Genomic DNA, 114,322 nt, shown 5'->3' with positions numbered 1-114,322 from the left:
TCCTCTGTGGTGGCCAGCCAGACCAGGCGGCGCGCGACGTGCCGGGTCAGCGGGTGGCGGGCGAACAGCTCGGTGAACTCCTCGGGGGTCCAGCGGCGCCGGTCGGCCATGGCGCGTTCGAGCCGGTGGACCAGGTGGGCGGCGATGGCGCGGACGTCCTTCTTGAGCTGGGCGAACCGCCGGTAGGCGGCGGGGGCCAGCTGGGCGTCGTCCTTCGCGCCGGGTTTGGGGAGGGATGTGCGCAGTCTGCCCGCCTGGTCGGTGACCTGCGGCCTGAGCGCCTCGTCGAAGCCGATGGTGAACGTCCGGGGCCCGTAGTCGAGGGTGAGGGCGCCGCCGGCGTCCAGGTCGAGGGCGGGGACGAGGCGGTCGGCGAGCTGGTCGGTGGTGAGGCCGAGCCGCTCGGCGATCTGCCCGATCCGTTCGATCGCCTTGGTCTTCAGGCCCTTGTACCGGACGCGTTGCGCGATCTGGTCGAGGCACATGAGGGCGGTGTCGGTGCCGAGGGCGGCGAGGACGTCCAGGCCGGTGACGGCGCGGGCGTGCCCGCCCTCGCCCGGCCATTCCCGGAGGAGCGGGGTGAGGCGGCGCGCGGTGTCGTCGTCGCCGAGCAGGCCCAGCTGGGTGAACGCCCAGTTGGTGCGGGCCGGCATGCCGTTCGTCCGCCAGGCGCGGAACACCGCCCAGGAGAACGCGGCCAGGGACGCCGGGTCGCAGGTCTCGCGCACGATCCGCAGGCCCGGGTGCGGGGCGTCGAGCGGTGAGAGCGCCAGCGTCGTGAGCAGGTGGGCGACCGAGTCGTCGGGCAGGCGGGTGCGGCGGTCGCGCAGCGCCACCTGGGGGAGCGAGGCGGGGTCCAGCCAGCCGGGCGTGGCGGGGACGGTGGGCGGGAGGACGTCCAGGGGGTCGGTGGCGAGGAACGCCTGGAGCGCGGCGGCGGCCCGTTCGCCGTGCTCGCGGGCGGCGGCCGGCACCGTCTCGTCGCCGTGGACGGCGGCGATGTGCCGGAGCGCGGCCTCGGCGGCCTGGCGGGCGGGACCCGCCTTGCCGAGCGCGGCGGGCACCAGGAGCCGGGCGGCGGCGGTGCCGTGCCATTCGAGCCAGGCGGCCGCGGTCTTCCGGACGGCCTTCAGCCGGACGAACCAGTCCGCCATGAGCGCGGCCACCTCGGCGCTCCGATAGGGCAGGAGGAACTCGCCGAAGGAGCGGGAGTTGTGCCGAGCCCCCCGCAGCACGTGCGGGTAGACCTCCATCTCGAACCGGGCCACCGTCCGCTTGATCGCGTTGGGGACCCGGTGCCCTTCGGTGGTGTCCCACTCGGCGAGCAGGGGCTGCGCCACCTCCAGGGGAGCCTGGGCGAACACCAGGGGAAGGACGATCCCGCTGTCGCGCCAGTCGCCGGGACGCCAGATCCTGTCCCAGCCGGGTGCGACGCCGTAGTGGCCGATCCACTCCTTGATGTCGGCCTCGGCCCAGTTCTGGCGGGCGCCGTCTGTCCAGTGGATCGTGACCTCGTCCGGGGCTTTCAGACCCGAGATGGTGACGGGCTTGGCGAGCTCGGAGCGGCGGGTCCAGGCGGGGGCGACCAGCATCCTGGGCAGCACGTCGGCGGCGGCCTCGGGGAATCGCCGGGTCGTCTCCAGGCTCGAGTGGACGAGGTCCCGGGCCCCCGAGCCGAGCTTGTCGGCGGTGGCGCGGAGAAGGTCCGGCTCGGTGCGCGCCCAGGTGTCGAGGACATCGGAGGCGACCACGCCCATGCGGCCCCCCGTGGAGCACAGCCGGGTGGTCCGGCGCAGCGTCCGCACCGGGTAACGGCGCAGCGCGTCGCGCAGCGGGCCCGTCTCGGGGCTCTGCTCGGCGAGCTCCAGCAGCAGGCGGAACGAGGCGTCGCCGGGGATCGCGGCCAGCACCGCGAAATCGACGTCGTTGAATCGTTCGGAAGCCTTGGAGAGCAGCGGGGCGAGCGCGTCCCCCAGCGCCACGGCCATCGTGGTCAGCACCGGGCGTTCGAGCGCCTCGCCGCTCAGGACCGCCGAGTCGCCCATCGCCGCGAGCTGTTCCGGGGTGCTCAGGGAGCAGAACCGCATGGTCCACACGCCCTTGGCGAGAAGGGGCTCCTCCGGACGTTCCCGGCACCACTGCTCCACCCAGTCCAGCTCGGTGGGGACGAGGTAGGCGGCGGTCGCGCGCCGGACCGGGGTGGTGCGGAGCGAGGCGAGCCGTGCCACCGCGGAGCGGTACTCGTCGTCGGAGGCGGCGGCGAGCAGGGCGCGCATGCGGCGGCCCGCCCGCCGGCCGCGCAGGTACCGCTCCGCCGAGTCGTCCTTCCGCTCGGTCCGCAGGGCGGTGATCTCCCCGGACAGGGGGTGGCGCGTCGCGTGCTCGCGCTGCCGCAGTCCCTGGAAGCCGCGCCACACCACGATGCCCTGCAGCTCGGTGAACGCGCACGCGGCGAAGGCGACGCCGTGCTCCGCGGCCCACGCGTCGATCACCTCCGCGTAGCGCGCGGCGGTCTCCTCCTCGTCCGAGCCCGCCGCGTCGCCGTCGCGGCCGAGGACCGCGACGGCGACGACGGCCGCGCCGACGGGGTCGGCGGCGCCGTCCAGGTAGGCGCGGGCCGCCTCCGCCGCGTCGGCGTCCTCCACCACGGCGAGGACCTTCTCGATCTCGGCGCGTTCGCCGTCGAGCCGGGCCCGCCAGCGGTCGGCGGCCTCGGCGTCAGGCTCGGCGGCCGGGACGGGCCCGAGGTCGCGGCGCGGATGCAGCTGCGCCGGCCACGAGTCCGGGACCGTCATGATCTCCTCGTCCGGGATGTTCATGAACGAAGAGACGGAGCCCGTCGCCCGGCGGTTCCGCCGCCTCCCCCCGCGGCGTCACCGTCGCATCCACAGCTCCTCGGGCAGCAGCGACCCGAAGCCGTACAGCCTGGCGCCGTGGACGTTCCCGGCCGTCTCGACCGCGGGCGCGGCACGGGTGTAGTAGACGACGGGGACGAGGGCGGCCAGCCGCTCCTGCACCACCTTGTAGGCCGCCTTGCGTTCCGCCATCGAGGTCGACAGGCGGCCCTTGTCCAGCGCGGCGTTGAGCTGCGGATCGCTGAGTCCCGAGTAGTTGGCGGAGGACCGGCCGTGGTGGACGGTCCACAACTGCGGTTCGGGGTCCACCATCAGGGCCGAGGAGATGAGCATGTCGTAGTCGCGCGAGGCGAAGAGCGCGGCGGTCTCGGCGGAGGCGATGATCCGGATCTTGACGTCGACGTTCCTGAACGCGCTGAGCTGGGCCTGGACGCTTTCCGCCACGGCCCTGGGGTCCGGGCTGGTCTGGGCGGTGAAGGTGAACGAGACGCGCTTGCCCTCGGCGGCGAGCTGGTCGAACAGCTTCTGCGCGGTCTTCTTGTCCTGCCTCGTCAGCGGGATGTCCTCGTAGAACGGCGAGGTCTCGGTGAACAGCCTGTAGGGGATCTTCCCCTTGCCGTTGTAGACGGAGAGGTCGGTGGCATCGAGGTCCAGCGCGGCGGCGATGGCCTGGCGCGCGCGAAGATCGTTGAACGGCGGCCTGCGCGTGTTCATGGTCAGGGCCTGACCGCCGCTCAGCGGCATGACCTGGGTCGGGAATCCGGCCTTGCGGGCCTTGTCGATGCTCTTCCAGCTGGTGTCCACGACCACGTCGGCGCCGCCGCTGGTCAGGCTGCTCAGCCGCTGCATGGTGTCGGACGTGGAGCGCAGCTCGATGCGGTCGAGGTAGGGCTTGGGGGCGTCCCAGTACCTCGGGTTCTTCACCAGCATGATCTTGTCCTGGCGGTCCCAGGACCTCAGGGTGAACGGGCCCGCGCCGGCGGGAGCGGCGTCGTAGGCCCGCTGCCCCTTCGCCAGCGCCTTCGGCGAGGCGATCCAGTTCATCCCCCCGGCGACCACGGAGTGGGCGTAGTTGGGGATGGGCATCCGCAGCGCGATCTTCAGGGTCCGGGCGTCCACGACCTCGGTCGAGGCGACCATCGCCGCGTCGCGGATGGAGGAGGAGCCGGTGGCCGGGTTCCGGATCCGGTCCCAGTTGAACTTCACGGCGTGCGCGTCCAGCGGTGCGCCGTCGGTGAAGGTCAGGCCGGCGCGCAGCTTCAACTCGAAGGTCGCGCCCTTGTCCTTGGTGGTGAAGCTCTCGGCCATCTGCTGGTCGACGCGGCCGGTCTGGACGTCGTTGGTCATCAGGGTGCCGTACAGGGCGTTGCCCAGGACGGCGTTGAACGCCCACGCGTTGGACATGGCCGCGGGATCGAGGCTCCGCGGCTCGTTGATCATGATGATGCGGGCGGTGCCGCCGGGCACGGGGTCGCCCGCCGGCCCGGTCGAGGTGATGGCGGCGTGGCCGTTGCACGCGGCCGTGACCAGGGCCGCGGCGCAGGCCACGGCGGCCGCCTGGAAACGTCTGGTTGCCGGGAAACGTCTGGTTCGGTACACAGTCGCCTCTCATCAGCGGTCGGGGGCTACAGCTGATCGACAGTTCTTCGGGGTGGGGGCGCCGTCGCGGTGCGGCGAACGGCGGCGTCGACTGTTCTCTCCGGGAGGCGGCTTGGACGTCGGCGTCACAGGCCTTGCCGGTTCTCCGGCGGTGTTCCGAGAGGTGCCCAAGATCGCACCGCCGCACACCACCGGCGGGGTGGCCGTATCGGTCAGTTCGGTGACTCGAGCAGGGAGACGATGGCCGCGGGGCTTGCGGGCAGGCGCGTGATCCGCACGCCGAACGGCGACAGCGCGTCGGCGACGGCGTTGATCACGGCCGGCGGCGCGCCGATCGCGCCGCCCTCCCCGACCCCCTTGTACCCTCCGGGTCCGGGTCCGGGGATCTCGACGTGGCCGTACTCGATCGTGGGGACGTCGGTGGTGGTCGGGAGCAGGTAGTCCATGAAGGTGGTGGCGAGCGGGTTGCCGTCCTCGTCGTGGGCGAGGTGCTCCAGGAGGGCGCCGCCGATGCCCTGGACGGTCCCGCCGGCGATCTGCCCCTCGACGACGTTCGGGTTGATCATCGGCCCGGCGTCCTCGCTCACGATGTAGCGCAGCAGGGTCACCTCGCCGGTGGTCACGTCGACCTCGCAGGTGCACACGTGCGTCGCGTTGGCCCAGAGCAGGGGGCTCCGCGCCTTGTACCGGGCGCTCGCCTCCAGGCCGGCCGAGATGCCCGGCGGCAGCGCCTCCGGCCGGAAGTAGGCGAGTTCCGCCAGTTCGGCGTAGCCGACCGCGGCGGACGGTGTTCCGCGCACGCGGGCGCGGCCGTGCGCGAGTTCGATGTCGCCCTCCGCGGCCTCCAGGCGGTGGGCGGCCAGCGCCACGAGCTTCTCCCGCAGGACGCGGGCGGTCTCGGCGACGGCCCCGGCGGTCATGGATCCGCTCCGGCTCCCCCCGGTCCCCGCGCCGAACGGGGTGACCGCGGTGTCGCCCTGGATGGTGGCGACGTCCTCGATGTCGACGCCCAGCGCGTCGGCCGTCAGCTGGACCACGGTGGTCTCGATGCTGTTGCCCGTCGAACCGCCCGCCACGTAGACGTTCACCTTGCCCGACGGCTCGATGCGGATCGTCGCGCCCTCCGTTCCGTAGTAGCCCATCCCGGTCGTGGTCGGCTCCACGTAGGCGGAGACGCCGACCCCGAGGTACCGGCCCGCCTCGCGCGCCCGGCGCTGCTCGTGCCGGAAGGCCTCGTGGTCGAGCATCGCGAGGGCCTGCTCGAAGGTCTCCAGCGGCGACATGTGGTCGTAGGGCATGCCGCTGGGGTTGGTGAAGGGCATCTCGTCGCCGCGCAGCAGGTTGCGCCTGCGCAGCTCGATCGCGTCGATGCCCAGCCGGCGGGCGGCGATGTCGAGCAGCACCTCGCGCGCCACGGACTCGAACTGCCAGGGGCCCCGGTAGGCCGTGCGGCCGCTGGTGTTGGAGAACACCGACGTGGTCGACCAGGCGCCGCGCGGCACCCGGTAGGGGCCGGGGAAGAACATGCCGACGGCGCCGGCCGTCTTGACCGGCCCCGGTGTCGGGTAGGCGCCCACGTCCTGGACGTGGTCGAGCCGCACGGCCAGGATCGCGCCCTCGTCGTCGAACGCCATCCTGACCGTGCCGTGCTCGTGGCGCGCCTGGCCCGCCGCCATCAGGTTCTCGCGCCGGTCCTCGATCCACTTGAGGGCGCCGCCGACCCTGCGCGCGGCCAGCATCACGCACATCTCCTCCCGCTGGGGGACGACCTTCTGGCCGAAGCCGCCGCCGGTGTCGCGCATGATGACCCGGACGGAGTGCTCGGGCAGCCCCAGGAGCCGCGAGCAGAACGCGCGGACCTCGTGCGGGGCCTGGGTGGCGGCCCAGATCGTCATCTCGCGGCTGCCCGCCGTCCACTCCACCACCAGCCCCCGCGTCTCGAGCGGCACCGCCGCGTAGCCCTGCTGGTAGACGGTCTCCTCGACGACGTGCGGCGCCGAGGCGAAGGCGTCCTCGACCGTTTCCGGCGGCGGCCCGGACGCCTGGCCCGCGATGTTGCCGGGGTAGCCCTCGTGGATCTGGACGCCGGCGGTCTGCGCCTCCCGGTAGTCGGCGATCGCGGGCAGCGGCTCGTAGTCCACCTCCACCAGCTCCGTCGCGTCCTCGGCCAGGTAGCGGTCCTCGGCGACCACCAGGGCCACCGGGTCCCCGACGAAGCGCACCTCGTCCGAGGCCAGCGGCGGCCAGGCCAGGCCCGCGTCCCGGCCGAGCGAGGTGTACCACTGCTCCTTCACGTCCGGATTGAGGTCCCCGGCCAGGAACACCGCGTGCACCCCGGGCAGCTCCAGCGCCTGCGAGACGTCGACGTGCGTGACGCGCGCCCGCGCGATGGGGCTTCGCACGAAGCAGGCGTGGAGCATCCCCGGCCGCGCGATGTCGTCCACAAAGGTGCCGTGCCCGGTCACCAGGCGGCCGTCCTCGACTCGCTGGACCCGGGCGCCCGCGTAGCGGGCCGCGGCGGTCTCGGTCATCCCCAGGCCACGGGCAGCGTGTGGACCCCGAAGACGACCATGTCGGTGCGCAGCGGGATCTCCGCGGCGGGGACGTCGAGCCGCAGGTCCGGCAGGCGCGTGAACAGCTCGGCGAGCCCGATGCGCAGCTCGACGCGGGCGAGCTGCTGGCCCAGGCACTGGTGGACGCCGTGGCCGAAACCCAGGTGCGGCGCCCGGGGCCGGGCGAGGTCGAGCCGCTCGGGCGCGGACCAGCGCGCGGCGTCGCGATTGGCGGTGGGCACCGAGATCAAGACGGTGTCGCCGGCGGGGATGGTGACACCGGCGACGGTCAGGTCCTCGGTGGCGATCCGGCGCGGTCCGGTGTGGATGATCGACAGGTAGCGCATCAGTTCCTCGACCCCGTTGTCGATCAGGGCGGGGTCGGCGCGCAGCGCGGCGAGCTGGTCCGAATGCTCCAGCAGCGCGAAGGTGCTGAGCGCGAGCATGTTGGCGGTGGTCTCGTGCCCGGCGCCCAGCAGCGTGAGGCCGATGTCGACCAGTTCGGCGTTCGACAGGGGCGGGTCGGCGGCGAGGTCGCCGCGGATGAGGCCGGAGAGCAGGTCGTCGCCGGGGTCCTCGCGCTTCGCGGCCACCAGCGTGCGCATGAACTCCAGCAGCTCCAGTCCCGCCTGGGCCTGCACCTCCGCGCTGTTGCCGGTGTTGAGCGTGATCGCGCTGCGTTCCTGGAACTCCGCCCGGTCCTCGTAGGCGACGCCGAGCAGCTCGCAGATCACCAGCGAGGGCAGCGGCAGCGCGAAGTCCGCGACCAGGTCGGCCCGGGTGCCGCCGGCGCGCATGGCCTCGACGAGCTCGACGGTGATCTCGTGGACCCGGGTCTCCAGCGCCTTCATGCGGCGCACGGTGAACTGGCTGATCAGAAGACGGCGCAGCCGGGTGTGCTCGGGCGGGTCCATGAAGATGAACATGCCGTCCCGGCGCTCGCCCTCGTGCACCGGGCAGCCGGACGGTCCCGCGGCCACCTGCTCCGGAGTCAGGTTGAACGAGCTGGTGCGCCGGATGACGTCGGAGCTGAACCGGACGTCGGACAGGACCGCGCGGGCCTCGTCGTATCCGCTGATCACCCACAGGTCCGCGCCGTTGGCCAGCCGGATCTTCGAGACGGGCCCGTCCTCGCGCAGCCGCTCCCGCGCCTCCGGCGGGTCGAACGGGCAGCCCGGCCGGCGCTCCACCTGCTCGGGCGGGAACGGGCGCTGCCCGACGATGGAGGCGGGACGGCCGTGCTGTTTCGCGGTGCTCATCGAACGTTCCCTTCGTGGGAGGGCCGGGACGCGCGGACGCTCACCTGAGCAGGCTTCCCGCGTCGACCGGCAGGGTCGCCCCGGTGACGTAGCGGCCGTCCTCGGAGACCAGGTACAGCACCGCTCTGCTGATGTCCTCCGGCTCCACCCACGGCACCGGGAGGACGTGCTTCTCCTGCGAGATCGGCGCGAAGTCCTCGGCGGTGGGGTTCTCCAGGTCCGGCCGGAAGGCCCGATACGTCCAGTCGTTCATCAGCATCGGCGTGTTGACCTGGGTGGGGTGGACGGTGTTGACCCGGATGCTGTGCTGCCCGAGCTCCAGGGCCAGCGTCCGCATCAGTCCCACGACGCCGTGCTTCGCCGCGATGTAGTGGCCGATGTGCTGGGACCCGCGCAGACCGCCGACCGAACTGGTCAGCACGATCGCTCCGCCGCGGCCGCCCTCGATGATGTGCGGGATCGCGGCCTTGGCGCTGTGCCACACCCCGGTGAGGTTGATGTCGATGGTGTCCTGCCAGACCTCCTCCTTCATCGACTGCATGAGGTCGCCGGTGGCGCCGATGCCGGCGTTGGCCACGACGATGTCCAGGCGCCCGAGTTGCGCGACGCCTTCGTCCACGGCGGCCTTCAGCGCCTCGTGATCCCGCACGTCGGCCTGCGCGGCGACGATCCGGCGGCCCTCCTTCTCGACCAGCGCGACGGTCTCGGCCAGATCGTCCGGTGTGGGCATGGGGAACAGGACGCCCTCGACCTGCCGGCAGATGTCGACCGCGATGATGTCCGCGCCCTCCCGTGCCAGGTGCACCGCGTGGCTGCGGCCTTGGCCGCGCGCCGCCCCGGTGATGAAGGCGACCTTGTCTTGGACTCGTCCAGGCATCACTACCTCGTCTCAGTCGTCGCTGACCGCGATCGCCGCGGCGGGACACAGGGCTTCGGCCTCCCGGACGGCCTGCCATCGCGACCGCGGCGGCCTGCGGTCCAGGACCTCGACGAGACCGTCGGCCTCGCGCTGGTCGAACACCCCGGGGGCGGCCAGCGCGCACTGGCCGGCGCCGACGCATCTCTCCCGGTCGGCCTCGATGTCCACGGCGGTGCTCCTCGGCCCTAGATTTAAGAAGGTCTTCTTACTTGTACCATGGAGATCTCGTCAGAGGAATGTCTGAGAAGATGCGAAGTCAGCCGGGACCGCCGCGCGGACGACAGGAAGACGATCACATGGACGCCACGACTCCGCAGCGCCCGCGCGCCGCGCGCAGGCCGGCCGCCACGCGGCGGGAGCAGGCCGACGCCACGCGCGTGCTGCTGCTGCGCACGGCCGAACGGCTCTACGCCGAGCACGGCCTCGCGGAGGTCTCCAACCGCCAGATCGTCGAAGCGGCGGGCCAGGGCAACAACTCGGCCCTGGCCTACTACTTCGGCTCGCGCGCCGACCTCATCCGCGCCATCGCGCGTTTCCACGGCGAACCCATCGCGCGCCGCATCCAGGAGCTGGCCCGGGAGGCGCGCGACTCCGACGATCCCCGCGACCACATCGCCAGCCTGGCGCTGCCCTACACCGAGCACCTCGCCGAACTCGGCCACCCGACCTGGTACGCGCGCTTCACCGCCCAGGTCTGCGCCGACCCGACCCTGGGCCCCGAAGAGCTCGCCGCGCCCCTGCAGGCTCCGCTGTTCCGGAAGGCGATCGTCGCGGTCCGGTCGCAGGCGCCCGGGCTTTCACCGAAGGTGGCGGCGCTGCGCAGCCAGAGCATGCGGCTCGTGGTCATCCACACCTGCGCCGAGCAGGAGCGCGCGGCGGCCTACACGGGCCGGCCCGCGGACTGGACGATGGTGGGCGAAGCCCTCGTCGACATGATCACCGGCATGCTCCTCGCCTCGCCGCAGAGTTGATCGCCGAGTACAACGCCGTTCCCGGCCGGGCCCGGCCATTTCCGTCGCGCGTCTGTGTCCGGGAAGGCGGATGGCCGATCCTTGGAGCGGGGGCACGGGCGGAGACGGGGAGCCGATGCGCGGCGGAGTGCGGGTCGACGGCGACGTCGGCGGCCAGATGGTCGTCGGCGACCGCAACGTGGTGATCAACGCGACCGGCTCCTCGGTGTCGGTCGGCACCGGAGCGGCGCCGCGGATGCGCGCACGGAAAAGGCCCGCCCGTTCGGAGAAACCCGATCCCGCCGGCCCGCTCGTCGGCCGCGAGGAAGAACTGGCCGACGTGGCTCGGTGGCTGCGACAGAAGCGGCCGGTGGTGGTGCACGGCTCGCGGGGGGCGGGCAAATCGGCGCTGCTGTGCCGGGTCGCGGCGGACTGGGACGGCGACGTGGTCTTCCTGGCCGCGGCCGGACAGCCGGTCGAGGACGTCCTGCAGCGGCTCTTCGAGACCTGCTACGACGTGGAGGACTACCGGCCCACCCCCGCCCGCCTCGGAGAGCTGATGGCCCCGATCCGGGCGCTCTTCGTCATCGACGACTTCCCGGGCCGTGCCGACGACCTCACGAACCTGATCCAGGCCGTCCCGGCCGGCAGCCTGCTGGTCGGGACGACCGCCCCCCTCGGGGACGGCGCGGCGCAGCGACTGGAGCTGGGCGGGCTCGCGGAAGAAGAGGCACTGGGGCTGGTCACGGCGAAACTCGGCCGCGACCTGGACGACGAGGAGTTCGACGGCGTCCGCTGCGTGTACGAGGCCTGCCACGGGCAACCCGGAACCATGCTGCAGGCCGCGGCGGCGATCGAGGAGGGACGGGGCGCCTCCCTCGGCACCGACCTCGCCTTCCTCAGAGAGGCCCTGGTCGCGGGGCTGAACGCGCAGGCCCGCGCCGCCTTGGACGTGCTGCGCGCCCTGCCCGGCCTGCCGGTTCCGTCCGGCCTGCTCACCGCGCTGGCAGGCGACGATGCCGATGTCGCCGAACTGGAGCGGGTCGGCCTGGCCGTGGCCGGGGCAGGCGGCCACGTCCTCGCGGCCGGCGCGGAAGGCGAGGCCGATCCGGCCGATTACGCCGAGGCCCTCGATGCCTGGGCGCGCACGGCCACGCCACGCGAGGTGGCTTCCGCGGGACCCATCGTGCTGGCGGTCCTGACCGCCGCCGCCGACCGCGGCGATCACGAGCGGGCCTGCCGGCTCGCCCGGACCACCGCGCCCGCGTTCGGCCGCGCGCTCCGATGGGGCGTCTGGCGCCAGGTGCTCAAGCTCGGCCACCAGTCCGCCCGGCGCTCGGACTCGGCGGAGGACGCGGCGTACTTCGAGCAAGAGGACCGCGTGCGGCGGCGCGCGCTCGGCATGCTGGCGGGCCTGGCGGCGGCCGGCGGCGCTGCGGGCGGAACCGCGCTCGCCGTGCACGCGACCGCCGCGACGGGCGCCAAGGCGTCCGGCGCGGCCGTGCTGGCGCATCCCGCCGTCATCGTGGTGGTGGTCACGGTGGTGGCGACCGCGGGGGTCGCCGGCGTGGTCGCCGTGCGCGGCGGGGGACGTCCGGTGTCGGCGCCCGCCCCGGCGGCCGTGCCGTCCGGCGTCCCGACCCGCGTCGTCTCCACCCGGCCTCCCCCGTCCCCGTCCACGTCCGAGTCACGGTCCCGGACCCCGGAGCCGCAGGGGCAGATGAAGGTCGTCGCGGAGCCGTCGACCGTCGAACCGGGGGACATGCTCACGATCACCGCGACGGGGTTCAAGCCGCGCCAGCCGATCCACTTCATGGGGCTCGACGAACTGGACGGCGGCTCCGGCGGGATCCGGCACGCGACGACCGACGGCCAGGGGCGGGCCGAGAAGGTGATCAAGGTGCACGCCCCGTCCGACGGCCGCTACCGCGTCTACGTGTACGACGTGCTGTCCCACCTGACGCCCGACGACTGGGTGGAGGTGAAGGGCCCCGGACGCGGCACGGGCAGGGAAGGCGTCGAATCGACGCCCCCGCTCACCCCGCCCGACATCTCGTTCAACCCCCCGGCTCCCGAAGCGGACCAGACCTTCACTGTGATCGCCATCGGCTTCCGCCCGCGCGAGTCGGTGCGCGTCACCGGCCTGGGGGCCGACGGAGTCTACGTCGCCACAGACGACGGCCGGGTCGAGGCTCCGGGCCACGTCCCGTCCGGACCGGGGCAGTACGACGTCACCGCGGTCGGCCTCCAGTCCGACCGCAAGGCCCACGAGCGTTTGACCATCGACTGAGGAAAGGCCGGCCATGGCAGAACGCGACGACTACGACGTGCACATCGGCGGCTCCGTGTCGGGCCAACTCGCGATCGGGCCGAACAACACCCAGATCTCCGAGACCACGATCGACGTGCCCGCCCTCACGAACTTCACCGAAGCGGTCGCGCAGGCACTGCCGACGCTCGGGCTGACCGAGGAGGACGGCGAACGGGCGCGGCGGCTCATCGAGGAGATCGCCGAAACCACCCGCCGGCCGCGACCCGACCACGCCAGGCTCCGCGCCCTCGGGCTCTCACTCCGGACGATCCTCGAAAGCGCCGCGGGCAGCGCCCTGATTCCCGTACTCCAGGCCCTCTGGCCCTGACCACCGGCGGTCCGTGTCCGACCCCCAGCTGCCCAGCAGCCGCAGGTTCTCCGCCGTGGCGGTGCCCGGCCGGGCGTGGAAGACGGTCAGGCACTGATCGGGCTCGTCGGGCAGCCGGAACGACTCGAACGAAAGCGTGAGCGCGCCCGCGACCGGATGATCCAGCCGATCGGTCCCGTGGCTCCTCTCCTTGACGTCATGCCGGGCCCACAGGCGACGGAACTCCTCGCTCTTCACCGACAGCTCGTCCACGAGCGCCGGCAACCCCGGCCGTCGGCCCGCCTCCAGGCGCAGTGCACCGACGACCTCGGCCGCCTTGGACTCCCAGTCCACGAAGAGCCTGCGGGACTCGGGCCGCAGGAACACCATCCGCGCCAGGTTGCGCTCCTCGGCCGGCCATCGGTCCCAGTCGCCGAACAAGGCCGTCGCCAGCGGGTTCCAGGCCAGGATGTCCGAACACCGTCCCGTCAGGTACGCGGGCACCCCGTTCATCGAGGCCAGCAGATCCCGCAACGCGCTCCGCACCCGCTCCTGCCGCGGCGCGGATCTCCTGCGGGCCCCGGCCAGGTGTTCGAGGTGCTCGTACTCGTTGGCCGTCAGCCGCAGGGCACGCGCGAGCGCGTCCAGCACCTCGGCTGAAACGTTGTGGCCTTTGCCCTGTTCGAGCCGGGTGAGGTAGGCGACCGACACGCCCGCGAGCCCGGCCAGCTCCTCCCGGCGCAGCCCCGGCACCCGCCGGTGCCGCCCGGAGGCGGGCAGCCCCACGTCCTCCGGCCTCAGCCGTCCCCGGCGGCTGCGCAGGAACTCTCCGAGCTGCCGATCGTCCATACCGCCCATTATCGGCGGTCGTCAGCATACCAGTGCGTACCAGCCTGACCCTGGGAGTAGTAGGACCACTCGTCGTACACGCAAACGGGCTCTGGGAGACCCCGTCCGGCTCGGGCAGTCTCGGAACCCCGTAGCGAAAGGTGTCGAGATGAGATTCGGCGTGAGCACGTTCTTGACCGACGAGGGTCTCCAGCCGGCCGAACTGGCCCGGGCCGTGGAGGAACGCGGCCTGGATTCGCTCTTCGTGGCCGAGCACACCCACATCCCGGTGGACGAGCAGCCCCCGGACCCCAGCGGCGACCTCCCCGCCCGCGACTACTACCGGTCCTTGGACCCCTTCGTGGCGCTGGCGGCCGCCGCGACCGCGACCGAGCGCCTCCTCCTGGGCACCGGGATCGCCCTGGCCGTCCAGCGGGACCCGATCACGCTCGCCAAGCAGGCGGCGAGCCTGGACCACCTCTCCGGAGGCCGCTTCGAGCTCGCGGTCGGCGCCGGCTGGAACCGCCAGGAGATGCGCAACCACGGCACCGACCCCAGGACGCGCATGGCCCTGATGCGCGAGCGGATGCTCGCGGTGAAGGAGATCTGGACCAAGGAACGGGCCGAATTCCACGGCGAGTTCGTCGACTTCGGCCCGATCTTCTCCTGGCCGAAGCCGGTGCGGTCGTCGATCCTGATCGGCGGCAACGGCCCCACCGTCCTCGACCGCGTTCTCGAGTACGGCGACGGATGGGCCCCCAACCTCGTCGGCACCCCCGAGGACCTGGTGGCCCAAGTGGCGAACCTGCGACACCGAGCCGCAAGACCGATCCCGGTCACCTTGATCGGAGCCCCACTGGACGAGCGCGCCCTCACAACTCTCGCCGAGGGCGGCATCGACCATTTCGCCTTCTTCCGGGACGCCGGGGCCCCAGAAAAGGAGGCGCTCCTCTTCCTGGACGAACTGGCGGCACTGGCCGAGAAGCACCGCTGAACGTGTTCGGCTACTGGGTCTGGTCGGTCGGACGGATGAGGATCTCGTTGACCGCGACGTGCTCCGGCTGGGTGACCGCGTAGACGACGGCGTTGGCGATGTCCTCGGGCTGCAGGGTGCGCATGGAGGCGGCCATCTTCCGCGCGGCGGCCTGGATCGCGGGGTCGGTGATGTGGCCGGCCAGCTCGGTGGCGACGAAGCCGGGCTCGACGACCACGACACGCACGCCCCGGGTGGTGACCTCCTGCCGCAGCGACTCGGAGAACGCGGTGATGCCGAACTTCGTCGCCGCGTAGACGCCGCTGCTGGCCGTCGCGATGCGTCCCGAGGTCGACGAGACCTGCACGACGATGCCCTTGCTCTCCAGCAGGTGCGGCAACGCCGCGTGGACCGCGTACATCGACCCGAGCAGGTTGGTTTCGACCATGCGCGTCCATTCCGTGGTGTCGGCGCCCGCGATCGGGCCGCTGAGCATCACCCCGGCGTTGTTCACCAGGACGTCCAGGGCGCCGAAGTGCTCGACGGTCTTGGCGGCCGCGGCCCGCACCGACTCCTGGTCGGTCACGTCCAGTTCGAGGGCCAGGACCTCGCCGGGCGCCTTGCGCGCCAGGGACTCCAGCCGGTCGGCGCGCCGGGCCCCGACCGCGACACGGGCCCCCTCCGCCGAGAGGGCCAGAGCAGTGGCCTCGCCAATCCCCGACGACGCTCCCGTCACAAGGACGACCTTTCCTTCCACCATGGCGTTCATCTGCTTCCCTCCGCTCACAGGTGCCCGGCCCGGTAAACGGACCGGGCGGTCACTTTAGCCTAGCAGTGAAACGGACCGCCTGGTCACCTTAGGTACGCTGAGGGGGGAGGAGAGGCGCATGACTGGAACGACGCCGGCCGGCCCATCGCGCAGCGACGCGGTCCGCAACCGCCGGCTGCTGCTGGACGCCGCGGCCAGAACGTTCGCCGAGCGCGGAGTCGAGGTGTCCATCGGCGAGATCGCGCAGTGCGCCGGAGTAGGCAAGGGCACGGTCTTCCGCCACTTCTCATCCAAGGGGGAACTGCTGGCGGCGATCATGCTCGGCATGCTCGACGAGCTCGCGGACATCGGCACCGCACTGCTCACGGCGGACGATCCCGGCCTCGCGCTGCGGGAGTTCATGGCCGCCGGAGTGGAGACCTTCGTCAAGGACCGGGCGTTCTGCGAGGTCGTCGGACGCCCGTCCCTGCAGCACCAGCAGGTGCGCGACGCGATCGATCGCCTGTGCGACGTCGCGGAGGAGCTCACCGAGCGCGCCCGCCGGCAGGGCATCGTCCGCCCGGACATCACCGGCACCGACGTGATGCTCCTGCTGAGTGGCATCCAGCACACGGCCGCGCCGCTGCTCACTACCGACCCGCAGGCCTGGCGCCGCTACCTCGAACTGGCCCTCGACGGCATCACCGCCTCGACGGGCCGAACCCTCCCGCACCCGCCCCCGCACCACCTGCCACTGACCCCCGATCAAGAACCCTGATCCCGGCGACCCGCGGCCGTCCGAACTCAGCGGCCGGTGGATCCGTCGATCTGCTCGCGGAGGATGTCGGCGTGGCCGGCGTGCCGTCCGGTCTCTTCGATCATGTGCACCAGGACCCAGCGCATCGATGGCGCGGGCCCTGGACGCGGCGGGCGCGGGGCGGGAAGTGCCAGATCCGGGCACGCGTCGATGACCCGGTTCGCTCGCTCGACGGTCCTGCGGTAGTCGGCGAGCACGCCGTCGACGGTGTCCTCCGCGGACGGCCGCATGGTCGCGCGCCAGTCGCCCGCGTCCTCACCGAGGAAGTAGAACCGTTCGACGAACGCCAGATGCTTGAGCAGCCCGAGAAGGCTGGTGCCCGAGGGCACTCCGCCCGTTCGGACCTGCGGTTCCGGCACGCCCGCGACCTTGTTCGCGACCGCGTCCCGCAGCTGGTCGAGGAAGCCCCGCAGGGTGGCCTTCTCACTGGCGCCGGTCCGCGGCGGCGTGGCGTCCTTGGCCCGCATCGGGGTCACTCCGTTCCGGTTCGCTGGACGAGCAGGATGTTGTCGATGACGGTGGCGGTCTCACCCGCGGGTCCGGTGGCCGGGCGACGGGGCATGTCGGCGCGCAGCACGGACCAGTGCGCGGCGTCCAGATCGAGTTCGGCGGCGACCTCGGCGGGAGTGGGGAAGTGGATGCCGGGGTCCTGGTTCCACGACCAGGGCGCGGTGGAGCCGTGGTCGACGATCAGCAGCAGGCCGCCGGGGCGCAGGGCCCGCGCGGCGGTCCGCAGGACCTGGCCGCGGAGCAGCGGGAACGGGGAGTGGAAGTACTGGGCGGAGACGAGATCGAACCCCCCGGCCGGGAAGCTCGTGGCCAGATCGTGCTGTTCGGCGGCGACCCTCCCCGCGAGACCGAGCTCGCGAGCGCGTTCCCGCACCCGTTCGACGGCAGTGGTGGAGATGTCCACGGCGGTGACGTGCCAGCCCCGCCGGGCGAGCCATACGGCGTCGCCACCGGCGCCGCAGCCCAGATCCAGAGCCGCACCGCTGTTCAGCGGTGCGGCGATCTCCGCGAGCACCGGGTTGACGCGCGCGTCCCAGGCGCGCCGGGCGCGGTAGTGCCGCTCCCAGAACGCCTCGGCGTCCGCGGTGGAATCCATGCGAGTCTGCCCTTCGACGGCGGTGATGTACCGGCAGCATCACCACCGCCGTTCCCCCTTGCAAGAAAAGTTGCGGATCCGCATCATCGGCACATGGACAACCCCGCGGAAGACGTTCTGGCCGGAGTCGGGCCGCGTCTACGTGCCCTGCGCCGGGCGCGGAACGCCACGCTGGCGGCGCTGGCAGACGAAACCGGCCTCACGGCGAGCACCCTGTCCCGTCTCGAGAACGGCAGGCTCCGCCCCACGCTGGAGCAGCTGCTGCCGCTGGCCCGGGCGCACGGCGTCCCGCTCGACGATCTCGTCGCGGCCCCGCCCACCGGAGACCCGCGCATCCACCTGCGGCCAGTGCGCCGATCCGGCCTGGTGATCATCCCCCTGACCAGGCGGCCCGGCGGCGTCCAGGCCTACAAGGTGATCTATCCGCCCGCCGGGCGGGCGCCCGCGACGACCCCGCAGACCCACGAGGGCTACGAGTGGTTCTACGTCCTCAACGGACAGGTCAGGTTCGTGCTCGGCGAGCAGGAGTTCTTACTCGGCGTCGGCGAGGCCGCGGAGTTCGACACCCGCATACCGCACCGGATCGGCAGCGCCGACAGCCGGCCCGCGGAGGTCCTCACCCTGTTCGGCCCGCAAGGAGAACGCGCCCACCTGGAGCCCGCACATCCGCCGCGCACCTGACCAGTTGCTGGCCCGGGGTGGTGTCCCTGGTGTTCAGAACCACCGCCTCCAGTACTCCGACGTCTCACCGTTGCGGACGTACAGCTTGTAGTGGTCGGGACTGCTGGCGGCGTGGGTGCTGAAGACGTCCGCGTACTCGCGTTCCTGCACCTCCAGCAGGTCCCGGAACCCCGGGAACGGCTGCTCCAGCAGCCGGCGCGCGGCGTCCTCGGCCTGGTCGCGCTCGCTGCCCGGGACCTCGTCGAGCCGCCTGATCGGGGATCGCTCCTCGCCGGTGCGCAGGACCTGCGGGACCTCGTCCATCGGGATGCGCCCGTCCCGCACCGCGGCGTGGACGAGCGACAGCATGGTCTGCTGGGAAAGGTCGGTCCGCGAGTACTGGCGCTCCGCGTTCGGAAGCTGGAGCACCACGTCCGGCACGCTCGAGCCGGCCCGCGCGTCGAAGCGGTACGCCTCGTTGCTCACACCGATGACGGCCTTGCCGAGGGCGCTCCACGGGCCGAAGTTGCCGATGGTCTCCTTGAGCACCCCGGAGACCAAGGTCTGGCCGTTCAACTCCCTGAACGCGGCGTCGGCCGCGGCGTCGTGCGCGTTGCCGGTGCGGTCCATCGCCTCGTTCAGCAGTCCCGCGTCGAGGTAGGCGCGCAGCCTCGCGTTCGCGGCGCCGAACTCCGACGCCGCGTTCTCCCGGGGAACGCCCGCGTAGGCGAGCAGGTTGTTGTGCTCGAAGGTCTCCACGGCCGCGGACAGGTGGGTGGCCGCGCCCGCGTCCCCGGCGACCAGTTCGAAGAAGCGGGCGCGGGCGTCGTAGGCGACCTCCAGGTCGCCGCCGGCGAACGAGGTCGTCTCCGCGTCGTCCTGGAGGGCGGCGAAGTCGTCGAGGTAGGCGACGGCGATGTTGCCGAGGCCGCGGGACAGCTCCGGGTTGATCATGCCCATGGAGTCGAGGCCGGCGTTCGTGTCGGTGAGGGCGGCGTAGAGCCCGCCGTCGCCGATGCCGGTGACGGTGTTGATGAGCGCCGCGGTGGCCTCCCCGGCGAGCCTCTCGTCCACGCCGTCCTCGTAGATCCAGTCGGTGAGCCGCGCGGCCATGGCGCCGTCGTCGGCCCAGTCGTGGGTGAAGAGCGACCGCAGCAGCTCGGGCGTCGCGCTGCCGACCTCGCCGGGCTCGAAGTCGCCGGTGAGGATGGCGTGGTTCGCCTCGATGTCGCGGGTGGCGACGCGCAGCATGGTCCGCGCCGAGCCGTCCAGGAGCCGGAACTCCTCGCTCGCCATCTGGTTGGGGTGGGAGGCGATGACCTCGAGGTAGTGCGGCGTGACGGCGATGAGGTTCACGGCGAAGTCGGTGCCTGGGGTGAGGCGGCGGTCGGCGTGCCCCAGCAGGTCGGCGAGCGCCGCGTAGTCGCGGCCCCACGCATCGGTCGGCGTCTGCGCGGGGGCGTCGTTCACGAAGTCGCCGTTGAACAGGCCCCGCACGGCCTGGGGGAGGCGGTCGAACCCGCCGCCGAGCCTGCCGTTGGACAGGACCAGCAGGCCGCCGCCCAGCGCCCGGAGCGTGTCCCCTTGCAGCAGGGCCCGGTCGCCCAGCCCCATGTCGTCGTTGGCGTAGGCGTCCATCACCATGAGGTCGCCGCCCAGCTCGCCGTAGAAGGACTCCAGGTACTCGATGACCTCCGGATCGACGCGCTCGCCGTCACCCGCACGCCCGATGCCCTGCCGGACGGCCGCGTTGAGCGCCGCGATGATCGCGGCGTAGCCGGCGTCGGGCTCCAGGTCGCCGTTGAGGTAGTCGCGGAGCGCCTGGGCGTCCAGCCCGGCCATCTCCGGGTTGAGCGGCAGCGGCGCGTCGGCGCCCCGGATGTTGTACGGGGCCCAGCCCAGCACGCCGTGCCTGACCAGGTGCCGCAGGTTCTGGGGCGTCGGCCCCTGCGCGAGCTGCCGCCCGCGCAGCTCCGCCTTCTCCTGGAGTGCGTCCCACGCGGTCTGGGCCTGGCCCGACAGGCCGCGGAGCAGGGACGCCTCCGCGGCGGCCCGGCGGCGGACGAAGTCCTCCGACAGCCTCCGCTCCACCGCGAGGGGATCGACGAGGAGCTCGACCCTGTCCAGGTTCGGGTGCGGCTCCTGCTTCACGACGCCGAAGTCGTCGCCGCGGGCGGTCTCCCACCGGCCGATGAGCTCCCGGCGCCTGCTCTTGAACTCCCGCACGTCACCGGCCCACGCCCTGGTGACGCCGGCGCCGTAGACGGCCGCCTCGACGGCCGACCTCCAGTCCTCGGCGTTGTACTCGTTCTGCTTCCAGATGTCGTGGGCGATCAGGTCGGAGAAGTTCATCGCCGCGCCGTTGAAGGCGCCCTCCAACTCCCCGCTCCGCCCGGTGATCCTTCCCGCGACGTCGTAGAACGCCTCCACCGACAGGTCGATCTGGTCGGGGTCGGCGTCGGTGTCCTGGGGATCGAAGCCGGCCATGTCATTGCCGTCCGAGTTCGTGGTTCAGGTCGCGCAGCAGCAGTCCCCGGACGCCCTGGTAGTCCTCGTCGATCCGCCGGTCGGTCTCGGCGCCCGCGGCACCGGCGCCCTCGACGGCGCCGCTGAGCCCCTCGCCGTGCGCCTGCACTCTGGCGATCTTGGACATCTGCTCCTCGGCGTACGCCAGGTAGCCGTTCTTGACCGGCCACTCCCCGGCGCGCATGAACGCGACATCGATCGTCGACTGGAACATCGTGGCGAGGCCCCGGAACGACAGGGCCAGCATCCCCGCCTCCCGACCGCCGGCCACGGCCTCGTCGGGATTCACCCCGACCTCTGACATGAGCCCTCCCTCAAGCCTGCGAGACGATGCCCGCCTTGCGCGGGCCGTCACGGGTGTCTCTCGATCCGGACGGCCGAGGACCGGGCGGGGGCGGGGGCATTCGACCCCCGCCCGGTGCCTGGATGGGTCCTGGAGCGTCCTCGCCCGGGCGACTCCAGGACCCGCGCCCCGCCCGCGCGCTTTCGGCTCGCGGCTGGGCGTGTCCGGTCTGGCGGAAAGTGCGCGGTCGTCGCCTCGTCATCAGGCCACCATCACCTCGCGCAGCGCCGCCTTCACCTGCACTCCGGCGTCGGCCGGCTTGTCGGCCTCGCACATCCACGAGCCGCCGACCCAACCGAACCACCAGCGGTCGCCGTCGTCGCCGCGGCGGCGACCTTCGATCTCCACCGCACCTGGGCCTGTGCCCTTCGCCACGCGCAGGCACAGCTCATCGACCATCTCGACCATGAACCCCTGACCGCTCAGCAGGCCCGCCAGTGCGGTCACCAGGCGCGCCCCCTCATGGGTCCGCAGGTAGCGGCGCACGCTGCGCAGGGTCGGCGGCGCGCATGTGCCCAAGCCGACGAGCAGTTCAAGCTCGGGCTTCAGGTAGAGCCGCTGCGTCCGCTCGGCGGTCCGCAAGACCGAGAGGAGACCCTCCTCCCCCCACCTCGCCAGCACCCCGGGCTTGAGGCCGGTGATGTCGAACGCCTCGCGCACGGCGATCCACGGGCCGTCGGTGGTGGTCATGCCGTTCACCTCGGCGACTTTGCCGAGCCGCTTGCGGGGGTAGTCCGAGATCGCCAAGGTCATGCCGCTGCCGCCTTTCAAGACTTCTTTCCAGGGGCTCCGGTCAGACGACGGGAAGCCGGGACGCGCCGCTGCCCTCGGTCCTGGGTCCCTGCCAGGGGAAGCGGTCGGCGAAGGCGGGTTTGAGGTCGTCCAGCCAGACCGCCTCGGGGTCGTACTTGGCGAAGAAGGGCTTGCCGACCAGGTCGGAATCGCGGCACTGGATGAAGTGCAGGGCGAAGACCTTCTCGCCGAACAGCTCCAGCACCCCGTCCACGCAGACCTTGCCGGGCGTGGCCGACATGGACGGGCCGCGCACGGTCCGCGACAGTCCCGCCACGTCCTTGTAGGCGGTCTGGAAGATCTCGTACGCGCGCGCCAGCGGCACCGCGAAGTAGTCCTGGGGACCGGTGTCGCGCTCGACGAACATGTAGTACGGGACCATGCCCATGCGCGTCTGGGTCCGCCACATGCTCTTCCAGGCGTCCGGATCGTCGTTGATCGTGCGGATCAGCGGCGCCTGGGTGCGGATGACGGCCCCGGTGTCGCGGATCCGGCGTACCGCCTCGGTCACCACCAGCGGTTCCAGCTCGCGCGGGTGGGTGAAGTGGGCCATGAAGGCCAGGTTCTTCCCGGACTCGACGACCTGCTCGAACAGGCCGAGCATGGCGTCGGCGTCGGGGTCGGTCACGAACTTCTGCGGCCAGTAGGCCAGCGACTTGGTGCCGATGCGGATCGATTCCAGCTGCTCCAGGTCCAGCAGCGGCTCGACGTAGCGGCGCAGCACCGGCTCGCCCATGATCATGGCGTCGCCGCCGGTGAACAGGACGCTGGTCACCTCGGGGTGGGCCAGCAGGTAGTCGCGGAGCTGGTGGGAGTCGTCCCCGGCCATCTTCAGGTCGGGCTCTCCGACGAACTGCGCCCAGCGGAAGCAGTAGGTGCAGTAGGCGTGGCAGGTCTGGCCCTGCTTGGGGAAGTACAGCACGGTCTCGTCGTACTTGTGCTGCAGTCCGGGGATCTTGCCGTCGCCGAAGCTGGGGATGTTGAGTTCCATCTGCCCGGCGGGATGCGGGTTGAGGCGCATCCGGACCTTGTGCGCGGCGGCGTCGATCTCGGCCTTGGGAGCCTCGCGGCGCAGCAGGCCGGCCAGTTCGGCGACGTCCTGGGCGGGCAGCATGTCCGCCATCGGGAAGACCAGCCGGTAGATGGGGTCGTCCGGCGCGGCCGACCAGTCGATGAGCTCCTCGATGACGTAGGCGTTGGTCCGGAAGGGCAGGACGGTCGCGACCGCCCTGGTCTCCAGCCGTTCCTGCTCGCTCAGCCCGGCCCGGGCGGTCAGCTCGTCGAGGTGCTTCGCCGTGAAGGCGCGGAACTTGCGACCGGGGGATTGCGGGGCGGGAGCCGCGTCGTTCACCAATGTCACGTGTTGGGTCTCCTTGACGTCAACGGGGTAGCGCGACCCCTGGCCTCTGCGGACTACAGTCCGGAATCCCTGAGAACGGCAAGCGGCACCGTCTCCTCGACGATCAGATGAAATGCCGCTTGCCCGCCCCGGATGTGATCCTCGGCAGGCGCGGGTTGCCGCCGCCGGGGCCTTCCGGACGATCACGGGTGTGGTGGGCCCTGCGCGGCTCCGGTGTTCGATCGTGTGGAGGTTCGATGGGTGCGGGACTGTCCCGGCGGGAGTTCGGGCGGGCCGCCGGGCTCGCGGGTGTGGGCGCGTCCGGGGCGGTTCTGCTGAGCGGGTGCTCGGAGGACTCCGTCCAGGCGCGGACCGCGGCGGCCGGTAAGACGTGGAAGGTGAGCGGGGAGCGAGGCGCCGGGCTGGGCGGCTTCGACTCGACGATGAAGAGCTTCATGCAGGCACGGAACATCTCGTGCGGGCAGCTCGCCGTCGCGCGCAAAGGCAAGCTCCTACTGGCGCGCGGGTACACGTGGACGAGCAGTTCCACGCTCAAGACGCAGCCGACGTCGCTGTTCCGCATCGCGAGCCTGAGCAAGGCGGTGACCGGGGCGGCCATCCTCAGGCTGGCGCAGGAGGGCAAGCTGAACCTCGGTGCCCCGGTGACGCGGCTGCTGTCGCTGACGCCGCCGAGCGGGCAGACGATGGACTCCCGGCTCAAGAACGTCACGGTCTGGCGGTTGCTGCAGCACACGGGAGGCTGGGACCGCGACCTCGGCTTCGACCCGATGTACCGGCGCGACTCCGCGGTGGCGTCCGCGCTGGGCGTGCGGATACCGGTCACCAAGGCCAACATCATGAAATACATGAACGGCCGCAGGCTCGACCACACTCCGGGCAGCGACTACGCCTACAGCAACTACGGCTACATGCTGCTCGGCCGGATCATCGAGCAGGTCGGCGGTACCGGTTACCGCACCTACGTCCAGAACAAGATCCTCGGGCCGCGCGGTATCACGCGGATGAAGCTCGGACGCAGCCTCAAGATGAACGCGGCATCGGGGGAGGTGCCGTACGCCTCGCAGTACAACGTGTCCACCGTCATGGACGCGTCCGGGGCCACGGTGCCCGCTCCCTACGGCGGGTTCAATCTGGAGAACATGGACTCCCACGGCGGCTGGCTGAGCACGGCGGCCGACATGGTCCGCTTCGCGGGCCTTTTCGACGCCGCGAACCCGGTGCTCGGCAGCACGTCCATCGGACGCGCCTTCGGCAGGCCCGAGACGGGCGTGGACTCCAGCGGCGCCTGGTACGGCTGCGGCTGGCACGTCCGCAACGTCACGGGCGGGCGCAACACCTGGCACACCGGCGGCCTGCCGGGCACGTACACCATCCTGGTGCGCCGTCATGACGGGCTGACCTGGGCGGCGCTGTTCAACCAGCGCGACGACGCGTCAGGGAAGAACTACGGCGACATCGACAAACTCCTGCACATCGCGGCCAACGGCGTCACGAGCTGGCCCACCACCGACCTGTACGGAAAGTACTTCTGAACGGGCGTCCGTTCCCTTGACGGCTGGACGGCGGTTGCCGCCGGCACCGGCCACCGGACTGTCATCACGGAAAGCCTCACTGAATCCGAAGGGGTGTCTGTGAAGGGGCGGGGAACGAGGGCGGCGACGGCCAGGACGCGGGTCGGCGGCTGGGCGGCGGCCGTGCTGGTCACCCTGGCTCTGCTGGCGACCCTGCTCGGCGGCGGCCGGATCGGTCACGCCACCGCGGCCTCTGACGGCAGGGCGTGGCTGTGGAGCCGGACGGCGGGCGAGGTGGCCCGGGTCAATCCGGACGATGGCCGGGTCGAGCGGCGCCGCGAGGTGACCGATGCGCGCGGCCACCGGGTCCGGGTCACGCAGAACGACCGGCATCTGCTGATCCACGACCTGGACACCGGGCGGGTGTCGTCGCTCGATCTGGCCGGCCTGGGGTTCTCGGGACGGCTGGACGTCGGTACCCGCGGTGACCCGCACCTGGTGATGGCCGGTACCGCCGCCGCGGTGATCGAGCGCACATCCGGCGAGGTGCGCGCGGTGGATCCGGCCACCCTGCGGCCGGTGGGGCCGGTTCTGCGGCTGCCCGGGCCGCTGGCCGGTGGCGAGTTCGACGGCGCCGGTCTGCTGTGGGTGGCGGTGCCGCGGCAGGGCACGGTCGTCGCGGTGAAGGTCACCGGCGAGGGGGCCGCCGTGGCCCGTACCGCCGAGGTCGCCGAGCCCGGCCGCGATCTCGTGCTGACGGTGCTGGATCAGGGCGCGCTCGTGGTGGACCGCGGCGGGCGGGATCTGGTGGTCGCGACGGGTGACGGTACGCGCCGCATCACGGCGCCGGTGCCGCTCGCGGGCGCGATGGTGCCCGAGCGCACCCATGGGCCGCTGGCCGCGGTCACCGTGCCCGCCGCGGGTGCGGTGGTCACGCTGGGCGATGTGCGTCAGGGCGGTCCGGTCCTGTCGTTTCCGCTGCGCGAGCCCGTCCAGGAGCCCGCGGTGCCGTTCGCGGGGAAGGTGTACGTGCCGGTGCGGGAGACCGGGCAGGTGCGGGTGTACGAGCCGGCCGGGCGGCAGAGCGGCGTGCTCAGCATGCCGGCCGGGCGGGGCGATCTGGAGTTGCAGGTCCGCGAGGGCAACCTGTTCGTCAACGCGCCCGGGAGCGCGGACGCCCAGGTCGTCGGCCCCGACGGCCGGGCCCGCACGGTCGGCAAGTATCCGCACGGCCCGGATCGGAGCGGCGACGGACCGGCCCCGCCGCGGTCGGGATGGGACGGCCCGCCTCCGGTGGCCGCGCCGCCCCTCGATTCGATCTTCCCGGATCCGCCCGATCTGCTTCCCCCGCGCGAGGACGGTGGGGCACCCGACGAGCGTGACGAGACGCCTGCCGATGCGGCCTCGCCGGAGCCCGTGGCGCCCGGGAGACCTGAGCCCGAGCGGCCCGCGCCCGGGGGGTCCGTGCCGTCCGGTGGTTCGGCGCCGAGCGCGCCGGACAGGCCCGGTACGCGGCCTTCGGACACCGAGTCGCCGTCGCGCCGACCGACGCCGGAGCCGACCACGTCCAAGCCGAAGCCGAAGCCAAAGCCCCCGCCCCCCGCGCGCAACCCGTACACGCCGGAGCAGGTGTGCAACGCGAGTTCGACCGGCGGTTACAAGGTGCAGCGGTCCTCGCCGTTCAAGGGCGGGCGGATCTACCAGCTTTACAGCGCGAAGAGCAGGAACAACTGCGCGGTCACGATGAAGACCGCCGATGTCGGCAAGGGCACCAACGTGTGGATCCGGCTGGAGGAGCAGAGGGGCGGAGAGGTCGCGAGGGACAGCGGCACGTTCAAGTACTACGCCGGGCCGGTGTACGTCAACGCGCCCGGTGTCTGCGTCCGCTATTCGGGCGGTGCGGCGGGTGCGAGCACGTCGGCCGGCTGGGCCAACTGCGGCTAGAGAGGAATGGCGTGAGCACCACGACCACCGCGTCCCCCGCGATCGGCGGCGAGGAGGCGGTCCTGGCGGCCGATGCCTTCGATCGGGCGGCGGCGGCGATCGAGACGGCGGCGCGCTGCGATCCAGCGACGGTTCGGCTGATCCTCACCGCGTTCGCCGCGGGCGGGCACGTGCTGCTGGAGGATCTGCCGGGCATGGGCAAGACCACGCTGGCGCGTGCGCTGGCTGCGGTGACCGGCGGGACGGCGCGCCGGGTGCAGTGCACGCCCGACCTGCTGCCCTCCGACATCACCGGGGTGACGATCTTCAACGAGCGGAGCCGGGAGTTCGAGTTCCATCCCGGCCCGGTCTTCGCCAACGTCGTCATCGTGGACGAGGTGAACCGGACTTCCCCCAAGACGCAGTCGGCGCTGCTGGAGGTGATGCAAGAGGAGCAGGTCACCGTGGACGGCACCGCGCATCCGGTGCCCCGCCCGTTCCTGGTGGTGGCGACGCAGAACCCGGTCGATCTGGAGGGGACGTTCCCGCTGCCGGAGGCGCAGCTGGACCGGTTCTTGATGCGGCTGTCGCTGGGCTATCCGGGGGAAGAGGCGGAGCTGTCGCTGATGCGCGGTTCGTCGCTGGCCGCGCCCGAGGACCTGGCCCCTGTGCTGGACGGTGCGGAGCTGAAGCGGCTGGGCGCCGCGGCCGGCCGGGTGGTGTTCGCCGATCCGGTGTACGAGTACGTCCTGCGGCTGGCGCAGGGGACGCGGCGGCACGCGCGGCTGCGGGCGGGGGTGTCGATGCGAGCGTCGATGGCGCTGTGCCGGGCGGCGCGCATGTACGCGCTCGCCGACGGCCGCGGCTTCGTCACGCCCGACGACGTCAAGGCCCTGGCCGTTCCGGTGTGGGGGCACAGGCTGGTGCCGCTGTCGGGCGCGGCCACCGCGGAGGAGGCCCGGGAGTTGCTGGAGGGGTTGCTGGCCGAGGTGCCGGTGCCGGGGCCGCACGAGAACCGGCGCTAGGGACGTGGCAGGCGGCATGCCCCGTCCGACCCGGCGCGGCTGGTGGCTGCTGGCCGGGGGCGCGGTCCTGTGCGGCGGTGGCCTCGGTTCGGGCCATCTGGCTCCGGGTGCCCTGGGCGCTCTGGTGTTCCCCACGTTCGCGCTGGCCATGGCCCTGGCCGGGCGTCCGGGCGCCGTCGGGGTGCGGCGGCGCGTCACGGCCTCCAGGGCCGTCGCAGGTGAGGCGGTGACCGTCGTCCTGGACCTGGAGGAGGACCGCGCGCTCGCCGCCGAACGCGTCACCGGCCCGACGGGCACGGTCACCGTCCCGCTGGGCCCCGCCCGCGCCCGGATCCGCTACGAGCTGTCGGCCGAGCGCCGCGGCGTGGTGGAGGCGGGCCCCCTCAGTCTGGTCCGCACCGATCCGCTGGGCATCGTGCGAGCGTCCCGGCAGGCCGACGACGCGGCGGTGCGGGTGCTGGTGCATCCTCGCCACCACGACCTGGCCGCCGTGCCCGCGGCCGGTGCCGGTGGCCGCGACGGCTCCTCGGCGGCGGTCCGCGCGGGCGAGGGGGCCTTCGCGGGGCTGCGCGAGCACGCGCCAGGGGACGACGTCCGCCAGATCCACTGGCGCACCTCCGCGCGCCGCGGGCGCCTGATGGTGCGCGAGCACGCCGACTCCACCAGCCCGGGTCTGACGGTGCTGGTCGATGACCGGCACGGCCCCGCCGAGCTCGATGCGCTGGCCGAGGTGGCGGCCTCGATCGTGCGGTCCGCGCCGGAGGTGCCCGTTGAACTGCGGCTGGCCGGTGGGCGGCGCTCGCCCGGGACCGCGGGCGCCACCGCGCACCTGGACGTGCTCGCCGAGGCGACGGCCCGTCCCGGCGCGGACTTCCCGGCCGCCTGCGCCGGGCTGCGCTCCGCCCCGTCCGGGCGCGTGGTCGTGCTGCTGGCCGCCGGTTCGGCGGCGGAGGACACGGTCGCCGCGCTGCAGGCGCTGGCCGCGCGCCGCACCGTCTCGCTGGTCGGCGTGATCGGAGACGATGGCGACAGCGGTCCCGTGCCGCCGCCCGGGGTGAGGCTGCTGCGCGCGCCCGATCCGGCGGCGTTCGCCGCACGGTGGAACGAGAGCCGCTGGTGGATCCGGTGAGCCGCGCCCGCGCCGCCCTGTCGTCGGCCGCGGTCGCGCTGGCCGCCGCCGCGTCGGCACCGCTGCTGGCCGCCGGGTACGACCGGCCGTCGCCGGTGATCGCCGTGCTGGCCGTCACCGGCGCCGTCGCCGTGGCGGTGACCTCGCTGGCGCACCGCCTGCTGCGCGGGCTGGGCCCGGCCGCGGTACCGGCGGGACTGCCCGTGGCCTCCGGCTGGCTGGTCGCGCTGGCCGCCTGGTCGCCCGGACCGGTCAGGGAGCCGGTGCCCGCGGCGCTGGACGCGGCGCTGCACTCCGGCGCCCGGATCCTGACCACCGCGCCGCAGGCTCCGGTGACCGTGGACCTGCTGGCCTTCCCCGTGCTGGCGGTCTGGCTCGCCGGCGCGATCGCGACGGTCCTGCACCGCGACGGCCGGGCCCTGCCGGCACTGCTGCCCGGCGCGGTACTCCTGTGCGGGGCCGCCGCGCTCAACCCGGAGGCGTCCGGGCCCGGCTACCGGTCGGCCGCGCTCCTCTCCGTCGCCGCCGCCCTGCTCCTGACCGCCGCTCCACAGGCCCGTCCGGACACCGCCCACGCCGGGATCACCGTGCGGATCCCGGACCCGGAACCCGCGCCCGCCCCGCGCCGCCCGTTTCCCCGCACCGGTGCGGCGGCCGTTTCGATCGCCTGCGCGGTGACTCTTCCCGGCGCCGCCGCCGCGGTCGCCGCGCCCGGCGTGCTGGAGGGGTGGCCCGTACGGGCGGCCGACCCGCGCACGGACGGTGCCGCTCCCGAACGGCCGCGTGACGTGCGCAACCCGCTGGCCTACCTGTCGGCATGGGCCGCCGAGCCCGACGTGCCCTTGCTGAACGTGTCGGGACCGCGGGCGAGCCTGCGCTGGGTCGCGCTCGCCGAGTTCACCGGCCCCACCTGGCTGCCCGACAGCACGTACCGCCCCGCCGGGCCCGCCCTGCCGTCCGCCGAGCAGGAGGTACCCCCGCACACGTCGCGGACCACCGTGCGGGTCTCGGTCCGGAACCTGCCCGGCGACTGGGTTCCGGTCCCCGGCATCCCCACCCGGATCGACGGGATCGCGGTCGGCCACGACGCGGCGTCCGGCACGCTGCTGTCCTCCGACGGCCCGGTGACCGGACGCGCGTACACCGCGGCCGGGATGGTCCCCGACTGGAGCGGCCGACAGGCGTCCGGAGCCAGAGCCGCCTCCGCGAACGGGCACGAGCGCTACCTCCGGTTGCCGCCCGGCGCGCCCCCGCGGCTGGCCGAGATCGCCCGCTCGGCCGCCGGGGACGGCACCCCGCACCGGCGCGCGTCCCGTCTCGCCGAGTACCTGCGCGACTCCTACACCTTCGAGCCGGGCGCCCCGGGAGGGCACGGGTACGCCGAACTCGCGGATCTGCTGATACCGCCGGGCCGGAAGGGCGGCGGCGCCACCTCCGAGCAGTTCGCCAGCGCGTTCGCCGTGCTGGCTCGGGCGGCCGGGCTGCCGAGCCGGGTGGTGGTCGGGTTCGGGCCCGGCGGCGGCGACGGCGAACGGGTCGTCCGCACCGGCGACGCGGTGGCCTGGGGGGAGATCTACTTCGACGGCCTGGGCTGGGTGCCCTACGACCCCAACCCGCGAGACCGCTCGAAGTCGTCCCCACGACCGCGCATCAGCGAGCCGGCCAAAGGCGAGGGGACCCACCGCGACGGCGACGCCCGCGATGCCGCCGCCAGCAGCGACGCGGGCGCAGGCCCGCCGGAGTCGGACGGACGCTGGACGCTCCTGCTCGCCCTCCCGGCGCTTCTCCTGGTCGGAATCCCGTTGCTGCGGCTGACGCGGATTCGCCGGCTGCGCCGGGGGACCGCAACCGACCGTGTCCTGGCGGCCTGGACCGAGCTGCTGGTGGCGATGCGGCTCGCGAGCCTGCCCGTTCCCGCGTCCGCCACGGCCGCCGACCTCACGGCGTGCCTCGCGCGGGAGGTGCCGGGGACCGACCCCGAACGGCTGCGCAGGCTGGGCGCACTGGTGAACGCGGCCGGCTTCGGGGGCACGGTCACACCCAAGAACGCCGTGTTCGCCGTCGCGCAGGTTCGCACCCTGGCCACCGCACTACGGTGCTCCCGATCACCCCTGCGCCGCCTGTCATGGTGGTGGGACCCGCGTGCGCTGCTGTGGTCGGCTCAGCCGTCCCGCTTGACGCGACGCGTGCAGACGGGCTCGGCGTGGGCGACCCGGTCGACGTCCACCACGGCGACCACCGTCAAGCAGTAGTCCACGCCCGGGTTCAGCGCGGCCACCACGAGCTTCGCGGTCCCGGGGGGCGCGCTGGCCAAGGTGGACGGCGTGCGCCCCGTCGGCCCGCCGACCACGTAGTGCGAGGCCTTGCCCCCGCTGCCGTCCTTCCAGGTGACCTCGATCGAGACCCGGCCGTCCACGATCCGCACCTGCTCGGGCACGAACTCCTTCACCGTCCGCACCGCCGTCGGAGTGGACGAGGGCACCGGCGGGCGCACCGCCTGCGGGGGCGGCTCATCCGGTTCGGATCCGGACAGCAGCCCGGTCACGCCGATCCCCGCACCCGCGAGCACGAGCGTCGCCACGGCTGCCATCAGCGCTGCGGGACGACGGCGCGACGGCCTCGCGGGCGAGGGCCGTCCCGCCTCCAGCCGCCGGACGATCTCGCGCTGCGGGATGGTCTCGCGCCGAGCCTCGTTCTCGGTCTCCTGAGGCTGGATGGTCTCGTGCCGGGGCTCGGTCTGGTGCCCCTGCTCGGTCTCGTGCCGGGGCTCTGACTCCGGTTCCCCCCACAACCAGCCCGGCAACTGCTCCCAGCCGGTGGAGGCCTCAGGCTCGGCCGGCGCGGGGACGTCGCGGAGTCCCTCCTCCAACGCGTCGGTGAACGCCCGCGCCGTCGGGAACCGGTCGGCGGGCTCGCTCGCCATCGCCTGGGCCAGGGCGTCGACGAGCCACGTGGGCACGTCGTCGCGCGGCACCCGCGGCACCGACTCCTCCAGCATCCGGTCGTCGGCGGCGAACGGAGCGTGCCCGGCCAGCAGGGCCCACAAGGTCGCACCGAGCCCGTACACATCGGACGCCGCCGTCTGAGCCTGCCGCCGCAGCACCTCGGGGCACGCGAAACCGGGATCGACGCGGTCCAGATCCACCGGTTCCAGCACACCCGGCGCGGAATGCGCCGCCAGTCCCCGCAGGGTGGCCGCACCCGTCAGCAGCGGCCCCTCGGCGCCCCGCAGAACGCGGCCGGGGGTGAGGTCGCCGTGGACCAGCCCCTCATCGTGTAGTGCCTGCAGGCCCTTCCCCACCGACACTGCGATCTCGACCGCGTCCCGGATCGGCAGAGGCTGTCCCGGTGCGTGGACGCCTCCGGGGCAGTGGACCGACGCCGTGTACCACCGTCCGGTCGCGGTGCGGCCGCCCTCGAGCACGGTGACGACGTGGTCGCCGCGGGAGGCGCGTTCCAAGGCGGCCCACTCGTCCGGCGGGGTCTCCGCGCCGTCGAGCCGTACCCGGAGGGCGACCACGGTGCCCGACTCCTCGTGCACGGCCCGGTAGGTGACCGAACCATTGCCCCGGTGGTCGATCGACAACTCCCCGTACCCGGGTGGTGTTTCCGGCGTTTCCTGGTCCTTGCGCTGTTTCTCCTGGACCGGTTCGGGCGGCGGTTGCCTGGGCTCGATGGCGGCCTGGGCCACTGGGGCGGGCTGAGCAGGTGGGGCAGGCGAAGCGGCCGGGGCAGATGGGGCGGACAGGACCGGCTGGTCAACTGGGGCCTGTGTTGGTGCGGGTATGCCCCACGGTTCGGGTGGTGGCTCGGGTTGGAGGTCCGCCTGGTGGTGTGCGGGGAGGTCGGGGTGGAGGGCGCCGAGGGTGGTGAGCAGGTCCGCCATGCTCATCGGTTGCGCGGTCGTGTGGACTCGTGGGTCGAAGGTGTCGCCGCGCTGGGTGTAGAAGGCGTGGACGAGGACGGTGTATCCGCTGGCCGCCAGGCCGTCGGCCAGGAGGGGGACCCCCGCGTTGGGGAGGTCCTCGTCGAACTCGGGCGCGAAGATGAACGCCGCCGGGGGGTCGACTTTGCGGCTTCTGGACAGGTCGCGGAGCTGGGTGGCGGAGGCGACGTCGAACACGGCGGGAAACCGTCCAGTGTCGCGGAGCTTGCGCGCGAGGTCCAGGTGCCCCGCCACGACGAGGTACGGCGCAGTAGCCATCACACGAATTCCTCAGCGCTCTGGTGATCGACCGGCCAGGACCCGGCCGCTTCTACAGCCCGGACCGGCCCCGAACCGCCACAACAAGCGGACGAAACCGAACACAGACCGTCCACGCAGGCTGAGGTGGCCCGAGGCCCGACGCGGACGCCAGCGGTGGAGTACCGCGCCACGATCAACAGCCCGCAGGTCGAGGCCATCCCTCTCTCGACTCGATGCATTCCACATGTTCGGCGAGTGATCCCTCGGCCGTTCTTCACGTTGATCAGGGACCAGGGAGGGTCCGGCAGTTGCCGGACCCTCGATTAGGGCAGCTCGTATCAGGTGGCTCCCGCCCCGAACACCGTGGCGGGCACCCAACACGATCACTGCTGTTGCTTCCTCGCTGTGTCGTCGGCGACTCCTTTGGCGCAGGCGGTGGCGAGGATGCCCGTCCGCTCCTGCAGACGGGCGATTCGGTATGCGGCCCGCGTGGACCGCGATTCGGTTGTGCTGTTGTTCCAGAGACGGACAGTCCGGAGTAACGCAGCAGCCGCAACCCGATGGCGAACCACCGTGTTCGAGCGGCTTGGGATCGAGGCCGGTGTCGGCGCCGGCCGGACGTGACGGGCACCTCTGTTGCCTTCTCTCGGCAGCCCCTGACTGTCCTCGTTAGCCGCTTCCTGCGGCCGGCGGCACCAGACCAACGTGCGATGACCACGCGGAGGACGCATCATGGCAGACGAACGCACGCTCCAACTCCTGGTGATCGCGACGATCGTCCGCAAGTCCGATGGGACGAAGAAGACACACGAGTTCCTCATCGATGGGGACGGCTACAGCGGGCCGGAAGCCATCCATGCCGCCGTGTCCGAGCTGGAGAAACTGCGTGGCGGGCCGGTGAGGGAGACGGAGTGGCTGAGCTTTCTCAACGTCCACCCCAATGAGCTGGAGGGCACGAAGCACGCCGTCGTCATCTCGGTTGACGCCAAGGACCGGCGGCATTACCACGACTCCCTGCAATTGGAGGGATACAAGACCCGCCAGGAACTCCTCGGTGCGGCGTTGGAACAACTCCCGGCGGCTGCGCGAGAGGGCGCCGTAGAGTGCCTCTGCGTGAATCCCACTGAGCTCGACACGTCCGACTGATCCGATAGCTCCGTAGCCGCGAGTTCGGAAAGCCTCTCTGAGGCACCCCAATCACGTCCAGACGGCAGCAACAACCTCCATGACAAGCCTGGCGGGTGTCCGCCGTCCCGGCAGCCCCGCGACCGCACCGTGGCCGGTGCGGTCGCGGGAACACGGCGGGGCTGCCCCACCGGCCCAGGAACGCCTCTGGCGCCGTGCCGGCCAGGGCGATGCCCTGGATGGCCGAGACCCCCGGCAAGTGCCGCGATGTAATGCACACGTCCGCCGCTCCTGCCGACGCCGCTGCTGGTGCGGGGCAGGCGGCCCGGCTCGATGAGGACAAGTTCGTGGACGCGCATGTCGTGGTGGTGCTTGACGGCGGCGCGGACGGCGTCGGTGACCTCACGGGGGGGGGCGAGGCGGCGGACGGGGACGTGGCGGTTGCGGTCGGCGATCACGACCAGGTTCTCGGTGTCCCGGTCGGCGACGGCTCTACCGGAAACCCACTGAGGCGCTCGAAGAGACCAGCGCCGTAGACCCGCCGTTGTTCAAAGTCGTGCGCCGTGCCCAGAGTCGCGCGGGCTCCCCGGGGCGCTGGGCCTGCCGACGCGGCCCCGCGGCGTTGTTCGGCCCTGTGGCCGTCATCTGGTGGACGCCCGCGTTGGCGGCGTAGAGGCGGTGATGCGCCACCACCTGCGGTCGTCCCGCAACGGTGACGCATCCCCACGCCGGACACCTCGCCCGGCTGTCATGACGTTGGGGCCAACCGGGACCGCCTGTCAGCGGCCCAGGCGTCCGACCACCGGCACACCCGTCCGCGATCATCCCGCAGTACGGACGAGACGACGTCACCCGGGAGGCCACTTGACCAGCGGCTCAGCGGGATGGAAGGCGCGTCACCTGATAGGCGGGGCGCGTCACTCCCGGGGGCCGAAACCCCATCAGGCACCGCCGCCGACCGATAGTCGAGCAAGCAACCGGAAGGAACTTGCGCGTCCGGGCGGTGACCGCACTGTCTTCTCTAGGCATTGCAGGAGGTGAACATGCCGGCACCGTCGCCCATGCACCTCGCCACGCTCGCCCCTGTGGCCGCGCCGCCGGCCAGGGTGAGTTCCATTGCATTGTTTCGGGTGAAGACAGCGAGAGGCCAGGGGGCGCGGTAATGGCGCAATATCGGAGAGCGCTGATCGAGTGTGAAGCCGAGCCGTCGATACAGTGCCATGTTGCTGATCCCGAGCAGCCGCGTGGTCAGGAGTGACGCGCTGTGGCGACGAGAAGAACTTCTCTGTGGATGATCGGCATCGGCGGGTTCGGCGTCACCGGTTTCGCGGTATTCATTGTGGTTGTATTGCTGCTTGCCATGATGGGTGTCATTCCCGGCGTTTCCGGCATCATGCAAGCGGCGTGCGCTTCGGGCGGCACGACGACGACGCCGGAAGTTGTGCAGGCGGATGCGGCGGCGGACGCCATCCCGGAGAACTACCTGAAAATTTACCAGGAAATCGGTCAAAGGCAGAATATCCCGTGGAATGTGCTTGCCGGTATCGGCAGGATCGAGACCAACCACGGCAGGTCCACCCTGCCCGGCGTTCACAGCGGCGAGAACTACGCGGGCGCGGGCGGCCCCATGCAGTTCATTAAATCATCATGGGCTCTCTACGGGGCTGACGGAGATGGAGACGGGAAAAAAGATCGTTATGATCCAAGCGACGCTGTCCTCGCCGCGACCAAACACCTCAGGGGAAGCATCGGCAAGAGAAGTCCATCGATGGCGCTCAGTTCGCAAGACGTAATAAATGCCGTCCATCGCTATAATCCCGGGAACTATACCCCCCAGAACAATCCCTACGTGCACGATGTGATGGCGGCCGTAAACCGCTATGGCAGGGATTACAAGGTAGCCCCGTCCAACTACGCAGGTGTGGACTGCACGGCTGGAGGGGTGGGATCCGCCGTATGGCGGACGGGGTCCTTCGGTCAACGCATCGTTGCGGCTGCCGCATATTATGCGCAGAGGGATCCGGGTACGCCGCCGATACCTGAGGAAAGGTACCCCAACCTCCCTGTCCATTATTCATGGGGTGGTGGAACCCTCAACGGTCCCAGTCGCGGCTTCTGCTGCTCGGACGGAGGATACGACGGGGCGGACTCCTTTGGGTTCGACTGCTCTGGCCTCGTGCAGTACGCCGTCTACCAGGCTTCTGATAAAAAAATTGTGACGCCTGATACGACGTACTCCATGTGGCCGCTCGTGGGTGACTGGGGAGTCGAAGTGTCTCGCGAGGAGTTGGCCCCCGGGGATCTGGTCTTTTTCAATAATCCTGCTTCGCATGTGGGCATCTATTATGGCGAGTACAACGGTAAGCGCTGGTTTGTTGAGGCCCCGCAGACCTGGCTGGTCGTGGGGAGGGTTCGTGACTACGTCAAATTCAGTCCGTTTGACAACAGGAGGAATTTTACAGGAGCTATCCGGGTGAAGCCGCCGGGAGGCCAGGTGCGAGCGATGGCTCCTGCCGGAGCGGGCGTTGGCGCAGGTGCGATGTGACCGGTGTACCGGCGGCCGGAGTCCGCTCCGCTCTCTGTGCCGTCTCGGTCGCAGCTCTGGTTGCCGGCTGTAGCGGAGGCGAGCGGGCGCGGCCCCGTGAGCGGCCCCCCGAACCGGGTGAGAAGCGCATTATCTCGACGACCGGCGCCGGCGCACCCTCGCCGTCGCGAAGTCCTCGCGCATCCGGAACTCCCCGAATCCCCGGCGGTCTCCCAGATCCGCGCCGGATCGACCAGAAGGACGCGACGGCGGTGGCGAAGGCCGCCCTGACCGTCATGTACACGGTCGACAGCACCATCGATGTCGGTATGCGAGATGCCAGGCTGCGCGCGGCGCGCTACCTGACTCCTGACTACACGACCAAGATCAAGACAGAGCCCATGCAGTTCATCCCCGAGCAATGGCGGCAGCACCGGGCCTATCTCGTAGTTCGGCTCGAGCCACTCGCGCGGGAGGCCGGGGCCCCGTCCGACGGACCGACCGTCGCCTACCGGCAATGGGAGATGACCACGATCCCCACGGGGCGGGACCGTTGGCGCGGTACGCCCAGCAAATGGATGGTCTACATGGGGCTCGTCAGGTCGTCCGAACGCGATCCCTGGCGGATTTCCGAAGTTCTCACCCAGAACAAGAGCTAGCCCTGGCCAGGAAGCCGGCCGAGGCCAGGAGGAAGTTGAAATGAGGGAATATTCGTGGCCAGTGACGACGATGACAACACGTACGTCTTCATTCTCGGTATCGGCGTCGGACTCGGCCTGCTGAGTGGCGGGTTCAGTTTCCTGGTGTGGCTGGCGGGCCAACTGTCCGGCCTGCTCACGGGCAGTGGTTGGCCTGATTCGAGCCCGTCGGACTGTATGAGGATCGCCGTCAATTTCGTCCGGAACCCCGGTGATCCGCACGCTGCGTGGCCGCCGGTGGCCGCGGCCGCGATGGGGTCGGCCTGGGTGTTCTTCTTCCTCCTGGTGGTGCTCCTCGCGCTGGCATCGGTGGGCATGTACGTCCTGGTCCGGGTGGTTCTGAACGCGCGGCGCCACCGGCCGGTCCGGCGGTGGCGCCTGGGCTTCGCGTCCGGCTGGGAAGTCCGCAACCTGCTGAGCGCCCGGACCGTCCTTCGCAAGGCGCAGCAGGTCCGGCCGTCCACCGCGAACCGGCCCGCGCGCGATATCAAGCCCGAGGAGGTGGGCTTCTACATCGGGCGGGACATCAGGTCCCGGCGGAAACTGTACGCCTCGCTCGAAGACACGGCGATCGTCATCGCGCCGCCGAGGCAGGGAAAGGACGTGCACTTCGTCACGCCCTTCACCATCGACGCGCCGGGCCCTTGCATCGTCACCTCCACCCGGCGGGAGACGTTCGTCCACACCGCCATGGTGCGGGCGCGGTACGGCGACGTCTACGTGTTCGACCCGTTCAACTTCACCGGGTGGCCGAACCGGTTGCGCTGGTCGCCGTTGCAGGGGTGCGAGGACCCGAACGTGTGCGCGGTCAGATCGGGCACGCTCGTCCAGTCCAGCGGTCTGAACATCGGGACAGAGGGGTCCCAATCTCTCAGCGGGGTGATCACCATCATCCGCTGCCTCCTGCATGCTGGCGCGATCGGCGGGCTTACCATCCGGGACGTGATGCGCTGGGTCTACGAGGCCAACGCGGACGAGCCGATGGACATCCTGCGCCAGGGCGAGCGCGAGGGCAGGGTCGCCGCGGGATATCCGGCGCAGCTCGAGTTCAACAGGAACGACGAGCGTATCTGGTCCACCGTGATCCAGGTCATGCACTGCTTCTCGCACCCGAGCGTGCTGGAGGACTGCTCGCCGCCCCCTGGTGAGGAGTTCAGCTTTCCTGACTTCCTCAAGGGGCGCAACACTATCTACTTCATCGGCAAGGCCCAGCCCGACCACGGGGGGATCGCACCGGTGGTCACCACGATGGTCGAGCAGTTCTTCAGAACGGCTCGCGGTGTGGCGATGAAGCAGCCGACCGGTCGCCTCGACCCGCCCCTGACCTTCGAGTTGAACCAGGTGGCCGACATCTGCCCGCTGGGCGGCCTTCCCGTGTACATGGGCGAGTCAGGTGGCTACTCCATCACGGTGCACGCCTACCTGACGTCGCTGGCGGAAGCGCGTGCCAGGTGGGGGTCGGACGGCGCCGCACGCCTGTTCGACAACGCAACGATCCGGATCATCTCGGGCGGTACCGGTACTGCCAAGGACCTCTCCGAGCTCTCCGATCTCGTGGGCAAGCAGGACGGGAAGCAGGCGCTGCATCCCGAAGAGCTCAGGACCATGCCTTTCGGCCGCGCGGCCGTTGTGGCGGGTACGGCCCGTCCCGTCGAGATGTGGCTCACCCCTTGGTGGAACCGCGACGACCGGGATCGCATCGCTCAGAGCAAGCAGGCGGTCGAACAACTGATTCGAGAGCACGTCGGGGAGTAAGGATCCCGGCACCTGTACCGCTCCTGACGCGATCACTCCAGATGTTTCTTCCCCCCCAAGGCGACCCCCGCCCACGAGCTCACACACGTTGGACGCCGTGGCCCTGCATACGGGGCAGGTACGGCAACCTGGTGAACCGAAAGCGCACGATCACGGCCGCTCCAGCGCCTCTGCGGGCTCGGCGTCTCGCCCCGCCAGGCGATGTTCCGGAGGCGCCGCGGCACGACTCGTGGGGGACGGCCGACGGCGAACTGCTCAGGTACCGGGTGATCTCCGGACGCCGGAGCCACGGGCACGGCCGATCGCGACCTCTTCCTGCTGGGCAGGGGGCGCCTCGATGGGGCTCGAAGCCCGAAGGCGGCATCCTGGCGGTCTCACCGACCACCGTGCCTCTACGGCCGTCGACATGCCCGCCCCGACACCGGCGCCGGTTCGGGAGACACCGCCGCTGCTCACGCCGAGCCGTCAGTGGCCCGACCCGGCGCCGGCTTCGGGCCGGTGCGTGCTGTTGGAAATGGCGGTGGCGGTGCTTGCCCGCACTGTCTTCTCTGTGGAACCGGCCGGACCGCGGCCGGTCGATCACCAGAGCGCTGAGGAAACGTGTGATGGCTACTGCGCCGAATCTCGTCGTGGCGGGACACCCGGACCTCGCGCGCAAACTCCGCAACACGGGGCGGTTCCCCGCCGTTTTCGACGTCGCCTCCGCCACCGAACTACGCGCCCTGTCCAAAAGCGGCAAGGTTGCGCCCCCCGCCGCGTTCATCTTCGCACCGCAATTCAACGAAGACCTCCCCGAAGCGAAGGTCCCCCTCCTGGCCAACGCACTGGCGGCGAACGGGTTCACCGTACTCGTCCACGCCTTCTTCACCCGACGCGGCGACCACTTCATTCCCGCCGTAGTCGCATCTGCGGAACCCATGAGCATGTTAGACCTGCTGACGACACTCGGCGCCCTCCAACCAGACCTCCAACCCGAACCACCGCCCCAACTCTGGAAGGCACTTGCCCCGCCGGCCATAGAGACCGGCGCACGACCCCAAACAGCCAACGCCAACCCACCATCTTCCGGCCCGGCCCAGGCGAGCTCCAGTAAGGGGCACGAACGTTCCGAAACACCACCCGCGAAGGATGGGGCGGCGACCGCGTTCAAGACCGCCCCCGCTCAAGATGTGATCAGGCGAGGCAGGGTCATCGTGATCGCCTCGGCGAAGGGCGGTGTCGGCAAGACCAGCACGACCGTGGACCTCGCGCTTTACACGGCGAGATCGCTCTGGGCGGCCGGGCGCGGCGGAGCGACCGTGGTGGTGGACGCCAACGTCCAACAGGCCGATGTGGCGCGATATCTCAACCTGACCTCGCCGACCATCCTGGATCTACCGCAGGCGCCCGGGGAACTGTCCGCCCAGTCGGTACGCCATCACCTCGCGCGGATACCGGAGATCGGCCTCCACGCCCTGCTCGGCCCGCCCGACCCTCTCAGCGCCGACCCAGCCTTGATCAGCCCGGCGCTGTACCAGGAGATCGTCACCGTCCTGCGCGGCGCGTTCGACTTCGTGTTCATCGACACCCCCGTCGCCAAGCCCCACCACACGACCTTCGTGGACCTGATCCTGCCGGAGGCCGACGCGATCCTGGTGCCGGTCGAGCCCGACCGGGTGACGCTGGAGGCGGTTCACGCGTGGTTGACCGCGATCACCGCGCCGGACCGCCGGGTCTCCGCCGAGAAGATCTCACTGATCCTCAACCGTGCACGCTCCGATGCGGAGTACGGTCCCGAGGAGGTCGCCGGCCTGCTGCCCGGCTGGCGGCTGGCCGGCGTGCTTCCCGAGGACGTGCGGCGGATGAAGACCGTGAACGCTAACCAACTGGTGCAGTCGCGCCCGAGTCCCGACCTTGAGCCGTCCCTCCGAGGCATTCTCCAAGCGGCCAGCGATGACCCCGTGTTCTCGCCGTCCCGGTGAGTGCGATGCCAGCGCCAACCGACGGTACGAGTTCCTGGGCGCGTCATCTTCCCGTTGCCCACACTTTCCTGCCTGTTACGCGGTTGACGATCGCAACGGCTTGCGGACGGTCCACCGCATGGGCCGGAACCGCGTTCGGGAGGTGTCCGTCTCGGCGACGGTCCAGCCCTGACCAGCCACTGATCCTCTTGTAGAAGGAGGGCGTAGGCATGCAAGCGGTGGGCGTCGCCCGATCACAGCGGTCATCCGGTCCGCCGGGGCTGCCGAACGCACCGGACGCGGGGCCGAGGACCTCTCAGCAGAGGAGCGTTTCAAGCGGGCAGTTCCATGCGCATGCAGTCACTCCGGCCCATCTGGCGCCACCACCGACGAGTCCGCTGGGGCTGGCCGGTTACAGCGGTTCCGGCCCCGACCTCTGGTTGGCTTCATGCCATGGGGGAGCCGGCACCTCCACGTTGGCCGCTGTCATCCCACAGAGCATGAGCGCCGGACGGTACTGGCCGACACCCGAGCCCCCTGAACACTCCCGGGTGCTTCTCGTCGCGCGCAGCCATGCCTCCGGTCTCAGCGCAGCTCAGGCCGCCGCTCGGCAATGGGCCGCGGGCGTGCTTCCGAACGTGCGACTGCTGGGGCTGGTCGTGATAGCCGACGCCCCCGGGAAACGCCCGAAACCACTGAACGAGCTACTGCAACTCATTTCCGGAGGCGTGCCTCAGGTATGGGAGCTTCCGTGGGTGGAGGCCCTGCGCCTCGGCGCACCCCCGGACCAAATCAAGTTGCCGTCCGCCTATTCGCGGCTGACTCAAGATCTGACTCACATCGTTTCGGAGGATGCACGTGCTTGATCTGATGGTCTCGTGGATGACCGGATTCTTCCAGTACGCGGCACACCTGACCCAGGTAGCCATGGAAACCGTCCCGCTCAGTGCGGCAGACGACCCTCCCGTTAATATTCCCTCTCCTAATGACAGCCAAGCCCCGCCGAGAGCAGGAGTATTCCTGATCATAGTCGGCTGGATACGGTGGGGTGGGTACCTCTGTTGTATCGTGGGCTTTTTCATTGTCGGTGCCAGAATGTCGGTCAACCACAAGAGAGGTGAAGCGAGCAGTCACGTCGCAAGCATCATCGTGATCACCGCCGGTGGCGGCATCATCACGATTGCGTACTTCATCGTGGAACGGGTCGCGACGCTGTCATGAGAATCCAGCCCGTCCATGACGCATGCGGAGATCAATGTCGCAGCCCAACGCCGCTACGGCGGCGCCTACTCGGCTTGTCAGCCGCATTTCTCGCGCTGGGCTTCGTCTTGGCCGCGCTCAGCTCTACAAGTCAGCCCGCCCCGGAGGCAGTCCGCCAAGTCTCGGGTGAGCACTCGCCAGTGGAACGATCCTGGACGACCGGACGGATACCCGTTCGCCCCGTACAACTCACCACTGCCGGCGTTCAGGTCGTTCATGCACCCCGCCGTGTGATCACTACTGGCCTGGCAGCTCCTGACTGGGCCCCGGAGACTGTGACAACGACCGAGGGCACCGATGTCGTGGGCAACATAAACGACAAAGGCGGCGAGCTGCACTGGGCGCCCAACGAGGGCGTGGTGAAAGTGTGTGACACCGCAGAGGACGGCAACTCCGCGTTCGTACAGGTTACTGGGCCCAATGACTTGGAATTCTCCTTCATGGCGCATCAGGACGGCAATTGCGAGGAGCGCGGGATCGACGGTTATGATCGCGCGGGAGATCAGGTCTATCGATTCATAGTTTGCCTGGTCGAGAACGGGATGGATGACCCGAATGGGAGAAAAAGGTTCTGCAGAACGGCTCGCAGCAACGGGGACTGGCAGGAGGACCTGGAAACCGAGGCGGTGCAATTTCCCGGGCAGGGGCCGGAGGACGACGACAACGGTTGCGACTTGCTCAACGGGCAGGCCAGGGAAGTATGCGAGGGGGATGACGACGAGGAGGAGCCACAGGAGTCCGCTACGCCGGGACCGATTTCTCCGCCTTCTATGAGCCCGTCACCGTCTATCGACGACTTGCCCAGTGTGACAACTTTCTATCGCCCAAACCCCGGTGTCGCTGCCCCACTGGAGCGCGTAAGGAGCGGTCTGAACTTCTTCTTCTGGCTGGCCTTCATAGCGGCAGTTACCGCCTTGGGCGCCGATATGGGGGTCAAGCATAAGAGGGGCGAGGCGGGCAAGCATGGCAAACGCTTGATCTTGTTGCTCATAGCCGGCGTGGTAGGCGGAGCAGGATTGGCGGGCGACGAGCTCGTTAGAGTTCTTCAAATTCTGCCGTTTTAGCAACCTGTTGCCCCATTTAAGATGGGCCCATGCGCTATATGCACCCGATTCAAACCATGCGGCACTAGTTGATAGATGGGGTCAATATGGGGGTAGATGACATCCTCGACGATAGTCTGGGGTGGGGTATCGAGACGTTGGTGCTGATGGCGCTGCAACTGTTCCAGACGGTCCTGGAATGGTCGGTTAGTGAGGTCACCGCCCCGCGGATGAGCGGGGAAAATGGCGGAGTCCTCTTTTTTGTGCGATACTATGCCGCCAATTGGCTCGTCGCCTTCATGGTGCCAATTGGACTTGCCATCGCGTCTATCAATGTGTTCATCACACGCAAGGGTGCACCTTTCAGGAAAGCATTCTTCAATTTTTCCGAGCTGGCCCTGAATGTCCTCCTGTTGGGCGTTGTAGTATTTCTGGTGACCAGAGCCACCCAATCCTACTCGGCGTGGATTCTGGATCTGGGACAACGGGGCAGATCGGGCGGCCGGGACTGGATGGATGGCTGGGACGCCGGACTCGATGGGCTCGGGGGAGGCGATGCGGACATCGCTTATTCGGCCCTCCTTGGCATTTTCGCGCTGGCTGCCGTACCCGCGCTTGCAGTTCAATTCTGTGTCATGCTCTTTTATGCCGGGTTCTTGCCGTTCCTGGTTGCGTTGCAGCCGGCGCTGGCCGCAGCCAGGTTCAGCGAATTCGGAGAGCAGGCCTATAGAAGGTCAAAAAATGCGATCATCGTGATAATCTTGGCCAAGCCTTACCTTATAACACTTGATGCCGCCGCTGTGTATCAGCTGACCTCCGATTATGAGCCGGACCATCTATTCGGTCTAGCCCTCCTTATCGGTGGGGTGTTTTACGCGCCTCGGCTCATCAGCTTCGTGTTGCCGGATTCGGGAGGCTTCGGCGCTCCCACCATACGCACGCTCGGCCATATGGTATTCGGTGGTACCGCCGTAAATATCGGCAAGGGGGCCAGTATTTTCAATCCAAATGGAGTTCAGCCCGTCAGGAATGGCAATGTGCCCGTGCCTGCCAGTTATGAGAAACCGCCACGACCGTGGCTTCGGCCCACTGGTGGCAGCGGGTCCGTCGGCGATCCTCCGGGCCAACAACCTCCCGGGCAACAACCTCCGGGCCCACAGCCTCCGGGCCACCCCGTGCAACCTCCGGGTCCACAGCCTCCGGGCCAACCTGTGCACCCTACGGCTGGTGGGGCTGCGCCGAGGAATAGTCCTCCGGGTCAACCTTTGGGGCAACCTACGACTGCGCAGCACTCACCCGGCACGCAGCCAACTGGTGCGCAGCCTCCGCCTGCTGGGCCCCCTGGTAGCACTGATACGCCCACGCCTCCGACTGCGCCCACCACGCCTCCTGCTCCGCCCACTCCCGAGGGCAGCTCTGTGAGGAGAAATCCCTATAGCGATGTTCCTCTTGGCGCTCGCCCACGTTATGACGTTGGCGAATATCAGGTTCCTCCACCGGATTTCTCCATCCTTGATGACGACAACGACGGTCCAGACGGCAGTAAGACGGTCTGAGGGAATGAGGTGAGCTTGAATGACGACCGACTATCGTGAGCCCACTTACGGGAACTGGCGTAAGCCGGTCACTCCGGGGATCGGGCGGCTGGGGCTGCTCGGGACCATGATCCTTATGGTCGGGATGGTCATCGTCACCCTCGTCATGATGGTGTCGCCGCTCTTCGGCCTGATCAGCGCCGTGGTGCTGGCGCTGGTCATGGTGCCATTGCTGATCCAGGACAAGCATGGGCGGACCGCGCTGCAGACGATGACGGCCCGGGGCGCCTGGTCGTGGGGGCGGTCCCAGGGCTGGCATCTCTACCGTTCAGGTCCGCTGAGCATCACCCCACACGGCTCGTACCGGCTTCCGGGGCTGCTCGCCCAGTCCCGGCTGGTGGAGGCCCGCGACTCCTACGGGCGCCCGTTCGCCGTGATCGTGACCCCGTCCACCAAGCACTACACGGCGGTGTTCGAGTGCAACGCCGACGGGGCGGCGCTGGTCGATCAGGTGCAGGTCGACACGTGGGTCGCCTACTGGGGGCATTGGCTGGCCGCGCTCGGCTACGAACCGGGCCTGGTCGGCGCGAGCGTGACCATCGAGACGGCCCCGGACCTCGGCCATCGCCTCCGCGAGGAGGTGGAGGCCAACATCGACCCGAATGCCCCTGATCTCGCTCGGGCGGCCCTCGAAGAGATCGTCTGGAACTACCCGGTGGGGAGCGCACGGGTCTCCACCCGTATCGCCGTCACCTATTCGGCTCTGCCGCGGCCCGGAGGCAAGCGCCGTAACGAGGAGGAGATGGCGCGGGAGATCGGGATGCGCATCCCCGGGCTGACCTCCAGGTTGGAGATGACCGGTGCCGGATCCGCCCGCCCGATGACCGCCGACCAACTCGTCCGCGCCGTGCGGATGGCCTACGACCCGGGCTCCCAGTCGGGCGTGGAGGCGACGGAGGGAGAGCAAACGCGCTGGGAGGACGCCGGGCCGGTCGCGGCGCAGGAACTCTGGGATCACTACGTGCACGACAGCGGCCATTCCATCACCTGGGGCATGTCGGAGGCGCCTCGCGGCGAGGTGCTGTCCAGCGTGATGACCGGGCTGGTGTCCCCGCACCACGACATCGCCCGGAAGCGCGTCACCTTCCTCTACCGGCCCTACGATCCGGGCGCCGCCGCGAGCATCGTGGAACGGGACCGCAAGGACGCGCGCTTCCGTCTGAACGGCGCCGGCACCGCCGCCCGGAGCGAGATCGACGTCGTCAAGAGCGATCAGTCGGCTCTCGAGGAGGCCAGAGGCGCGGGGGTGACCCGGTTCACCATGCTCGTCACCGCCACCGTCCGCTCGGCCGAGGACCTGCCGCTCGCGGCGGCCGCCGTCGACACGCTCGCGCCCCCCGCGCGCGTGCGGTTGCGGCGGATGTACGGATCCCAGGCGTCGGCGTTCGCGGCCGCCCTGCCACTGGGCATCGTGCTTCCAGATCATCTTCAGGTGCCCGGGGTGGTGAGGGACTCTCTGTGAACGATTCACCGGAACCACTCATCGATGCCGAGGCACTCGCGGCGGAGACCAGGGAGATTCCCAGGAAAAGGGCGAAGAAGAACAAGAAGAAGGAGAAGACCGGCGACGCCGAGCGCAAGCCCGGACACAGAGGTTTCGGCCACCGCGGCGGGGGCCGGGCCTCCTACGTGGAGATGCCTCCCGAGTGGCGGGGGACCACCGTTCAGGTGTGCGGGCTGTGGCCGTTCGGGGCGGGGTCGGGGACACCGATGGTGGGCGTGCCGCTCGGCCGTGAGATGACCTCCGGTGCCTCCCTGTGCTGTGATCCGATCTCCTGGTTCCAGCGCGCCAACCTGATCCACAACCCCTCGGTCCTGGTGCTGGGCAAGCCCGGGCTGGGCAAGTCGACCCTGATCCGCCGGATGGTCATGGGGCTGGCCGGGTACGGGGTGTTCCCGATGGTGCTCGGCGACCTCAAACCCGACTACGTCGATCTGATCCGCGCGATGGGCGGGCAGATCATCAAGCTCGGCCGCGGGCTGGGTTCGCTGAACGTGCTCGACCCCGGTGCGACGGCCGCCGTGGCGGCCAGGCTTCCGGAGCAGGCCCGGGCCAAGCTGGTCGCCGACGCGCACGGGCGCCGGCTGAACATCGTCGCCGCGCTGGTCACGACGCTGCGCGGGAGCCCGATCGCCGACATCGAGCGCTCCGTCCTCAACGCGGCACTGCGGGTGCTGGACGAGCGCCATCCCGGCGTGCCCGTCCTGCCCGACCTCATCAAGGTGATCAATGAGGGGCCGGAGCGGCTTCGCGCGGTGACCCTGGCCCGCGGGGACGAGGCACGCTATCGCGCCGCCGTGGACCCGTTGCACGCCTCGCTGCTGGGGATGCTGGACGGCCCGATGGGGGAGACGTTCGCGCATCAGACCACGACCGCGATCCAACTGGACAATCCGGGAGGCGTCTGCATCGACATCAGCGGGATCGACGACGCCGACGCCGAACTCCAGGCCGCCGTCCTGCTGGCATGCTGGTCGGACGGGTTCGGTGCGGTGGAGGCGGCGCACGCGCTGGCCGATGAGGGCCTGGCGCCCCAGCGGCACTTCTTCGTCGTCCTCGACGAGTTGTGGCGGGTCCTACGGGCCGGGCGCGGTCTGGTCGACCGTGTCGACGCCCTCACCCGCCTCAACCGGCAGCGCGGCCTGGGCCAGGCGCTGATCACGCACAGCATGGCCGACCTGCTGGCGTTGACGGATCAGGCCGACCGGCTCAAGGCCAAGGGCTTCGCCGAACGCGCGGGCATGGTGATCTGCGGCGGACTGCCGCAGGCGGAGATGCCCATGATGAACGAAGTGGTGCGCATGTCGTCCGCCGAACAGCGCATGATCGTCGATTGGTCCACGCCACCTTCGTGGAATCCCACCCTCAACCAGGACGCCGAGCCCCCGGGACGCGGCAGGTTCCTCGTCAAGGTCGGAGGCCGCCCGGGCATCCCGTTCAAGGTGGAGCTCACCTCCGTCGAAAAGGACGTCAACGACACCAACAAGCGCTGGATCCACTCGACCACGAGAGCGTCCGCCAACACCGCCTGACCTGGACCGCCAGCTGGGCGGTAGAAGAGGCAGCTCTACTGCGCCGGGTCGGGTGTTGCTCGCGGCGTTGCCGCACGCGTGCCGCTTGGTCGTATGCGACTGCCGGTGTGCGTCGGCACCGAGACCTGCTCAGACGGCACCACACTGCCCGATCGAGACCCAAGCGGCCGGGGCGTCCACCGACGTGTGGCCGATCCGGCTCACTTCCCCCTGAAAGGGGGAGCACCGGTGATCGGTCAGTTCGGATGTCCGGCAGCGCCTGGTTGTCTGCCGCGGGCCGCCGTGTGGGCCCGGCGGGCCTGGTGGTCAGCGGCTGATCACGGGCATCCTCTGGAGGTTGTAGGCACAGACCCCCGACCCGCCCGGGTTTGGGTGCGGCGTGGTGGCGTAGGCCGCCGATGCGGGCTTCGATGCCGACGCGCAGTCGCGCATCCGCCGGAACGATCGAGTGTGCACGTGTTCGCGGTGGGTCTCGCTGAGGGCGCCGCCGCGTTCAGGCCGATGTGTCGGACGCCGAGCGCGGCCAAGGCCGCCGAATCCGCGGTCGCACGAGCTGCTTGGCGTCACCGGGGTTGCCGTTGTTGACCTGGTGGAAGGGTAGGAAGCCGCAGTCGTCATCGGCGATCAGGACGACATAGCCGAACTGGGTGGGGTGCTGCGGCTTGCCCTTGCGGATCGGGCGGGCACCGGATCGGCCAGCCGCACCGTCCGGCCGGGAGTGGTGCGATCGCCCGCAGACCGTTGGGCGGTCTGGGCCGGCGACCGTCTCCTCCGGGTCATCGACCAGTCGTTCCAGCCGTTCGGAGGGACGGTGGTTCCGGGCTCGGTGAGCCTTTGGGTCGATCTGGCCGGTGAGTCGGCTGATCTGCCTGAGCCGTCGTCCGGCCGAGCGGCTGCGGTCCGGGAACGCCGTGCCGCGGGCCGCCCCGGCGGCTTTGATCGGTTTCACTGGACCGCCCGGCTTGCGACCCCCGTGTTCCAGCAGATCGGCAGCGGGGACGGTTGATGCTGGCGTCCACCACGGAGGAGTCGATACGCAGCTTGCCGACCAGCGCCGGTGTTCGGCTTCTCGACCACCTGCGGGTCGGCGCGGCCGACCAACTCGATCAACTTGGTGGAGCGGGGCACCGGCCTTTTCAACGGGATTCGGCGGATCCGGCGCCTGGTGACCGAGTCGGCCACCACAAGGCGTGTCCGAGCTGGTAGCGGTGCTTGAGGTAGAGCAGCCGCAGCAAAGACATCAATGGCGCGCGTGGGCCACTGGTCTGCGCGACCTGCCCTTCTACCACGCTAAGCAGAACCAGGTGTGGCTGGAGATCGCCCTGGGCCTGCTCGCCTGGATGCCGCGTGGAGGCACGCGGCTGCCACCGGCGATAGGCGATGACTGCCTCTGAGCACTGACCGACGAGGCCGGGACCCTGGAACCTTCCAGGGGTGGTGGCGGGGTCCGCATGCCATCTTCTTGACACCAGGTTGCTGATGAGGGGCCCGGCACAACAGAAGGCAGTTATAAGACGCGTTGCTTCATTGGGTGTGGTCGATGGGGTTCGGCCCGCCGGCATAGGGCAATGGTCAATTCCTGAAGCGTCGAATGATGTCACTTTTGCCAGTGTGGCGGCCCGCGATTATCTGCTATCGCCAACTTCCCGATCTCAACAGTCTTCTGGTGACGGGGGAGACGATGGAAACCGTGCAGCAGGCGGTCGGCGACCGTACCGCAGCCGTCAACTACCACACGTGCAACAGGGAGCTCTTCACGCTGCGCAAAGAGCTTCTGGAACAACTCGGCGCCCTGCGTGCCATGGTCAACGACGGTGAGTCCGACGCCCGCCTGGAGTTGGCGTTGCGTAGAGCCGAGAGTGAACTGGAGGACGTTACCCGCAGGATCATGGATCTGAATCTGGGGCTCGTCCGCAAATATGTCGCCTTGTTCGCCTCCAGGTCCAACGAACACGTCGAGGACCTCGAGAGCGCCGGCAAGATAGGGCTGCTACGGGCGATCTGCTCCTACGATCCGGACCGGGCGCCCTTCTCTCGCTGGGCGTTCAAGCCCATCCAGCGAGAGGTGCTGCGGGCTGTCAGGGACATCGACCACCCCAATCTCAATCCGGGGGACTTCGAGAAGCGGCCTGCCATCCTGGCTGCCAAGCAGGCATATCTGGAGGTGGCCGGGCCGGACGCGCCGGTGAACTACGCCGACGTCGCCAGGCGCGCCGGGGTGTCCGAGGCCCAGGTGCGCAGGGTCCTGCTCCCGCCCCGGCTTGAAACCCTGCACACGCCCGCCAGTGACCAAGGAGAGGACGAGGTGGCGTGGGAAGAACGCCTGGTCGACCCCTCTCCGTCCACCGAGGACACGGTGTTGCGCCGCTTCAACCTGCGCGGCATAGGCCGTGACTTGCCGAAGCTCGAATCGCGCGAACGCTTCGTACTGGCGCGGAGGTTCGGATTGGACGGCGAGCCTGAGGAGTCACTTCGCGCCATCGGCGAGCGGCTTGGGCTGTCTGGTGAAAGGGTGCGGCAGATCGAGCGGAAGGCGCTGGCTAAGCTCGCCGAGACCATCGCGGGGACGTCATCGGACGCCTCCGGAAGACTTGCAGGCCGGGCAGGATGAACGACGAGTGGGAGCCTATGGCCCGCTGCCGAGCCGGGCGGCCAAAGCCGGAACCAAAGCTCGTGGATCCTCGTCGACGACATCCAGGACACCGTCCGCCTCCGGAACTCAGGGTCGTCGATCGTGGACGACCAGAGATCGTGTGCCGAGCGGCGGCTGGAAATTCTTCGGAACGCCAGGGACCTGGAACGGCATGTGCATCGCGCCTCCGGAAGCCACAGAGGGGAACAGTCCGTTCGATGCCTCGCCGGAGGCGGTCCTGGGGGATTGAACCGCCATGAACCCGCCCGCCGCTCCTGACCCACATAGCCAGTCCTCTCATGTGCTCACAAGCTTCGGGGCTGAGCAGGTCCGGCGCGGGCGCAGGGGAGCGGGGTCTGGGACGGTGAGTGCTTTGCACCGCGACCGGGAGGGTCGGGCATCAGAACGACGCGCACGATCAGGCGGCGGACGGCACCTGGAGGAGTGGCGCGCACGGCTGGCTGCGCCGCTGGAAGCATCGATCGCGCTGGTTGTGGAGCATGGGCTCGCCGTGACCGACCGGCCTTGGACTCGAAGGCGAGTGTGCGGTGAGTGCCGAGATGGTCGTTTCGCGGGACGCGCCCATCGCGAGCGGCCACCCCTCGCGCCTGCCCCAGCATGGCGGGCGAGGGCTCCATGCCGCGCTGTAGCCGGTGTGCGGGTTGCGCCGCACCGAACCGCCTGCCCGTGCACGTCTGGCGCCAGCTGGTCGGCAATTTCGACGCGCCGAAGGTCTGGCCACGGCGCCGCCTGCCTGGCGGCGCACGCCGAGCAGGGTCTTGGCCCAGATGACGCCCTGAACTGTTTCGACGCGGAGAATCCCTGGCCGTCCGCGCGAGCGCCCGTCCCGACGTTCACGAGTGCCGTAAGACGGCCACTTGCCCCATGAGGCTGCCTCCCGCACTCCCCGCGCTGAAGCCATGGAACCCGCCCGGCTCGACGTCAGCAGCCCGCGGCCCGGTCAATGCGAGCTGCTCCGACCTGTCGTCTCCCGGGCTTCGGTGGGTTCTTGAGAAGAGTCCAGTGGCCGGCGCTGGCGGCGGCCGCTGTTGTCTCCACAGTCGGAGGGAGAGGGGATGGCCGTCCGACGGCCGGTCGACGACCTGAGTGGTGAGGACCGTTGTGATGGCGACTGAGCCGACCCTCGTCGCGGCGGGAGCCTCGGGCGGGAGGAACGGCGGGAGACCGCCGGTGCCAGACGGTCTTCGACGCCGCCGCGAGCGGCGCTACCGTCCGGCCCCTCATCGCGCTGATCCCTCAAGTCTGGCCGATTCACGGAAGGAACGTTCGATATGGCAGCAGACCATGATTCCGGCGCGGGGACGGACTTCTGGGCAACCCTCGGTGTAGGCGCGAAGGCCGACAAGCCGCCCATTTCCAGGGATCCCCAGGATGTGCTCGTGGCCGGGCCCGCTGCCGAGGCTCCGCCACCTCGGGCCGGGCAGGCCACACCGACCGCACCGGCTGCCGGGTCGTCGGATGGTGCCGAGGAGCCGGGTGCTCGTGGGGAAAAGGCCTCGCTGCCCTCGGCTGGGGATCCCTCCGGCGGGAACGGTGCGGCTGAGGCCGCCGGAACTCCCTCGGTACCACAGTCCGCCGCCGAGAACGCCGCGCTCCAGACGGTGGTCTTTTCAGTTCCGAAGCCGCCGGTGGTGGCGTCCGGTCAACCCATGACTCAGGTCCCCGAGCAGCCTCAGGACGCATCCGAGCATGCCGCGGCACAGGTTTCAAAGCCACCCCGAACACGGGCTCCAGGGCAGCGCGATGAACAAGCCGTGGGGGAGGCGCCGGTGGAGATCCCCGTCCAGGCTCCCGGAGGGGCCGAGACGCGGAAGCCCACCGCCGAGGCCGGGCCGCGAAACCCGCACTCGCCGGATTCGGAGTGGCTGGCCGCGGAGCGGATCGCCGGCTCGCTCGGGGCGCGGATCTCCGAGATCTGGATCGACGTGCTCACCCGCCACACCAACGGGGACGAGACGATGGCCCGCCGGGTCTATGCCGTGCTCAACGGCGTTCACCTGCTCGGCGAGTTGTGGCGCGACGAGCGCATCGACGAGGTGCACATCCAGGGCACCGATGTGACGGTCTGCGGCAGCGACGGCGTGTATCCCGTCCCCGGCTTCCCCAGCCTCGCCGCTGCCAGGCGGGCCGTCGAGGTGTTCAAGGCCGCAGGGGAGAGGATGGAGGCCGTCGTGTCCCGGGTCGGCGGCGCGGTGGTCGTGAGCCGCCGCACTGGTGCGAGCCCGGACGCGGACTGGCTCCTGGCCGGTGGCATCATCACCGGCGATCAGCTCTCGCAGGTCGCGCTGGCGCTCCAGCACATGCGGGCGGTGACCGTGACGGGCCCGGCCGCGCGGATCGTGGTGCGCGCGCTCGCTTCGCTCGTCCCGGCGGGCAGCCGGGTCTTCCTGGGTGCGTACGCGACGCTGCCCGCGGGATGCGTCACCGCCGCCGGTCCGATGGAGGCCGACTACGTGGTCGGTGTCCGTCCCGGGGTGGTCGCCGAGCAGATGGCGGCGGAGGCCCAGGTCGGTGCTCTCATCGCCAACCCGGAGACACGGATCCGGGCGGCGCTGAGGTTCGCCGTCTCCGGGCAGTCCGTGGCCCCGGGGAAGCTCACTCAATTGCCTTGAGTGCCCGCCCCGGGAACAAAGTCGCATTCCCGAGGATGAAGTGACGTGCCATCCGCCGCAGCGGCGGGTGGCCCCTCGTCCTCGGAGTGTGGATGCTCCCGTTCGCGCCTGTCCAGGACCCGGGCTCGCGCCGCCGCCTGCGCGAGTGGCTCGATGAGGTTGCTCAGCGGGGCCCGCCGCGCGGTACCAGGCGGCTCGCGCAGTTCGGTGACGCGGCGCGGGCTGGCAGTCCCATGCAGTTCGAGCCTGCGGAGCGCATGCGCCCAGAGCCTGCCCTCGGCCGTGTCCAGCACCCGCTCCGGCTGATCGCCCGGCGCGACGGCGATGTCCCCCAGCAGCCGGCCGGTGCGCCAGGCCGCGTCCGCCAAGGCGATGATCTGATCCAGATCACGCCGCAGTCGCGCCAGGGCGGCACCCTCCTCGAACACGGCCGCAGGGCTGCCCAGCGCGACCGCGCTGCGGCACTCCAGCCGCTCGGCGATCTCGGCCACCCGATCCAGCACGCTGCGATGGATCAGCACGTTCTCTTCGTCCACGGTCAGCAGCACCATGTTCGTGCGGTTCTGTGATCGTGCCACCGTTCCCCTCTCATCGGGCATCCGTGCCGGGCCGGCGAGGTTCCCCAGTGGCGGCGTGCGGTGCGGAGGCCGAGCACGCGGTCGCTGTCCAGGTTGAAACGTGCCGCCTCGTCCGGCGTCACCATGCGGAGCCCCGCCGGGTGCCGGATCACCGTGGTGGCCTCCCTGTACGCGGGAACTGACGTCCACGGTGGGTACCCCGTCCGCGACCGGGCCGCCGGCCCGGGCCCCAGATCAGGTACTCGGAGGGCTGGCCGCAGCTCATGCATCAGCTTCTCTGGGTGGGCCGCCCTCGTGTCACACATGACTGTCCCCACCGACCGGTGATCCGCACGTTTCCGCCCCGGTGCTTGCCGATCCCGCCCGTCCCGAAACGGTATTAGACGGGAAAGCCACCGGTTTCGGCGGCCTGTGCCACACCTGGCCGGTCCGGCCGGGTGGACAGAATATTGCCGTCGGCCGGCCACACGGGCGGCGGCCGGACGCGGAAGAGGCGCACCGTGACTTCCACCTCGCAGATCAAGGAAGAGCTCTACCTGGAGCGAGTGTTCGGCGACAGTGCCCCGGTCTTCGTGGACGCCACCCGATACTTCCGGCAGGGAACGCCCTATCCGCTCAGCGCCAAGAAGGCACTGAAGGCCACCTGCGGCGTGCGGACGGACGACGAGGTGGTCGCGTTCAGCCTGCGCGACTACACCGCCAAGCAGGCCGAGCGCGAGGTCGAGTGCATCGAGGAATCCGTGGGCGGGGTGGTGGTGACCAAGAGGAATGTGCTGCGGCCTCGGATGCCCCGCAGGACCCTGCACGAGCTCGGCGAGACCGCTCGCGCTCTGTCGGCGGTCCTCGGCGGCGACGAGGTGATCGCCGATCTGGACGGCGAGCTGTACGTTCTGGAGATCGCCCGCACACACGGCGCAGGCGCGTTGACACTGGTCGGCAAGCTGGACAGGGCCGCCGACGACTACATCAGGTCGGAGATCGGCGACACCGACGCCACGTTCAGGCTTCCGATCACGGGCGTCCGGCTGCGCATCTTCCTGCGCTCCCCGATGCGCCGACGCATCATCGCCTATGCCTTCGGCGGTTACCTTGCCCGCAGGCCCGGCGAGGTCGAGACGGTGACGCGCGCCACGGCCCTCGCCCTCAACAGCGTTCTCGGCCTGGCGACGTTCCGGATGCTGTCCGGACTCGACGGTGTCGAGATCCCGCCCGCGCCAAGGGGCGTCGTAGAGCGGCCGCGCGGATCGGCCGGGCCCGTTGCCTTCACGGTTCCGGTGCTGCTGCTCACGCACGACGGGACCCCGGCGGCCCGGGGCCACGTCTTCGGCGAGATCGACCTGGAGCGGCTCGACCCGGTGACCGGCGGGCTGGCGTTCCGGGTGAGCGCGGGCGATGGGCTCGAGTGGAATCCGGTGGTCGTCGGCTCGGTTCGGTTCGAGACCTACCAGCGGGTGCTCACCGAGACCATCGGCGAATTGATCAACTCGTCCCTCGGCACCGACGTGGTACGGGACATCGCCTACGACATCATGCTGGGCGACCTCGGGCGTGTGGCCGTGGCGGGCCTGCGCGCAGCAACCGCAGACCTGCAGGGCCTGGCCGCCACGCCCACCCGGGCCGAGGTGCGGCTCCTCCAGCCCGAGGTCGCCCAGCCGCTGCCCTGACTTCCGGTTTCCGATACCCGTCGGCAGAACGGCCAGCCTCCATGGGGGTGCGTGTGCGGGGACGCGGGAGAAGAGCACGAGGCGCATCGACGCCCGCCTCGTGCCTCCTTCGTCTCAGGGTTCCCGTCGCGCCGCCGTGCCGGGTCGGCCCGACGCAGCCGCGACAGTTGATTGGTAGACGCCGCGACCATTCAAGCGTCGCAACGTTGACTGCGCCCGGGGCCCAGTAAAGGTTCACGGCCAGAGGCCCGGAGGCGGCGAAGGGTGCGTCGCCCGGCATCCCGATATTCCTATCGAGCGTTGTCATCGACCCTCTGGAGGATGTCAACCAGGTTGCTTCTGGTCCATCCAGGTTTCGCAACGAGATTCTCCATTTCTACGTAGTTCGCAGGCTGCGGAGCGCCAAGGGAACATGCAACGAGGAGCCAGCCCAGGGCACTAGGGCGATCTCGTTCAACGCCAGCTGTCTCGCATCAGGCCGTGAGCATCTATAAACGCCACACCCGGATTGGCGCTTCCCGTGACTGAGAAATCCCCTGCGCAGAGGTTGACCCCGCTGATTTGCCGCGGACAGTCCTCTGTAGAGCGTGCGCTGATCACCTTGCTTCGCAGATCCATCATGACAGGGTAAGGAGAACAATGCCTGAATGGGGTACTTTTATCATTCCGGGGGCGTTCTGTATCGCCTTTGTGTTGACCTACTTCGCCTCACTGATACGGTCGATTGACCGGCGTACGGGGAGTTCGAGTCCATCCCATAACCAGGATCGCTCGCCTTTTCTGGACAGGTCTCCGGTCGATCGATGACTTGCGGATCCTCCTCGGGAAGAGATCAGAGGCTGGCCCTTTCCGGCCGGGAAGCCTGCGGTAGGCACCGGCCGCGCAACCGTTGGGTTCTACCAGCGGATGCGTAAGCGGCGGAACCAAGGCAGCGCCCGATGGTGCGCTCGACCAAGGAGCGGTGCGCGCCCGGGACGGAACCGTGTGGGATGCCACATTGGGCGAGGCGGCTCTTAATGCCCTTGCCAGGCGCCGTTGTTTTGTTGTGGTCGGCGGTCGGCCGGCAGGTCATTCCCGACCCGAACGTCAACTCTTGGGCAGGAACTCCCAGCGAAACCGGTGTGCAGCACGAACGGGGTGCCGCACGCCACCTTGCGGTCGTCCAGGAGCCTGCGGCCGGCATGGCGTTTGCGGTGCTCGTCCTTCGGCAGCAGCGGCTTGATCTGCTCCCACAGGTTGTCGGCGCGATCCAGGCAGGTTGCTCGCCTTGCGCACGACTCCGCATCCCACCCGATCAGCGCGAAATGTGGCGACAAATATCCACAGTGTTATGGCCTCTCGTGCGGAATCGAGTAGGGGAGGACGGTTCTCTTGCGGCAGAGGACGCGGCGTCTGCAGCCGTGGGAGACGAGGTTGCTGGAACGTTTCCAGCATCCGGGCCAGGTCGTGGTCACCGGCTTCGTCGTCGCGATCGCGATCGGGACGCTGCTGCTGTGGCTCCCGGCGGCCACGCCGGGCGCCGGTTCGGCCCGGCTGCTGGACGCGTTGTTCACGGCGACCTCGGCGGTCTGCGTGACCGGGCTGGTCACCGTCGACACCGCGAACCACTGGTCGAGGTTCGGTGAGCTCGTCATCCTGGCGCTGATCCAGGTCGGCGGACTGGGGCTGATGACGCTGGCGACCCTCTTCTCGGTCGTGCTGTCGCGGCAGTTCGGTCTGCGGGCGCGGCTGGCGGCCCAGGCCGAGACCAAGGCGCTGCAGATGGCCGACATCCGCCTGTTCGTCCGGCGGGTGGTGCTGTTCACGCTGACCTGCGAGGCACTCGTGGCGGCGGTGCTGACGGGCCAGTTCGCGCTGGGGTACGGCGAGCCGTTCGCACGCGCGGTCTACCTGGGGATCTTCCATGCGGTGTCGGCGTTCAACAATGCCGGGTTCGCACTGTGGCCCGACAGCCTGGTCCGGTTCGCCGCCGACCCGTGGATCAGCCTGACCATCTGTGCCGCCGTCATCATGGGCGGGCTCGGGTTTCCGGTGATCTTCGAGCTGGCCCGCAGCTGGCGCCGCCCGCGCAGCTGGTCGATACTCACCCGCGTCACCGTCGGTACCTCGGCCGTGCTGCTGGCCGGCGGCACCCTGGTACTGGCCGTGGCCGAGTGGACCAACCCCGCCACCCTCGGGGCGCTGTCTGGGCCGTCGCGCGTGCTGGCTGGGTTCACTGCCGCGGTGATGCCGCGGACGGCCGGGTTCAACAACCTCGACATCGCCGCGATGCGGCCCGAAAGCCGGCTGGCCACCGACGTCCTGATGTTCATCGGCGGCGGCAGCGCCGGCACCGCCGGCGGCATCAAGGTCACGACCTTCGCCCTGCTGGGCTTCGTGCTGTGGGCCGAACTGCGCGGCGAATCCCGCGTCAACATCGGCCACCGCCGCCTGCCCGAATCCACCCTGCGCCAGACCATCGCGATCGTCCTGCTCAGCATCGGCGTGGTCACCGCCGCCACCCTCACGCTGCTGGCCATCACCGACCACGCTTTGGACCTGGTGCTGTTCGAGGCGGTGTCGGCGTTCGCCACCGTGGGACTGTCCACCGGCATCACCGCGGATCTGCCACCCGCCGCGCACCTGCTGCTGATCGCGCTGATGTTCATCGGCCGCATCGGCCCGCTCACCTTGGGCACCGCCCTTGCCCTGCGCGAACGCACCCGCCGCTACGAACTGCCCGAACAACACTCCATCGTCGGCTGATCCACCCTCGGCTTCCGCCGGAGCCAGCACCGGCCAACCCGGCCTCAGCAGACCATGGTTTCCCCCGGCCAAGCTCGGCCAGGATGAACCTGCGGTCAAGGTCCGGGGGCGCGCCTTCCCGGCGCGCCCCACCCGGCGCCCACACAGCGCGCCCACCCGGGTACCAGCGGCACCACCGCCCATCGACAGCGCAAGCGAGCAGAACGCATGAGGACACGCGACTCGGCAGGCAGTCCGAATTGGTGAGCATGCACAAGAAGGAGTAGATCTCCCGCCCGTGTGCGTCGACCACGTCATCGCCGATTACCGGCGGCCACAAGTCAACGGCACCCTGAAAGGCCGACTCGACCTCGAGCACCATGGCGGACCATCGAAGGCGTCGCCCAGCGCATCCTGGCGATGGCAGCAGCGATTCGGCAGAACGACCGCACCGGCCGGCCGGTCACCCGCTCACGTGGTCTCCGTTGGTCAAGTCCCTGAACCGATGAGCTCCCTGCCTGAGACCTCAGTACTTAGTTCGTCCGCGTGTAGGCCCACTTCTCGCTGGGGGGCAGCCCGTTTTCCCGGTAACTCATGAACACGCGGTCGGAACCGTAGTAGTTGGCGAGGGTGCCATTCCAGTCATTATTCCTCCATGCGTCGATGCCAGTAGGGCTGAAAGTGCTGGTCTTCCGCCAGTGCCGGGAAGTCCGGTCGTTGCACGCCCCCGACGTGACGGCGTCGGTGTCGAGATGGTGCACCAGGCACTTCCCGGTCCACCTGTTCCGCAGCATCCGCATTTCTGTCCATTCGCTGTTCAGCCAGTGCCACTGCTGGGATTGCTGGCTGGAGTCGCATTTGATGGCGTGGATGGCGCCACTCGCGTAGGTCGTCAGGCAGCGTCCTGAGGCCTCGTTCTTGAATTGCCAGTAGATCGGCCCGGACGACGCCTGGGCGGCCGGCGCGGAGAAAAGCCCGGACAGCCCCACGGCCATGGCCGCGACAATCCGTGCACGCATGACATCTCCTTCGCTGTGTTGAGACACCGCATCCCGCCGACGGGCGTATCCCGATGTCCATGGCGAGACTTCAGCGCGGCTCCATCGATATGCGGAAACAGCCCCGGCTCCATTTCGCGCATAAGGGAAAAGTTATCGCTTTGTGGATCGCGCTCACCGTAGCACAAGGGGCGATCCGGTCCTCTCGGTAAGGGAGATCGGCAGAGGAAACCGGGCCATCGGCAGTAGTCACCCGATGGCTCGGGTGAACGAGTGGTTAATGCAAATGGAAGATTGGATACTTTTCCCAGTAACGCCGGGCTGCGAAAGGCTGGCCGGCGAACTCCAAGGCCGTGATCTTGATCAGGAGTACACAGTTTCTTGATTTACAGTGCACAGCAGTCGGGAGGCGCGGTGGGCGGTCGCTCGAATTCCGGTCCGCGGCGGCGTCTGCCGCCGCGGCGCTTGCTTCGGTCGGCGATGGTGGGCGCGGTATGAGCGAGGATGCTGTGCACCCACGGTCAGATGATCCTGGCGGCCGTTTGGGGCGTTGCGACCCGCAAAGTGGTCGCCGGCCCGCCGTGAGAGCCGGGCTGGGCTTCGTCGGGGCCGACCCTTCGAAGGTTTGGGCAGGTAGGCGGGTGACAGACGATGCGCGGTTGGATCAGGCGCTTCCCTGGCGGCCGGAACTTGAACGTCGCGGTCTCCTGCATCAGGCCTTCGCGGACCTGCCAGGGACGACAGCCACCCTGCCGGGGGAAACCGTCACGCTGCCCACGAGCCACCATCGTCGACATCGTCACGGTCCGTGCGTTCGTGGCGACACATGATTCCCGCCATGCTGGTTTGCTGACATAATGGGCGCGCCAGAAGCCCCGGGCGTGTGGAGGTGCGTCGGTTGAGCCCCGCTGCGTGGTGGCGTGACGAACTGGCGCCCCAATGGCAGAGCGCGGGCCTGGACTTGACCAAGCCGAGCCCGGCGCGGATGTACGACTACTACCTGGGCGGCAAGGACAATTTCGAGGCCGACCGGGTGGCGGTCCAGGAGATGCACCAGGTGATTCCGGAGCTGTTCCAGACAGCGCGGGAGAACCGGGCGTTCCTCGGCCGTGCCGTACGGTACGTCGCGGGCCAGGGCATTCGGCAGTTCATCGACCTGGGAACCGGGTTGCCGACGCAGGGCAACGTCCACGAGATCGCCCAGCAGGTCTCCCGTGAGGCACGGGTCGTCTACGTCGACCATGACCCGGTGGTGGCCACGCACGGCCGCGCCCTGCTGGCCGAGGACGGCTCCACGACCATCATCGAACGCGATATCCGCGACCCCGACAAGGTCCTCGAGCACCCGGCGCTGCAGAAGCTGGTCGACCTGCGCGAGCCGGTCGCCGTGCTGTTCGTGGCGGTGCTGCACTTCATCTCCGACGCCGAGCATGCCGCGCGGATCGTCCAGCGGTTCCGAGAGGCGATGGCGCCGGGCAGCTACCTGGTGATCGCGCACGGTACGCGCGCCGCAGGCGCCACGGCGGTGTCGAAGATGACCCAGACCTACGACACGGCGACAGAGCAGGTGTCGCTGCGCGACCCGGCGGAGATCGCGCGGTTCTTCGAGGGCTTTGACCTGCTCGAGCCGGGCGCGGTCCATCTGCCCTGGTGGCGACCCGAGATCGAGCCGCACCCCGAACCCGACCCCACGAAGTGGCACTTCGGCGGCGTCGCCCTACGCCCCGCCGACTGAGACCAAGATCAGGAGATGGCCGGTTTCTTCTGCCCTCGTGCCCTGATTTGTGACACCTTTGAGCCGCATCTCGGTGGCAAGCCTGCGGAAGGGCGGGAGCATGGGATTTGGTGTCGTGTTCACTCAGGGCGTTGCCTCCGGTGATCCGCATCAGGTGGTGGGCGAGATCTTGGAGCAGGCCGAGGCCGCCGACCGGCTCGGGTACTTCGCCGCGCTGACGACGGAGCACAAGTACTCCCAGGAGTACTTCGGGTCGCCGCTGCACCTGGCATACGCGATCGCCGCTCGCACCCAGAGTGTCAAGGTCGGCACCAGCATCGCGATCGCGCCGCTGTACAACCCGATGGAACTCGCCCAGGACGCCGCCATGCTCGACCAGCTGTCGGGTGGGCGGCTGTACCTCGGGCTCGGCGCGGGCTACCTGCCAGAGGACTACCAGACGGTAGGGGTCCCCTGGGAGGGCAGAGTCCAGCGATTCGACGAGACGGTGCGGATCATCCGGCAGGCGTGGACCAGCGACCGGTTCTCCTTCACCGACCGCATCTATGACTTCCAGGACGTTTCGGTGATCCCCCGCCCTGTGCAGTCCCCGCCGCCGATCCACCTGGCCGCATGGTCGCCGGGCGGGCTGGCCCGCGCCGGCCGCCTGGGCGACGGCTGGATCAGCAACGCGCTGATGTCGGTGGACACCATGCGCCAGATGGGCGACACCTACCGGGAGGCGGCCCGCCGATCCGGCCGGACCCCGCACGTCACCGCGATCCGGTTCTGCTGGACCGCGGAAAGCCGCGAGGACGCCGTCCGTGACTTCGGCGCCACCGCCATCGACATGGTGCGCACGCTCTGGTCCTACGGCGCGATCACCGACATGCCGGACGTCACCGCCGCGGACCAGATCACCCTCGAAGACCTGATGCGGGACCGGATGATCTTCGGAACGCCGGACGAATGCCGGTCCGCGATCGCCGACTACCGCGCCAAGGCAGGAGTGGACGACTTCCTGCTGATCTTCCGGCACCCGTCCGGGCCGGACCAAGACCGCGTGCTCGCCGCAATGGAGCTGTTCGCCTCCGAGGTCATGGACACAGACCCCGGCCCGGCCCGGCCGTGACCGGCCGCCCCCTGCGGGTCGGCGTGATCGGCGCCAGTTACGCGGCCAGTAGCCACCTGCCGGTGTACGCGCGGCTGCCGGGGATCGATGTGACCGCTATCGCCACCGCGCACCGCGACACCGCCGAGGCGGCGGCACGGCGCTTCGGCATCCCCAGCGCCTACGACGACTACCGGCGGCTCTGTGAATCCGACCAGGTGGACCTGGTCGACGTGGTGACCCGGCCCAGCCTGCACCCGCCCATGGCGATCGCCGCCCTGCAAGCCGGCAAACACGTCCTGTGCGAAGCGCCCCTGGCCCCCGACACCCCCAGCGGCACCGAGATGGCCGACGCCGCACACGCCGCGGGCACGCACGCCGTCGTCGACCTGCAATCACGCTTCGCCCCCGGCCTGCGGCACCTGCGCCGGCTCGTCCGAGACGGCTGGCTCGGACGAGTGCACAACATCCACGCCACCGCCTTCTATCCCACCTTCACCCGCCCCGAACAGGCCGCCGCGTCTTTGTGGTGCGCCGACGCCACCACCGGCGCCAGCTCCCTGCGCGTCCACGGCCTGCACACCGCCGACCTGATCACCTGGATCTTCGGCCCCCTCACCGACGTGGCCGGCCACACCGCCACCGCTGAACCCACCTGGCCTGGCCCGGACGGACCGATCAACGCCACCAGCGCCGACAGCTCCACCCTGACCGCCCGCACCGCCGACGGTGCCCTCTGCTCCATCCACACCTCATGGATCGCCTGGCACGGCAGCGGCTGGCGCCTTGAGGTCTACGGCAGCCACGGGCACCTGCGCGCTGAGGCCCCCGGCCACACCGGTCATCACCCTGTCACCCTCCACGGCGCCCGCCATGACGACCCCACCCTGAAACGGCTCACCCCGCCACCCGACGACGACCCGATCATCGACCCGCCACCACACGCCCCCGGCCACGCCTTCGCCCACCTGGCGCGACGCCTGGCCCGCACCATCAACGGCGACCTCGACCCCGACCTCCCCACCTTCGACGACGCCCTCAAGCTCCTGCACCTGGCAGACATCACCGAAACGCACCCCTGACCCCCGCACCCGACCGCGATCATCGCCACCGCAGGCAAGGCCGGAGCCCCGGCCCCGTCGACCTCTCCCGGTGCCGACCTCACGAGGCCGGCCATCGCGGCCGAACACACACCCCGCCCGGCCTTCCTGGTCCGGTTGTCGGCCCGCCGCAACCCGCCACTGCTGCGCCGGCTGCCCGACGGATCACTCCGCCGACCATCGGCGGCGTGCAGGTCCGTGTCCTCCAGGGCCAGATCACCAGCACCACCAGCGCTGGTCCGTCTGGGCCCTGGGGATGCGACGGGGCGTACCGGCCAGGCGGATCGTCCGGGCTCTGACCGTGATGGGTGGGAGGTGGTGGTGAGGGTGCTGTCGGGGCGGTCAAGGTGCTGCCCGCGCAGATGCTGCGCGATGAGCACTTCCGGGCCCGGTTCCGGAAGGAGGCGCGGCAGCGGCGGGCCTGTCGCATCCCAACATCGCGGTCGTCCACGACACCGGTGAGGACGCCGGGGGCGCCGAGCCGGCTCCGTCCCTGGTGACGGAGTTGGTGGAGGTAGGGACGCTGGCCGATCTGCTGCGCTAGGCGCCGCCGCCCCCGGGCGAGGCCGGGCAGATCGTGGTGGCGGTCTTGGAGGCGCTGGAGCGCAGCCACGGGCAGGAGGTGGTGCACCGTGATATCAAACCCGCCAACATCATGGCCCACCGCGCCGGTGGCCGGGTGTGGGTGAAGGTGATGGACTTCGGGATCGCCAAGCTCATGTCGGAGACCGCCACCCGGCTGACCGCCACCGGGGCGCGGATCGGCACCCCGCCCCGAGCAGGCCGACGGCAAGCCTGCCGACGCCCGCTCGGACCTGTACTCGGTCGGGTGCGTGCCCTACGGGATGCTCACCGGCCGGCCCTTCACCAGGGACTCGCCCACCGTCGTGCTCTTCGGACACCTGCACAAGACCCAGCCCTCGCAGCTGAATCCGGATCCGGCCCTCTTCTGGGACCAGGTCCTGGGGACCGCGCTGGCCAAAGACCCCCAGCAACGCCACCGGGACACCGCAGCGATGCGGCAGGCCATCGAAATCGGCCCGGCGGCACCCACCGTGCGGCGTCCCACGAACCCGGTCCTGCCGGTTCCGGGGAGCGGCACGCGCCCGGATCCACAACGCGAGATCACCCCGCTGCCGCGCCGGATCCAGACCTGCCGCCGCCTGCTCACTGGACTGGGCACTGCAGGCCTGGCCACCGCCCTGCCGACGCTCACCACGCCCTCACCCAGGAAGACCCCCACCGGACGGGACACCCGCCCCCTACCACCTTCCTTGGCCAGCTCACCGGCTACACCGACTCCGTCGGTTCGGTGGCGTTCAGCCGGGACGGCAAGCTCCTGGCCATCGGCATCGAGGACGAGACGCTGCTGTGGGACATGGCCACCCAAACCGGGATCGACCAGCGCCTCACCAGCGCCCGCGAACCGCTGGAGTTCAGCGCGGACGGCAAGATCCTCGCCACCGCCAGCACGGCCAACAGCGTGCAGTTGTGGCAACTGTGAAACCGGATACGCGGTGGTGAACCCTTCCATCCGGGCTGCGCGGTCGCACGCAGTCGACAGCGCTGCGGGCGGCCGCCGCGTCCAGCCGTAACGACCACTCCCCGCGCGCCGCGTCCCACAGCTCCGCGGTCACACTCCACCCGGGGTCCAGACCACATATGCCAGAAACCCGCATTGAGTCGATCTTGATTTCGCAGCTGACTGATGTGAGTGCATCCTCGATCACCAGGTCGGACGCTCGCTGCTTGTCGCTTCAGCCCTATGCTCGGGCCACTCCCCAATCACTGCAGTACCGCTGCCGCCCGTTGTGGCCGTCCTTAAGGCACGCTTTGATATAGACCTTGGTCTCTTCCTTGATGTTCGGCAGCCAGACTTCATGGCATCCGTTCCCTGCGCCATCCGCGTCTTCAATGGCGAAGAAGTTGTTCGAACCCCACTGAACTTCGGCGTAAACACGGAGGCCATCGGATTGCTTGTCGCACGCCCCAAGCCGCTCTCTCGTGCGCATGTCCGGGTCGTAGGCGCCCGGATTGTCACCCCAAAAGATCCCCGTTCCTCCGATTGCTCCGCTGTCGGTGGTCCGGACGGACACCGTGGTGCTGGCGGATGCCTGAGAAGCAGTAAGCCCGAGAAAGGCGACAGTGACTGCGGCCACGGTCAACGAACGCCGACCTCTTGTTGACATGATCTTCCTCTCATCCCTGCTCATGCTCTCTCCCGCTTCGCTGAATCGGATGCGAGGCGGCCGGAGTGAATGGTTCGTTCTCGGTAATATGACGCCACAGCCGCCCGGAATGTGACACCTGACGTGGGCCAAGGTTGCGTTCACGGGGGTATACGAGTTTCCGCAGGTGAAGAGCATGTCGTTGTGACGTGAGGTGGCCATCGCTTGGTCCAGGACCTGTTCGCCGGGGCGGGCCCGTTCCAGCATCGCCAGCATCTCGCGGGGGCGGGCGAGCTGGTCGGCCACGACGCCGGTCATCGCGCCCACCGCCGACACCGGTTGCCAGGTCGGTTCTCCGCGCTCACCGGTCTGTCTGCGGCATTCCTGTGATTCCTGCAGCCGCGGGTGACGACCGCTGGGCGCGCCAGTCGTTACGCGGGCAGCGGCGCGCTATCCCGTACAGCTCCGGATCAAGATCGACTCAATGTGGGTTTCTGGCGTATGTGGTCTGGACGCCACCCGCGCCTGACCTCCCCCTCGCCAGCCCTCACCGCGTGCCGGTTTCGTCGCTCCGTGGCGCCCGAGGCCCTGGTGGCATAAATGGGGCAGTCACGCCGCTGGAGAGGGGGGTCTTCTCCCGAACGCGGCACATTGCCACCGTCCCAGCCCTCGCCAGCGGTCACGGGCGAAGGGGTGCCGCGCGGCCGCGGGCCAGCGTTCCCGGGGACAGACATCCCGGCCTTCGGCCGGGCCCCTTTCCCGCCCGACCCGAGGCCGGAACGTAGGGCCCAGGCAGCTTCGGGATGCCGGAAGGAACGTGCCATGGGCCCCAAACGAGCGGATTGGACATCTCGGCTGCTGCAACGCGGGTAGTGGACCTTGCGAGCGTGGGGCTCAGTGGTGTCGGTGGCGATCGTCATCTGACAAGACCCGCCGGAACCCTCCGGCTTGACGCATGCCGATATGGGAATATGATGGCGGCCATGGCACGAGCAGCGACGACGTCGGACGTCTTCAACGCGATCGCCGAGCCGCAGCGCCGGGAGATCCTGGTGCTACTGCGGGCGGGTGAGCGGCCGGTGACCGAGTTGGCCCGGGAACTGGGGATGACCCAGCCGGGGGCGTCCAAGCACCTGCGGGTGCTCCGGGAGGTCGGGCTGGTGCGGGACCGCAAGGCGGGCAAGCAGCGCCTGTACGGCCTTGACGCCCGCGGGCTGCGACCGGTCCACGAGTGGACCGGCGGGTTCGAGCGGTTCTGGAACGAGAGCTTCGACCGGCTGGACGCGTACGTGCAGGACCTCAAGCAAGCAAGGCAGGAGGAGGAGTAGCCGATGAGTGCGACTGGACGAGGAGCGCCGGCGCAGTCCGCGACGGCCGACCGCGAGATCGTGATCTCCAGGGTCATCGACGCCCCACGGGAGCTGGTGTTCGAGGCGTTCACCGAGGTCCGGCACCTGTCGCGGTGGTGGGGACCGGAGGGGTTCACCACCACCACGCGGGCGTTCGAGTTCCGCGTCGGCGGGGTGTGGGACTTCGTGATGCACGGACCGGACGGGACGGACTACCAGGAGTGGATCTCCTGGACCGAGATCGCCACGCCGGAGCGGATCTCCCTGCTGCACGGCGAGTCCCGCGGCGACCCGAACGCCTTCGAGTCGGTCCTCACATTCGCGCCCGACGGCGCGGCGACCCGGATCGAGATGCGCACGGTGTTCCCCACCAAGGAGTTGCGCGACGAGGCGGTCGAGAAGTACCACGCGATCGAGGGCGGCCGGCAGACCTTGGGCAACCTGGCCGCCTACGTCACCGAGATCGTTTCGAAGGGAGTTGAGGACTGATGGCCGGGAAGGTGTTCTTCAGCGTGTCGATGTCGCTGGACGGGTTCATCGCGCCCGAGTCCAGCGAGGAGTTGATGGGGCGGCAGTGGATGGAACTGCAGCAGTGGATCTTTCCGCAGCGGTTCTTCCGGGAGAACCTGAAGCTCGGCGAGGGCGGCGAGGAAGGGCGCGACAACGACATCGCGCGGGAGACGTTCGAGCGCACCGGCGCGAGCGTGATGGGCAAGCGCATGTTCGACGCCGGCGAGCAGATGTGGCCGGAGGAGGCGCCGTTCCACACGCCGGTCTTCGTCGTGACGCACGAGAAGCGCGACCCCTGGGAGCGGCCGGGCGGGACCACCTTCCACTTCGTCAACGATGGCATCGAGACCGCGCTCGACCAGGCCCGCGAGGCCGCCGGTGACCGAGACGTCCGCATCGCGGGCGGCGGCGCGACGATCCTGGAGTACGTGAACGCCGGCCTGATCGACGAGTTCTCGATCGCGCTCTCACCCGTGCTGTTCGGCTCCGGGATCCGCCTGTTCGAGGGAGTGGACGCGGGCCGCGTGGCCTTGGAGCCGGTCCGCGCGGAGCCCTCTCCGAGGGTGACGCACCTGACCTACGCCGTCCGCGAGCGGTAGGCGCACGGCGGACGACACAGGGCGGACGCGAAGGAACACCCACGCGGTTGAGGCATGTCGGGTCGGGGCGGACAGGGCCTTCGCCCGGCGAGGTCCCGTCGGGGTCGCCCGTCGTTTCGTTGGTGCCCCCCTCGTGCTTCCCAGTGCGGGGCTGCGGCACCGTGAGGAACCGCAGGCCCTACGGCCGGGCATTCGGTGACCTGATCGACACGCTGCCGGTCCAAGGCGCCCAATTCGGGCAGAAGCTGTCGGCCGCCAGCGACTTCAAGGGCCGGGGCCCGGTCGGCGGCGACGGGCTCGCCGCGTCCCCGACGCGACCATGCCGCTGCCCACGATGTTGTTCGTCGAGCGCAACAACGTGCTGGTGTGGGGCGGCATCGTCACCGCTCGACGCGACCGCCACCTCGGTTCGGGAACCGGCGACATCACCGCGGCCGAGCTGGTACGGCTGGTTCATCGGCACCCAGACCTGGCACCCGGACCAGGCCGACATAGCCCGCCGCCTGGTCGAGGGCCGTGACCCCTGGCTGACCATGCCGCTCCACCCGGGCCCGTCCGGGAGGAAGGTGCAGAAGGCGTGGAATCAGTGGGACTTCGTCCCGGTTGCCCAGCCGCTTGCCGAGCTCGGCGACCAGAAGGGCGGCGTGGAGTAGGGCCAGCACGTCGGCTGGGACGACACTGGCCGGCCCCGCTGCTGGTTCAGCGTCGGGGCGCCCAAGCTCGGCCGCCGCCGCGGCGGCTCGGGGATCGTGCTGGAGTACAACGCCGACACCTCCGACGTTTAGGGCGGCACCCTGAGCGAAGGGCCGGGAATGGCCAGCCGCCGGTGGGTGACCACGCAGTCCTCCGAGGGCGTCAGCCAGGCCGCCAAGACCGAACGGCCAGAGATGGTCGCGCTCGGGTACGTCGAGCGTGGGTCCGGGGCAAGCTGCACCGGCTGGTGCTGGACGAGTTGGGGGCGTGCGGGGAGAGCGGGCTCCATGATCTGACCCCGCCGGTGTCCGGGTTGGTGGCGGCGAGCGAACATGGAGCGACGTGGGGTGACGTAGTGGGGCATGACCGGCGGTGGGCGACCGCGGGGTCATCCACGTTTCCGCAGGTCAGGTGGTGCGCCCAGAGGGATTCGAACCCCCGACCGTCGGTTTAGAAGACCGATGCTCTATCCGGCTGAGCTATGGGCGCCTGTTGCGCCCTGAGTGTAGAGCGCGACCCGCGGTCTTCGCACGAGGGTATTGGTGTGGTGTGGCTGGCAGTGGGGCGGAAACGGGCCTGGGTGGTGGCTGGGACGGCTTATCTTCTGGGGTGTGGCGGTCGAGGTGGAGGTGCCGCTCTCCGGTGGGGAAGTGACGGAGGGCGTTGTGCGGGTCGGGGACACGGTGCGCCGGCCTCTGGGGGCGCATAGTCCTGCTGTGCACGGGTTGCTGCGGCATCTGGAGCGGGTCGGGTTCGAGGGGGCTCCTCGGGTGCTCGGGGTGGACGCGCAGGGCCGGGAGGTGCTCAGTTGGGTCGACGGGGAGGCGCCTGGAAGGCCCCTGCCGCAGTATGCGGTGACGGAGGAGGCCCTGAGGGGCGTGGCGTTGTTGTTGCGCAGGTATCACGAGGCGGTGGCGTCCTATGAGGCGCCGGTGGATGCGCCTTGGGACGCTCAGGCGTCGGCTCTGGACGGGGCGCCCGAGCTGGTGGGGCACTGTGATGTGACGCCGGAGAACGTGGTGTTCCGGGGCGGGGTGCCGGTGGGGTTGATCGATTTCGATCTGGCGCGGCCCACGACGCGGATGTACGACGTGGTGACGACGATGCGGCACTGGGCGCCGATCGCGGATCCCGGGGATCGGGACTGGCGGCTGGGCGGGGTGGACGTGGCGGAGCGGCTGCGGGTCTTCTGCGATGTCTACGGGCTGGATCGGGAGGGGCGGCGGGAGGTGCTGCCCGCGGCGCGGGTACGGTTCGAGCGGTCGTACGAGGCGATGCGGCTCAGGGCGGAGCAGGTGGGCGGTGCCTGGGCGCGGCTCTGGAGCGGTGGGGCGGGTGCCCGGATCCGCAGGGCGCAGGACTGGCTGGAGCGGAACTGGGATGAGCTTGATGCGCGGCTCGCGTGAGGGGTTGCTTCTGGGGGTCGCCCTGGATGTTGTTTTCGGGGATCCGCGCCGGGGGCATCCGGTGGCCGCTTTCGGCCAGGTGGCCGGGTGGTTGGAGCGGAGGATGTACGGGGATTCGCGGGCGCGGGGTGTGCTCTATACGGGGGTGCTCGTCGGGGGTGCTGCTGGGGTGGGGGTGCTGCTGGAGGCGGTGACGCGTCGTCCTGTGGCCAGGGTCGCGGTGACGGCGGCTGCTACGTGGGCTGTGTTGGGCGGTACCTCCCTGGGGAGGGAAGGGCGGGCCATGGCGCGTGCTCTTGAGGAGGGGGATCTCGAGGGCGCGAGGGGGCGGCTTTCGCATTTGTGTGCGCGGGATCCCTCGGGCCTGGACGAGGCGGAGTTGGCGCGGGCGACCGTGGAGTCCGTTGCGGAGAACACGTCTGATGCGGCGGTGGCCCCGCTGGTGTGGGGGCTTGTGGGGGGTGTTCCGGGGTTGCTGGCCTATCGGGCGGCCAACACGCTGGATGCGATGGTGGGTTACCGGAGTCCCCGGTACGAGAAGTTCGGCTGGGCGGCGGCACGGCTTGACGATGCGCTCAATTGGGTGCCCGCGAGGGTGACCGGGTTGTTGGTGGTGGCGTGTTCGGGGGGTAGGGCGTGGAGGGTTTTTAGGCGGGATGGCGCTTTGCATCCCAGTCCTAATGCAGGTCGGTGTGAGGCGGCCTTTGCGGGGGCTCTGGGGGTGCGTCTGGGGGGAGTCAATGCTTATGGGGGGCGTGTTGAGGCCCGGCCCGAGATGGGGGACGGGCGTGCCCCGGAGGTGGTCGATGTGCGCAGGGCGGTCCGGCTCTCGGCTGCGGTGACCCTTCTGGCCGGGGTCCTGGCGGGCGTGAAGCGGTGAGCGGGGCGCTGCTCGTCGCGGGGACGACCTCGGACGCCGGGAAGAGCGTCGTGACGGCGGGCCTGTGCCGCTGGCTGGCGCGTCAGGGCGTGAAGGTGGCGCCGTTCAAGGCCCAGAACATGTCGCTCAACTCGATGGTGACCGTGGACGGCGCCGAGATCGGCCGGGCGCAGTACATGCAGGCCCAGGCGGCGGGGGTGCAGCCGAGGGCGGAGATGAACCCGGTGCTGCTCAAGCCGGGGAGTGACCGGCGCAGCCAGGTGGTGGTGCTGGGACGGCCTGTGGCGGAGGTCGACGCCCTGGAGTACGGGGCGCACAAGGAGCGGCTCAGGGAGGTCGTGGCGGCGTCCATGGCGGAGCTGCGCGCGTCCTATGACGTGGTGGTCTGTGAGGGTGCGGGCAGTCCGGCGGAGATCAATCTGCGTGCCGGGGACATCGCCAACATGGGTCTGGCGCGGGCGGCGGATCTTCCCGTGGTCGTGGTGGGGGACATCGACCGGGGCGGGGTGTTCGCCTCCCTGTACGGGACGGTGGCGCTGCTGGAGGAGAAGGATCAGGCGCTGATCGCCGGCTTCGTGATCAACAAGTTCCGGGGCGCGGCGGAGCTGCTGGAGCCGGGCCTGGAGCGGCTGGAGGCGCTGACGGGGCGGCCCACGTTCGGGGTGCTGCCCTGGAAACTGGGCCTGTATCTGGATTCCGAGGACACGCTGGCCCTGGACGCGCCGAGGCCGGGCGCGGCGGCGCCGTACGGGCGGGAGTCGCTGCGCGTCGCGGTGGTGCGTTTCCCGCGGATCTCGAACTTCACCGACCTGGACGCGCTCAACTGCGAGCCGGGTGTGACGGTGCGGTACGCGGCGGGCCCAGGGGATCTGGTGGACGCGGATCTGGTGGTCCTGCCCGGGACGCGGGCGACGGTGGACGATCTGGCGTGGATGCGGGAGCGGGGCATCGCGGACGAGATCGTCCGGCGGGCGGAGCAGGGGCGGCCCGTGCTCGGTATCTGCGGCGGGTTCCAGATGCTGGCGCGGCACATCGACGACGAGTACGAGTCGGGCAAGGGCGGCGTCCAAGGGCTCGGGCTGCTTCCTGCGGACGTCGTGTTCCACGGCGAGAAGGTGCTGGGGCGGCCGGAGGGCAGGGCCTACGGGGAGCCGGTCAGCGCGTACGAGATCCACCACGGGATCGTCGCGGTGGACGGTGGTGAGCCGTTCCTGGACGGTTGCCGGGTGGGGGCCGTGTGGGGCACGACGTGGCACGGCGCGCTGGAGAACGACGGCTTCCGCAGGGCGTTCCTGGCCGATGTGGCGCGGGGGGCGGGGCGCGATTTCACCCCGGCGCCGGACGTGTCGTTCCAGGCGCTGCGCGAGGAGACCCTCGACGCACTGGGCGACCTGGTCGAGGAGCATCTCGACACCGCGGCGATCTGGCGGCTGATCGAGCACGGCGCCCCCGCGGGTCTCCCGGTCCTTCCTCCGGGCGCCTAGTTTCCGGCGTTCGGGGGTTTCTCGCCGAACTGCCAGCCGGCCCGGAGCTGCTCCTTGATCGGCGGGTACTCGTTGAGGGACTTGAACTCCTGTTTCGCCAGCCCGTTGGTCTCGGCCACGTTGGCGAGGACGCCGAAGCCGATGACGTCCAGCACGATCAGGATGATGCCGACGGCGACGGCGCCCGACATCATCAGGATGACCGCCAGGGCGAGCACCGCGAGGTTGACGCCGCAGCCGATGCCCCACACCTTGCCGGTGCGGCTCTTCTGCGCCTGCACGCACTGGGCGCAGCGCGGCACCCGCACCGACATCTTCCGCCACGTGGTCTGGACCTGCCGGGCGTTGTAGCCGTAGGGGACCACCTGGCGGTTGACGTCGCCGTACATCGGCTGCTCGTAGATCGACGCCTCGTCCGGCTTGCGCTCCTTGCAGAACCAGCAGGTGGCGTAGACGAGGTTGTCGCGGACGGTGTCGAGGTTCTTCTGGACGTGGGTGCGGTTGGCCTCGGTGGCGGAGATGGCCAGGGCGCGTTCGAGCGGCGCGGAGGCGTCCTGCCAGCCGTCGGTCTTGTTCACGTACATGACCACGCAGCGCATGGCGTGGGCGGCGATCTCGTCGCGGATGCCGAGCAGCAGCGAGTCGTCGGACGGCAGGACCGCCCGCAGGGCGGCCAGGAGGGGTTCGGCCTGGTCGAGGAGGCGTCCGGCCTCCTCGGCGCCGCGGGTGGGGTCAGCGGCGACCCGTTCGGCGGCGGACTTGCCCATGGCGCGGAGCCGGGCGGTGTCGGCGCCGGACGCGTCGCGCAGGGCGGCGCCGACGGCCCGTTCGGCGAAGCCGGCGCGGGACATCTGGTCGACGTGGGCGCGGGCCTGGGCGTGGCCGCCGTCGCGGGCGACGTCGACGACCAGGCGGGCGCTGATGGACAGCAGCGCGGCGGGCAGGCGCTCGCGCAGCTCCTCGGCGGAGCCGGGGCCGAGCCGGGGGTCGTCGGCCTCGCGGACGCGGGCGGCGACCAGGTCCCAGAACGCGTCGTTGCCGAGGACCGCCCGCCAGTTCCGCAGGGCCTTGGTCCACAGTTCGTCGCCGGCGGGGTCGAGGCCGCCGGCGTCCAGCGCGCGGGCGTGGGCCAGGACGGCCAGGTTGTGCGCGGCGACGGCGGTGGCGCGGCCGGGGCCGGGGTTGGTCCACAGCTCCTCGGCCCGGGCGATGTCGCCCGCGCGCAGCGCCTCCAGAGCCTCGTCCCGGACGCCTTTGGACGCGGCGTTGTGCGAGGGCCAGAACCAGAACAGCTCGGCCTCGATGCGGCGCAGCGGGTCGCGGAGCCGCTGGACGGCCTCCTGCGCGGTCTCCAGATCGGGGGGCGGGTCGAGGGGCAGCGGCGTGGAGCCGGAGCCGGGCCCGGCCCCGATCTTCGCCTTGATCTGGAGTTCCTCGGTGCGCCGCCGGATGTCGCGGGCGCCGGCGTCGATGGACAGCCCGGCGACGCGGAACGGGTTCTCCCGGTACAGCTCGGGGCCGACGCGGGTGAAGAAGGCCGCCTTGGCGGTGGTCATCGCGCACCCGCCGCGGAGACGCGCAGGCTGACCGTGCGGTTGCGGGCGTCGCCCGAGTCCTGGCCCGGGTAGGGCGGCAGCATGCCCGCGAGGGTGGACACCGTGAACCGGGACGTGGGGATCCGGGCAGAGGAGCGCAGCACCTCGCGGACGACGGTGGCGCGGACCGTGCCGAGCTCGACGTTGCTGGCGTACTCGCCGCCGGGCCGGACGGCGCTGCGGTCGGTGTGGCCGATCACGGCGACGGTGATCCGGCTGTTGTACGGCCGCAGCCGCTCGCCGAGGCCGTCGAGGACGGCCCGGCCCTGCCGGGAGAGGGTGGCGCCGTCGCGGAACAGGCCGCGGTCGAACGTGACCGCGATCTCGCCGGGCCGCCGCTGGACGCGCACGCCGGGGCCGTCGAGCCGGAGCCCGGCCAGTACGTCCTCAGTGGACGGCGCAGGCGCGGGCGCGGGCGGGGCGGGTGCGGCCGCGGACGGGTTCGCCGCCGGTTCGGGCCGGGGACCGCCGTCGGCCCACAGGTCGGCCAGCATCACGAAGGCGAGCAGCGCCACCACCGCAGCCGCGGCCCGCAAAGCGAACCGCGCCGTAAGGGTACGGCCGGTGAACCCGCCCGTGGCGGCGCGCGCGCGGACGGCGGCTATGCGGCGCCGTCCCTCGGCGGCGCCGCGGTGGCCGGGGGCGAGTTCGGCGACCTCGGCCCAGCAGCGGTCGGCCTCGTCCAGATGGCCCTGCTGCGCGTGGATGCGGGCCTTGAGGTCGAGCGCGGCCACGTCCCGGCCGCCCTCGTTCCAGGGGCCGTCCAGCAGCTCCTCGGCCTCGGCGTAACGGCCGGCCCGGGCCAGCTCCCTGGCCTGGGCCAGCACCACCTCGCGCACCGCGAGCTCCGGCTCGGGCTCCGGCGCCGGTGTCGGCGCGGGTACAGGCGTGGACATGGGCAGGGACGGCCTTCCGGGAGCGGGCCCGGCCGCTGACGGCTTCGCGGACGCGGACGTGGGCGCGGGCATCGGCGGACCGCCCCTCACCGGCTGCGCCGGACGGTGCTGAACGGGTCGGGCGGGGGCGGCGGCGACGGCAGCAGCTCGCCGAGCGCGGCGTTGACCTGCCGCAGCGTGCCGACGTCGTTGGTCTCCACCGCGCGCCGCCCGGTCGCCAGCAGTTGCTCGGCCTCGCGCTGGTCGCGCATCTCCGGCTGGAGGGTGCGCAGCTCCTCGAAGGCGAGGAAGGCCAGGTCGCCGGACTCGTCCAGGACGCGCAGGGCCAGTTGCCGCAGCTCGGCGACGCGCTGCCGCAGCAGGTCGGCGTCGTGCGCGGCGATGGCCTCCTGGACCGCCTCCTCGGCGGCCTCCAGCGGCGCCTGGTGGGACGCCTTGCCGCGGTCGCGGACGATGTCGCGCACCGCCGGGACGAGCTCGCGGGCCTCCTGGACCAGCGCCGGCCACTCCAGCTCGTCCTCGACCTCGTCGGTCGCGGCCCGCAGGTCGCGCAGCCGGTTCTCGGCCGTGATGGACGCGCCCGGGTCGACGCGGGCGGCGTCGACCAGCTTGTCGAGGTCGGCCACGGTGTTCTCGTTGTCGATCCTGGCCAGCACCTGCTCGGCGCGCGGGTCGGCGAACTCCGACGCGCGCCGCCGGACCTGCGCGAGCCGCTGCTTCTCGGCGGCGACGTCGCGGGCCAGCCGGTCGGGGTCGGGGGCGGTCTCGCTCTGGAGGTTGATCGCGTGCTCGAACTCCTCGTCCAGCAGCGGGATGTAGGCGCGCGCGGTGACCAGCCGGGATTCGTCGATGAGGAGGGTGAGGTCGACCTCGCTGCCCTCCGGCACGTCCCGGCGGATCTGCTCGGGGATGACCTCCAGCCGGCCGATCTGCCGGTTGCGGTCGGCGCGGTGGTGCTCGCCCTCGACCACCGGGATCCGGATCATGCCCTCGCCTTCGCCGCGGCTGACCCCGATCGTGGTGCGCAGCACGATCCGGCGCCGCGCCGGCAGCGGCGTGCCCTTCTTCAGCAGCCACTCGACCTCGTTGTCGGCGAGCCCGATCCCGACCGAGTGGATCAGCGGCGGCTGGGTCTCCACGACCCCGACCGTGTAGGTCAGCGTGCCGGGGGTGATCGGCTTGAGCGCCCCGGTCGGGTCGCCGAACTCGATCTGGAAGGTGTTGGCGCGGCCCTTCTCGGCCCACAGCGTGGCGGTGAACGTGCCGTCGGGCCCCAGCGGGATCCGCCCGCTGCGCCATGCCGGCTTGCCCTTGTACTCGGGGTTGACGAACTCGACCGTGCAGCCGTCGGTGGCGCCGCCGGTGACCTTGCCGCCGATGAACGGCTCGATGTCGGGCCCGACCGGGCGGTACTCCAGCTCGATCGCGTACTCGCCGGCGGTCGGCGGGGGCGCGGCGGTGATCGTGTCGACCCGCTGGGTGCCGGCGAAGATCGCGGCGCCGCGGGCGACCGCGGTGATCGGGTCCTGGCTGTGGTCGAGCGGGATGCCCAGCCCCTCGCGCGGGTCGGCGAGCCGCCGCCGCAGGTACGGCGTCAGCGTCGGGCCGCCGACCAGCAGCGCCTTCTGGATGTCGCCGGGGCCGAGGCGGCTCTCCTCCAGCGCCTTGCGGCACAGGTTGACCGACCGGACGATGAACGGCTCCATCAGCCGCTCCACGTCGGCGCGCAGCAGGTCGTACTCGAACTCGACCAGCTGCCCGGAGTCGTCCTGCAGTTCGACGAGGATGCTCGTCGACTCGGCGCTGGACACCTGGATCTTGGCGGCCTCCGCGGCCAGCTTCAGCTTGTTGATCGCCGCGGACCACTTCGGGTTGCCGCGGCGCAGGTCGGTGAACTGGAACTCCCGCGCCACCGCCGGGACGAGCAGCTCCTCGACGATCGCCCAGTCGATCAGCTTGCCGCCGAGGAAGTTGTCGCCGCGGTGGTCGACGACGGTGAACTCGCCGTCCCGCACGCTGATCACGGCGGCGTCGAAGGTGCCGCCGCCGAAGTCGTACACCAGCCAGAACGCGTTCTCGTCATCGGTCTGGAAGCCGTAGGCCAGCGCCGCCGCGGTGGGCTCCTGCAGCAGCGGGGCGTGCGTCAGCCCGGCCAGCCCGGCGGCGCGCCGGGTCGCGTCGCAGGCGCTCAGGTCGAACGCGGCCGGGACGGTGATGACCGCCGCGGTGATCTCCTCGCCGGTGCGCTTGGCGACGTCCTGCCGCAGCGAGCGCAGCACCTCGGCCGACAGCTCCTCGGGCTCCATCGAGCGGCCGGTGGCCTCGAACACCTTGGGCTTCCCGGTGGTGCCCATCAGGCCCTTGAACTCCAGGCAGGTGTTGCCGGAGTCGCTCTCACCGCGCTGCTTGGCCGCCTGGCCCACGATGAGCCGGCCGCGGCGGTCGACCATCACCGCCGAGGGGGTGGTGTCGGAACTGAGGTCGTTCTTGACGATCTCGGCTTCCACGCCGTTGAGCCTGGCGATCGCGCTGTTGGTGGTGCCGAGGTCGATACCGAAGTCGATCGTGGTCCTGGTCATGTCGTGCGCGTTTCCTCCGTCGTGCCCGCTGCGGGCGCCTCGGGTGGGGGGTCGGGCGTTCCGACGATCACCTCGGCCATCTGGATCGAGTGGTCGCCCAGGTAGACGCCCGGCCGCACGGTCTCGATGATCTGCTCGCGGTGCAGGCCGGGGGTGGGCTGGTAGGCCACCACGGACATCGCCAGCCCGACGTCGAAGGGTTCGCCCGTGTGGTCCTTGATCTCGACTCCGGCGTCGGTGAGCGCGTCCCAGGCGGTCTCCAGGTGCCGGACGACGGCGCGCGGGGCGTCGTCCATCCGGTCCACCCGGGTGCGCAGCCGCCACAGGCTGGTGGCCACGTCGGCGAGGGAGCGCCCGGAGAGGCCACCGGGGCCGGTGTCGTCGTCGTCGTCCGCCGCCGCGCCGCCGGGCGCCGGGACGGGAAGGTCGGTGACCGTGTCGGCGGGGACGGTGTCCGCGCCTGCGACGGTGGCCGGGCCGGACCGTACGGCCGTGTCCGGCGGGGCGTCGGCCCTGTCGAGGGCCGCCGCCGCGGCTTCGGCCCGGGCGGCCTCGGCCCGGGCGGCCTCGGCCCGGGCGAGTTCGGTGAGAGCGGTGAGGGCGTCCGCGGGCCACGCGGACGCGTGGATTCTGAATTCCCGGGGATGCCGCCACTGCCGGAGTGCGGCCCCGGCTCCCGACACAACGCGCCCCATCCCCGTGAGTTCCTCCCGATCTTGTTCGATGCGAAGGTGATTTTCCCGCCGTTCAAGCGGGAATGTCCAGGGCGTTGTTCCTTGCGTTCGCGCAGCGCACGGGGCCCACTGGAGGGCCGGTGCGGCAGGGGCCGCGGAGCCCGCCGGAGGGTCCGGCCCGGAAACGCCCGCCTTCCTCCCGTTATCTTGATCGGCCCGTGCGGCCGCCGGTCGCCGGTCCGGAGCGGAAATCGGGGAGTGCCGATTGGTTCGGTTCGCGGCCTGTCCGGATCCGGCCACAATTCGCGGAAAAAGGCGCGGCGGAGCCGGACCATTGGCCGTCTCTTATTTCCCTTATGTTTCTTCTGTCTGATTAACGAGGTTTGGACGCCCGGACGGCCTAACGGATCAGGCCCTGCCTGCGCATCCAGTCGCGGGCCACGAACACCGGGTCCTCGCCGCCCACGTCCACCCGGCTGTTGAGATCGCGCAGCACCGCCGTGGACAGCTTCGGGCTGATCTGGGCGAACAGCGCGGTCAGCTCGGGATGCCTGCGCAGCACCGGCTCCCGCACCACCACGGCGGGGTTGTAGTTGGGGAAGAACCTCTTGTCGTCGGTCAGCGGCTGCAGGTCGAGCGCCTGGATCCGGCCGTCGGTCTCGTAGGCCTCCCCGAACACGCAGCTGCCCCGCACGGTGGCGTTGTAGATCACGCCCGCGGCCATCTGCCGCACGTTGCCCGCCGGGACGCTCGACCCGTACGCCAGCCCGTACCGCTGGAACATCCCGCGCATGCCGTCGTTGCGCGAGAAGAACTCCGACTCGACGCAGAACGTCCGCTGCCCGGCCGGGACCTTGGCCATGTCGTTCAGCGACCGCAGCCCGTACTTCCGCTGGGAGTCCCGCGTGACCACCATCGTGTAGGTGTTGTTGCCCGGGGACGGCGGCGCCAGCCAGGCGATCTTGTTGCGCTTCATGTCCAGGTCGCGGACGGCCTCGAACTGCTCGCGCGGGTCGGGGATCGGGTTCTCCTGGCCCAGGTAGTTGATCCAGCCGGTGCCGGTGTACTCCCAGGCCAGGTCGTTCTCGCCGGTGGTCACCGACTTGCGGGAGGTGACGCTGCCCTGGACGTTGGTGTGGTCGACCACGTCGGCGCCCGCGGCGGTGAGCGCCAGCACGGCGATCTTCCCCAGGATCAGCTGCTCGGTGAACTCCTTGGAGGTCACCCGGATCGTGGAGTCCTTGAACGAGGGGATCGGCCGGATGCTCCCGGGCTCGACGTCCGGCACGAACGCCGACGCCGGCTTCAGCCCGCAGCCCGCCAGCGTGAGGAGCGCGACGCAGGCCAGCAAGGCCGCCAGCGGCCCCCTCCCGGGTACCGGTTCGTGCGTACGGCGGTGGGGGCGCATCAGAGTCCCTTCGGCGACAGGAAGCGGGTGGCGATCCCGCCCAGCCAGTCGATGAGCAGGGCCAGCAGGGCCATCAGGACGCAGCCGGTGAGCAGCACCGGGGTCCGCTGGGTGGTGACGCCCGTGGTCACCAGGTCGCCCAGCCCGCCGCCGCTGATGAACGAGGCGATCGCCGCCGTCCCGACCATCAGGATCAGCGTCGTGCGGATCCCGGCCAGGATGACGGGCACGGCTAGCGGCAGCTCGACCCGCCCCAGCACGGCCGCCGACGACATCCCGATGCCGCGGCCCGCGTCCACGAGCGTCGGATCGACCTGCTGCAGGCCGACCATGGTGTTGCGCAGCGCGGGCAGCACCCCGTACGCGACCAGCGCCACGATCGCCGTCCAGAACCCGACGCCCCACAGCACCGCCAGCAGCACGACCATGCCGATGGACGGGGCGGACTGCCCGATGTTGGCGACGGCCAGCACCACCGGCGTGGCCGGGCGCGCCCAGCGGCGGCTCAGCAGCACCCCCGCCGGCACCGCGATGACCAGCACCAGCAGCGTGGCCACGGCGGTCAGCTCGATGTGCTCCCAGGTCTTCTGCGCGACGTAGCCCGGGGCCAGGCTGCGGGACTCGATGCTGTCGAGGTCGGCGTTCGCCACGTACAGCAGCCAGCCCGCGCCGACCAGCAGGATGAGCAGCGGCTCCAGCAGGGCCCGCCAGGAACGTCCGGCGGTGGGCGCGTGCAGCGCCGACGCGGCGTCGCCGGGCGCGAGCTCGGCGGCGCGCGGCGCGTCGGGCGGCGCGGGCCTGGCGGCGGTGGCCGTGGGGCCGGACGGTTCGCTCACGTGCCCGCCGCCTCCTGCTCCTGCCGGGGATCCTTCCGCCGCGTGCGGGTGCGCTCCTTCATCTCCTTGATGGCGTTCTGGAGCGTGCCGAGGGTGACGGTGCCGCGGTAGACGCCGCGCGCCCCCACGACCGGCACCCAGTCCTGCTCGATCTGGATCAGCGCCTCCAGCGCCTGCTGGAGGGTCAGCCGGCCGCGGATGGGCGCGGCGGTGGCCTCGCCGCGGTCGCCGATGGGACCGGACGCGCCCTCCAGATCCTCCTGGGTGATCCAGCGCAGCGGGCGGTGCCGCTCGTCCAGGACGATGCCGAAATCGCCGTCCTCCCAGGCGCCGATGCGGGCGCGGACGGTGTCGGCGTCCTCGTCCGGGGTCGCCTCGGGCACCTGGTACAGCGGCACGTCGGCGACCCGGCCGAACTTCAGCAGCTTCATGGCCTGGCCGCCGCCGAGGAACTGCTCCACGTACTCGCCGGCCGGGTTCAGCAGGATCTCCTGCGGCGTGCCGTACTGGGCGATCTGCGAGCCCTCGCGCAGGATCGCGATCCGGTCGCCCAGCTTCAGCGCCTCGTCCACGTCGTGGGTGACGAACACGATCGTCTTGCCGAGCTCCTCCTGGAGCTGGAGCAGCTCGTCCTGGAGGCGCTCGCGGGTGATCGGGTCGAGGGCGCCGAACGGCTCGTCCATCAGCATCGCGGGCGGGTCGGCGGCCAGCGCGCGGGCGACGCCGACCCGCTGCTGCTGGCCGCCCGACAGCTCGCGCGGGTAGCGGTCGCGGTAGACGGCGGGGTCGAGGGCGACCAGGCGCAGCAGCTCGTCCACCCGGTCGGCGATCTTCTGCTTGTCCCAGCCGAGCATCTGCGGGACCAGGCCCACGTTGGTGCCGACGGTCATGTGCGGGAACAGCCCGGCGTTCTGGATCACGTAGCCGATCTGGCGGCGCAGCTCGGTCGGGTCCAGGCTCATGGCGTCCTTGCCGGCCACGATGATCTTGCCCGAGGTGGGCTCGATCAGCCGGTTGATCAGCCGCATGGTGGTGGTCTTGCCGCTGCCGGACGGGCCCAGCAGCACCACGATCTCCCCGGCCGGGACGGTGAGCGTGATGTCGTCCACCGCGGGCGTCTCCTGGCCCGGGAAGCGTTTGGTGACGTTGATCAGCTGGATCCCGCCGTTGGCGGACTCGCTGACGGGTTCGGCGGCGGGTTCGGTGGCGGGTTCGGCGGGGCCCGGCGGGCCGGACGGGTCGGCGGTGTTGTCGGACGTGTCACGCACGGATGCCTCGCGAGGTGGTCAGGCGGCCGATCAGCAGGTAGCAGCCGTCGAAGAGCAGGGCCAGGAGGATGATGAGGAGCGTTCCAGCCAGCGTCATGTTGACGGCGTTGGCGCCGCCGAGCCGGCCCAGCCCGGAGAAGATCTGCTCGCCCAGCCCGGGCCCGGAGACGTAGGCGGCGATGGCGCCGACGCCCATGGCCAGCTGGGTGGAGACCCGCACCCCGGTCAGGATCACCGGCCAGGCCAGCGGCAGCTCCACCTTCAGCAGGATCGCGCGGCGGCTCATCCCGATGCCGCGGGCGGCGTCGACCAGCGTGGGGTCCACGCCGTTCAGGCCGACGATGGTGTTGCGCACGATCGGCAGCAGCGAGTAGAGCGTGAGCGCGACCACGCTGGGCGCCACGCCCAGGCCCAGCGGGGTGATGAGCAGCCCCAGCAGGGCCAGCGACGGGATGGTGAAGATCACTCCCGCGCCGCCGGTGGCGAAACCGGCCCAGCCCGGCCTCCGGTAGACCGCCAGGCCGATGAGCAGCCCGAGGACCAGCGCGGCCAGCACGCACTGGAAGACCATGCTGGCGTGCTGCCAGGTCTCGAAGAACAGCAGTTCGCGACGGCTGCTCAGATATTCCCAGAAGTTCACGATCCCTCCGGGTTCTTCGGTACCCCGGGTCGTGGGATCGCTCACCTCACGGCTTGATCACGATCCCATGAGCCTCATCAGTCACATCGGCCCCAGCGGTTACGGAACGGCGCGTGGCGCGGCGGTGGCGGGGCGTACGGCCGGAGGGCGCCGATCCCGGTAGTGTGATCCGCTCCGGAACCTCACCGGCCCCAGGAGGAACGTCCCGTGACCGAGCCGCGGACCAGTCTCATCGTCCCGCTGATGAAGGCCCGGGTACCGGCCGAAGTGCAGCTGGAGTTCCCGCTGCCCCCCGAGGAGGAGCCGATCCGCGACCCGTTCGCGGGCGACCTGTACATCACCTACGCGCTGGAGCTGTCCGGGGAGTCCGCGGCGGCCGAGGCGCTGCGGCCGGAGCCGGGCGGGCGCCGGTACGAGCACGTCGCCCGGCGGCACTGCGCGGAACTCGGGCTCGCCCCGGAGGAACTGCGCCGCCTGGCCACCGTCAACCTGCGCAACCTCCGTCCCGACCTGCGGATGAGCTGGTACCCCGACGCGCGCGCGGTGACGGTGTCGCTGGGGGAGGGCGGGCTGGAGGCGGGCCTGCTGCTGGACGACGGCTTCCTGGAGAAGCTCGCCCAGGACGTGGAGGGCGACCTGGTGGTGGCGACGCCCGGCCGGGACGTGTTCGTCGCGTCCGGCACCGGGCACCCCGACGGGGTCGACAAGCTGCGCTGGGCCGTCGAGCGGGTCTGGTCGGAGGACCAGGGCGACGGCGACCCGGACCCCGCCTGGAACGTCCCCGCCGGCCATCTGCTCACCCGCGAGCTCCGTGTGTGGCGCGAGGGCGTCTGGTCACCCCTCGGGGCCTGACCGGCTCACCGTTCCCTGCCGGGCAAGGTCGATCGCTGACCGGGTGGTCGTGCTCGCCGGCGGCCGCGCGCCGATCCACGATGCGACGCGGGCGCTCCGGGCGGGTACCGTGCACGAGATCACCAGGTGAGAGAGCGGTCGAACAGGAGGCGGGACATGGGCGGCATTGACGCGTTCACCGATGAGCGGGCGGTCCCCGGTCCCGTGTGGAGGGCGGTCGGCGACCCTCTGGTGCGCGGCGCCGGGGACGGGCCGCTCGCCGGGGTCCGCGTCGCGGTCAAGGACCTGTACGCGATCGCCGGGCAGCGGATCGGCGCGGGCAACCCCGACTGGCTGGCCGACGCTCCGGTCGAGGAGCGCAACGCGTGGGCCGTCCAGGCACTCCTTGACGCGGGCGCGGACATCACCGGGATCGCCCAGACCGACGAGCTCGCGTTCAGCCTGAACGGCACCAACAAGCACTACGGCACCCCGCCCAACCCCGCCGCGCCCGGCCGTATCACCGGCGGCTCCAGCAACGGGCCCGCCTCGGCCGTGGCGCTGGGCCTCGCCGACCTCGGGCTGGGCACCGACACGGCGGGGTCGGTGCGGGTGCCGTCCTCGCACTGCGGCCTGTACGGGCTGCGCACCACGCACGACCTGGTGTCCCGGGACGGGCTGCAGGCGCTGGCGGCCTCCTACGACACGGTCGGATGGTTCGCGCGGGACGCGGAACTGCTGGACCGGGCCGGGGACGTGCTTCTCCCGCCGGGCGAGCCGAAGCCGGTCGAGGGTTTCCTGGTGGCCGAGGACGTGCTGGCGCTGGCCGAGCCCGCGACGCGCGCGACGTTCGAGACGGAGTGCGCCGCACTCGGTCAGGACCGGCCGATCCGGCGCGTGGAGTCGCTGATGGGCGGGCGGCTGGAGGCGTGGTTCCCCGCGTTCCGGGCCGTGCAGGCGGCCGAGGCGTGGAAGCGGCACGGGGCGTGGATCGAGGCGCATCCGGGCTCGCTCGGCCAGGGTGTGATGGCGCGGTTCGCCGCCGGTCGCGACCTGGACCCGGCCGACCGCGACGCCGCGCAGAAGATCGTGGACGAGGCGCGCGAGACGCTGTGCGCCGCCGTGCCGCCCGGCACCGTGCTGCTCCTGCCCGCCGCGACCGCGCCCGCGCCCCCGGTGGACCTGGAACCGGCGGTCATGGAGGCCTACCGGGCCAGGACGCTGCGGCTCACCTGCCTGTCGTCGATCGCCGGGCTGCCCGCCGCCGTGCGCCCGATGCCCCCGGTCGACGGCCTGCCGGTCGGCCTGTGCGCCATCGGCGCCCGCGGCACCGACCGCGCCCTGCTCCGCCTCCTCAAGGAAGTCAGACCTTCAGGCTGAGCTTCTCCAGGGCCTCGACCAGCGGGGTCAGTTCGGGCAGGCCGGCGGCCTCGGCGAGGGCGTCGTCCAGGGCCTCGTTGTGCGTGGGGGCGGCCTTCTCCAGCAGGGCCCGCCCCTCCTCGGTGGCCTCGGCGTAGATGCCGCGCCGGTCCTCCTCCGACAGCACGCGGGTGAGGAGACCGCGCTTCTCCAGGCGGGTGACCAGCCGGGTGGTGGCGCTCTGGCTGAGCACCAGGATCGTCGCGAGCTGCTGCATGCGCGTGTGGCGGCCGTTGGGGCCGGCCAGGTGGTGCAGGACGCAGAACTCGTTCACGCTCAGGTCGTGCCGCTCCTGCAGGGCGCGCTCGATCTTCTCCTCGATGCGGGCCTGCAGCGCGGCCAGCGTCCGCCACCCCTGGGCGCGCGCCTCGACGGCGGCGCGTGACATGGCTCACCCCTCTCCTGTTTGCCTTCGCAGCTACTTGCGTGCTGAGATAGCAGGCGTCTGCAAGTATCCCGCGTGTGCAACTAATGCTCACGCTCTCTATCGGCGTCTGCCGCCCACCTTACCCGCGAGGAGACCGTCATGCCGCTCGCGCTCCTGGCGCTGGCCCTCGGGGCCTTCGGCATCGGCACCACCGAGTTCGTCATCGCCGGCCTGCTGCCCGAACTGGCCGCCGACTTCGGCACCTCCATCCCCGTCGCCGGCCTGCTCGTCTCCGGCTACGCCCTCGGCGTCGTCATCGGAGCCCCGCTGGTCACCGCCGCCGGGGCCCGGCTGCCCCGCAAGACCATGCTCGTCGGCCTCATGATCCTGTTCGTCGCCGCGCACTTCCTCTCCGCCCTCGCCCCCTCCTACGGCGCCCTCATGACCGGACGCGTCATCGCCTCCTTCGCGCACGGCGCCTACATCGGCCTCGGCGCCGTCGTCGCCGCCGACCTGGTCCGCCCGGAACGCCGCGCCAGCGCGATCGCCCTCATGTTCATGGGCCTGTCGCTGTCCAACGTGCTCGGCGTCCCGCTGGGCACCTTCGTCGGCCAGCACTTCGGCTGGCGCGCCACGTTCTGGGTCGTCACCGCCATCGGCGTGGCCGCGCTCATCGGCATCGCCGCCCTCGTCCCGCGCGGCGAACGGCCCCGGACCGGCCTGCGCCACGAACTGGCCGCCTTCCGCAGCGGACAGGTCTGGCTCGCCCTCGCCATGACCGCGCTCGGCTGGGCGCCCGTGCTGGGCGTCGTCACCTACGTCGCCCCGCTCCTCACCGAGGTCACCGGCTACTCCGGCGCCGCGGTGCCCTGGGTGATGGTGCTGCTCGGCGTCGGGATGCTGGTCGGCGGCCCGATCGGCGGCCGGTACGCCGACCGCGCCCTGATGCCCAGCGTGTACGCGCTGCTCGCCGCCCTCATCGCCGTCTCCGCCGTGCTGCTGCTCGCCGCCCACAACCGCGTCACGGTCGTGATCGCCCTGACCGTCTTCGGCGTCGTCGCGTCCGCCACGATCCCGCCGCTGCAGACCCGCGTCCTGGACAAGGCCGCCGGCGCCCAGGCCCTCGCCTCGGCCGCCAACGTCGCCGCGTTCAACCTCGGCAACACCGTCGGCCCCTTCCTGGCCGGTCTCGCGATCAGCGCGGGATTCGGCTTCACCTCCCCGCTGTGGGTGGCCGCCCTCCTGGGAACCGCCGGCCTGGCCGTGGCCCTCCTGTCCGGCGCCCTGGAGAGATCACCCGTGCCCGAAAATTCCGATGCGGACGCCCGAGACGTCCGCATACAGTTCCGCGCATGATCTCGACCGAACAACTGCTGGGCTTCTCCGCGATGGCGCTGGCCATCATCGTGATCCCGGGGCCCACCGTCCTGTTCGTGGTCGGCCGCGCCCTGGCCCACGGCCGCCGGACGGCGATGACCAGCGTCGCCGGCAACGAACTCGGGGCCCTGCTCATGACCGTCCTGGTGGCGCTCGGCATCGGCTCCATCGTGGAACGCTCGATCCTGGTCTTCACGGCCCTCAAGCTGATCGGCGCCGCGTACATCATCTACCTGGGCGTCCAGGCCTTCCGAAACCGCCGCTCCCTGGAGGGCGCCATGGACGAACTGGACGCCGGGCAGCGCAGGGGCAGCGCCCGCGAGCTGTGGCAGGGCTTCGTCGTCGGCGCGACCAACCCCAAGACGATCGTCTTCTTCGCCGCCGTCCTCCCGCAGTTCGTCGAGCGCGGCAACGGCCACGTCCCGCTCCAGATGATGATCTTCGGCCTGGTGTTCTGCCTGATCGCCCTGCTGTGCGACAGCGTCTGGGGCCTGACCGCCGCGGCCGCCCGCTCCTGGTTCGCCCGCTCCCCGCACCGCCTCGCCGCCGTGGGCGGCACCGGCGGCCTCATGATGATCGGCCTGGGCCTCACCGTCGCCACCACCGGCCGCAAGGACTGACCCTCAACCCTCGAGCGCAGCGGCCACCCGGAAATCAACCCGGACATCGCGATAGACGACCCGCGCCTCGACCCGTCCAGGCAGATTGACCCGATCGCTCCCGGACGCCGATTCCCCCGCAGGCTCCGCCCAATGCTCGACCCGAGTCCAAGGCTCCCGACGAAAGACCAGCTCTTCCGCCTCCACAGAAGCGCCGATCTCAACATCGGGCCGCTCCAGCTTCCCCATGGGAACCTCCCTCCGTTTGGTGGATCCGAACACCATGCCCGATCGTCTCAAGGCAATGCCGACGCTGCTCTTGTCCCCGCGCTACACCGCCGATTCCCGCACGCTCCGTACCGCCGCAGGCGTGGCCGGTTGGGGCGTGGAACGGCTGGGCGGCTGGCGTGCTCCCGGACGGCTGCGGGACCGCGACGTGGTCCTGTACGGGGAGCCGCTGTTCGTCGAGGTCATCGCCGCACAACTCGGCCGCGCGATGCTGGACGCCCCCGCCGACTGGCTCCCGAACCTCCCCGAACACCACCGGAAACGCCGGATCGAAACAACCACCCTGGGAGAGGCCCGAACCCGGAAAGGCCCGGCCTTCGTCAAACCGGCCGACGGACGCAAGGGCTTCGAAGGCGCCGTCTACACGAACGGCGCAGGCCTCCCGGATGCCCGTCCTGATGACACTCCCGTCCTGGTGGCCGACCCGGTGACCTGGGAGGTCGAGTTCCGCTGCTTCGTCCTCGAGGGCCAGGTGGCCACGCTCTCGCCCTACCTTCGTGAAGGCGAACTCGCGCAAACCGACGACGGCCACTGGCCGGCCTCTCCGGCCGAGCTCTCGCAGGCACAGGACTACGTGGCCGAACTCCTGGCCGAGATCGACGTCCCCCCGGCGATCGTCATCGACGTCGGCCGGATCGATGGGCACGGCTGGGCGGTCGTCGAGGCCAACAGCGCCTGGGGCGCGGGCGTATACGGCTGCGACCCGACGCGCGTCCTCGACGTCCTGGCCCGAGCCTGCGTCCCTCGCGCCAGCCTCACCCCGAACGACACCCGCTGGGCCACCGACCCCGTAGAACTGGACGACCGCTGATCAGGAGCGTTTCACAAGTCGTAACGCCCACCCTTGATGCGCTGATTGAGCGACCGCCAGGCAGCCCCACTGAGCACAAACTTCGGCCCGCCGGGGTCCTTGGAGTCACGCACGGCCACGGCCCCGGGCAGGGAGACCGCCTCCACGCAGTTGTACTCCGCGCTGTAGCTGGACTTGCGCCACGTGACCAGCGAGATGTCCAAGGGATTTCACCTCTCGTAGGCGACGGCGATCGACTCGATGAGTTCAAGTGAGCCGGACGAGCAGCCGTGGCGACGCTCGGCTACCTCTAGTGCCGCCACACTGCTGGTCGTCAAGAAGCGGGCCGCGACTTAGGAGTCGTAGCGGCCGTTCTTGATGCGTTGGTTGAGTGATCGCCAAGCGTTGCCGGTGAGGAGAAGCTTCGGCCCGGCGGGGTCCTTGGAGTCACGTACGGCGATTCCTCCGCCGCCGTGGTGGGCCACTTCAACACAGTCGCCTGTGTCGCCGGTGTAGGTGCTCTTCCGCCAAGCGCCTGCGGTGGGCGAGGAGAGTGTGCACGAGCCGTCCCGTTCGAGACTCAAACCGTTCAGATCTCCTTACTGACAGCAGCGATCAGCCGTGCCGACCTCCCGGTCGGCAGGGCGGATGCCCTCAAATGGTTGTATGAGGACCTATAGTGTCCCACCTCTTCTGGAAGTTCCAGGTAGATGCCGCCGGTGAGATTTTCAATGTGAACAACCTCGGGCAAGCCGGTTCCCGCGAAGGTCAGGATGCTGAACGGGCTGTACATGCCGGTCGTGGCATCGGCCGTGAAGGGGAGGACCTGCACGGTGACGTTGGGCAGCTCGGAGATCTCCAGCAGGTGCCGAAGCTGCCCCTGCATCACCGCGATTCCACCGATCTGCTGCCGTAGAGCGGCTTCGCCGACGATCGCCCAAAGGTGAACGGGCGTGGCTCGCGTGAGGATGTCTTGGCGAGCGGTGCGGATCTCTACGAAGCGTTCTACCTCCTCTTTTGATTGCTGCATCCGGCTGGCGCCTATGACGGCCATGGCGTACGCGCGGGTCTGCAGGAGCCCGGGCAGGAGTTGCGGTTGGTAGACGTCGATCTCATCGGCTGTGCCCTCAAGGCTGAGCAGGTCGGCGAACGGGTGACTCAACTCCCCGCCGTATGCCCGCCACCACCCGCGTTCGCGCAGGCTCTTCGCGAGCTTGATGAGTGTCGTGCGTTCGTCTGCGTCGGTGACGCCGTACAGGTCAAGTAGATCTTGGACGTCACCCCAGTGTGCGCGGATCAGTCCGTTCTCTATCCGGCTGACCTTTGAGGCTGGCCAGCCGAGCTGTTGAGCGACTTCGTCGCCGGTCAGGTCAGCGTTCTTACGTGCTCTGAGTAGGGCGTCCCCGAGCCATTTGCTCCGGATCGTCCGTCCTGCGGGTGCCATCCGCCCTCCCTGTGTGGCGAGCAATATTTCACTTGAAGAAGCTTGCTCATTTGGTGATCTTCCGTCATTGTGGCAGAGGTCTCTTCACTGTGTGTCTGGTTCTGGCGACGCAAAGTCATGATCGAGGTGAATCGGATGTGGGTATCAGTGGCTCGGCAGCAGGGATATGTGGACGCATCTCCCTGGGCCGTGCGGGTCTGGCGTCTGCCATCAGGGCGGGCGGAGCACCGGGCGCGGGTGATCGTCCGGGATCTTCTCTGCCGTGCGGGCGTCGCGCCGGAGCGGGTGGCCGACTCCGAGCTGGTCGCGGCCGAACTCGCCGCCAACGGGGTACGGCACGCCGAGCCGCCGTACGAACTGCGCGTGCTGTTCGCCGGTACGGACCGCCGGCCGGTCTGGTGCGAGCTGGCCGATGCGGACCCCTTCTTCGGGCGCGTGCCCGAGCTGCTGCGCGAGCCGTCCGTCACGCCCGAGCCGGACGGGGACCTGGACGCCGTCATCGCGGCCCTCAGCCTCGGAGGGCGGGGCCTTTCCCTGGTAAGCGGCCTGACCGGCGGCCACTGCGCCATCTACTCGACGAGGACGTGCAGCCGACCGGGCCTGGGGAAGGCGGTCGGCTTCGCCCTGCCCGGCGCGTGACGGAGACCCGCTCTGTTCCTGGTGCGGCGGTCCGAGATCGTGATCTGGGCATCGGCGGGCCACTGGGCGGCGTGGAGGATGTCGACCTGGGAGTCCCGGCTCGGATCTCCGGAGGCCGCCTCGCGGAACGCGTCAGGCGGTGTCGTGCTTGGCCCCGGTCACCTAGGGAAGAGTGCGACGGCCGGCGGGAGCGCGGAATACCCTCACGGGGTATAGGTTTATATGGGGGACGAGAGAGGAGGTCGGCCATGCACCACGGCGCGAATCCGCCGACGGACCAGGAGAAGCAGCAGGTGCCCGGCTCGGGCAAGGACCGCGGCGTCGCCGTTCTCGACGTGAGCGGTCTGAACTGGGCGTCGGAGCAGAACGTCGTCACCTCCGTGCTGGGCCGCCGTCCAGGAGTGCTGGAAGTCGAGGCCAATCCCGTCTCCCAGACCGCCACGGTCGTGTTCGACCCGGCGCGTACGTCGCTGGCGGAACTGCGACGGTGGGTGACCGAGTGCGGTTATCACTGCGCCGGGCAGTCGGTGCCCTCCCACATCTGCGATCCGATGGCCGAACCGGACCCGCCCGCGGCCGAGGCGGTGGAGGCCCGGTCGCCGCACGAGGCGATGGGGCACGGCGGGCACGGGGCGATGTCGATGGCGGCGATGGTCGCCGACATGCGCAACCGGTTCCTGGTGGCGTTGCTGTTCTCCATCCCGATCGTGATCTGGTCGCCGATCGGAGAGGAGGTGCTCGGCCTGGACGTCCCGACCCCGTTCGGGCTCCGCCAGGACGTGTGGGCGCTGCTGCTGAGCCTGCCGGTGATCTTCTACTCGTCCTGGATCTTCTTCGACGGTGCCGTCCGCGCGCTGCGGGCCCGCACGCTGGACATGATGGTGCTGGTCGCCGTCGCGGTCGGGGCCGGCTGGCTGTACTCACTGGTGATCACCCTCACCGGAGGCGGCGAGGTGTTCTACGAGGCGGCCACCGTGCTGGCGGCGTTCGTGCTGCTGGGGCACTGGTTCGAGATGCGGGCCCGGGGCGGCGCCAACGACGCCGTCCGCGCCCTGCTCGACCTCGCGCCGCCCAGGGCCGTGGTCATCCGCGGCGGCGAGCCGGTCGAGGTGCCCACCGCCGAGGTCGCGGCCGGGGACCTGCTGCTGGTGCGGCCGGGTACCAAGATCGCCGTGGACGGGGTGGTCGAGGACGGGGACAGCGAGGTCGACGAGTCGATGGTCACCGGCGAGAGCCTGCCGGTGCGCAAGGCGCCCGGTGACACGGTCATCGGGGCGACCATCAACGCCAACGGCACCCTGCGCGTGCGCGCCACCAAGGTCGGCGCCGACAGCGCCCTGGCGCAGATCGTCAAGCTCGTCCAGCAGGCGCAGAACTCCAAGGCCCCCGGCCAGCGGCTCGCCGACCGGGCGGCGTTCTGGCTGGTGTTCGTCGCCCTCATCGGCGGTGCCGCGACGCTGGCGACCTGGCTGCTGACCGGCAGCGCCTTCTCCACCGCGATGCTCTTCGCCATCACGGTGGTCGTCATCACCTGCCCGGACGCCCTCGGCCTGGCCACCCCGACCGCGATCATGGTCGGCACCGGGCTGGGCGCCAAGCGCGGCGTGCTGTTCAAGAACGCCATGGCCCTGGAGACCTCCGCCCGCGTCCAGACCGTCGTGATGGACAAGACCGGCACGCTCACCAAGGGCGAACCCGAGGTGACCGACGTCGTCACCGACGGGCTGGAGGAGACCGAGTTGCTCCGGCTCGTCTCCGCCGTGGAACGCGAATCCGAGCATCCCCTCGCGCAGGCCATCGTCGCCTACGCCGCCGGACGCGGGCTGGACGCCGTCCGGGCCGAGCGTTTCGAGAACGTCCCCGGGCACGGTGCCATCGCCGAGGTCGGCGGGCGGCGCGTCCTGGTCGGCAACCGCCGCCTGCTCGAACGCGAGGGCGTCGATCTCGGCCCGCTGGCCGCCCGCCGCGACGAGCTGGCCGCCACCGGACGCACCGCCGTGATCGCCGCGATCGACGGCCGTGCGGCTGCTCTGATCGGCGTCGCCGACGCCCCGCGCGAGACCTCCGAGGCGGCCGTCGCCGCGCTGCACGACCTGGGCGTCCAGGTCGTCATGCTGACCGGCGACAACCGGGCAACCGCCGAGCGCATCGCCGCGAGGCTGGGCATCGACACCGTGATCGCCGAGGTGCTGCCCGGTGACAAGGCGGCCAAGATCGCCGAGCTGCAGCGCGACGGACGCAAGGTCGCCATGGTCGGCGACGGCGTCAACGACGCGCCCGCGCTGGCCCAGGCCGACCTGGGCATCGCCATCGGCGCCGGAACCGACGTGGCCATCGAGACCGCCGACGTGGTGCTCATGCGCTCCGACCCGCTGGATGTGCCCACCGCCCTGCGCGTCGGCCGCGGAACGCTGCGCAAGATGCGGCAGAACCTCGGCTGGGCGATCGGCTACAACGCCATCGCGCTGCCCATCGCCGCCGGGGTCTTCGAACCCGGCCTCGGCCTCGTCCTGCGCCCCGAGATCGCCGCGCTGTCGATGTCCGGTTCCAGCCTGATCGTCGCCGTCAACGCCCTCGCCCTGAGGCGACTGCGCCTGCCCGCCGGCTGAATCGTCGCGCTGGGGGCCGGCAGGTCAGGGGACTTCGGCGGCGATGTCCGAGCGGCCTGCTGGAGGCTCCTGCGATGGCCGGTTCGTCGGGGAGGGAGACCACCGCGATCGCGGCGATGGTGCCGCGAGTGTAGCCGTTGCGGCGGGCCTCGGTGACCTCGGGGCGCTCGCCGGGCCGGGTCTCCGGTCGGATGCTCGCGCGGCAGGCCGCGGTCGATCGCACCGAGGTGATGATCCCGGCCGCCACACCGTGTTGAGCGTCGGCGACGACGTGAGGGCGACGCGGTTGTCGGCGTCCCCTGCTCCGGCATCCGTTCGTCGACGTGCTGTTCTCGATCCTGGAACGGGAGACGGTCGCGCTCTTTGAGGACCCGGTGTACCGGTGCTGGAAGGGCGTCTGATCAACGGGACGAGCGGGCGTTGATGCCCAGGCCGTGGAAGGTGATGTAGTACTCGTCGCCCTCGGGGGTCTCGTTCTGGGTGCCGTGCATGATCTTCAGGTCTTCCGGGGAGGCCACGCCTGCGGCACGGGCGGTGGCCACGGCTGTCGCGGCGAGGGCGGCCCCGTCCACGTGGCCGATGGCGCCGCCGATGAGGCGCCATTCGGGGTAGTCGAACCATGGGTCGTCCCCTTCGAGGGGCCCGGGGATCCAGCCGAGGGCGGGGAAGTCGGCGGAGCCGGCGCCGCCGATCAGGAGCCGATCCTCGTGGGGGTAGATGTCGAGGAGAAGCCCTCCGTGGATGGCGGGGACGAGAGGTAGGCCGAGGGCGCGCTGCTCCGCTGAGACGGTCGAGAGCCAGGCGGCGAAGGCGCGTTCGAAGACGTCCCAGTCCTTCGCCTTCCAGGGGGTGGGGCTGGAGTCGTCCGGCTGGAGGTGGGCTATGAAACCGTCCCGTCCCTGGTGCTTCGGCCAGTTGTCGGTGAGGACCAGTTCCGGGCCGCTGGCGCCGGCGCGTAGTTCGATGCTCTGGGGCCAGAGCAGGTAGGGGTTTCCCCAGGTGTTGGGTGCTCCGTGGCTTCCGATGGTGGAGGCGGGGCCTAGCGCCTTTCTGAGGACTTGGGCCGCGCGCCGGAAGCAGTCCGCCTGTGCCAGGGCGGACGGGTCGGCGGTTCCGACCGGGACGGCGAGTTCTCCGTCCAGGAAGCGCGCGTCGGCGGTGCCCCGGTTCCGCAGGGCGTCGGGGCTCCAGTCCCCGGGGGATGAGTCGCGCAGCCGCAGGGCCAGGTCCGCCAGTTGGTCGTCCGGGACGATGTGGATCTCCATCCGCGGGATGATAGAGGGGATCAGGTTTCACGCCAGGCGAGCTTGATGAGGCGGTTCTTGGCGTCCTCGGCGACCTCGGCGTCGGCGACGACGCGAAGGCGCCAGGGGCGGCGGCCGTCCTGGAACGCGAGACCGTAACGCTTCTGAAGGACCCGGTATATCGGTGCTGGCAGCACGTTGAGGGCTGACCAGGGGTCCTGCGCGATGCACGCCACGACCATATGCCGGGGACAAGATCATCTATTGAAAAGATTCCACCGTTTGAGGGGATTCTCGGCCCTTCTTGTCCAGTATGCGAGGTTGCGGCGGGTTCGCAGGGTGTCGGGGTCGTCGGGGCCGAGTACCCGTTCATAGTGCGGGAGCAACTCCGCGTGCAGGTCGCGTGCGGTCGCCGCGTCCCCGGCCTTCCCCGTCCAGTGGGCGAGGTTGAGGCGGGTGCCCAGGGTGTGGGGGTGGTCGGGGCCGAGTATTCGTTCGCGATCGGGGAGGAGTCGGGCGAGCAGGTCGCGTGCGGTCGCCGCATTCCCGGCCTCCCCCGTCCAGTCGGCGAGGCCGAGGCGGACGTCCAGGGTGTCGGGGTGGTCGGGGCCGAGTACTCGTTCGCGATCGGGGAGGAGCCGGGCGAGCAGGTCGCGTGCGGCCGCCGCGTCCCCGGCCTCCCCCGTCCAGTCGGCGAGGTTGAGGCGGGTTTGCAGGGTGTGGGGGTGGTCGGGGCCGAGTACTCGTTCGCGATCGGGGAGCAGCTTGGCGTGCAGGTCGCGTGCGGCCGCCGCGTCCCCGGCCTTCCCCGTCCAGTCGGCGAGGTTGTGGCGGGTTTGCAGGGTGCTGGGGTGGTCGGGGCCCTGGACTCGTTCGCGATCGGGGAGCAGCTTGGTGTCCAGGTCGCGTGCGGCTGCCGCATTCCCGGCCTTCCCCGTCCAGAGGGCGAGGTCGTGACGGTTGCCCAGGGTGTCGGGGTGGTCGGGGCCGAGCACCCGTTCGCGATCTGGGAGGAGTTGGGCAAGCCGGTCGCGTGCGCCTGCCGCATTCCCGGCATCCCCCATACAGCCGGCGAGGTTGTGGCGGGTGTTCAGGGTGTGGGGGTGGTCGGGGCCGAGTACTCGTTCGCGATCGGGGAGGAGTCGGGCGAGCAGGTCGCGTGCGGCCGCCGGATTCCCGGCCGCCCACGTCGAGAGGGCGAGGTTGTGGCGGGTGTTCAGGGTGTCGGGGTGGTCGGGGCCGAGTACTCGTTCGTGATCTGGGAGGAGTCGGGCGTACAGGTCGCGTGCGGCCGCCTCGTCGCCGGCTTCCCTCGTCCAGTGGGCGAGGTCGTCGAGAGTGTTCAGAGTGTGGGGGTGGTCGGGGCCTTGCAGTCGTTCGCGGTCGGTGAGGAGCTGGGCGTGCAGGTCGCGTGCAGCCGCGGCATCACCGGCCTTGCCCGTCCACTTGGCGAGGCCGTGGCGGATGTTGAGGGTGTCGGGGTGGTCGGAGCCCTGCAGTCGTTCGCGATCGGTCAGGAGCCGGGCGAACAGGTCACGTGCAGCCACCGCGTCCCCGGCCTCCCCCGTCCATTGGGCGAGGCCGTGGCGGGTGTACAGAGTGTGGGGGTGGTCTGAGCCCTGCACCCGTTCGCGATCGGTGAGGAGCTGGGCGAACAGGTCGCGTGCGGCCACCGCATCCCCAGCCGCCCCTATCCATTGGGCGAGGTGGTAGCGAGTGTCCAGAGTGTCGGGGTGGTCGCGGCCGAGCACCCGTTCATAGCTCGGGAGCAACTCGATGAGCAGGTCGCGTGCGGCCGCCGCGTCCCCGGCCTCCCCCGTCCATTGGGCGAGGATGTGGCGGGTGTGCAGGGTGTCGGGGTGATCGTCACCCAGTACTCGAACACAGTCGGTCAGCAGATTCTGCAGGGCGGTGACGGCGGTGTCGTAGCGGCCCGCCCGGCCCTCCCTCTCGGCTTGGTCGGCGCGTGCTCGCAGGGCCTCGAGGCGGTCGGGGTGGTGCGGGTCGGTGCGCCGGCGCCACAGGTCGTGCAGGCGGGCGGCCACGGCGGCGGCGTCGGGGGGGCCGCTGGTCGGGCTCCTTGGCCAGCAGCTTCCGCAGGTACTCCTCCAGTTGGGGAGGGGTGTCGGGGCGCAGCGTGCGGGCCGGGGGCGGGGGTGCGGCCAGGTGCTGGGTGACCACCGCGCGGGCGTCGTCGCCGGTGAAGACGTGGCGGCCGGTCAGCAACTGGAACACGGTGGCGCCGAGGGCGTACAGGTCGGCGCGGTGGTCGACGGGCTGCCCCATGATCTGCTCGGGCGCCATGTAGGCCAAGGTGCCGATACTGGCATCGCCGGTCAGGCCGGTGGTGGCGCCGTGCAGCCGGGCGATACCGAAGTCGCAGACCTTCACCGTCCCGTCGCCACTGAGCATGAGGTTGGCGGGCTTGACGTCGCGGTGAACGATCCCGGCGGCGTGCGCGGCGGCCAGGCCCTCGGCGGCCTGCGCCCCGTACTCCAGCACATCCTCGATCGGCAGCCCGCCGGGATGGTCGCGCAGCAGGCTCTTCAGATCACGGCCGTGCAGGAACTCCAGCACCAGATAGGACAGCCCGTCATGCTCGCCGACGTCATGGACGACGGCGATGTTGCGGTGCGCCAGCCGCGCCGCCGCCCGCCCCTCCCGCTCGAACCGGGCCAGCGCCTGCTCCCGGAGGGAGCCGTGCATCAGATGCGGTTGCAGCACCTTGACCGCCACCGGCCGGTCCAGCCGGAGGTCCTCGCCTCGCCACACCTGGCCCATGGCGCCCTCACCCAGCAGCTCGGCCACCCGATACCGGTCCGCCACCACGGCACCCTCAACCAGCAACCCGCAACCTCCGGCCCACATCCGCTGGCAACGGCTCCAAACCGCCAAAGACCCGACCCCAACCTACGGCCCAGGAGCCCAAAAGCCACGACGAGCCGCAAAGTAGGCGGTCAACCGGTTCGAGCCGTGCGGAGAATCGGAACGGTGGTCAGCGGATGGGGACCCGGGAGCAAGCGGACAATCCAACGATCCTGCCCCGGAACCGCAATTCCCCAGGAATTCACAGGTCGGAGGGTGCTCGGCCGTCGTGGGATCGCGTCCGGTCAGTCTTCGCGCCAGGCGAGCTTGATGAGCATGTTCTTGGCGTCCTCGGCGACCTCGGCGTCGGCGACGACGTCGTAGCGGCCGGCGACGATCTGGCTGCGGGAGGTGAAGTCGCGGCGGCCGCCGGTGACGGCGTGGGCGATGAAGCCGAAGACCGCCCCGAAGACGGCGCCGAACAGGACGCCGCCGAGCAGCAGCCCGAACACGTCGCTGTGGTTGGCGGTGAACAGGGTGAGCAGGAGGCCGACCAGTAGGCCGAACCAGGCGCCGCTGCCCGCGCCGGCGAGGGCGGCGCGGCCCTTGGTGAGGCGGCCCAGGACGGTCTCGACCATCTTCAGGTCGGAGCCGATGATCGCCGTTCGTTCGACCGGGAACTTCTCGTCGGACAGGAAGTCGACCGCTCGCTGAGCGCCCTCGTACTTGCCGTAGGACCCGACGACCGGACGGTCGGTCGCGGGAGGGACCGCTTGGGTGGACATGCCGTCCCCCTACCCAGGGATTTCCCGGACGCACCTGTTCGGGCGGTCTTGTCCCTCCTTGATCGTCCAGGCGCGTAGCCTGCGGTCCAGGGCGGCGCGACATCGGGGAGTGACGGGCGTTGGACGCGCAGGAGTTGGAGTCGTACCGGCGGTTCGCCGGGGTCGCGGTGGGCGGGGTGCCGCTGCTGATCGCCTTGGTGGCGGGGTACGTCCCGGTGTGGCGGCGCGGGTTCGCCACCGAGCGGACCGATGAGGTGCGGGGCACCTGGTACGGCGGGATGGTCGGCTTGGCGGTCGTCCTGATCGCGGTGGGCCTGGCCGGGTTCATGCTGCATCTCCAGGCGACGGAGGGCGCCGCGCTCCTGGAGGAGCCGTTCTGGACCGGCCTGCGGGACGGGGCGATCATCGTCGGGGTCGTGCTCGGCGTGCTGATGATCATCCTGCTGTGGGTGCTGCGCAAGATCGTCATGGTGGTGCGAGGAAAGACCCCGTACAGCCCGTTCGAGAAGCTGGGCTCCGGGGAGCTGCGCGGGCGGTTCAAGGAGGAGCGAAACGCGTTGCGGGAGCGGCTGGAGGCCGGGGTTCCCGGCGGGCCCGCGCGGGAGCAGGCGGTCGCGTGCCTGGAGGCGGCCGACACGATCACGAAGGAGCTGGCACCCCGGGCGGTCGCGTACACGGGCGGTTGGCCGGATCATTTCGTGGCGGTCGTGCTGTGCCGGGTGGCGCGGATGGTGCTGGACACCGGCGTCCCCGTGGACGGGAACGTGCCGTTCTGCTGGCTGAACCCCCTGCACGGACCCGCGACCGCGGTGTACGGCCAGGAGGCCCGGCCCCGCCCGCTGTGCGGCGGCTGCCTGGAGGAACTGGGTGCGGACCCCCAGCGCGAGGTGCACCCATTGCATGTGCCGCACCGGGACGGCGGCTGGCAGCCCTACCTGCTCGGGGTGTACTTCGAGGAGCGGCGCGGCCTCGATCATGTGTTCCGGCGCGTCCGGGAGAAGCAGCGGGCCCGCGCCTAGGGGTGCTGACTTCGCATATGGGGCGCGGGCTACGATGGCGGGCGACGGCGGGTGAGGAATCCGGTGTGAATCCGGAGCTGTCCCGCAACTGTGACCGGGGAGTCCTCTCTCGCTCAGGGCCACGGCGGAGACGCTGGAAGGCCGGGGGAGGACGCCGATCCGGGAGCCAGGAGACTCCGTGCCGTCGCCGACCTCTTCACCGAGCCGGGGCGCGGAGACCCCGGGGGAGGCTTGCCGATGATGCGTGCCCTGCTGCTGTCCACGGCCGACACCGAACTTCTCGCCGCGCGGGCGGCGGACGCGGGATATGTGACCGCCAATCCGGTCCGGATCGGGCTCGACGAGCTCGCGGCCCTGGCCGAGGGCGCCGACGTCGCCGTCGTGCGGCTGCTGGGCGGGCGCAAGACCTGGCCGGAGGGCGTGGAGCGGCTGCGCGGGCTGGGCCTGCCGCTGGTGCTGCTGGGCGGGGAGGCCGATCCGGACGCCGAGCTGATGGCGCTGTCGACCGTCCCGGCCGGAGTGGCGGCGGAGGCGCTGGACTACCTGCGCGAGGGCGGTGTCACCAACCTGCGGGAACTGGCCCGTTTCCTCAGCGACACGGTGCTGCTGACGGGTGAGGGGTTCGCGCCGCCGGTTCCGATGCCATCGTACGGTTTGCACGGCGAGCCCAGGGTGGAGCCGGGCCGCCCGACGGTGGGGGTCGTCTTCTACCGGGCGCACGAGCTGTCGGGGAACACGGCCTTCGTGGACGTGCTGTGCGAGCGCATCGAGGCGCGGGGAGCCAACGCGCTGCCGGTCTTCTGCGGGTCGCTGCGGGGTGCGGAGGAGGGGTTGCTGGAGCTGCTGGGACGGGCGGACGCGCTGGTCGCGACCGTCCTGGCCGGGGGCGGCGCGGTCGCGGCGGACGCGTCGGCGGGCGGTGACGAGGACTCCTGGGACGCGGGCGCGCTGGCCGGGCTGGACGTGCCGGTCGTCCAGGGGCTGTGCCTGACCTCCAGCCGGGCGGTGTGGGAGGCGTCGGACGGGGCGCTGACGCCGATGGACGCGGCCATGCAGGTCGCGATTCCCGAGTTCGACGGCCGGTTGATCTCGGTGCCGTTCTCGTTCAAGGAGGAGGGCCCGGACGGCGTTCCCGTGTACGTGGCCGATCCGGGGCGGGCGGACCGGGTGGCGGGGATCGCGGTGCGGCACGCCCGGCTCCGGCACCGGCCGAACGGGGAGAAGCGGGTCGCGGTCGTCCTGTCGTCCTATCCGACCAAGCATTCGCGGGTCGGGAACGCGGTCGGGCTGGACACGCCCGTGTCCGCGGTCGGGCTGCTGCGGGAGATGGCCGCCGCCGGGTACGACCTGGGCGGCGACGACGAGCTGTGGCGCGACCCCGACGACGGCGACCCGCTGATCCACCGGCTGATCGCGGCCGGGGGCCACGACGTGGAGTGGCTCACCGAGGAGCAGTTGAGCCAGGCACCGTCGCGGGTCCGGCTTGAGGACTACCGGTCCTGGTTCGAGGCGCTGCCGGGGCCGCTGCGCGAGGGCGTCCGGGAGCACTGGGGCGAGCCGCCCGGCGAGCTGTACGTGGACGGCGAGGACATCGTGCTCGCCTCGCTGCGGTTCGGGAACGTGATCCTGATGATCCAGCCGCCGCGGGGCTTCGGCGAGAACCCGGTGGCGATCTACCACGACCCCGACCTGCCGCCGTCGCACCACTACCTGGCCGCCTACCGCTGGCTGGACGAGGAGTTCGGCGCGGACGCGGTCGTCCACCTGGGCAAGCACGGCACGCTGGAGTGGCTGCCCGGCAAGGGCCTCGGGCTGTCGGACGGCTGCGCCCCCGACGCCGTCCTCGGCGACCTGCCGCTGATCTACCCGTTCATCGTGAACGACCCCGGGGAGGGCACGCAGGCCAAGCGGCGCGGCCACGCCACCGTCGTCGACCACCTGGTGCCGCCGATGGCGCGCGCCGAGTCGTACGGCGACCTGGCCAAGCTGGAGCAGTTGCTGGACGAGTACGCCACCGTCGCCGACCTCGATCCGGGCAAGCTCCCGGCCGTCCGGGCGCAGATCTGGACGCTGGTGCAGGCCGCCCAGCTGCACCACGACCTGCACCAGGACGAGATGCCGGACGAGTCGCAGTTCGATGACTTCATCCTGCACATCGACGGGTACCTGTGCGAGATCAAGGACGTGCAGATCCGCGACGGCCTGCACATCCTGGGGCGGCGGCCGGTGGACGAGGCGCGCGTCAACCTGGTGCTGGCCGTGTTGCGGGCGGCGCAGGTGTGGGGCGGGGTCGCGGGCGCGATGCCGGGGCTGCGCGCGGTGCTGGCCGCCGAGTTCGGCTTGGACGAGAAGGCGCTGCTGGCCGACCCGGGCCGCCGGGTCGAGGCCGACCTGTCCGCGCTGACCGCCCTCGCCGACGGCCCCGCCCGCACCGCCTCCGACGCCGTCGACCTCCTGGAGCGGCTCGCGCGCACGCTGGTCGAGGGCATGGAGGCCGCGGGCTGGGACGTCGCGGGCGCCAAGACCGTCTGCGACGGCGTGTTCGGGCGGGAGATCCCGGACGTGGTGCGGCTGCTGGAGTTCGGCGCGGCGGAGGTGGTGCCGCGGCTGGACGCCACGTCCGGGGAGATCGGCGCGGTGCTGCACGCGCTCGACGGCGGGTACGTGCCCGCCGGGCCGTCCGGGTCCCCGACCCGGGGCCTGGTGAACGTGCTGCCGACCGGCCGGAACTTCTACTCGGTCGACCCGAAGGCGATCCCGTCCCGCAACTCGTGGGAGGTCGGCGTCGCCCTCGCCGACTCGCTGATCGCCCGGCACCTGGAGGACACCGGGGAGTATCCGTCCAGCGTCGGCCTGACCGTCTGGGGCACCTCCGCGATGCGGACGCAGGGCGACGACATCGCCGAGGTGCTGGCGCTGATCGGCTGCCGCCCGGTCTGGGACGACGCCTCGCGCCGGGTCACCGGGTTCGAGATCGTCCCGGCCGAGGAGCTGGGACGGCCACGGATCGATGTCACCGTCCGCATCTCCGGCTTCTTCCGCGACGCGTTCCCGCACGTCATCGCGCTGATCGACGACGCGATCACGGCCGTCGCCGATCTGGAGGAGCCGCCCGAGGCCAACCACCTGCGGCGGCACGCGGCCGAGGACCACGCCCGGCACGGCGACTGGCGGCGCGCGACGTCCCGGATCTTCGGGTCCAAGCCGGGCGCGTACGGCGCCGGGCTGCTGCCGCTGATCGACGCCCGCAACTGGCGCGACGACTCCGACCTGGCCGAGGTGTACGCGGTGTGGGGCGGCTACGCCTACGGCCGGGGCCTGGACGGGCGCGAGGCCCGCGCCGACATGGAGTCCTCGTTCCGCCGCATCGCGGTCGCGGCCAAGAACCAGGACACCCGCGAGCACGACATCGTCGACTCCGACGACTACTTCCAGTACCACGGCGGCATGGTCGCGATGGTCCGCTCCCTCACCGGGAAGAGCCCCGCCGCCTACGTCGGCGACTCGGCGTTGCCCGACCAGGTGAAGACCCGCACCCTCGCCGAGGAGACGCACCGCGTGTTCCGGGCGCGCGTGGTGAACCCGCGCTGGATCGCGGCGATGCGGCGGCACGGCTACAAGGGCGCGTTCGAACTCGCCGCCACCGTCGACTACCTGTTCGGGTACGACGCGACCGCCGGGGTCGTGGACGACTGGATGTACCAGAGCCTCGCCGAGGAGTACGTCTTCGACGACGAGACCCGGGAGTTCATGGAGCAGTCCAACCCGTGGGCGCTGCGCGGCATCACCGAACGCCTCCTCGAGGCCGCCGAGCGCCGCCTGTGGGCCGAGCCGGACCCGGACGTCCTGAACCGCCTCCGCGCCCAGTACCTGGAACTGGAGGGCGACCTCGAAGCAGAGGACTGACGGGTCACTCGTATACGTAGCCCATGGGCATGAGGTCGCGGGCGCTCACCGTGACCAGTTCGCCTTCCCACCAGAAGGTGACGTCCGCGTCCGGCGCGAGTTCGGCGATGAACTGGCGGCACGCTCCGCAGGGCGAGCAGGAGCGCCCGTCGGGACCGGCGACCACGATGGCGGTGATCTCGCGGCCGGCGGTGCTCGCGGATCCCCCGAGCACCGCCGCGGTCAACGCCGCCCTCTCCGCACATATCGTCAGGCCGAACGAGCCGTTCTCGACGCTGCAGCCATCGAAGATCCGCCCGTCGGCGGCGACGGCCACCGCGCCGACCGGGTACGAGGAGTACCGGCAGTACGACATCCCCCGGTTCCTCAGCGCCCGCTCGTAGTTCTCCCGGGGGCCGGACGGTGCCGACCGCGTCGCGTGCGTCTTCGTCAACACGGCGACCGCCGGGTCACCGCCGAGTTCGGTGAGCAGTTCGCGCATGCGGCGGTCGTGCTCGTGTGCGAACTCCTCCCGTTGCTCGATCGCCGCGTTGATCTGGTCGCCGTAAGGGGGTGCCGGCGTGGTGAGCGACACGCCGAGCGCCTGCAGCCCTGCCACCGTTTCGTGCAGCGTCCGGTCGCCTGCGGTCTCTCTGGGAAACTCCACCTCGAGGAACGTGCCCAGGCCGTCCAGGTCGTCCAGGGCCAGCTCGGCACCCTTGAACGTGGAGGCACTGCGCAGCCGCCGGATCAGCAGTCCCGGCCGCAGGCCCATCGCGGTGAGCAGGCGCACGGCCGAGCCGGGCGCGTCCACGGCGAGGCCGATCTCCTGCCAGCGACTGTCGGGCAGCTTCCTCTTGTGCTCGATCCGCGCCTTGTCGCCGCTGAGACGGAGCCGGACGATCCAGCCGTCCTTGTCCATGGACTGGGCGCCGTGCGGGCCGAAGGTGATGTCGGTGAGCCGGATCGGGCTGGAGAACTCGATGGCGCTCTTCAGCGCTTCGGTCTCGGGCGCATTCAGCCGGAAACGCCGCTCGGTCTCAATCACGTGCAGTGTTCTCCCTTCGTCTGAGAACGGCGACCCGCATGCCGGAACCGGCACAGGACGCGCCGGCCGCGTCCAGGGCGCGGCCCAGCTGCCGCCGTCGCTGCTCCCGGTCCGCGTAGATCGATCCGAAGTACTGGGTCCTGCTGTCCAGGCAGCCGTGGATGAGCCCGGCCGCCGTGATGCGGACCGAACGCCTCTCTTTCCGCCGGGCCGTGCAGACGACCGGGCACCAGGGCGTCTGGAGCCTGATCACGTGCGCACCGCGCTGAAAGAACCACTTGTGGTCTTCCTGCCGGACGCCGGTGTAGCCGAGGCCGGTCAGCACCTCGGCCAGCGGAGCCAGAACCCGGCGCTGCTGATCGGGGTCGGTCACCTGGCACGGGCAAAGGATCTTGAGGGTGCCCTTCAGTTCGCGCGCCAGTTCTACCAGAGGGACGAGCCTGGCGGGCGCGCGGCGCAGGGGCCAGTAGGAGTTCAACGCGAACTCGACGCCGGACTCCGCGAGGAGCCGGCAGCTGGCGATGACGGCCTGGAAACTGCCCCGGGTCAGGTTCGCGTAGTCCTCTGCCAGGGCGGCGGGCAGGTTGACGCTGACGCGGAAGGGACGGCGTCCGGCCAGGCGCCCCAACGCGCCGGGATCGTTGGCGTTGGTGATCAGTGTCGCGTCGGTCACGCCCTGGGCGTTGACGGCCGCCAGATACTCTCCCAGCCGGGGATGCAGCGTCGGTTCTCCCCCGGAGAACTTCACCCGCACCTCTCCCCACGCCCGCAGATCGCCGACGATCTGGGCGATCTGGTCGGGCGTGGCCGCCAGCAGGGCGTCCCGGCCCGGCTGCCCCTCGTTGTGGCAGAAGACGCAGGCCAGATCGCACCGCTCGGCGAGCAGCAGGCGCAGCTCGATCGCCGGGGCGTTCACAGCTTGGCGCTCCGCATGACGTCCAGCCAGTGCTCGGTGCGGTCCGACCACGCCCAGCGGCGGAACTTCTCGTCCGAGGCCGCCTCGATCAGCGCCCCCGCGTCGTCGTCGCCGTAACGAACCTCGGGAGGGCCCGGCCGCGCCCTGGCCACGACGACGAAGTCACCGCCGGCCCGGCGGGCCGCCGCGCGAGCCTGCTCGGCCCGTTCCGCGGGGACGGCGTACATGTTGTTCCACACGTAACCAGGGCTCATCGCGAAAGCGCGCGTGCGGATGCCCAGGTGCGCCGCGACCGGGGCGACCGCGGCCTCGTCCACGATCTCGTCCAGCGCGTCGGGGAGCACGGTGAAGCCGACGGAGTTCGCCGTGGCGAGAATCCGCAGCGACGCACCGAGACCATCGGACAGATCGAGCCCGGCGGTGACTCCGGAGGCCAGCAGCGCGGCCGTCTCCGCGACGGGGAGCATGATGTCGTCCTCGCTCGCCGCCAGCAGTGCGCGCACGCCTTCGCCGACCGGCAGCGCGAAGTGCTCGACGAGGTGATGCCCCCAGCGGCGGCCCCACCTCCTTCCTCCGGCGAGCGTCACCCCCACCAGGTCGCCGGGCACGACCGGCACACGGCGGATCACCCGGGACGCCTGTGCCGTCCCGAGCCCCACGCCCACGGCCGAGAACGCGTCGCCTTCCTTGGTGTCGCCGCCGACCAGGTGGCAGCCGTACTCCCGGCACACGGCCTCGACCGACTCCACCAGGTCGACGACCTCCGCCGGGTCCGTGTGCCGCTCCACCTGGACGGCCAGCAGCATCGCCAGCGGTGTGCCGCCGGTGCAGATGACGTCCGAGAGCGTCTGCGTGACCAGCAGCCTCGCGCGCACTCCCGGCGCCGCGTTCTGCGCGAGGCGGTCCACCGAAACGATCAGCCGCAGCGGATCGGAGCCGTCCCCGAGCGGCAGGATCGCCGCGTCGTCGCCGACCAGCCGCCCGGACGAGGAAGTGTTGAGAATGGCCGCTATCTGGGCATGCAGTGCATATTCCCCCAGTTCAGCGAGGGAGTCGGGCAATTCCATCCGAACTGTGCCCTCTCATGAAGTAGCCGACCATTTCGGCGACTGATCCGAGGATGTCCTGCACTTTGCGGTCTCCCAAGCCCGATTCGGCGAGCTTGTGATCAGTGTCGAAGTTCACCGTACCGAAGGCCTCGCCGTTCTCGGAGCACAGCGGAAAGGCCAGAACCGATGCGACGCTGGGCCATATTCCCGCGATTTCGGCACCGTCCGGGCCGCGGGTTCTGGTGGCGTCGTCCAGATCGCCCGCGGACATCGCCTTGGTGGTCACGGCCCGTCCGGCGATTCCGAAATCGATCGGGACCTCCAGCGTCAACTCCGGATCCGTCCGGATGAACGCGCCGCAGACCGTGTATCGCTTGGTCCTGCTCTCGTCGACGATGGTCACCAGGCTGCGGTAGGTGACCCAGGGGCGCTGGGCGGCCAGCAGCGCCACCACGTCCCTCAGCAGGACCTCGCACAGCTCCTCGCCCTCGCGCCGTCCGTGCCGCGCGGTGAGCCGGGACCGCAGGGCGGCCGAGATGATCTGCAGGATGATGAGGACCAGGCCGATGGCGATCAGGACGTTGGCCCAGCCCAGGTCGACGGCGTGCCGGAGAAGTGACGAGGCCGACGCCTGCGGCGGTGCCCCCGCGGTCAGCATGCCCGTATAGATGGAGAGTACGGTCGCGGCACCGGCCGAGGCGCTTACCGAGATCCAGCCTTCATTTCGCGCGACCAGGCCGGGACGGCCACTCCGACCAGGCAAGATCGGTATCCCTCCGACCGCTGTCAGATCATGGTGTCATTATCTTAACAGCGTCAGTCGTGATCGAGCGGCCTTTCGGAGGCAGGGTTCGGACGTCGCTCCGTCCAGTCGAAGCGTGATGTCGAGGCGGTGACGCCGCGGTCGGCCATATGGGCGATCATGGTTGGACGGAGCGCCCGCCTGAGGCGGCGGGGGCGGGTGCGGGTGGCGCGTTCAGAGGGAATAGATCCACGGTCGCCGACTTGGCGCGCTCCAATTCTGGCAGGGGGTTTTCGCTCTGCCCGTTTACCTTGTTTCATTCACTATTAGAACGCACGGCCTCTTCTACCGGGGGAGGCGGTCGGTCCAGTGGGCGGTGACCGTGGCGGTGCCTCCCTGCCCGATGTGCATCTCGGCCCCGTCGGCCGTCATCAGGAAGCTGGTGCCGCTCACCTGGCCCGTCGCCATGTTCACCACCAGCCGCACCTGGTCGCCGTGCAGGGGGAGCAGCACGCCGCGCCCGCCGTCCGTCTCGCCGAGGTCTTCCACGCCGGGGGATTTCGCGATCGCCCGGAGCGCGGCGGCGCGGACTTTCGGCGGTGCGGGCAGCTGCGAGACCAGCGAGACCAGCGCCAGCAGCGTCTCCTGCTCCAGCCGGTCGGCGGGACGCCGGCCCGCGCTGTCCCGGGCGTCGCTGTTGCGGACGATGTCGGTGACCGCCGCCCTCAGCCCGGAGGGGCTCGTCGGCAGCCGCTCGATCCGCGCGACACTCAGGTCCTGCCCGGCCAGGACGAACGACGCCGGGAGCGGGGACTTCATCAGCCTGCCCTGCGTCTTGTCCCCGCGCATCCATTCCTGGCCGTCGCGCCGGGCCCACGTCTCGTAGCCGAAGGTGTCGGTCGTCATCTTGACGTACCAGTACGTCCCGGAACCGGCCGGTGCCCGCTCGGCCGCCGTGGCGGCCACGAGCAGGACCTGCCGCCCGGACGCCTGGCCCGACGGCGGCGGGCCGTCGACCGGGAGGGGCGTCGGCGCCGGGCCCGAGGAGACCGCGATCGCCGCCGCCGTGCCCGCCGCCGCCAGCGCGAGCCCGGCCGACGCGGGCCAGACCAGCTTTGGCCGCCTCCACGGCGGTCGCCGCACCGCCGAGGCGCGCGCCGTCCTGTCCTCCAGGCGCCGGCGGCTGCGCTCGACCGTGCCAGGGGACGGCTCCGGCGGGGCCAGCACGGCGGCGATCGTCCGCAGGTCGTCATCCATTGATTGCCTCCTGGTCGAGAACGTCGTGAAGCTTCGCGCGGGCCCGGCTGAGCCGGGAGCCGACGGTCCCCGGCGAGATGCCCAGCGCCTGGGCGACCTCCTCGTAGCCGAGCTGGCCCAGGGCCACCAGCAGCAGGACGTCGCGTTCGCCCTGGGTGAGCCCGGCCAGCGCCCTCGCCAGCGACGGCCGCAGGCGCCCCGCGGCGACCGAGGCGACGATCCGGCTCTCGGGCCCTTCGGCGGCGGGCTCGGGACCCAGCCGCGCCAGCGCCCGGTAGTGGCGGGCCTCCTTGCGCCGGTGCCGCGCCACCAGGTTGGTGGCGATGCCGAACAACCAGGGCCGCAGCCCGCCGCGCTCGGCGTCGAAGCGGTCCCGCTGGTCGAAGGCCAGGAGGAACGTCTCGGCGGCGATGTCCTCGGCCGCCTGCTCGTCCAGCCGCCCGGCCACGTACCGGTAGATGTCGCGGAAGTACCGGTCGTGGACGGTGGTGAACTCCTGCGGGTCCCGGCGGAAGCGGCCGGCCAGCTCGGCGTCCGCCGCCCGCTCGCCCACCCCTGCGGTCACGTACCGATCCCGGTCATGCGGAACCTCCCGGTGAGTGTTCGACTGTCACTCACACTTCGCCGCACGCCCGGTTCTTCTTCCCGTCCCTCAGGCGTCCAGGAAGGTGATCAGGGCGGCCGTGAGCTCGGCGGGGGCGTCCTCCTGGATGAGATGGCCGGCCCCGGCCATGGTGCGCAGGCGCGCGCCGGGGATGCGCGAGGCCAGTTCACGGCCCCGGTCCACGGGAACCCAGGTGTCGTCCTCGCCCCAGCACACCAGCACGGGAACGCCGATGGTCGCGTAGTTCTCCTGCATCGACCCGGTGTAGCGCTGGTCGTCCAGGCGCGCGGTGATCTGCCGGTAGAACGACGACTGGCCGCCGTCGGCGAGCCAGGGCGCGACCAGCGCCTCCAGCGTGGACGGGTGCAGGCCGGGGCTGCTGGCGGAGCTCACGTACTCGCGCACCAAGGCGCCGTGCACCGCGGGCGGGAGCCGCTCGAACACCGCGGCGTGCTCGCCCACCAGGGAGAAGAACGGGCTTCCCCAGGGCGCCAGGGAGACGGCGTCGACCAGGGCGAGCCGCCGGTACGGGACGCCGTGCAGCAGATGCGCGCCCAGCGCGACCGCGCCGCCGGAGTCGTGCGCCACCACCAGCGGCTCCGACAGCCCCCAGTGGTCGAGGAGCTCGGTGAACACCCGGCCCAGGGCGGCCAGCGAGATGTCCTGGCCGGGGGACTGCTCCGACGCGCCGTAGCCCGGCATGTCCCACACGTACACGGCGTGGTGAGGGGCGAGCGAGCGCGCGATGCCGCGCCAGATGTAGGACGAGAACGGAGTGCCGTGCAGCAGCACGACGGGTTCGCCCTCCGGCTCGCCGAGACGGTCCCAGCGGACCGTCCCCGATGTGCTGCGGTACGTCCTGCCCAGATTCCATTCCGGCACGACCGCCCTCTCCTCTCCTTGACGTTCATTGGTTCCCGGCATACCCAGCCGCGGGAAAGAAAAGGGTTGGTGGTGAGGGCGGCCCGCCCGCCATCCTGTGATCATGTTCGACGACGCGCAGGTGAACGCCTTCATCGAGGACGGCTTCGTCCGGATCGGAGACGCCTTCCCCCGGCGGCTCGCGGACGAATGCCGCGCGATCATCTGGCGGGACCTCGGCGCCGACCCCGCCGATCCGGCGACCTGGCCGCGGCCGGTGGCCGCACGCCCGGACCACGCGCAGCCGCCGTTCGCGGCCGCGGCCAACACCCCGCGCCTGCACGCCGCGTTCGACGCCCTCGTGGGCGAGGGACGCTGGACGCCGCGCACGAGCCTGGGCGGCTTCGTGATCCGCTTCCCCGGCGACGAACCGGCCGCCGTCGACGGCTGGCACGTCGACGTCAGCTTCCCCGGCCCCGGCTCCGACCCGCACGACTACATGACCTGGCGCGCGAACGCCGCGTCCAGGGACCGCGCGCTGCTGATGTTCTTCCTGCTCTCGGACGTGGGCGAGCACGACGCGCCCACCCGCCTGCGCGTCGGCTCCCACCTGGACGTGGCGCGCGTCCTCGAACCCGAGGGCGAGGACGGCCTGGACGCCCGGGAACTGGCCCGGCGCGCCGAGGCCGCCACCGCGCACCGTCCGACGGCGTACGCCACGGGCCGTGCCGGAGACGTCTACCTGTGCCACCCGTTCCTGGTGCACGCAGGCCAACCGCATCTGGGACGGGAGCCGCGCTTCCTGGGCCAGCCGAAACTCGCCCCGTCCGAGCCGATCCGGCCCGACCGCGCGGAGGGGGCCCGCTCACCCGTCGAAACCGCGATCAGGCGCGCCCTCGGACGGTGACCGCGGCCCTGCTCGGGGGCGGGGCCGGCCCACTGGGCGGCCGTCCAGGCCATGGTCCGGGCGGACGGCGACGTGGAAACCGTGCGTCTCGTCCCTTTCCCGGCGCGGTGGCCACACACGGTTAGAATGGAGTTGCGAATCGTAGCGGTGAGCTCCAATACCGCTGGACAAGAAGGACGATGACAACAGCGGCGGCGGTGGTAAGAGGGGCGCATGAACTCAGTTGCCGGGGATGTGGACGTGCGGATCGCGGCGCTTGCGGATCGCCTTTCCGCGGCCGGTGACCTGACCCGTCCCGAATGGCGGCGGGCGATACACCAGGCGCCTCGTCACCTCTTCGCCCCTGACCGGGCGTGGTGCGTCGCGGACGGGCCGGGGGAGGGGCACGCCATCGATCGGGCCGCCGACCCCGACACGTGGTGGGACGGGGTGTACGCCGACGCGGCCGTCATCACGCAGGTGCGCGACGGCGACGGCGACCCCGCCACAGGCCAGGGGCCCTGGACGTCGTCGCTGTCGGCGCCCGGACCCGTCGCGGCTTTCCTGGAACTGCTGGCTCCCCGCGACCACGACCGCGTCCTGGAGATCGGCACCGGCACGGGCTGGACGGCGGCGCTGCTGACGGCCCGGCTCGGCCCCGGACGCGTCACGTCCGTCGAGGTGGACGAGGAGGTCGCGAAGCAGGCGGCGGCCAATCTGGCGGCGGCCGGGTTCGTCCCCGCCCTGGTGACGGGGGACGGCGCGGAGGGCGCACCCGAGGGAGCCCCGTACGACCGTGTCCACGTGACCTGCGGCGTGACGACCGTGCCCTACGCCTGGGTCGAGCAGACCCGGCCCGGCGGCGTCCTGGTTCTTCCCTGGATGCCCGAGTTCGCCGGGGGCCACAAGACGCGCCTGACGGTGACCGGCGACGGCCGCGCGGTCGGGGGCTTCCACGGTTCGGTGTCGTACATGATGCTGCGCGCGCAGCGCGGGCGGGGAGTGCCCGCGCCGGGCGACGGTACGGAGTCGGGTACCAGGCTCGACCCGCGTACCGTCACCGGCGACTCCGACGGCGCCGATGTCGCGATCGCCGGGATGCTGCCCGACGTGCTCGGCGTCGAGCGGACCACGGTGGACGGCCGCTACGCCCTGGTCCTGGCCGACACGGCGGGCACGTCGACGGCCACCTGCGAGCACCGGCCGGGCGCCCGCGAACACCTCGTCCGCCAGAGCGGCGACCGCCGGTTGTGGGACGAGGTCGCCGCCGCCTACCTGCGCTGGGTGAGCTGGGGGAGCCCGGGACGCGAGCGGTTCGGCCTCACCGTCGGGCCGGAGGGCCAGCAGGTATGGCGCGACGACCCGGCGAACGTGCTGACCGCTGCTTAGCGGTCGCAGACGCGGCGTACGAGCGGGGACGCGCCGGTCGGGCACGCCGCCTTCGCGAGCCGTGCCGTCGTGGTGCGGTTCGAGGCCGCGGGGAGCTCGGTGATCGTCCCGTCCGGCCCCCAGCGGAGCGCGCGGTACTGCTCGCCCACCTTCGCGTGGCCCACGACGGCACCGGAGTCGTTGATGCCGGCCGCCTCGCTCCGGGCGGCTCCGGGCAGTGTGCCGAGGTCGGTGATCGTCCCGTTCGCGTCCCAGCGCACCGCCCGCGTCGTGCCGTCGGACGCCTGGGACACGCCGACCGCGACGCCGGCGCCGTTGACGTCCAGCGCACGGCTTTCGACATGCCCCGGGAGTGCGCCGAGGACGGTCACGCCTCCGCCCGGCGACCAGCGCACCGCCCGGTCGGCGCCGGACACCGTGACCTGGCCGACGACGGTGCCGGAGTCGTTGATCTCGTTCGCCACGGCCTCGGTCTGTCCCGGGACGAGAGCGAGGGCGGTCACGCGCCCGTCAGGCGCCCAGCGCACCGCCTGCCAGGCACCACTGGAGTTGGACGCCGTTCCGGCCACGGCACCGGATTCGTTGACGCCGGCCGCCCCGGCCGCGTCCCCGCCCGGCAGGCCGGGCAGGACGGTGGGCCTGCCGTCGGTGCCCCAGCGCACCGCGTCGTCGCCCGCCCAGCCGACCGCTTCCCCGGCCGAGTCGACGTCCAGCGCGCTGCTGAGACCGGTGACGTTCGCGGCGTCGAGATCGGTGATCGTCCCGTTCGCGCCCCACCGGACCGCGTGGGCGACGGCGCCCGTGGCGGCGATCCCGACGGTGACGCCGGCGTCATTGACGCTGTGCGCCAAGGCCGTGCGGGGGCCCGCGAAGTCGGGCAGGACGGTGATCTGCCCGCCGGTCTCCCAGCGCGCCGCGCGGGACGTCTGGCCGGCGATCACACCGCTGTCGCTGATCCCGTACGCGATCGCGTAGGTCTCGGCCCGCGACGCGGCGCCGGCGGTGGCGGTCATGCCACCGACCAGGGCGGCCGTCCCCAGGGCCGCGCATGCGGATCGCAGGCTCCTGCTCGCTACGGTTGCCAGTGCCCTCTCCCTCCGTGCGGTATGACGGGTTCGCTGGGCTGATCTTTCAGCACCGGAGATGACCGCAGCAGGGCGGCCGTCGGACACTTACCGGGCATCTGAAGGAGCCATGACCGCGTCGCCCGAACTCGCGCCCGCGACCGAGATACGCGCGTATCTCATCGACGAGATGAACCTGGCCCTGCGCCGTCCCGGAATGTACGGCGGCGAGGTGGCCCTCGAGCTGTTGCTGGGCCACCTGCTGTTCGTGGAACGCGACCGGGACGACTTGACCGAATGCCATCGCGCATGGGAGAAGCGCGGAATCTGGACGAGCACGGGCGTGACGGGGGCGTTCTGGTGGCTGCTGCCCAAGCCTCACGACCATGACATGGCGTCGGTGTACGCCGAGTACGCGCGTGCCCGCGGCTGGCTCAAGCCCGATCGGGTCCTGAGCGCGCAGGAGTACGCCGCCTTGCGTGCCGCGGCCCGCCCGTGGGCGGAGCGCGACCGCGTGTGGACGGACGTGACCGCCGAGTTCGGGCCGCCGTCCGTGCGCCTGGGAGGCGGCAATCCGCGCTACGGCAAGGTGCTCGGCTACCTGACCGAGGACCCGGACGCCCCGGTCGTGTTCTTCCACCTGTGGAACGGCCCCGAACGCGAGGAGGAGGCCGTCCTCCTCGCCGTGCGCTTCGGAGACGGCCCGTTCGGCGAGACCTTCACCTTCACTCCCGAAGGCCACCGCCGGAAGCCTCGGCGACAAGGGTGATCAGGTCTTGGGGGGCGAGGTGCCCAGGAGGGTCGCCAGGGCGCCCGCGTACGATCCGCCGTCGTGCGGCAGGACGCGTGCCAGTTCGGTGAAGAAGGCCGAGCCGGCTTCGCGGAGGGCCGCCACCAGTTCATCCTCCGCGGCCGAGGCGGCCCGGTGCACGTTCGTGCCGGTCAGGGTCACCAGCACCCGGTTCCTGCCCTGCCGCTCGAAGGACAGCTTGAGCGCCTGGTCGGGGAAACCGGTGGACGCCTCGCCCGTCGCCTGAAGGTCGGCCGCCATCGTGCAGATGTAGGCCCAGAGCTGGTCGATGTAGTCCCACATGGCCACATCGATGATCCGGACGCCGTTGACGGTCATCTCGAGGGCGCCGTCGATGTAGCGCTCATCGCGGAGGGTCTCGGACGCGGCACCGATCTCGACGAGGCGCCCGTCGCGGGTCTGGAGATAGGACTTGATCTCGATCATCTCGCCCCCGTCGCTCGGCACCGATTGTCGCAGGCCGCGGTGCTTCGTCCACTGTCGGCCAGGCGGTCGTGCCGCCACGCGGGAACATCAGCGGTAGCGGCGATGGGGAGTGCGAGGGATGGCCGAGACGGGTGAGGAGAAGCGGGCGAGCGGGCCCGTTTCCTGGACGGTCGTGCTGGTCCGGGACGGCATCGCGATCTGGTGCGCCGCACAGATCCTGCGCGATGTCCGGCTGGAGGGCCCGGCCGGACGCCAGGCCGCGGCGGTCCTGGTCGTTCTTCTGCTGTCCAGGCTGCTGGGGTGGCTGGCCTTGCAAGGCGTGCGCCAACTCCAGGACAGGCGGTTGTGGCGTCAACGCTGGATCCGGAGTCATCCAGGCACCACCGTGTCCGCGTTCTTCGTCGGATCCCTGTCCCTGGCGGTCGTGCTCGAACCGTTCGCGTGGTGGGCGGCGGACGCGGTGTGCCGGGCCCTGGACCTGCCCTTGCACATGTCGGGTCTCTGGGTGTTCGTCGCGGCTCCCCTGGTGAAGTCCGTCATCGGGTTCCTGCTGCGATCGGCGGCCGACCTGAGAAAGCCGGGCGAGCTGGGGAAACCGATCCGTTTCGCCGCGTGCCTGGGCGTCCTGTGGCTTCTGGTGGCCGTCCTGGACGGTGTGCGTCTCGCCGCCGGGCAGTGGTGGCGGACGCTGCTCACCACGGTCGTGCTGGCCGCGCTGTTCAACGTCGTCAACCTGCGGATCTCGATGTCCAGCACCTTCCCGTGGGCCCACACCCGGCGCCGCCTGCGCAGGGGGATGCTGATACTGGCCGTGTACTCCCTGGTCGCCAACGCGCTGGTGCTGTGGCCGGTGTCGTGGTTCAGCACGGCGCTGCGCCCGTCCCTGGAGGTCGCGGGCACCGGCACGTTCCTGCTCGGCGGACTGATCGCCACGGTGGTGATGTGGGCGGCCAACCTGCCGTTCTTCCTCGCCGGGCTGCGGGCGCGCGGACTGAGCATGTCCGGTGGCGGGACGGCGACCGGGTATCCCATCAGGCTTCACGTTTCCCGCTTCGGCTACATCTGGGAGAGCCCGCCCCCTTCCCCGTCCTAGGCCGTGGCCGCCAGGCATCCCCGGCTGTGCCGTACCGCTGGGTGCCCTTACTTGCCCGAGGGTTGGCTCTTCTGCCAGGGCCACCGCCCGGTGATCTCCAGTTCGAGCGAGAAGCTGAGGAAGGTGCGGATGGCCACGATCAGCGCGAGCACGCCGACATTCGTGAAGGTGGGTGAGACCGCGACGGTCCGGATGATGTCTCCGGCGACGAGGAACTCCAGCCCGAGCAGGATCGATCGCCCGAGACGACGGCGGTAGGCGTCGTAAACGTCCACCTGGCGCTGG

Annotated in this window: 98 protein-coding genes, 1 tRNA gene, 3 pseudogenes and 1 riboswitch (2 of these 103 only partly in view); of the genes and pseudogenes, 53 read left to right on the top strand and 49 right to left on the bottom strand. The window is 70.8% G+C overall.

The window, feature by feature from the left end; translation table 11 throughout:
* The 6 genes from ACZ466_RS09060 to ACZ466_RS09035 form a co-directional block, all read right to left on the bottom strand.
* Positions 1 to 2,819, bottom strand: the 5' portion of a protein-coding gene (locus ACZ466_RS09060; RefSeq protein WP_464043176.1) for a DUF4132 domain-containing protein. It extends 568 nt beyond the left edge of the window; the window shows 2,819 of its 3,387 coding nt (coding positions 1-2,819); it begins with the start codon at positions 2,817 to 2,819; its stop codon lies beyond the left edge, outside the window.
* A gap of 54 nt (positions 2,820 to 2,873) precedes the next feature.
* Positions 2,874 to 4,403: an ABC transporter substrate-binding protein gene (locus ACZ466_RS09055; RefSeq protein WP_378285526.1), complete on the bottom strand. Its 1,530-nt coding sequence runs from the start codon at positions 4,401 to 4,403 to the stop codon at positions 2,874 to 2,876.
* Positions 4,404 to 4,666: 263 nt separating this feature from the next.
* Complete coding sequence (locus ACZ466_RS09050) at positions 4,667 to 6,985, bottom strand: xanthine dehydrogenase family protein molybdopterin-binding subunit (RefSeq protein ID WP_378285525.1); 2,319 nt, start codon at positions 6,983 to 6,985, stop codon at positions 4,667 to 4,669.
* A complete protein-coding gene (locus ACZ466_RS09045; RefSeq protein ID WP_378285524.1) occupies positions 6,982 to 8,265 on the bottom strand; it encodes a cytochrome P450 in 1,284 nt (427 codons plus the stop codon). The genes ACZ466_RS09050 and ACZ466_RS09045 overlap by 4 nt, the downstream gene beginning before the upstream one ends.
* A gap of 40 nt (positions 8,266 to 8,305) precedes the next feature.
* Positions 8,306 to 9,142 (bottom strand): mycofactocin-coupled SDR family oxidoreductase, encoded by an 837-nt coding sequence (locus tag ACZ466_RS09040; protein ID WP_378285523.1) that lies wholly within the window; start codon positions 9,140 to 9,142, stop codon positions 8,306 to 8,308.
* 12 nt (positions 9,143 to 9,154) lie between these two features.
* Positions 9,155 to 9,352, bottom strand: a complete 198-nt coding sequence (locus tag ACZ466_RS09035) for a ferredoxin (RefSeq protein ID WP_378285522.1) — start codon at positions 9,350 to 9,352, stop codon at positions 9,155 to 9,157.
* 128 nt (positions 9,353 to 9,480) lie between these two features.
* Between ACZ466_RS09035 and ACZ466_RS09030 the strand changes: the two genes are divergently transcribed.
* The 3 genes from ACZ466_RS09030 (at position 9,481) to ACZ466_RS09020 (ending at position 12,773) form a co-directional block, all read left to right on the top strand.
* The gene (locus ACZ466_RS09030; protein ID WP_378285521.1) at positions 9,481 to 10,155 is read left to right on the top strand and encodes a TetR family transcriptional regulator; all 675 of its coding nucleotides are present in this window, start codon (positions 9,481 to 9,483) and stop codon (positions 10,153 to 10,155) included.
* 115 nt (positions 10,156 to 10,270) lie between these two features.
* On the top strand, positions 10,271 to 12,424 hold the full coding sequence (locus ACZ466_RS09025) for a hypothetical protein (protein WP_378285520.1): 2,154 nt from the start codon (positions 10,271 to 10,273) through the stop codon (positions 12,422 to 12,424).
* 13 nt (positions 12,425 to 12,437) lie between these two features.
* Positions 12,438 to 12,773 carry a hypothetical protein gene (locus ACZ466_RS09020; RefSeq protein WP_378285519.1) on the top strand — a complete coding sequence of 112 codons (336 nt, stop codon included), beginning with the start codon at positions 12,438 to 12,440 and terminating at the stop codon, positions 12,771 to 12,773.
* Here ACZ466_RS09020 and ACZ466_RS09015 read toward each other — a convergent pair.
* A complete protein-coding gene (locus ACZ466_RS09015; RefSeq protein ID WP_378285518.1) occupies positions 12,702 to 13,601 on the bottom strand; it encodes a helix-turn-helix domain-containing protein in 900 nt (299 codons plus the stop codon). The genes ACZ466_RS09020 and ACZ466_RS09015 overlap by 72 nt on opposite strands.
* A 160-nt stretch (positions 13,602 to 13,761) precedes the next feature.
* Between ACZ466_RS09015 and ACZ466_RS09010 the strand changes: the two genes are divergently transcribed.
* The gene (locus ACZ466_RS09010; protein WP_378285517.1) at positions 13,762 to 14,574 is read left to right on the top strand and encodes an LLM class F420-dependent oxidoreductase; all 813 of its coding nucleotides are present in this window, start codon (positions 13,762 to 13,764) and stop codon (positions 14,572 to 14,574) included.
* 10 nt (positions 14,575 to 14,584) lie between these two features.
* Here ACZ466_RS09010 and ACZ466_RS09005 read toward each other — a convergent pair whose 3' ends face one another.
* Positions 14,585 to 15,322: an SDR family NAD(P)-dependent oxidoreductase gene (locus ACZ466_RS09005; protein WP_378285516.1), complete on the bottom strand. Its 738-nt coding sequence runs from the start codon at positions 15,320 to 15,322 to the stop codon at positions 14,585 to 14,587.
* A 118-nt stretch (positions 15,323 to 15,440) separates the two neighbouring features.
* Here ACZ466_RS09005 and ACZ466_RS09000 point away from each other — a divergent pair, with 118 nt between their 5' ends.
* Positions 15,441 to 16,079 carry a TetR/AcrR family transcriptional regulator gene (locus tag ACZ466_RS09000; protein WP_378285515.1) on the top strand — a complete coding sequence of 213 codons (639 nt, stop codon included), beginning with the start codon at positions 15,441 to 15,443 and terminating at the stop codon, positions 16,077 to 16,079.
* Between the two features lie 26 nt (positions 16,080 to 16,105).
* Here ACZ466_RS09000 and ACZ466_RS08995 read toward each other — a convergent pair whose 3' ends face one another.
* Entirely contained in the window at positions 16,106 to 16,585 is a 480-nt protein-coding gene (locus tag ACZ466_RS08995) for a DinB family protein (RefSeq protein ID WP_378285514.1), read from the bottom strand.
* A 5-nt stretch (positions 16,586 to 16,590) separates the two neighbouring features.
* Positions 16,591 to 17,223 (bottom strand): class I SAM-dependent methyltransferase, encoded by a 633-nt coding sequence (locus ACZ466_RS08990; protein ID WP_378285513.1) that lies wholly within the window; start codon positions 17,221 to 17,223, stop codon positions 16,591 to 16,593.
* A gap of 93 nt (positions 17,224 to 17,316) precedes the next feature.
* On the opposite strand from ACZ466_RS08990, the gene ACZ466_RS08985 reads away from it, so the two are divergent.
* Positions 17,317 to 17,904 (top strand): helix-turn-helix domain-containing protein, encoded by a 588-nt coding sequence (locus tag ACZ466_RS08985; RefSeq protein WP_378285512.1) that lies wholly within the window; start codon positions 17,317 to 17,319, stop codon positions 17,902 to 17,904.
* Positions 17,905 to 18,984: 1,080 nt separating this feature from the next.
* On the opposite strand, the pseudogene ACZ466_RS08980 reads toward ACZ466_RS08985, so the two are convergent.
* The 4 genes and pseudogenes from ACZ466_RS08980 to ACZ466_RS08965 form a co-directional block, all read right to left on the bottom strand.
* Positions 18,985 to 19,725: pseudogene (locus tag ACZ466_RS08980) on the bottom strand (TPR repeat domain-containing protein); the annotation flags it as partial.
* A 646-nt stretch (positions 19,726 to 20,371) separates the two neighbouring features.
* Positions 20,372 to 20,713, bottom strand: a complete 342-nt coding sequence (locus ACZ466_RS08975) for a hypothetical protein (protein ID WP_378285511.1) — start codon at positions 20,711 to 20,713, stop codon at positions 20,372 to 20,374.
* Positions 20,714 to 20,953: 240 nt separating this feature from the next.
* Entirely contained in the window at positions 20,954 to 21,505 is a 552-nt protein-coding gene (locus ACZ466_RS08970; protein WP_378285510.1) for a hypothetical protein, read from the bottom strand.
* A 40-nt stretch (positions 21,506 to 21,545) separates the two neighbouring features.
* Positions 21,546 to 22,904, bottom strand: a complete 1,359-nt coding sequence (locus ACZ466_RS08965) for a KamA family radical SAM protein (RefSeq protein WP_464043167.1) — start codon at positions 22,902 to 22,904, stop codon at positions 21,546 to 21,548.
* A gap of 236 nt (positions 22,905 to 23,140) precedes the next feature.
* Here ACZ466_RS08965 and ACZ466_RS08960 point away from each other — a divergent pair, with 236 nt between their 5' ends.
* From ACZ466_RS08960 to ACZ466_RS08940, 5 genes are all read left to right on the top strand, one after another.
* A complete protein-coding gene (locus ACZ466_RS08960; protein WP_378286486.1) occupies positions 23,141 to 24,436 on the top strand; it encodes a serine hydrolase domain-containing protein in 1,296 nt (431 codons plus the stop codon).
* Between the two features lie 99 nt (positions 24,437 to 24,535).
* Positions 24,536 to 26,359 carry a YncE family protein gene (locus ACZ466_RS08955; RefSeq protein ID WP_378286485.1) on the top strand — a complete coding sequence of 608 codons (1,824 nt, stop codon included), beginning with the start codon at positions 24,536 to 24,538 and terminating at the stop codon, positions 26,357 to 26,359.
* A gap of 11 nt (positions 26,360 to 26,370) precedes the next feature.
* The gene (locus ACZ466_RS08950; protein ID WP_378286484.1) at positions 26,371 to 27,363 is read left to right on the top strand and encodes an AAA family ATPase; all 993 of its coding nucleotides are present in this window, start codon (positions 26,371 to 26,373) and stop codon (positions 27,361 to 27,363) included.
* A gap of 16 nt (positions 27,364 to 27,379) precedes the next feature.
* On the top strand, positions 27,380 to 28,492 hold the full coding sequence (locus ACZ466_RS08945) for a DUF58 domain-containing protein (RefSeq protein ID WP_378286483.1): 1,113 nt from the start codon (positions 27,380 to 27,382) through the stop codon (positions 28,490 to 28,492).
* Positions 28,480 to 30,744, top strand: a complete 2,265-nt coding sequence (locus ACZ466_RS08940) for a transglutaminase-like domain-containing protein (RefSeq protein WP_378286482.1) — start codon at positions 28,480 to 28,482, stop codon at positions 30,742 to 30,744. The genes ACZ466_RS08945 and ACZ466_RS08940 overlap by 13 nt, the downstream gene beginning before the upstream one ends.
* On the opposite strand, the gene ACZ466_RS08935 is transcribed toward ACZ466_RS08940, so the two are convergent.
* A complete protein-coding gene (locus tag ACZ466_RS08935) occupies positions 30,654 to 32,696 on the bottom strand; it encodes a serine/threonine protein kinase (RefSeq protein WP_378286481.1) in 2,043 nt (680 codons plus the stop codon). The two genes, ACZ466_RS08940 and ACZ466_RS08935, sit on opposite strands and share 91 nt — an antisense overlap.
* Positions 32,697 to 33,410: 714 nt before the next feature.
* On the opposite strand from ACZ466_RS08935, the gene ACZ466_RS08930 reads away from it, so the two are divergent.
* The 12 genes from ACZ466_RS08930 to ACZ466_RS08875 all read left to right on the top strand — a co-directional run bounded on the left by ACZ466_RS08930 (position 33,411) and on the right by ACZ466_RS08875 (position 47,651).
* Complete coding sequence (locus ACZ466_RS08930) at positions 33,411 to 33,824, top strand: hypothetical protein (RefSeq protein WP_378286480.1); 414 nt, start codon at positions 33,411 to 33,413, stop codon at positions 33,822 to 33,824.
* Between the two features lie 218 nt (positions 33,825 to 34,042).
* Complete coding sequence (locus ACZ466_RS08925) at positions 34,043 to 34,339, top strand: hypothetical protein (RefSeq protein WP_378286479.1); 297 nt, start codon at positions 34,043 to 34,045, stop codon at positions 34,337 to 34,339.
* A gap of 755 nt (positions 34,340 to 35,094) precedes the next feature.
* The gene (locus ACZ466_RS08920) at positions 35,095 to 36,348 is read left to right on the top strand and encodes a C40 family peptidase (protein WP_378286478.1); all 1,254 of its coding nucleotides are present in this window, start codon (positions 35,095 to 35,097) and stop codon (positions 36,346 to 36,348) included.
* A 251-nt stretch (positions 36,349 to 36,599) separates the two neighbouring features.
* Positions 36,600 to 36,986 (top strand): hypothetical protein, encoded by a 387-nt coding sequence (locus ACZ466_RS08915; protein ID WP_378286477.1) that lies wholly within the window; start codon positions 36,600 to 36,602, stop codon positions 36,984 to 36,986.
* 54 nt (positions 36,987 to 37,040) lie between these two features.
* Positions 37,041 to 38,780 carry a type IV secretory system conjugative DNA transfer family protein gene (locus ACZ466_RS08910; RefSeq protein ID WP_378286476.1) on the top strand — a complete coding sequence of 580 codons (1,740 nt, stop codon included), beginning with the start codon at positions 37,041 to 37,043 and terminating at the stop codon, positions 38,778 to 38,780.
* Between the two features lie 605 nt (positions 38,781 to 39,385).
* Positions 39,386 to 40,741, top strand: a complete 1,356-nt coding sequence (locus tag ACZ466_RS08905; protein WP_378286475.1) for an AAA family ATPase — start codon at positions 39,386 to 39,388, stop codon at positions 40,739 to 40,741.
* A 209-nt stretch (positions 40,742 to 40,950) separates the two neighbouring features.
* Positions 40,951 to 41,586 (top strand): DUF6668 family protein, encoded by a 636-nt coding sequence (locus ACZ466_RS08900; protein ID WP_378286474.1) that lies wholly within the window; start codon positions 40,951 to 40,953, stop codon positions 41,584 to 41,586.
* Positions 41,579 to 41,941, top strand: coding sequence for a hypothetical protein (locus ACZ466_RS08895; protein WP_378286472.1), 363 nt, complete (start codon positions 41,579 to 41,581; stop codon positions 41,939 to 41,941). The genes ACZ466_RS08900 and ACZ466_RS08895 overlap by 8 nt, the downstream gene beginning before the upstream one ends.
* Positions 41,942 to 42,255: 314 nt before the next feature.
* Positions 42,256 to 43,044: a hypothetical protein gene (locus ACZ466_RS08890; RefSeq protein ID WP_378286470.1), complete on the top strand. Its 789-nt coding sequence runs from the start codon at positions 42,256 to 42,258 to the stop codon at positions 43,042 to 43,044.
* A gap of 86 nt (positions 43,045 to 43,130) precedes the next feature.
* Positions 43,131 to 44,579: a hypothetical protein gene (locus ACZ466_RS08885; protein WP_464043158.1), complete on the top strand. Its 1,449-nt coding sequence runs from the start codon at positions 43,131 to 43,133 to the stop codon at positions 44,577 to 44,579.
* Positions 44,580 to 44,598: 19 nt separating this feature from the next.
* Positions 44,599 to 46,080, top strand: a complete 1,482-nt coding sequence (locus tag ACZ466_RS08880) for an SCO6880 family protein (protein ID WP_378286468.1) — start codon at positions 44,599 to 44,601, stop codon at positions 46,078 to 46,080.
* A complete protein-coding gene (locus ACZ466_RS08875) occupies positions 46,077 to 47,651 on the top strand; it encodes an ATP/GTP-binding protein (protein WP_378286467.1) in 1,575 nt (524 codons plus the stop codon). The genes ACZ466_RS08880 and ACZ466_RS08875 overlap by 4 nt, the downstream gene beginning before the upstream one ends.
* Positions 47,652 to 48,270: 619 nt before the next feature.
* Here the strand turns inward: ACZ466_RS08875 and ACZ466_RS08870 are convergent.
* Positions 48,271 to 48,907 (bottom strand): annotated as a pseudogene (locus ACZ466_RS08870) (ISNCY family transposase); the annotation flags it as partial.
* Here ACZ466_RS08870 and ACZ466_RS08865 point away from each other — a divergent pair.
* The 3 genes from ACZ466_RS08865 (at position 48,842) to ACZ466_RS08855 (ending at position 52,916) form a co-directional block, all read left to right on the top strand.
* On the top strand, positions 48,842 to 49,045 hold the full coding sequence (locus tag ACZ466_RS08865) for a hypothetical protein (protein WP_378286488.1): 204 nt from the start codon (positions 48,842 to 48,844) through the stop codon (positions 49,043 to 49,045). The pseudogene ACZ466_RS08870 and the gene ACZ466_RS08865 sit on opposite strands and share 66 nt — an antisense overlap.
* Positions 49,046 to 49,317: 272 nt before the next feature.
* Positions 49,318 to 50,262 carry a sigma-70 family RNA polymerase sigma factor gene (locus ACZ466_RS08860; RefSeq protein ID WP_378286466.1) on the top strand — a complete coding sequence of 315 codons (945 nt, stop codon included), beginning with the start codon at positions 49,318 to 49,320 and terminating at the stop codon, positions 50,260 to 50,262.
* Between the two features lie 1,811 nt (positions 50,263 to 52,073).
* Positions 52,074 to 52,916: a hypothetical protein gene (locus tag ACZ466_RS08855; RefSeq protein ID WP_378286465.1), complete on the top strand. Its 843-nt coding sequence runs from the start codon at positions 52,074 to 52,076 to the stop codon at positions 52,914 to 52,916.
* Here ACZ466_RS08855 and ACZ466_RS08850 read toward each other — a convergent pair.
* Positions 52,904 to 53,467 carry a hypothetical protein gene (locus ACZ466_RS08850; RefSeq protein WP_378286464.1) on the bottom strand — a complete coding sequence of 188 codons (564 nt, stop codon included), beginning with the start codon at positions 53,465 to 53,467 and terminating at the stop codon, positions 52,904 to 52,906. The genes ACZ466_RS08855 and ACZ466_RS08850 overlap by 13 nt on opposite strands.
* Positions 53,468 to 53,994: 527 nt before the next feature.
* On the opposite strand from ACZ466_RS08850, the gene ACZ466_RS08845 reads away from it, so the two are divergent.
* Complete coding sequence (locus ACZ466_RS08845; RefSeq protein ID WP_378286463.1) at positions 53,995 to 55,158, top strand: hypothetical protein; 1,164 nt, start codon at positions 53,995 to 53,997, stop codon at positions 55,156 to 55,158.
* A gap of 1,013 nt (positions 55,159 to 56,171) precedes the next feature.
* Here the strand turns inward: ACZ466_RS08845 and ACZ466_RS08840 are convergent.
* A complete protein-coding gene (locus ACZ466_RS08840; RefSeq protein ID WP_378286462.1) occupies positions 56,172 to 56,474 on the bottom strand; it encodes a hypothetical protein in 303 nt (100 codons plus the stop codon).
* Positions 56,475 to 56,571: 97 nt separating this feature from the next.
* On the opposite strand from ACZ466_RS08840, the gene ACZ466_RS08835 reads away from it, so the two are divergent.
* Positions 56,572 to 57,903, top strand: coding sequence for a TrkH family potassium uptake protein (locus tag ACZ466_RS08835; protein WP_378286461.1), 1,332 nt, complete (start codon positions 56,572 to 56,574; stop codon positions 57,901 to 57,903).
* A gap of 512 nt (positions 57,904 to 58,415) precedes the next feature.
* Here ACZ466_RS08835 and ACZ466_RS08830 read toward each other — a convergent pair.
* On the bottom strand, positions 58,416 to 58,901 hold the full coding sequence (locus ACZ466_RS08830) for a hypothetical protein (RefSeq protein ID WP_378286460.1): 486 nt from the start codon (positions 58,899 to 58,901) through the stop codon (positions 58,416 to 58,418).
* An 877-nt stretch (positions 58,902 to 59,778) separates the two neighbouring features.
* On the opposite strand from ACZ466_RS08830, the gene ACZ466_RS08825 reads away from it, so the two are divergent.
* The 5 genes and pseudogenes from ACZ466_RS08825 (at position 59,779) to ACZ466_RS08805 (ending at position 64,309) form a co-directional block, all read left to right on the top strand.
* Positions 59,779 to 60,615 carry an SAM-dependent methyltransferase gene (locus ACZ466_RS08825; protein WP_378286459.1) on the top strand — a complete coding sequence of 279 codons (837 nt, stop codon included), beginning with the start codon at positions 59,779 to 59,781 and terminating at the stop codon, positions 60,613 to 60,615.
* Positions 60,616 to 60,715: 100 nt separating this feature from the next.
* The gene (locus ACZ466_RS08820) at positions 60,716 to 61,726 is read left to right on the top strand and encodes an LLM class flavin-dependent oxidoreductase (protein ID WP_378286458.1); all 1,011 of its coding nucleotides are present in this window, start codon (positions 60,716 to 60,718) and stop codon (positions 61,724 to 61,726) included.
* The gene (locus tag ACZ466_RS08815; protein ID WP_378286456.1) at positions 61,723 to 62,787 is read left to right on the top strand and encodes a Gfo/Idh/MocA family protein; all 1,065 of its coding nucleotides are present in this window, start codon (positions 61,723 to 61,725) and stop codon (positions 62,785 to 62,787) included. The genes ACZ466_RS08820 and ACZ466_RS08815 overlap by 4 nt, the downstream gene beginning before the upstream one ends.
* 592 nt (positions 62,788 to 63,379) lie before the next feature.
* A pseudogene (locus ACZ466_RS08810) lies at positions 63,380 to 63,541 on the top strand (protein kinase domain-containing protein); the annotation flags it as partial.
* Between the two features lie 576 nt (positions 63,542 to 64,117).
* Positions 64,118 to 64,309, top strand: coding sequence for a WD40 repeat domain-containing protein (locus tag ACZ466_RS08805; protein ID WP_378286455.1), 192 nt, complete (start codon positions 64,118 to 64,120; stop codon positions 64,307 to 64,309).
* Positions 64,310 to 64,568: 259 nt separating this feature from the next.
* On the opposite strand, the gene ACZ466_RS08800 is transcribed toward ACZ466_RS08805, so the two are convergent.
* Complete coding sequence (locus ACZ466_RS08800) at positions 64,569 to 65,291, bottom strand: hypothetical protein (protein WP_378286454.1); 723 nt, start codon at positions 65,289 to 65,291, stop codon at positions 64,569 to 64,571.
* A gap of 665 nt (positions 65,292 to 65,956) precedes the next feature.
* On the opposite strand from ACZ466_RS08800, the gene ACZ466_RS08795 reads away from it, so the two are divergent.
* The 4 genes from ACZ466_RS08795 (at position 65,957) to ACZ466_RS08780 (ending at position 68,084) form a co-directional block, all read left to right on the top strand.
* On the top strand, positions 65,957 to 66,301 hold the full coding sequence (locus tag ACZ466_RS08795; protein WP_378286453.1) for an ArsR/SmtB family transcription factor: 345 nt from the start codon (positions 65,957 to 65,959) through the stop codon (positions 66,299 to 66,301).
* A 3-nt stretch (positions 66,302 to 66,304) separates the two neighbouring features.
* On the top strand, positions 66,305 to 66,811 hold the full coding sequence (locus ACZ466_RS08790) for an SRPBCC family protein (RefSeq protein WP_378286451.1): 507 nt from the start codon (positions 66,305 to 66,307) through the stop codon (positions 66,809 to 66,811).
* Positions 66,811 to 67,431, top strand: a complete 621-nt coding sequence (locus ACZ466_RS08785; RefSeq protein WP_378286450.1) for a dihydrofolate reductase family protein — start codon at positions 66,811 to 66,813, stop codon at positions 67,429 to 67,431. Before ACZ466_RS08790 ends, ACZ466_RS08785 begins: the two co-directional genes overlap by 1 nt.
* A 161-nt stretch (positions 67,432 to 67,592) precedes the next feature.
* Entirely contained in the window at positions 67,593 to 68,084 is a 492-nt protein-coding gene (locus tag ACZ466_RS08780) for a hypothetical protein (RefSeq protein WP_378286449.1), read from the top strand.
* A 452-nt stretch (positions 68,085 to 68,536) separates the two neighbouring features.
* Here the strand turns inward: ACZ466_RS08780 and ACZ466_RS08775 are convergent.
* Positions 68,537 to 68,613: transfer RNA gene (locus ACZ466_RS08775), tRNA-Arg, on the bottom strand.
* A 227-nt stretch (positions 68,614 to 68,840) separates the two neighbouring features.
* Between ACZ466_RS08775 and ACZ466_RS08770 the strand changes: the two genes are divergently transcribed.
* The 3 genes from ACZ466_RS08770 to ACZ466_RS08760 are packed head-to-tail and all read left to right on the top strand — an operon-like array spanning position 68,841 to position 71,894.
* A complete protein-coding gene (locus ACZ466_RS08770) occupies positions 68,841 to 69,530 on the top strand; it encodes a phosphotransferase (protein WP_378286448.1) in 690 nt (229 codons plus the stop codon).
* Positions 69,514 to 70,410: a cobalamin biosynthesis protein gene (locus ACZ466_RS08765; protein ID WP_378286487.1), complete on the top strand. Its 897-nt coding sequence runs from the start codon at positions 69,514 to 69,516 to the stop codon at positions 70,408 to 70,410. Before ACZ466_RS08770 ends, ACZ466_RS08765 begins: the two co-directional genes overlap by 17 nt.
* On the top strand, positions 70,407 to 71,894 hold the full coding sequence (locus ACZ466_RS08760; protein ID WP_378286447.1) for a cobyric acid synthase: 1,488 nt from the start codon (positions 70,407 to 70,409) through the stop codon (positions 71,892 to 71,894). Before ACZ466_RS08765 ends, ACZ466_RS08760 begins: the two co-directional genes overlap by 4 nt.
* On the opposite strand, the gene ACZ466_RS08755 is transcribed toward ACZ466_RS08760, so the two are convergent.
* The 8 genes from ACZ466_RS08755 to ACZ466_RS08720 all read right to left on the bottom strand — a co-directional run bounded on the left by ACZ466_RS08755 (position 71,891) and on the right by ACZ466_RS08720 (position 81,790).
* Positions 71,891 to 73,450, bottom strand: coding sequence for a hypothetical protein (locus ACZ466_RS08755; RefSeq protein ID WP_378286445.1), 1,560 nt, complete (start codon positions 73,448 to 73,450; stop codon positions 71,891 to 71,893). The genes ACZ466_RS08760 and ACZ466_RS08755 overlap by 4 nt on opposite strands.
* Positions 73,447 to 74,385, bottom strand: coding sequence for a hypothetical protein (locus ACZ466_RS08750; RefSeq protein ID WP_378286444.1), 939 nt, complete (start codon positions 74,383 to 74,385; stop codon positions 73,447 to 73,449). Before ACZ466_RS08750 ends, ACZ466_RS08755 begins: the two co-directional genes overlap by 4 nt.
* An 86-nt stretch (positions 74,386 to 74,471) precedes the next feature.
* On the bottom strand, positions 74,472 to 76,964 hold the full coding sequence (locus tag ACZ466_RS08745) for an Hsp70 family protein (RefSeq protein WP_378286443.1): 2,493 nt from the start codon (positions 76,962 to 76,964) through the stop codon (positions 74,472 to 74,474).
* Positions 76,961 to 77,659 (bottom strand): nucleotide exchange factor GrpE, encoded by a 699-nt coding sequence (locus ACZ466_RS08740; protein WP_378286442.1) that lies wholly within the window; start codon positions 77,657 to 77,659, stop codon positions 76,961 to 76,963. Before ACZ466_RS08740 ends, ACZ466_RS08745 begins: the two co-directional genes overlap by 4 nt.
* Before the next feature lie 379 nt (positions 77,660 to 78,038).
* Positions 78,039 to 79,046, bottom strand: coding sequence for a glycine betaine ABC transporter substrate-binding protein (locus ACZ466_RS08735; RefSeq protein WP_378286441.1), 1,008 nt, complete (start codon positions 79,044 to 79,046; stop codon positions 78,039 to 78,041).
* Positions 79,046 to 79,882, bottom strand: a complete 837-nt coding sequence (locus tag ACZ466_RS08730) for an ABC transporter permease (protein ID WP_378286440.1) — start codon at positions 79,880 to 79,882, stop codon at positions 79,046 to 79,048. Before ACZ466_RS08730 ends, ACZ466_RS08735 begins: the two co-directional genes overlap by 1 nt.
* Entirely contained in the window at positions 79,879 to 81,150 is a 1,272-nt protein-coding gene (locus tag ACZ466_RS08725) for an ABC transporter ATP-binding protein (RefSeq protein ID WP_378286439.1), read from the bottom strand. Before ACZ466_RS08725 ends, ACZ466_RS08730 begins: the two co-directional genes overlap by 4 nt.
* Positions 81,143 to 81,790 (bottom strand): ABC transporter permease, encoded by a 648-nt coding sequence (locus ACZ466_RS08720; RefSeq protein ID WP_378286438.1) that lies wholly within the window; start codon positions 81,788 to 81,790, stop codon positions 81,143 to 81,145. The genes ACZ466_RS08725 and ACZ466_RS08720 overlap by 8 nt, the downstream gene beginning before the upstream one ends.
* A gap of 207 nt (positions 81,791 to 81,997) precedes the next feature.
* On the opposite strand from ACZ466_RS08720, the gene ACZ466_RS08715 reads away from it, so the two are divergent.
* Entirely contained in the window at positions 81,998 to 82,642 is a 645-nt protein-coding gene (locus tag ACZ466_RS08715) for a DUF1444 family protein (protein WP_378286437.1), read from the top strand.
* A 156-nt stretch (positions 82,643 to 82,798) separates the two neighbouring features.
* Positions 82,799 to 84,001, top strand: coding sequence for an amidase (locus tag ACZ466_RS08710; protein WP_378286436.1), 1,203 nt, complete (start codon positions 82,799 to 82,801; stop codon positions 83,999 to 84,001).
* Here ACZ466_RS08710 and ACZ466_RS08705 read toward each other — a convergent pair.
* Positions 83,985 to 84,428 carry a MarR family winged helix-turn-helix transcriptional regulator gene (locus ACZ466_RS08705; protein ID WP_378286435.1) on the bottom strand — a complete coding sequence of 148 codons (444 nt, stop codon included), beginning with the start codon at positions 84,426 to 84,428 and terminating at the stop codon, positions 83,985 to 83,987. The two genes, ACZ466_RS08710 and ACZ466_RS08705, sit on opposite strands and share 17 nt — an antisense overlap.
* A gap of 138 nt (positions 84,429 to 84,566) precedes the next feature.
* Between ACZ466_RS08705 and ACZ466_RS08700 the strand changes: the two genes are divergently transcribed.
* Both ACZ466_RS08700 and ACZ466_RS08695 read left to right on the top strand, forming a co-directional pair.
* Positions 84,567 to 85,763: an MFS transporter gene (locus ACZ466_RS08700; protein WP_378286434.1), complete on the top strand. Its 1,197-nt coding sequence runs from the start codon at positions 84,567 to 84,569 to the stop codon at positions 85,761 to 85,763.
* A complete protein-coding gene (locus ACZ466_RS08695) occupies positions 85,760 to 86,404 on the top strand; it encodes a LysE family translocator (RefSeq protein WP_378286433.1) in 645 nt (214 codons plus the stop codon). Before ACZ466_RS08700 ends, ACZ466_RS08695 begins: the two co-directional genes overlap by 4 nt.
* 3 nt (positions 86,405 to 86,407) lie before the next feature.
* Here ACZ466_RS08695 and ACZ466_RS08690 read toward each other — a convergent pair whose 3' ends face one another.
* Complete coding sequence (locus ACZ466_RS08690) at positions 86,408 to 86,632, bottom strand: hypothetical protein (RefSeq protein ID WP_378286432.1); 225 nt, start codon at positions 86,630 to 86,632, stop codon at positions 86,408 to 86,410.
* A gap of 34 nt (positions 86,633 to 86,666) precedes the next feature.
* On the opposite strand from ACZ466_RS08690, the gene ACZ466_RS08685 reads away from it, so the two are divergent.
* Entirely contained in the window at positions 86,667 to 87,482 is an 816-nt protein-coding gene (locus ACZ466_RS08685) for an ATP-grasp domain-containing protein (protein ID WP_378286431.1), read from the top strand.
* Between the two features lie 11 nt (positions 87,483 to 87,493).
* Here the strand turns inward: ACZ466_RS08685 and ACZ466_RS08680 are convergent, their stop codons facing one another.
* The 3 genes from ACZ466_RS08680 to ACZ466_RS08670 form a co-directional block, all read right to left on the bottom strand.
* Positions 87,494 to 87,685, bottom strand: coding sequence for a DUF397 domain-containing protein (locus tag ACZ466_RS08680; protein WP_378286430.1), 192 nt, complete (start codon positions 87,683 to 87,685; stop codon positions 87,494 to 87,496).
* Positions 87,686 to 87,814: 129 nt separating this feature from the next.
* Positions 87,815 to 88,045: a DUF397 domain-containing protein gene (locus ACZ466_RS08675; protein ID WP_378286429.1), complete on the bottom strand. Its 231-nt coding sequence runs from the start codon at positions 88,043 to 88,045 to the stop codon at positions 87,815 to 87,817.
* A gap of 5 nt (positions 88,046 to 88,050) precedes the next feature.
* Positions 88,051 to 88,905: a helix-turn-helix domain-containing protein gene (locus ACZ466_RS08670; protein ID WP_378286428.1), complete on the bottom strand. Its 855-nt coding sequence runs from the start codon at positions 88,903 to 88,905 to the stop codon at positions 88,051 to 88,053.
* A gap of 168 nt (positions 88,906 to 89,073) precedes the next feature.
* On the opposite strand from ACZ466_RS08670, the gene ACZ466_RS08665 reads away from it, so the two are divergent.
* Both ACZ466_RS08665 and ACZ466_RS08660 read left to right on the top strand, forming a co-directional pair.
* Positions 89,074 to 89,544, top strand: coding sequence for an ATP-binding protein (locus tag ACZ466_RS08665; RefSeq protein ID WP_378286427.1), 471 nt, complete (start codon positions 89,074 to 89,076; stop codon positions 89,542 to 89,544).
* Positions 89,545 to 89,792: 248 nt separating this feature from the next.
* Entirely contained in the window at positions 89,793 to 92,153 is a 2,361-nt protein-coding gene (locus ACZ466_RS08660) for a heavy metal translocating P-type ATPase (protein ID WP_378286426.1), read from the top strand.
* Positions 92,154 to 92,554: 401 nt separating this feature from the next.
* Here the strand turns inward: ACZ466_RS08660 and ACZ466_RS08655 are convergent, their stop codons facing one another.
* From ACZ466_RS08655 to ACZ466_RS08635, 5 genes are all read right to left on the bottom strand, one after another.
* Positions 92,555 to 93,418, bottom strand: coding sequence for a hypothetical protein (locus tag ACZ466_RS08655; RefSeq protein WP_378286425.1), 864 nt, complete (start codon positions 93,416 to 93,418; stop codon positions 92,555 to 92,557).
* A 20-nt stretch (positions 93,419 to 93,438) separates the two neighbouring features.
* The gene (locus ACZ466_RS08650) at positions 93,439 to 93,633 is read right to left on the bottom strand and encodes a hypothetical protein (protein ID WP_378286423.1); all 195 of its coding nucleotides are present in this window, start codon (positions 93,631 to 93,633) and stop codon (positions 93,439 to 93,441) included.
* Positions 93,634 to 93,654: 21 nt separating this feature from the next.
* Positions 93,655 to 95,304, bottom strand: coding sequence for a tetratricopeptide repeat protein (locus ACZ466_RS08645; protein ID WP_464044010.1), 1,650 nt, complete (start codon positions 95,302 to 95,304; stop codon positions 93,655 to 93,657).
* Complete coding sequence (locus tag ACZ466_RS08640; protein ID WP_464043147.1) at positions 95,264 to 96,244, bottom strand: serine/threonine-protein kinase; 981 nt, start codon at positions 96,242 to 96,244, stop codon at positions 95,264 to 95,266. The genes ACZ466_RS08645 and ACZ466_RS08640 overlap by 41 nt, the downstream gene beginning before the upstream one ends.
* Positions 96,245 to 96,507: 263 nt before the next feature.
* Entirely contained in the window at positions 96,508 to 96,987 is a 480-nt protein-coding gene (locus ACZ466_RS08635; RefSeq protein ID WP_378282531.1) for a general stress protein, read from the bottom strand.
* Between the two features lie 119 nt (positions 96,988 to 97,106).
* Here ACZ466_RS08635 and ACZ466_RS08630 point away from each other — a divergent pair, with 119 nt between their 5' ends.
* On the top strand, positions 97,107 to 98,006 hold the full coding sequence (locus ACZ466_RS08630; protein WP_378282532.1) for an Asp23/Gls24 family envelope stress response protein: 900 nt from the start codon (positions 97,107 to 97,109) through the stop codon (positions 98,004 to 98,006).
* Between the two features lie 28 nt (positions 98,007 to 98,034).
* A riboswitch (cobalamin riboswitch) is annotated at positions 98,035 to 98,206 on the top strand.
* A gap of 37 nt (positions 98,207 to 98,243) precedes the next feature.
* Positions 98,244 to 101,912, top strand: coding sequence for a cobaltochelatase subunit CobN (cobN, locus tag ACZ466_RS08625; RefSeq protein WP_378282533.1), 3,669 nt, complete (start codon positions 98,244 to 98,246; stop codon positions 101,910 to 101,912).
* A gap of 4 nt (positions 101,913 to 101,916) precedes the next feature.
* On the opposite strand, the gene ACZ466_RS08620 is transcribed toward cobN, so the two are convergent.
* From ACZ466_RS08620 to ACZ466_RS08590, 7 genes are all read right to left on the bottom strand, one after another.
* Positions 101,917 to 102,939 (bottom strand): cytidine deaminase, encoded by a 1,023-nt coding sequence (locus tag ACZ466_RS08620; protein ID WP_378282534.1) that lies wholly within the window; start codon positions 102,937 to 102,939, stop codon positions 101,917 to 101,919.
* A complete protein-coding gene (locus tag ACZ466_RS08615) occupies positions 102,932 to 103,855 on the bottom strand; it encodes a radical SAM protein (protein ID WP_378282535.1) in 924 nt (307 codons plus the stop codon). Before ACZ466_RS08615 ends, ACZ466_RS08620 begins: the two co-directional genes overlap by 8 nt.
* Positions 103,852 to 104,922 carry an AIR synthase related protein gene (locus ACZ466_RS08610; protein WP_378282536.1) on the bottom strand — a complete coding sequence of 357 codons (1,071 nt, stop codon included), beginning with the start codon at positions 104,920 to 104,922 and terminating at the stop codon, positions 103,852 to 103,854. The genes ACZ466_RS08615 and ACZ466_RS08610 overlap by 4 nt, the downstream gene beginning before the upstream one ends.
* Positions 104,897 to 105,562: a GAF domain-containing protein gene (locus ACZ466_RS08605; RefSeq protein WP_378282537.1), complete on the bottom strand. Its 666-nt coding sequence runs from the start codon at positions 105,560 to 105,562 to the stop codon at positions 104,897 to 104,899. The genes ACZ466_RS08610 and ACZ466_RS08605 overlap by 26 nt, the downstream gene beginning before the upstream one ends.
* 429 nt (positions 105,563 to 105,991) lie before the next feature.
* Complete coding sequence (locus tag ACZ466_RS08600; protein ID WP_378282538.1) at positions 105,992 to 106,903, bottom strand: CU044_5270 family protein; 912 nt, start codon at positions 106,901 to 106,903, stop codon at positions 105,992 to 105,994.
* Complete coding sequence (locus tag ACZ466_RS08595) at positions 106,896 to 107,468, bottom strand: RNA polymerase sigma factor (RefSeq protein WP_378282539.1); 573 nt, start codon at positions 107,466 to 107,468, stop codon at positions 106,896 to 106,898. Before ACZ466_RS08595 ends, ACZ466_RS08600 begins: the two co-directional genes overlap by 8 nt.
* Positions 107,469 to 107,555: 87 nt before the next feature.
* Positions 107,556 to 108,389 carry an alpha/beta fold hydrolase gene (locus tag ACZ466_RS08590; RefSeq protein ID WP_378282540.1) on the bottom strand — a complete coding sequence of 278 codons (834 nt, stop codon included), beginning with the start codon at positions 108,387 to 108,389 and terminating at the stop codon, positions 107,556 to 107,558.
* A 103-nt stretch (positions 108,390 to 108,492) separates the two neighbouring features.
* Between ACZ466_RS08590 and ACZ466_RS08585 the strand changes: the two genes are divergently transcribed.
* Positions 108,493 to 109,275: a phytanoyl-CoA dioxygenase family protein gene (locus tag ACZ466_RS08585; protein ID WP_378282541.1), complete on the top strand. Its 783-nt coding sequence runs from the start codon at positions 108,493 to 108,495 to the stop codon at positions 109,273 to 109,275.
* 213 nt (positions 109,276 to 109,488) lie between these two features.
* Complete coding sequence (locus tag ACZ466_RS08580) at positions 109,489 to 110,643, top strand: methyltransferase domain-containing protein (RefSeq protein ID WP_378282542.1); 1,155 nt, start codon at positions 109,489 to 109,491, stop codon at positions 110,641 to 110,643.
* On the opposite strand, the gene ACZ466_RS08575 is transcribed toward ACZ466_RS08580, so the two are convergent.
* Complete coding sequence (locus ACZ466_RS08575) at positions 110,640 to 111,656, bottom strand: hypothetical protein (RefSeq protein ID WP_378282543.1); 1,017 nt, start codon at positions 111,654 to 111,656, stop codon at positions 110,640 to 110,642. The genes ACZ466_RS08580 and ACZ466_RS08575 overlap by 4 nt on opposite strands.
* A gap of 181 nt (positions 111,657 to 111,837) precedes the next feature.
* Here ACZ466_RS08575 and ACZ466_RS08570 point away from each other — a divergent pair, with 181 nt between their 5' ends.
* Complete coding sequence (locus ACZ466_RS08570; protein ID WP_378282544.1) at positions 111,838 to 112,476, top strand: hypothetical protein; 639 nt, start codon at positions 111,838 to 111,840, stop codon at positions 112,474 to 112,476.
* On the opposite strand, the gene ACZ466_RS08565 is transcribed toward ACZ466_RS08570, so the two are convergent.
* On the bottom strand, positions 112,477 to 112,944 hold the full coding sequence (locus ACZ466_RS08565; RefSeq protein ID WP_378282545.1) for a hypothetical protein: 468 nt from the start codon (positions 112,942 to 112,944) through the stop codon (positions 112,477 to 112,479).
* Between the two features lie 118 nt (positions 112,945 to 113,062).
* Here ACZ466_RS08565 and ACZ466_RS08560 point away from each other — a divergent pair, with 118 nt between their 5' ends.
* Positions 113,063 to 114,037 (top strand): hypothetical protein, encoded by a 975-nt coding sequence (locus ACZ466_RS08560; protein ID WP_378282546.1) that lies wholly within the window; start codon positions 113,063 to 113,065, stop codon positions 114,035 to 114,037.
* 47 nt (positions 114,038 to 114,084) lie between these two features.
* Here the strand turns inward: ACZ466_RS08560 and ACZ466_RS08555 are convergent, their stop codons facing one another.
* A protein-coding gene (locus ACZ466_RS08555; protein ID WP_464043139.1) for a DUF1622 domain-containing protein crosses the window boundary here: on the bottom strand, positions 114,085 to 114,322 show its 3' portion. 116 nt of this gene lie beyond the right edge of the window; 238 of the gene's 354 nt are visible here — the last part of the coding sequence; the start codon falls outside the window, past its right edge — the gene reads right to left on this strand; it ends in the stop codon at positions 114,085 to 114,087.

This window comes from Actinomadura rugatobispora, assembly GCF_055379765.1.
This window is presented reverse-complemented; position numbering and strand designations above follow the sequence as displayed.

What these genes read in the sequence shown, in the direction of transcription:
- ACZ466_RS09050 (WP_378285525.1), bottom strand. Translation starts at nt 6,985, where the DNA reads ATGACCGAGACCGCCGCGGCCCGCTACGCGGGCGCCCGGGTCCAGCGA.
- ACZ466_RS09045 (WP_378285524.1), bottom strand. Translation starts at nt 8,265, where the DNA reads ATGAGCACCGCGAAACAGCACGGCCGTCCCGCCTCCATCGTCGGGCAG.
- ACZ466_RS09040 (WP_378285523.1), bottom strand. Translation starts at nt 9,142, where the DNA reads ATGCCTGGACGAGTCCAAGACAAGGTCGCCTTCATCACCGGGGCGGCG.
- ACZ466_RS09030 (WP_378285521.1), top strand. Translation starts at nt 9,481, where the DNA reads ATGGACGCCACGACTCCGCAGCGCCCGCGCGCCGCGCGCAGGCCGGCC.
- ACZ466_RS09025 (WP_378285520.1), top strand. Translation starts at nt 10,271, where the DNA reads ATGCGCGGCGGAGTGCGGGTCGACGGCGACGTCGGCGGCCAGATGGTC.
- ACZ466_RS09020 (WP_378285519.1), top strand. Translation starts at nt 12,438, where the DNA reads ATGGCAGAACGCGACGACTACGACGTGCACATCGGCGGCTCCGTGTCG.
- ACZ466_RS09015 (WP_378285518.1), bottom strand. Translation starts at nt 13,601, where the DNA reads ATGGACGATCGGCAGCTCGGAGAGTTCCTGCGCAGCCGCCGGGGACGG.
- ACZ466_RS09005 (WP_378285516.1), bottom strand. Translation starts at nt 15,322, where the DNA reads ATGAACGCCATGGTGGAAGGAAAGGTCGTCCTTGTGACGGGAGCGTCG.
- ACZ466_RS09000 (WP_378285515.1), top strand. Translation starts at nt 15,441, where the DNA reads ATGACTGGAACGACGCCGGCCGGCCCATCGCGCAGCGACGCGGTCCGC.
- ACZ466_RS08995 (WP_378285514.1), bottom strand. Translation starts at nt 16,585, where the DNA reads ATGCGGGCCAAGGACGCCACGCCGCCGCGGACCGGCGCCAGTGAGAAG.
- ACZ466_RS08990 (WP_378285513.1), bottom strand. Translation starts at nt 17,223, where the DNA reads ATGGATTCCACCGCGGACGCCGAGGCGTTCTGGGAGCGGCACTACCGC.
- ACZ466_RS08985 (WP_378285512.1), top strand. Translation starts at nt 17,317, where the DNA reads ATGGACAACCCCGCGGAAGACGTTCTGGCCGGAGTCGGGCCGCGTCTA.
- ACZ466_RS08975 (WP_378285511.1), bottom strand. Translation starts at nt 20,713, where the DNA reads ATGTCAGAGGTCGGGGTGAATCCCGACGAGGCCGTGGCCGGCGGTCGG.
- ACZ466_RS08970 (WP_378285510.1), bottom strand. Translation starts at nt 21,505, where the DNA reads ATGACCTTGGCGATCTCGGACTACCCCCGCAAGCGGCTCGGCAAAGTC.
- ACZ466_RS08960 (WP_378286486.1), top strand. Translation starts at nt 23,141, where the DNA reads ATGGGTGCGGGACTGTCCCGGCGGGAGTTCGGGCGGGCCGCCGGGCTC.
- ACZ466_RS08945 (WP_378286483.1), top strand. Translation starts at nt 27,380, where the DNA reads ATGCCCCGTCCGACCCGGCGCGGCTGGTGGCTGCTGGCCGGGGGCGCG.
- ACZ466_RS08935 (WP_378286481.1), bottom strand. Translation starts at nt 32,696, where the DNA reads ATGGCTACTGCGCCGTACCTCGTCGTGGCGGGGCACCTGGACCTCGCG.
- ACZ466_RS08930 (WP_378286480.1), top strand. Translation starts at nt 33,411, where the DNA reads ATGGCAGACGAACGCACGCTCCAACTCCTGGTGATCGCGACGATCGTC.
- ACZ466_RS08925 (WP_378286479.1), top strand. Translation starts at nt 34,043, where the DNA reads ATGGCCGAGACCCCCGGCAAGTGCCGCGATGTAATGCACACGTCCGCC.
- ACZ466_RS08920 (WP_378286478.1), top strand. Translation starts at nt 35,095, where the DNA reads ATGATCGGCATCGGCGGGTTCGGCGTCACCGGTTTCGCGGTATTCATT.
- ACZ466_RS08905 (WP_378286475.1), top strand. Translation starts at nt 39,386, where the DNA reads ATGGCTACTGCGCCGAATCTCGTCGTGGCGGGACACCCGGACCTCGCG.
- ACZ466_RS08900 (WP_378286474.1), top strand. Translation starts at nt 40,951, where the DNA reads ATGCAAGCGGTGGGCGTCGCCCGATCACAGCGGTCATCCGGTCCGCCG.
- ACZ466_RS08885 (WP_464043158.1), top strand. Translation starts at nt 43,131, where the DNA reads ATGGGGGTAGATGACATCCTCGACGATAGTCTGGGGTGGGGTATCGAG.
- ACZ466_RS08880 (WP_378286468.1), top strand. Translation starts at nt 44,599, where the DNA reads ATGACGACCGACTATCGTGAGCCCACTTACGGGAACTGGCGTAAGCCG.
- ACZ466_RS08850 (WP_378286464.1), bottom strand. Translation starts at nt 53,467, where the DNA reads ATGGTGCTGCTGACCGTGGACGAAGAGAACGTGCTGATCCATCGCAGC.
- ACZ466_RS08830 (WP_378286460.1), bottom strand. Translation starts at nt 58,901, where the DNA reads ATGCGTGCACGGATTGTCGCGGCCATGGCCGTGGGGCTGTCCGGGCTT.
- ACZ466_RS08820 (WP_378286458.1), top strand. Translation starts at nt 60,716, where the DNA reads ATGGGATTTGGTGTCGTGTTCACTCAGGGCGTTGCCTCCGGTGATCCG.
- ACZ466_RS08800 (WP_378286454.1), bottom strand. Translation starts at nt 65,291, where the DNA reads ATGACCGGCGTCGTGGCCGACCAGCTCGCCCGCCCCCGCGAGATGCTG.
- ACZ466_RS08795 (WP_378286453.1), top strand. Translation starts at nt 65,957, where the DNA reads ATGGCACGAGCAGCGACGACGTCGGACGTCTTCAACGCGATCGCCGAG.
- ACZ466_RS08790 (WP_378286451.1), top strand. Translation starts at nt 66,305, where the DNA reads ATGAGTGCGACTGGACGAGGAGCGCCGGCGCAGTCCGCGACGGCCGAC.
- ACZ466_RS08785 (WP_378286450.1), top strand. Translation starts at nt 66,811, where the DNA reads ATGGCCGGGAAGGTGTTCTTCAGCGTGTCGATGTCGCTGGACGGGTTC.
- ACZ466_RS08765 (WP_378286487.1), top strand. Translation starts at nt 69,514, where the DNA reads ATGCGCGGCTCGCGTGAGGGGTTGCTTCTGGGGGTCGCCCTGGATGTT.
- ACZ466_RS08755 (WP_378286445.1), bottom strand. Translation starts at nt 73,450, where the DNA reads ATGACCACCGCCAAGGCGGCCTTCTTCACCCGCGTCGGCCCCGAGCTG.
- ACZ466_RS08750 (WP_378286444.1), bottom strand. Translation starts at nt 74,385, where the DNA reads ATGTCCACGCCTGTACCCGCGCCGACACCGGCGCCGGAGCCCGAGCCG.
- ACZ466_RS08745 (WP_378286443.1), bottom strand. Translation starts at nt 76,964, where the DNA reads ATGACCAGGACCACGATCGACTTCGGTATCGACCTCGGCACCACCAAC.
- ACZ466_RS08740 (WP_378286442.1), bottom strand. Translation starts at nt 77,659, where the DNA reads ATGGGGCGCGTTGTGTCGGGAGCCGGGGCCGCACTCCGGCAGTGGCGG.
- ACZ466_RS08735 (WP_378286441.1), bottom strand. Translation starts at nt 79,046, where the DNA reads ATGCGCCCCCACCGCCGTACGCACGAACCGGTACCCGGGAGGGGGCCG.
- ACZ466_RS08710 (WP_378286436.1), top strand. Translation starts at nt 82,799, where the DNA reads ATGGGCGGCATTGACGCGTTCACCGATGAGCGGGCGGTCCCCGGTCCC.
- ACZ466_RS08705 (WP_378286435.1), bottom strand. Translation starts at nt 84,428, where the DNA reads ATGTCACGCGCCGCCGTCGAGGCGCGCGCCCAGGGGTGGCGGACGCTG.
- ACZ466_RS08700 (WP_378286434.1), top strand. Translation starts at nt 84,567, where the DNA reads ATGCCGCTCGCGCTCCTGGCGCTGGCCCTCGGGGCCTTCGGCATCGGC.
- ACZ466_RS08695 (WP_378286433.1), top strand. Translation starts at nt 85,760, where the DNA reads ATGATCTCGACCGAACAACTGCTGGGCTTCTCCGCGATGGCGCTGGCC.
- ACZ466_RS08690 (WP_378286432.1), bottom strand. Translation starts at nt 86,632, where the DNA reads ATGGGGAAGCTGGAGCGGCCCGATGTTGAGATCGGCGCTTCTGTGGAG.
- ACZ466_RS08685 (WP_378286431.1), top strand. Translation starts at nt 86,667, where the DNA reads ATGCCCGATCGTCTCAAGGCAATGCCGACGCTGCTCTTGTCCCCGCGC.
- ACZ466_RS08670 (WP_378286428.1), bottom strand. Translation starts at nt 88,905, where the DNA reads ATGGCACCCGCAGGACGGACGATCCGGAGCAAATGGCTCGGGGACGCC.
- ACZ466_RS08660 (WP_378286426.1), top strand. Translation starts at nt 89,793, where the DNA reads ATGCACCACGGCGCGAATCCGCCGACGGACCAGGAGAAGCAGCAGGTG.
- ACZ466_RS08655 (WP_378286425.1), bottom strand. Translation starts at nt 93,418, where the DNA reads ATGGAGATCCACATCGTCCCGGACGACCAACTGGCGGACCTGGCCCTG.
- ACZ466_RS08635 (WP_378282531.1), bottom strand. Translation starts at nt 96,987, where the DNA reads ATGTCCACCCAAGCGGTCCCTCCCGCGACCGACCGTCCGGTCGTCGGG.
- cobN (WP_378282533.1), top strand. Translation starts at nt 98,244, where the DNA reads ATGATGCGTGCCCTGCTGCTGTCCACGGCCGACACCGAACTTCTCGCC.
- ACZ466_RS08610 (WP_378282536.1), bottom strand. Translation starts at nt 104,922, where the DNA reads ATGGAATTGCCCGACTCCCTCGCTGAACTGGGGGAATATGCACTGCAT.
- ACZ466_RS08605 (WP_378282537.1), bottom strand. Translation starts at nt 105,562, where the DNA reads ATGCTGACCGCGGGGGCACCGCCGCAGGCGTCGGCCTCGTCACTTCTC.
- ACZ466_RS08600 (WP_378282538.1), bottom strand. Translation starts at nt 106,903, where the DNA reads ATGGATGACGACCTGCGGACGATCGCCGCCGTGCTGGCCCCGCCGGAG.
- ACZ466_RS08585 (WP_378282541.1), top strand. Translation starts at nt 108,493, where the DNA reads ATGTTCGACGACGCGCAGGTGAACGCCTTCATCGAGGACGGCTTCGTC.
- ACZ466_RS08580 (WP_378282542.1), top strand. Translation starts at nt 109,489, where the DNA reads ATGAACTCAGTTGCCGGGGATGTGGACGTGCGGATCGCGGCGCTTGCG.
- ACZ466_RS08575 (WP_378282543.1), bottom strand. Translation starts at nt 111,656, where the DNA reads ATGACCGCCACCGCCGGCGCCGCGTCGCGGGCCGAGACCTACGCGATC.
- ACZ466_RS08570 (WP_378282544.1), top strand. Translation starts at nt 111,838, where the DNA reads ATGACCGCGTCGCCCGAACTCGCGCCCGCGACCGAGATACGCGCGTAT.
- ACZ466_RS08565 (WP_378282545.1), bottom strand. Translation starts at nt 112,944, where the DNA reads ATGATCGAGATCAAGTCCTATCTCCAGACCCGCGACGGGCGCCTCGTC.
- ACZ466_RS08560 (WP_378282546.1), top strand. Translation starts at nt 113,063, where the DNA reads ATGGCCGAGACGGGTGAGGAGAAGCGGGCGAGCGGGCCCGTTTCCTGG.